Origin of the sequence: Undibacterium hunanense (assembly GCF_014284335.1) — a bacterium.
GTDB classification, from domain to species: domain Bacteria; phylum Pseudomonadota; class Gammaproteobacteria; order Burkholderiales; family Burkholderiaceae_D; genus Undibacterium; species Undibacterium hunanense.
Genome location: NZ_JACOGF010000003.1, coordinates 461,370 through 576,712, shown reverse-complemented (window position 1 = coordinate 576,712; position 115,343 = coordinate 461,370). Strand labels below are relative to the sequence as shown.

The 115,343-nt window shown below is 51.6% G+C and carries 96 protein-coding genes, 4 tRNA genes and 1 pseudogene (2 of these 101 cut by a window edge); 71 read left to right on the top strand and 30 right to left on the bottom strand.

Annotation, left to right across the window (positions count from 1 at the left end; translation table 11 throughout):
- Positions 1-210, top strand: partial view of an SMI1/KNR4 family protein gene (locus tag H8L32_RS08645; RefSeq protein ID WP_186946741.1) — the final stretch only. It extends 318 nt beyond the left edge of the window; 210 of the gene's 528 nt are visible here — the last part of the coding sequence; its start codon lies off the left edge, out of view; its stop codon occupies positions 208-210.
- Between the two features lie 117 nt (positions 211-327).
- Positions 328-564, top strand: a pseudogene (locus H8L32_RS27695) (VOC family protein); the annotation flags it as partial.
- A gap of 171 nt (positions 565-735) precedes the next feature.
- Here the strand turns inward: H8L32_RS27695 and H8L32_RS08635 are convergent.
- Positions 736-812, bottom strand: a tRNA-Met gene (locus H8L32_RS08635).
- A 229-nt stretch (positions 813-1,041) separates the two neighbouring features.
- Between H8L32_RS08635 and ppnN the strand changes: the two genes are divergently transcribed.
- The gene (ppnN, locus tag H8L32_RS08630; RefSeq protein ID WP_222619283.1) at positions 1,042-2,412 is read left to right on the top strand and encodes a nucleotide 5'-monophosphate nucleosidase PpnN; all 1,371 of its coding nucleotides are present in this window, start codon (positions 1,042-1,044) and stop codon (positions 2,410-2,412) included.
- A 62-nt stretch (positions 2,413-2,474) separates the two neighbouring features.
- On the top strand, positions 2,475-3,431 hold the full coding sequence (locus H8L32_RS08625; RefSeq protein WP_186946739.1) for a chemotaxis protein: 957 nt from the start codon (positions 2,475-2,477) through the stop codon (positions 3,429-3,431).
- 118 nt (positions 3,432-3,549) lie between these two features.
- Here the strand turns inward: H8L32_RS08625 and H8L32_RS08620 are convergent, their stop codons facing one another.
- Entirely contained in the window at positions 3,550-3,984 is a 435-nt protein-coding gene (locus tag H8L32_RS08620; RefSeq protein ID WP_186946738.1) for a hypothetical protein, read from the bottom strand.
- Between the two features lie 296 nt (positions 3,985-4,280).
- On the opposite strand from H8L32_RS08620, the gene H8L32_RS08615 reads away from it, so the two are divergent.
- The 4 genes from H8L32_RS08615 (at position 4,281) to nadC (ending at position 10,479) form a co-directional block, all read left to right on the top strand.
- The gene (locus H8L32_RS08615) at positions 4,281-6,218 is read left to right on the top strand and encodes a CocE/NonD family hydrolase (protein ID WP_222619282.1); all 1,938 of its coding nucleotides are present in this window, start codon (positions 4,281-4,283) and stop codon (positions 6,216-6,218) included.
- Between the two features lie 38 nt (positions 6,219-6,256).
- Entirely contained in the window at positions 6,257-8,308 is a 2,052-nt protein-coding gene (locus H8L32_RS08610) for a M13 family metallopeptidase (RefSeq protein ID WP_186946736.1), read from the top strand.
- A gap of 132 nt (positions 8,309-8,440) precedes the next feature.
- Positions 8,441-9,571: a quinolinate synthase NadA gene (nadA, locus tag H8L32_RS08605; RefSeq protein ID WP_186946735.1), complete on the top strand. Its 1,131-nt coding sequence runs from the start codon at positions 8,441-8,443 to the stop codon at positions 9,569-9,571.
- Between the two features lie 41 nt (positions 9,572-9,612).
- Positions 9,613-10,479, top strand: coding sequence for a carboxylating nicotinate-nucleotide diphosphorylase (nadC, locus tag H8L32_RS08600; protein ID WP_186946734.1), 867 nt, complete (start codon positions 9,613-9,615; stop codon positions 10,477-10,479).
- A gap of 119 nt (positions 10,480-10,598) precedes the next feature.
- Here nadC and H8L32_RS08595 read toward each other — a convergent pair whose 3' ends face one another.
- The 5 genes from H8L32_RS08595 to nadB form a co-directional block, all read right to left on the bottom strand.
- Complete coding sequence (locus tag H8L32_RS08595; protein WP_186946733.1) at positions 10,599-11,834, bottom strand: ABC transporter permease; 1,236 nt, start codon at positions 11,832-11,834, stop codon at positions 10,599-10,601.
- Entirely contained in the window at positions 11,831-13,072 is a 1,242-nt protein-coding gene (locus H8L32_RS08590; protein WP_186946732.1) for an efflux RND transporter periplasmic adaptor subunit, read from the bottom strand. The genes H8L32_RS08595 and H8L32_RS08590 overlap by 4 nt, the downstream gene beginning before the upstream one ends.
- A complete protein-coding gene (locus H8L32_RS08585; RefSeq protein ID WP_186946731.1) occupies positions 13,069-15,147 on the bottom strand; it encodes an HlyD family efflux transporter periplasmic adaptor subunit in 2,079 nt (692 codons plus the stop codon). The genes H8L32_RS08590 and H8L32_RS08585 overlap by 4 nt, the downstream gene beginning before the upstream one ends.
- 20 nt (positions 15,148-15,167) lie before the next feature.
- On the bottom strand, positions 15,168-15,839 hold the full coding sequence (locus tag H8L32_RS08580) for an ABC transporter ATP-binding protein (RefSeq protein WP_186946730.1): 672 nt from the start codon (positions 15,837-15,839) through the stop codon (positions 15,168-15,170).
- A gap of 228 nt (positions 15,840-16,067) precedes the next feature.
- On the bottom strand, positions 16,068-17,675 hold the full coding sequence (nadB, locus tag H8L32_RS08575; RefSeq protein WP_186946729.1) for an L-aspartate oxidase: 1,608 nt from the start codon (positions 17,673-17,675) through the stop codon (positions 16,068-16,070).
- Positions 17,676-18,181: 506 nt separating this feature from the next.
- On the opposite strand from nadB, the gene H8L32_RS08570 reads away from it, so the two are divergent.
- The 13 genes from H8L32_RS08570 to H8L32_RS08510 all read left to right on the top strand — a co-directional run bounded on the left by H8L32_RS08570 (position 18,182) and on the right by H8L32_RS08510 (position 28,841).
- Positions 18,182-18,454 carry an HU family DNA-binding protein gene (locus tag H8L32_RS08570; RefSeq protein ID WP_186946728.1) on the top strand — a complete coding sequence of 91 codons (273 nt, stop codon included), beginning with the start codon at positions 18,182-18,184 and terminating at the stop codon, positions 18,452-18,454.
- A 51-nt stretch (positions 18,455-18,505) separates the two neighbouring features.
- Positions 18,506-18,581 (top strand) — tRNA-Val (locus H8L32_RS08565).
- 26 nt (positions 18,582-18,607) lie between these two features.
- Positions 18,608-18,684, top strand: a tRNA-Asp gene (locus H8L32_RS08560).
- An 83-nt stretch (positions 18,685-18,767) separates the two neighbouring features.
- Positions 18,768-20,687 carry a SurA N-terminal domain-containing protein gene (locus tag H8L32_RS08555; protein WP_186946727.1) on the top strand — a complete coding sequence of 640 codons (1,920 nt, stop codon included), beginning with the start codon at positions 18,768-18,770 and terminating at the stop codon, positions 20,685-20,687.
- Between the two features lie 252 nt (positions 20,688-20,939).
- Positions 20,940-22,379: a cytochrome-c oxidase, cbb3-type subunit I gene (ccoN, locus tag H8L32_RS08550; protein WP_186946726.1), complete on the top strand. Its 1,440-nt coding sequence runs from the start codon at positions 20,940-20,942 to the stop codon at positions 22,377-22,379.
- A gap of 35 nt (positions 22,380-22,414) precedes the next feature.
- Positions 22,415-23,032: a cytochrome-c oxidase, cbb3-type subunit II gene (gene ccoO, locus H8L32_RS08545; RefSeq protein ID WP_186946725.1), complete on the top strand. Its 618-nt coding sequence runs from the start codon at positions 22,415-22,417 to the stop codon at positions 23,030-23,032.
- Between the two features lie 48 nt (positions 23,033-23,080).
- Positions 23,081-23,227 (top strand): cbb3-type cytochrome oxidase subunit 3, encoded by a 147-nt coding sequence (locus H8L32_RS08540; protein WP_186946724.1) that lies wholly within the window; start codon positions 23,081-23,083, stop codon positions 23,225-23,227.
- A 2-nt stretch (positions 23,228-23,229) separates the two neighbouring features.
- A complete protein-coding gene (gene ccoP / locus H8L32_RS08535; RefSeq protein WP_186946723.1) occupies positions 23,230-24,267 on the top strand; it encodes a cytochrome-c oxidase, cbb3-type subunit III in 1,038 nt (345 codons plus the stop codon).
- A 33-nt stretch (positions 24,268-24,300) separates the two neighbouring features.
- Positions 24,301-25,713 (top strand): cytochrome c oxidase accessory protein CcoG, encoded by a 1,413-nt coding sequence (ccoG, locus tag H8L32_RS08530; protein WP_186946722.1) that lies wholly within the window; start codon positions 24,301-24,303, stop codon positions 25,711-25,713.
- A 9-nt stretch (positions 25,714-25,722) separates the two neighbouring features.
- Positions 25,723-26,268 carry a FixH family protein gene (locus tag H8L32_RS08525; protein WP_186946721.1) on the top strand — a complete coding sequence of 182 codons (546 nt, stop codon included), beginning with the start codon at positions 25,723-25,725 and terminating at the stop codon, positions 26,266-26,268.
- Positions 26,269-26,327: 59 nt separating this feature from the next.
- On the top strand, positions 26,328-26,585 hold the full coding sequence (locus H8L32_RS08520) for a hypothetical protein (protein WP_230412116.1): 258 nt from the start codon (positions 26,328-26,330) through the stop codon (positions 26,583-26,585).
- Between the two features lie 11 nt (positions 26,586-26,596).
- Complete coding sequence (gene hemN, locus H8L32_RS08515) at positions 26,597-28,000, top strand: oxygen-independent coproporphyrinogen III oxidase (RefSeq protein WP_186946720.1); 1,404 nt, start codon at positions 26,597-26,599, stop codon at positions 27,998-28,000.
- 1 nt (position 28,001) lies between these two features.
- Positions 28,002-28,841: a sulfite exporter TauE/SafE family protein gene (locus tag H8L32_RS08510; RefSeq protein WP_186946811.1), complete on the top strand. Its 840-nt coding sequence runs from the start codon at positions 28,002-28,004 to the stop codon at positions 28,839-28,841.
- 37 nt (positions 28,842-28,878) lie between these two features.
- Here H8L32_RS08510 and H8L32_RS08505 read toward each other — a convergent pair whose 3' ends face one another.
- The 10 genes from H8L32_RS08505 to trpS all read right to left on the bottom strand — a co-directional run bounded on the left by H8L32_RS08505 (position 28,879) and on the right by trpS (position 38,521).
- Complete coding sequence (locus H8L32_RS08505; RefSeq protein ID WP_186946719.1) at positions 28,879-29,211, bottom strand: flagellar basal body rod C-terminal domain-containing protein; 333 nt, start codon at positions 29,209-29,211, stop codon at positions 28,879-28,881.
- An 84-nt stretch (positions 29,212-29,295) separates the two neighbouring features.
- Positions 29,296-31,242, bottom strand: coding sequence for an MASE3 domain-containing protein (locus H8L32_RS08500; protein WP_186946718.1), 1,947 nt, complete (start codon positions 31,240-31,242; stop codon positions 29,296-29,298).
- A 202-nt stretch (positions 31,243-31,444) separates the two neighbouring features.
- Entirely contained in the window at positions 31,445-32,284 is an 840-nt protein-coding gene (locus H8L32_RS08495; RefSeq protein ID WP_186946717.1) for a universal stress protein, read from the bottom strand.
- Positions 32,285-32,428: 144 nt separating this feature from the next.
- Positions 32,429-33,346, bottom strand: a complete 918-nt coding sequence (locus H8L32_RS08490; protein ID WP_186946716.1) for a helix-turn-helix domain-containing protein — start codon at positions 33,344-33,346, stop codon at positions 32,429-32,431.
- A 25-nt stretch (positions 33,347-33,371) separates the two neighbouring features.
- Positions 33,372-33,755, bottom strand: coding sequence for a response regulator (locus H8L32_RS08485; protein WP_186946715.1), 384 nt, complete (start codon positions 33,753-33,755; stop codon positions 33,372-33,374).
- A gap of 211 nt (positions 33,756-33,966) precedes the next feature.
- Positions 33,967-34,608, bottom strand: a complete 642-nt coding sequence (locus H8L32_RS08480; RefSeq protein WP_186946714.1) for a response regulator — start codon at positions 34,606-34,608, stop codon at positions 33,967-33,969.
- Positions 34,609-34,720: 112 nt separating this feature from the next.
- Positions 34,721-35,176, bottom strand: a complete 456-nt coding sequence (locus H8L32_RS08475) for a universal stress protein (protein ID WP_186946713.1) — start codon at positions 35,174-35,176, stop codon at positions 34,721-34,723.
- A 142-nt stretch (positions 35,177-35,318) separates the two neighbouring features.
- Positions 35,319-36,221 (bottom strand): dienelactone hydrolase family protein, encoded by a 903-nt coding sequence (locus tag H8L32_RS08470; protein WP_186946712.1) that lies wholly within the window; start codon positions 36,219-36,221, stop codon positions 35,319-35,321.
- Positions 36,222-37,448 (bottom strand): winged helix-turn-helix domain-containing protein, encoded by a 1,227-nt coding sequence (locus tag H8L32_RS08465; RefSeq protein ID WP_186946711.1) that lies wholly within the window; start codon positions 37,446-37,448, stop codon positions 36,222-36,224. It lies immediately after the preceding gene.
- Positions 37,449-37,501: 53 nt separating this feature from the next.
- A complete protein-coding gene (gene trpS / locus H8L32_RS08460; protein WP_186946710.1) occupies positions 37,502-38,521 on the bottom strand; it encodes a tryptophan--tRNA ligase in 1,020 nt (339 codons plus the stop codon).
- A gap of 363 nt (positions 38,522-38,884) precedes the next feature.
- Here trpS and hemC point away from each other — a divergent pair, with 363 nt between their 5' ends.
- From hemC to ppa, 5 genes are all read left to right on the top strand, one after another.
- Complete coding sequence (hemC, locus tag H8L32_RS08455) at positions 38,885-39,844, top strand: hydroxymethylbilane synthase (RefSeq protein WP_186946709.1); 960 nt, start codon at positions 38,885-38,887, stop codon at positions 39,842-39,844.
- 21 nt (positions 39,845-39,865) lie between these two features.
- A complete protein-coding gene (locus tag H8L32_RS08450) occupies positions 39,866-40,663 on the top strand; it encodes a uroporphyrinogen-III synthase (protein WP_186946708.1) in 798 nt (265 codons plus the stop codon).
- Complete coding sequence (locus H8L32_RS08445; protein WP_186946707.1) at positions 40,660-41,832, top strand: uroporphyrinogen-III C-methyltransferase; 1,173 nt, start codon at positions 40,660-40,662, stop codon at positions 41,830-41,832. Before H8L32_RS08450 ends, H8L32_RS08445 begins: the two co-directional genes overlap by 4 nt.
- A gap of 4 nt (positions 41,833-41,836) precedes the next feature.
- Complete coding sequence (locus tag H8L32_RS08440) at positions 41,837-43,033, top strand: heme biosynthesis HemY N-terminal domain-containing protein (protein ID WP_186946706.1); 1,197 nt, start codon at positions 41,837-41,839, stop codon at positions 43,031-43,033.
- A 96-nt stretch (positions 43,034-43,129) separates the two neighbouring features.
- The gene (gene ppa / locus H8L32_RS08435; RefSeq protein ID WP_186946705.1) at positions 43,130-43,666 is read left to right on the top strand and encodes an inorganic diphosphatase; all 537 of its coding nucleotides are present in this window, start codon (positions 43,130-43,132) and stop codon (positions 43,664-43,666) included.
- Between the two features lie 108 nt (positions 43,667-43,774).
- On the opposite strand, the gene H8L32_RS08430 is transcribed toward ppa, so the two are convergent.
- Both H8L32_RS08430 and H8L32_RS08425 read right to left on the bottom strand, forming a co-directional pair.
- Positions 43,775-44,824, bottom strand: coding sequence for a serine/threonine protein kinase (locus tag H8L32_RS08430; RefSeq protein WP_186946704.1), 1,050 nt, complete (start codon positions 44,822-44,824; stop codon positions 43,775-43,777).
- Between the two features lie 31 nt (positions 44,825-44,855).
- The gene (locus tag H8L32_RS08425) at positions 44,856-46,037 is read right to left on the bottom strand and encodes a GNAT family N-acetyltransferase (protein WP_186946703.1); all 1,182 of its coding nucleotides are present in this window, start codon (positions 46,035-46,037) and stop codon (positions 44,856-44,858) included.
- A 26-nt stretch (positions 46,038-46,063) separates the two neighbouring features.
- Here H8L32_RS08425 and H8L32_RS08420 point away from each other — a divergent pair, with 26 nt between their 5' ends.
- The 3 genes from H8L32_RS08420 to H8L32_RS08410 all read left to right on the top strand — a co-directional run bounded on the left by H8L32_RS08420 (position 46,064) and on the right by H8L32_RS08410 (position 49,334).
- Positions 46,064-47,677 carry an NAD+ synthase gene (locus tag H8L32_RS08420; RefSeq protein WP_186946702.1) on the top strand — a complete coding sequence of 538 codons (1,614 nt, stop codon included), beginning with the start codon at positions 46,064-46,066 and terminating at the stop codon, positions 47,675-47,677.
- Positions 47,678-47,797: 120 nt separating this feature from the next.
- Positions 47,798-48,136 (top strand): P-II family nitrogen regulator, encoded by a 339-nt coding sequence (locus H8L32_RS08415; protein WP_186946701.1) that lies wholly within the window; start codon positions 47,798-47,800, stop codon positions 48,134-48,136.
- A 100-nt stretch (positions 48,137-48,236) separates the two neighbouring features.
- Positions 48,237-49,334: an ABC transporter substrate-binding protein gene (locus H8L32_RS08410; RefSeq protein ID WP_230412131.1), complete on the top strand. Its 1,098-nt coding sequence runs from the start codon at positions 48,237-48,239 to the stop codon at positions 49,332-49,334.
- A gap of 51 nt (positions 49,335-49,385) precedes the next feature.
- Here H8L32_RS08410 and H8L32_RS08405 read toward each other — a convergent pair whose 3' ends face one another.
- Both H8L32_RS08405 and trxB read right to left on the bottom strand, forming a co-directional pair.
- Positions 49,386-50,021 (bottom strand): Smr/MutS family protein, encoded by a 636-nt coding sequence (locus H8L32_RS08405; RefSeq protein ID WP_186946699.1) that lies wholly within the window; start codon positions 50,019-50,021, stop codon positions 49,386-49,388.
- Positions 50,022-50,048: 27 nt separating this feature from the next.
- A complete protein-coding gene (gene trxB / locus H8L32_RS08400; RefSeq protein ID WP_186946698.1) occupies positions 50,049-50,993 on the bottom strand; it encodes a thioredoxin-disulfide reductase in 945 nt (314 codons plus the stop codon).
- 298 nt (positions 50,994-51,291) lie between these two features.
- On the opposite strand from trxB, the gene H8L32_RS08395 reads away from it, so the two are divergent.
- The 7 genes from H8L32_RS08395 (at position 51,292) to serS (ending at position 62,685) form a co-directional block, all read left to right on the top strand.
- Positions 51,292-53,628: a DNA translocase FtsK gene (locus H8L32_RS08395; RefSeq protein ID WP_186946697.1), complete on the top strand. Its 2,337-nt coding sequence runs from the start codon at positions 51,292-51,294 to the stop codon at positions 53,626-53,628.
- Between the two features lie 65 nt (positions 53,629-53,693).
- Positions 53,694-54,347 carry an outer membrane lipoprotein chaperone LolA gene (gene lolA / locus H8L32_RS08390; protein ID WP_186946696.1) on the top strand — a complete coding sequence of 218 codons (654 nt, stop codon included), beginning with the start codon at positions 53,694-53,696 and terminating at the stop codon, positions 54,345-54,347.
- Complete coding sequence (locus tag H8L32_RS08385; RefSeq protein ID WP_186946695.1) at positions 54,348-55,655, top strand: replication-associated recombination protein A; 1,308 nt, start codon at positions 54,348-54,350, stop codon at positions 55,653-55,655.
- Between the two features lie 107 nt (positions 55,656-55,762).
- Complete coding sequence (locus tag H8L32_RS08380; RefSeq protein WP_186946694.1) at positions 55,763-57,238, top strand: DUF4139 domain-containing protein; 1,476 nt, start codon at positions 55,763-55,765, stop codon at positions 57,236-57,238.
- 299 nt (positions 57,239-57,537) lie between these two features.
- Positions 57,538-59,265, top strand: coding sequence for an Hsp70 family protein (locus H8L32_RS08375; RefSeq protein ID WP_186946810.1), 1,728 nt, complete (start codon positions 57,538-57,540; stop codon positions 59,263-59,265).
- Between the two features lie 3 nt (positions 59,266-59,268).
- Positions 59,269-61,242: a tetratricopeptide repeat protein gene (locus H8L32_RS08370; protein WP_186946693.1), complete on the top strand. Its 1,974-nt coding sequence runs from the start codon at positions 59,269-59,271 to the stop codon at positions 61,240-61,242.
- Between the two features lie 147 nt (positions 61,243-61,389).
- Positions 61,390-62,685 carry a serine--tRNA ligase gene (serS, locus tag H8L32_RS08365; RefSeq protein WP_186946692.1) on the top strand — a complete coding sequence of 432 codons (1,296 nt, stop codon included), beginning with the start codon at positions 61,390-61,392 and terminating at the stop codon, positions 62,683-62,685.
- Positions 62,686-62,774: 89 nt separating this feature from the next.
- Here the strand turns inward: serS and H8L32_RS08360 are convergent, their stop codons facing one another.
- Positions 62,775-64,550 carry a GGDEF domain-containing protein gene (locus tag H8L32_RS08360; RefSeq protein WP_230412130.1) on the bottom strand — a complete coding sequence of 592 codons (1,776 nt, stop codon included), beginning with the start codon at positions 64,548-64,550 and terminating at the stop codon, positions 62,775-62,777.
- A gap of 621 nt (positions 64,551-65,171) precedes the next feature.
- Between H8L32_RS08360 and H8L32_RS08355 the strand changes: the two genes are divergently transcribed.
- The 3 genes from H8L32_RS08355 (at position 65,172) to H8L32_RS08345 (ending at position 68,065) form a co-directional block, all read left to right on the top strand.
- Entirely contained in the window at positions 65,172-66,560 is a 1,389-nt protein-coding gene (locus tag H8L32_RS08355; protein ID WP_186946690.1) for a PI-PLC domain-containing protein, read from the top strand.
- 310 nt (positions 66,561-66,870) lie between these two features.
- Complete coding sequence (locus H8L32_RS08350; RefSeq protein ID WP_186946689.1) at positions 66,871-67,347, top strand: hypothetical protein; 477 nt, start codon at positions 66,871-66,873, stop codon at positions 67,345-67,347.
- A gap of 169 nt (positions 67,348-67,516) precedes the next feature.
- Complete coding sequence (locus H8L32_RS08345; RefSeq protein WP_186946688.1) at positions 67,517-68,065, top strand: CPCC family cysteine-rich protein; 549 nt, start codon at positions 67,517-67,519, stop codon at positions 68,063-68,065.
- A 68-nt stretch (positions 68,066-68,133) separates the two neighbouring features.
- Here H8L32_RS08345 and H8L32_RS08340 read toward each other — a convergent pair whose 3' ends face one another.
- The 4 genes from H8L32_RS08340 to H8L32_RS08325 all read right to left on the bottom strand — a co-directional run bounded on the left by H8L32_RS08340 (position 68,134) and on the right by H8L32_RS08325 (position 71,106).
- Positions 68,134-68,766 (bottom strand): hypothetical protein, encoded by a 633-nt coding sequence (locus H8L32_RS08340; protein ID WP_186946687.1) that lies wholly within the window; start codon positions 68,764-68,766, stop codon positions 68,134-68,136.
- A gap of 1 nt (position 68,767) precedes the next feature.
- Positions 68,768-69,052, bottom strand: coding sequence for a DUF2188 domain-containing protein (locus tag H8L32_RS08335; protein WP_186946686.1), 285 nt, complete (start codon positions 69,050-69,052; stop codon positions 68,768-68,770).
- Between the two features lie 153 nt (positions 69,053-69,205).
- A complete protein-coding gene (locus H8L32_RS08330) occupies positions 69,206-70,477 on the bottom strand; it encodes a hypothetical protein (protein ID WP_186946685.1) in 1,272 nt (423 codons plus the stop codon).
- A 539-nt stretch (positions 70,478-71,016) separates the two neighbouring features.
- Positions 71,017-71,106, bottom strand: a tRNA-Ser gene (locus H8L32_RS08325).
- Positions 71,107-71,507: 401 nt separating this feature from the next.
- Here H8L32_RS08325 and H8L32_RS08320 point away from each other — a divergent pair.
- The 21 genes from H8L32_RS08320 (at position 71,508) to crcB (ending at position 97,406) form a co-directional block, all read left to right on the top strand.
- Positions 71,508-72,611, top strand: coding sequence for an aldose epimerase family protein (locus tag H8L32_RS08320; RefSeq protein WP_186946684.1), 1,104 nt, complete (start codon positions 71,508-71,510; stop codon positions 72,609-72,611).
- A gap of 170 nt (positions 72,612-72,781) precedes the next feature.
- Positions 72,782-74,524 (top strand): IlvD/Edd family dehydratase, encoded by a 1,743-nt coding sequence (locus H8L32_RS08315; protein WP_186946683.1) that lies wholly within the window; start codon positions 72,782-72,784, stop codon positions 74,522-74,524.
- Positions 74,525-74,579: 55 nt separating this feature from the next.
- Positions 74,580-75,572, top strand: a complete 993-nt coding sequence (gene araD1, locus H8L32_RS08310; RefSeq protein ID WP_186946682.1) for an AraD1 family protein — start codon at positions 74,580-74,582, stop codon at positions 75,570-75,572.
- Positions 75,569-77,140 carry an aldehyde dehydrogenase (NADP(+)) gene (locus H8L32_RS08305; RefSeq protein WP_186946681.1) on the top strand — a complete coding sequence of 524 codons (1,572 nt, stop codon included), beginning with the start codon at positions 75,569-75,571 and terminating at the stop codon, positions 77,138-77,140. Before araD1 ends, H8L32_RS08305 begins: the two co-directional genes overlap by 4 nt.
- 91 nt (positions 77,141-77,231) lie before the next feature.
- Positions 77,232-77,999 carry an SDR family NAD(P)-dependent oxidoreductase gene (locus H8L32_RS08300; protein WP_186946680.1) on the top strand — a complete coding sequence of 256 codons (768 nt, stop codon included), beginning with the start codon at positions 77,232-77,234 and terminating at the stop codon, positions 77,997-77,999.
- Positions 78,000-78,162: 163 nt separating this feature from the next.
- Entirely contained in the window at positions 78,163-80,112 is a 1,950-nt protein-coding gene (locus H8L32_RS08295; RefSeq protein WP_186946679.1) for a glycoside hydrolase family 97 protein, read from the top strand.
- A gap of 40 nt (positions 80,113-80,152) precedes the next feature.
- Positions 80,153-81,724, top strand: coding sequence for an alpha-N-arabinofuranosidase (locus H8L32_RS08290; RefSeq protein WP_186946678.1), 1,572 nt, complete (start codon positions 80,153-80,155; stop codon positions 81,722-81,724).
- 63 nt (positions 81,725-81,787) lie between these two features.
- Complete coding sequence (locus tag H8L32_RS08285) at positions 81,788-82,822, top strand: arabinan endo-1,5-alpha-L-arabinosidase (protein ID WP_186946677.1); 1,035 nt, start codon at positions 81,788-81,790, stop codon at positions 82,820-82,822.
- 55 nt (positions 82,823-82,877) lie between these two features.
- The gene (locus H8L32_RS08280; RefSeq protein ID WP_329605163.1) at positions 82,878-85,250 is read left to right on the top strand and encodes a glycoside hydrolase family 127 protein; all 2,373 of its coding nucleotides are present in this window, start codon (positions 82,878-82,880) and stop codon (positions 85,248-85,250) included.
- A gap of 92 nt (positions 85,251-85,342) precedes the next feature.
- A complete protein-coding gene (locus H8L32_RS08275) occupies positions 85,343-86,437 on the top strand; it encodes an SGNH/GDSL hydrolase family protein (RefSeq protein ID WP_186946676.1) in 1,095 nt (364 codons plus the stop codon).
- Positions 86,438-86,687: 250 nt separating this feature from the next.
- A complete protein-coding gene (locus H8L32_RS08270; RefSeq protein ID WP_186946675.1) occupies positions 86,688-87,665 on the top strand; it encodes an ABC transporter substrate-binding protein in 978 nt (325 codons plus the stop codon).
- Positions 87,666-87,789: 124 nt separating this feature from the next.
- Complete coding sequence (locus H8L32_RS08265; protein ID WP_408058838.1) at positions 87,790-89,337, top strand: sugar ABC transporter ATP-binding protein; 1,548 nt, start codon at positions 87,790-87,792, stop codon at positions 89,335-89,337.
- Between the two features lie 5 nt (positions 89,338-89,342).
- Positions 89,343-90,455 carry an ABC transporter permease gene (locus H8L32_RS08260; protein ID WP_186946808.1) on the top strand — a complete coding sequence of 371 codons (1,113 nt, stop codon included), beginning with the start codon at positions 89,343-89,345 and terminating at the stop codon, positions 90,453-90,455.
- 19 nt (positions 90,456-90,474) lie between these two features.
- Positions 90,475-91,491: a galactofuranose ABC transporter, permease protein YjfF gene (gene yjfF, locus H8L32_RS08255; RefSeq protein WP_186946673.1), complete on the top strand. Its 1,017-nt coding sequence runs from the start codon at positions 90,475-90,477 to the stop codon at positions 91,489-91,491.
- A gap of 236 nt (positions 91,492-91,727) precedes the next feature.
- Positions 91,728-92,669 (top strand): LysR family transcriptional regulator, encoded by a 942-nt coding sequence (locus tag H8L32_RS08250; protein ID WP_186946672.1) that lies wholly within the window; start codon positions 91,728-91,730, stop codon positions 92,667-92,669.
- Between the two features lie 57 nt (positions 92,670-92,726).
- Positions 92,727-94,076, top strand: coding sequence for a DUF3422 family protein (locus H8L32_RS08245; RefSeq protein WP_186946671.1), 1,350 nt, complete (start codon positions 92,727-92,729; stop codon positions 94,074-94,076).
- 176 nt (positions 94,077-94,252) lie between these two features.
- Positions 94,253-94,801 carry an outer membrane lipoprotein gene (locus H8L32_RS08240; protein ID WP_186946670.1) on the top strand — a complete coding sequence of 183 codons (549 nt, stop codon included), beginning with the start codon at positions 94,253-94,255 and terminating at the stop codon, positions 94,799-94,801.
- A gap of 259 nt (positions 94,802-95,060) precedes the next feature.
- Complete coding sequence (locus tag H8L32_RS08235) at positions 95,061-96,266, top strand: molybdopterin molybdotransferase MoeA (RefSeq protein ID WP_230412115.1); 1,206 nt, start codon at positions 95,061-95,063, stop codon at positions 96,264-96,266.
- A gap of 16 nt (positions 96,267-96,282) precedes the next feature.
- Positions 96,283-96,540 carry a molybdopterin converting factor subunit 1 gene (gene moaD, locus H8L32_RS08230; protein WP_186946669.1) on the top strand — a complete coding sequence of 86 codons (258 nt, stop codon included), beginning with the start codon at positions 96,283-96,285 and terminating at the stop codon, positions 96,538-96,540.
- Positions 96,541-96,543: 3 nt separating this feature from the next.
- Positions 96,544-97,026 carry a molybdopterin synthase catalytic subunit MoaE gene (moaE, locus tag H8L32_RS08225; protein ID WP_186946668.1) on the top strand — a complete coding sequence of 161 codons (483 nt, stop codon included), beginning with the start codon at positions 96,544-96,546 and terminating at the stop codon, positions 97,024-97,026.
- Positions 97,023-97,406 carry a fluoride efflux transporter CrcB gene (crcB, locus tag H8L32_RS08220; protein WP_186946667.1) on the top strand — a complete coding sequence of 128 codons (384 nt, stop codon included), beginning with the start codon at positions 97,023-97,025 and terminating at the stop codon, positions 97,404-97,406. Before moaE ends, crcB begins: the two co-directional genes overlap by 4 nt.
- A gap of 4 nt (positions 97,407-97,410) precedes the next feature.
- Here the strand turns inward: crcB and H8L32_RS08215 are convergent, their stop codons facing one another.
- Positions 97,411-98,448, bottom strand: coding sequence for a phytanoyl-CoA dioxygenase family protein (locus tag H8L32_RS08215; RefSeq protein WP_230412114.1), 1,038 nt, complete (start codon positions 98,446-98,448; stop codon positions 97,411-97,413).
- Positions 98,449-98,570: 122 nt separating this feature from the next.
- Here H8L32_RS08215 and pip point away from each other — a divergent pair, with 122 nt between their 5' ends.
- A complete protein-coding gene (gene pip / locus H8L32_RS08210; protein WP_186946666.1) occupies positions 98,571-99,536 on the top strand; it encodes a prolyl aminopeptidase in 966 nt (321 codons plus the stop codon).
- 123 nt (positions 99,537-99,659) lie between these two features.
- Here the strand turns inward: pip and H8L32_RS08205 are convergent, their stop codons facing one another.
- Positions 99,660-100,214, bottom strand: coding sequence for a hypothetical protein (locus tag H8L32_RS08205; RefSeq protein WP_186946665.1), 555 nt, complete (start codon positions 100,212-100,214; stop codon positions 99,660-99,662).
- A 109-nt stretch (positions 100,215-100,323) separates the two neighbouring features.
- Here H8L32_RS08205 and clpB point away from each other — a divergent pair, with 109 nt between their 5' ends.
- Complete coding sequence (gene clpB / locus H8L32_RS08200) at positions 100,324-102,930, top strand: ATP-dependent chaperone ClpB (protein ID WP_186946664.1); 2,607 nt, start codon at positions 100,324-100,326, stop codon at positions 102,928-102,930.
- Positions 102,931-103,013: 83 nt separating this feature from the next.
- Here the strand turns inward: clpB and H8L32_RS08195 are convergent, their stop codons facing one another.
- On the bottom strand, positions 103,014-103,799 hold the full coding sequence (locus H8L32_RS08195) for an AraC family transcriptional regulator (protein ID WP_186946663.1): 786 nt from the start codon (positions 103,797-103,799) through the stop codon (positions 103,014-103,016).
- A gap of 168 nt (positions 103,800-103,967) precedes the next feature.
- Here H8L32_RS08195 and H8L32_RS08190 point away from each other — a divergent pair, with 168 nt between their 5' ends.
- The 3 genes from H8L32_RS08190 to H8L32_RS08180 all read left to right on the top strand — a co-directional run bounded on the left by H8L32_RS08190 (position 103,968) and on the right by H8L32_RS08180 (position 106,922).
- On the top strand, positions 103,968-105,194 hold the full coding sequence (locus H8L32_RS08190) for an MFS transporter (RefSeq protein ID WP_186946662.1): 1,227 nt from the start codon (positions 103,968-103,970) through the stop codon (positions 105,192-105,194).
- Between the two features lie 55 nt (positions 105,195-105,249).
- Positions 105,250-105,744, top strand: coding sequence for a ribonuclease E activity regulator RraA (gene rraA / locus H8L32_RS08185; protein ID WP_186946661.1), 495 nt, complete (start codon positions 105,250-105,252; stop codon positions 105,742-105,744).
- Between the two features lie 242 nt (positions 105,745-105,986).
- Positions 105,987-106,922, top strand: coding sequence for an N-acetylmuramoyl-L-alanine amidase-like domain-containing protein (locus H8L32_RS08180; RefSeq protein WP_230412113.1), 936 nt, complete (start codon positions 105,987-105,989; stop codon positions 106,920-106,922).
- Between the two features lie 38 nt (positions 106,923-106,960).
- Here H8L32_RS08180 and H8L32_RS08175 read toward each other — a convergent pair whose 3' ends face one another.
- Complete coding sequence (locus tag H8L32_RS08175) at positions 106,961-107,764, bottom strand: transcriptional regulator (RefSeq protein ID WP_329605162.1); 804 nt, start codon at positions 107,762-107,764, stop codon at positions 106,961-106,963.
- Between the two features lie 101 nt (positions 107,765-107,865).
- Between H8L32_RS08175 and H8L32_RS08170 the strand changes: the two genes are divergently transcribed.
- From H8L32_RS08170 to H8L32_RS08145, 6 genes are all read left to right on the top strand, one after another.
- The gene (locus tag H8L32_RS08170; RefSeq protein ID WP_186946659.1) at positions 107,866-108,699 is read left to right on the top strand and encodes a hypothetical protein; all 834 of its coding nucleotides are present in this window, start codon (positions 107,866-107,868) and stop codon (positions 108,697-108,699) included.
- Positions 108,700-108,750: 51 nt separating this feature from the next.
- A complete protein-coding gene (locus H8L32_RS08165; protein ID WP_186946658.1) occupies positions 108,751-109,557 on the top strand; it encodes a TatD family hydrolase in 807 nt (268 codons plus the stop codon).
- Between the two features lie 15 nt (positions 109,558-109,572).
- Positions 109,573-112,065 carry a DNA internalization-related competence protein ComEC/Rec2 gene (locus H8L32_RS08160; protein WP_222619281.1) on the top strand — a complete coding sequence of 831 codons (2,493 nt, stop codon included), beginning with the start codon at positions 109,573-109,575 and terminating at the stop codon, positions 112,063-112,065.
- A gap of 12 nt (positions 112,066-112,077) precedes the next feature.
- Positions 112,078-112,887 (top strand): alpha/beta fold hydrolase, encoded by an 810-nt coding sequence (locus tag H8L32_RS08155; RefSeq protein WP_186946656.1) that lies wholly within the window; start codon positions 112,078-112,080, stop codon positions 112,885-112,887.
- 95 nt (positions 112,888-112,982) lie between these two features.
- A complete protein-coding gene (locus H8L32_RS08150) occupies positions 112,983-113,933 on the top strand; it encodes a lipid A deacylase LpxR family protein (protein ID WP_186946655.1) in 951 nt (316 codons plus the stop codon).
- Positions 113,934-114,040: 107 nt separating this feature from the next.
- Positions 114,041-115,343 carry the 5' portion of a CTP synthase gene (locus H8L32_RS08145; RefSeq protein WP_186946654.1) on the top strand. Its footprint extends 341 nt past the window's final position, so the window shows 1,303 of its 1,644 coding nt (coding positions 1-1,303); its start codon is at positions 114,041-114,043; the stop codon falls past the right edge of the window.

Here is a 115,343-nt window from a genome sequence, read left to right as displayed (position 1 = left end):
GCAACAGACAATGGGGACGTGCTATTCTGGAAAACTTCCGGCATAGCAGATAAATGGACTATCGTTGTAAACGCTGCGCGTTCCCCAGACTGGAAGGAATACGATATGTCCATGGCAGAATTCTTGTTGCAACTACTCAGACGCCGACTTCATTGCGAAATATTTCCAGTGTCATTTCCAAGTCCATCACCAATGTTTGAGCCCGTGTAGGTGTGAATTGCGCCACGTATCCGCACAAATGATTTGCTGGTGGTTATTGATATTTTTCAGCATCGACATGCGTGCGATTACGTTTCACCAATCACCCCTACGCATGCTGCAAACGACGAAGTTTCACTTTGCCTGTATCAAACCGAAGAAAAGCCGGCGCATCTACATCTGGCCTTCCGGGCTGCGAGTCGCCAACAAGTTGATGCCTTCTATCACGCAGCGCTTGAAGCTAGGGGCAGAGATAACGGCGCGCCTGGTTTGCGCTCGCAATATCAGGGCAGGTACTATGTGGCTTTTGTAACTGGTCCGGATGACCACAATATCGAAGCGGTGTACCACGAGCATGAGGCTTGATCCAGCCAATCTGGAAATTAATGGAGCTAAGTCTGGCGATACCAATCTTATCTGGCCCTAATGCCTGATTTGCATGATTCGTGATGTGTCTGCTAGAGATGATAAATCAATGCCGAATACAACAACGCCACCGAAAAACTGCTGATCGCAGCCGGTGGCGTGTTGTCAATTTGGTTGCGGGGGCAGGATTTGAACCTACGACCTTCGGGTTATGAGCCCGACGAGCTGCCAGACTGCTCCACCCCGCGTCTGAAGGAGGCGAATTGTACATGGCATCGGCGCGGCTTACAATCAATATGTGTAAATATTTTTATACGGTCTGGCACCGCAACAATTGTTCGCAAATTATTGCATCAAAAAAACATCGCTATTGCGGAAGTTGGATAGAAATCCATGCATAATGGATATACGGTATGGTTGGCGGTATAGTCATGCGCAGCAAGCCTGTGCGCTATTTTCAGGAGTGGAAAAGTAGTCATGGAATTTGAAGTAATCGACACCCAGATTTCCCCGGAAGGCCGGATGGAAGTGTTATCCAAGGCCGAAGTGCTGCAATTGCTGGACAATAGCCATGGCGGTCTGTATCAGGTGTTTCGCAGTTGCGCGCTGGCTGTACTGAATTGCGGCAGTGGCCTGGATGACGGCAAGGAATTGCTGGAGCGCTATAAGAATTTTGATATCAGCATCGTACAGCGCGAGCGTGGTATCAAGCTTGATGTCAAGGGGGCACCTGCCAGTGCCTTTGTGGATGGAGTGATGATCAAGGGTATACAGGAGCACCTGTTTGCGGTGTTGCGCGACATCCTGTTTATCAAGGCTGAAATTGGTGATGTCAGGAAGTTTGATCTGGGCACAACAGAAGGAATCAGCGATGCCGTGTTTCATGTCTTGCGCAACGCCAATCTGCTGCGTCCGCAAGTGAATCCGAATATGGTGGTGTGCTGGGGCGGGCATTCGATTTCGGGGGCAGAATATGATTACACCAAGCAGGTAGGTTACCAGTTGGGCTTGCGTGGCATGGATATCTGCACTGGCTGCGGGCCAGGTGCGATGAAAGGCCCGATGAAGGGGGCGACCATAGGCCATGCCAAGCAAAGGGTGACCACTGGCCGTTATCTGGGCATTACCGAACCTGGCATCATTGCGGCAGAAGCGCCTAACCCTATCGTGAATCATCTGGTGATCTTGCCGGATATAGAAAAACGACTGGAAGCGTTTGTGCGTGTCGGCCACGCGGTCGTCGTGTTTCCTGGTGGTGCCGGTACGGCAGAAGAGATTTTGTATTTGCTGGGGATTTTGCTGCACCCGGATAATGCCGAGTTGCCTTTCCCGCTGATTTTTACAGGTCCGGAAAGCGCGGCAGATTATTTCCGCCAGATTGACCAGTTTATTGCCGCTACCCTGGGCCCGGAAGCACAAAAGAATTATCAGATCATAGTAAATGATCCGGCCCGTGTGGCACAGGAAGTACATGCCGGTATCAAGAAAGTACGCGAATTCCGTAAGGCCAGGGGTGACGCCTATTATTTCAACTGGTTATTGAAGATTGATGCGGAATTCCAGAAACCGTTTGAACCTACGCATGAAAACATGCGTAATCTGGCTTTGCACAAAAACCAGGAAACCCATTTGCTGGCAGCCAATTTGCGCCGTGCATTTTCAGGGGTAGTGGCTGGTAATGTCAAAAACCAGGGCATACGGGCGATAGAAAAACATGGACATTTTGAAATTCGTGGCGATAGTGAAATAATGGCATCAATGGATACCTTGCTGGCATCCTTTGTTGCGCAAAGTCGTATGAAGTTGCCGGGCAAGGCTTATACCCCTTGCTACCGTGTTATAAAGTAATTGCGTGGCAGTCAAACCGTAGGATAATAGGGCAGGTCCTATCACTTTTGAGGAAAACAGACATGAGTTCCGTACAGCAGGAAGTTGACGAACGTACCAATCTCACCGCGTCGAACAAATTTGAGCTTTTGCTGTTCCGTCTGGGTACAGATGGCGTTAGCGAGCGATCCGAGTTGTTTGGCATTAATGTTTTCAAGGTGCGCGAAATTGTAGCCATGCCAGCCATTACCGGCATGGCTGGTGCGATGCCGCATATGCTTGGAGTCGTGAATTTGCGTGGGCAGATCATTCCTGTGATTGATTTGCCGGCAGTGGTGGGCCTGAAGCCAAAAACTGGCCTGAATATCATGCTGGTGACTGAATATGCCCGTACTACCCAGGGTTTTGCGGTGGAATCGGTGGAAGAAATCGTTCGTCTGGACTGGAATCAGGTTCTGTCCGCCGAAAACAGTGCGGCAGGTGGTATGGTGACCAGTATCGCGCGTCTGGATGGTGATACTGAAGATACCCGTCTGGCCCAGGTGCTGGATGTGGAGCAGATCTTGCGCCAGATCACACCGTCTGATACCAAGGATGTCGATCCGGATACGATCGGTGCCAAGTTGCAGATGATACCGGGTTCCGCCATTCTGGCAGCCGATGACTCTGCGGTTGCCCGCGGTTTGATCGAACAGGCACTGACAGCAATGGGCGCCCAGTTCATCATGACCAAGACCGGCAAGGAAGCATGGGAGAAATTGCAATCCCTGGCGACTGCGGCGCAGGCAGAAGGCAAAGGCGTGCGCGACAAGGTATCCATGGTACTGACGGATCTGGAAATGCCGGAAATGGATGGTTTCACCCTGACACGTAAAATCAAGAGCGATGACCGCTTCAAGTTCTTGCCGGTGGTGATTCATTCTTCATTGTCTGGTGCCACCAACGAAGACCATATCAAGACTGTGGGTGCAGATGCCTATGTCGCCAAGTTCGTTGCTGAAGAATTGGCTGCCACCATACGCAATGTATTGGCAAAATAAGAAATTGTAAAAAGGCAAGTATTTTGCCGATGCGAGTGGTGCATGTGTTTGGGATGTAGACGAAAAAGGGTGCAATTCATCATTGCACCCTTTTTTTATTCTTTCGCCCAGTCAGTAACTATCGTGAACTTGCTGCCGGCACACGTTGCCAGCCGCCCGGGCAGTTTTTGATCGCAGGATAAAAGCCGTCAGGCTGGTGGCAATACAGCCAGTCTTTGCCGACGTTGGTTTGCGGGTTGATGTCTGGCTGCCTGATGACATTGCTTTCATTGTCGCTACTATAGGTGCGTTCTTCAATTACTTCCGTATAGCGGGTGACCGGTGCCACATAACTGACAGAGGGCGCAATCACCACGCTGCTGTAATACGGGTAGGAATAATCATACGGATAGTAGCGTGGGCCATAGGAATAACGCGCGCCGTAATAAATTGGGAATGGATTAATCGAAATGCCCAGACTGACGCGAGGGCGGAAGTGGCTGGAGTGCGCCATGGCCGGGAAGGTCACGGCCAGCAAACTACAGACAAGAAGAATTCTTTTAAGCATGTTCATGATATTCTGACAATGTGATGACAAATTTCAGGGTGATTCTATAGCTTAGGACGAAAACTGGAAACTTATTGCTGGAATTACACTCAGTTACTATTCTTGGGCTTCCGTGACAAAGGCGATATCGCTGCGGGGCAGGGCAAAATTTGACGGACTGCGGACGGACTGCGTTGTCTTCTCTATGCCAGGATCAAGCCATAAGTTAAGTGATACATGTAGTGAATAAATACGCTCTGAGCCAGACTCTAAATTAGCCCTTCGTTTATACAGCAGATATACAGGATATTATGCGACTTCTGATGAAAAAATGTGCAGCACTGTGCGCGCTTGCCCTGGTTGCCAGCTTTCCGGCCCATGCCGAATCTGCCATGGCAGATGCTCCTGAAGCGCCCAAGCCTGCCATACGCGAGTTATATACCAAGTACGAATATCAGATCCCCATGCGTGATGGCGTGCGCCTGTTCACGGTTGTCTATGTTCCCAAGGACAGTAGCAAGACTTATCCCTTCCTGATGAATCGTTCGCCTTACGGCAGCGGAGTGTATGACGCCGGTCAATCCAACTATGGCGTGGATTTTTACCCGCAATCACTGGGGCCATCGAAAGAATTTGATCAGAGCGGTTATATCTTCGTGAAGCAGGACGTGCGTGGCCGCTATATGTCAGAAGGCGTCTGGCAGGAAATGACGCCACACGTCAAAGCCAGCAAGCAGGCTGGTGAAGGTGTGGAAAGCCAGGACATGTACGACACCGTTGAATGGCTGCTGAAAAACGTCAGGGGCAATAACGGCAAGGTGGGTATCTGGGGTATTTCTTATCCTGGCTTTTATACCTCGGCCAGTATCATCGACTCGCATCCGGCGATCAAGGCAGCGTCGCCACAGGCGCCAGTCACTGACCTGTTCATGGGCGATGATTCTTATCATGGCGGTGCCTTCATGCTGGCAGCCAACTTCGGATTTTATTCCAGTTTCACGATAGAAAAAAATCCTACCACCTTGCCCAAGCGCTGGGAGTCATTTGATTTTGGTACATCGGACGGCTATGAGTTTTTCCTCAAGCACATGAGCCTGAAAAACATCACGGCACAACTGACAGACAAACAGCGCGAGTTGCTGATACCGACGATAGAACATACCAGCTATGACGATTTCTGGAAAAGCAGGAATATTGCTGCCCATCTGAAAAACATCAAGGCTGCCGTGCTGACTGTCGGTGGCTGGTATGACGCGGAAGATCCGCAAGGGCCACTGACGACGTATCACAGTATCAAAAACAATAACAAGGGGTATTACAATGGCCTGGTCATGGGGCCGTGGTCGCATGGTGCCTGGGGTGGGGCAGAGGGCAAGTCGCTGGGGAGTGTAAATTTTGAAACTAAGACGGGCGAGTATTACCGCAAGAATATCGTCTTCCCTTTCTTTGAGCAGCATTTGAAAGGTGCGTCCGGCAAGGCCCTGCCAGAGGTGACCGTGTTTGAAACCGGCACCAATGTCTGGCGTGAATATGCCAGCTGGCCACCACAGCAGGCACAAAAACGCACTCTGTATTTTGGCAATGATGGCAGCCTGAGCTGGAAAGAACCACAGACTGAATTCAACACTTTTGATGAATACATCAGTGACCCCAAAAAGCCCGTGCCTTTTATTTCCTATGCTGCAACCGGTGCGCCACGTGAATATGTGGTGTCTGACCAGCGTTTTGCTTCCACCCGGCCAGATGTGCTGGTGTATCAGACCGCGCCACTGGATGAAGACGTGACCCTGGTCGGGCCGGTCAATCCAAAACTGTTTGTATCCACCTCCGGCACGGATGCTGACTGGATCGTGAAATTGATCGATGTCTATCCACCCACTTATCCAGACAAACAGGTAGTGCGTGAACGGGCCAATGATGTGCCGCCCCCTTCAGTCACCATGGCGGGTTACCAGCAATTGGTGAGGGGTGAACCCTTACGCGGCAAGTTCCGCAACAGTTTTGAAAAGCCCGAGCCTTTTGTACCAGGCAAGGTAGCAGCAATCAGCTACAACATGCCCGATATCCAGCATACCTTCCGCCGTGGCCATCGCATCATGGTGCAGGTGCAAAGTACCTGGTTTCCATTGGTGGATTTGAATCCGCAAAAATTCATGGACATTCCCAAGGCCAATCCTGAAGATTTCCAGAAGGCGACGCAGAGGGTGTATCGTTCGCCCGGCCAGTATTCAGGGATAGCAGTACAAGTATTGCCACAATAAAAGCTATAAACTAAAAAGAAAAAGAGGGAAATAAAAAGATGAAAACAAAAAATATTTTCAAGCGTAGTCTGTTGGCCAGTCTGGTGGGGCTTACATGTGTGGGCAATCTGGCGATGGCGCAAACTGCCACCTCCAATCAATTGGTGCTGGAATCCATGGCCATGGATAAAAAGGCCGATCCCTGCAAGGATTTCTTCCAGTACGCAAATGGTGAGTGGCTGAAAGCTAATCCCATACCGGCAGACCGCGCACGTTACAGCGCTTACGATGAAGTTACAGAGAGAAATCTGCTTGCTCTGAAACAGATTGCAGAGGCCGCTGCCAAGGGCGACGGCAAGAGTCGCGCAGCGCAACTGGTCGGCGCTTTTTATGCCAGCGGCATGAACGAGGCGCAGATAGAAAAAGAGGGTGCAAAACCGCTGGAACCACAACTCGCAAAAATCAATGCCATCAAGGATAGCCAGCAATTGCTGACGGTGATTGCCGGTCTGCACAAACAGGGTGTGATGCCACTGTTCAATTTTGCAGTTGATCAGGATGCAAAAAATACGACACGTTATATTCCACAAATCATGCAGGGTGGCCTGGGTTTGCCTGACCGTGATTATTATCTGAAAAACGATGCCAAAACCAAAGATATAAGGATCAAATACCAGGCTTACGTGACACAGATCTTTGGCCTGCTGGGCGATGCGCCAGATCAGGCCAGGCGTAATGCAGCGGTTGTCATGGCGCTGGAAACTCGCCTTGCCAAGGCTTCGCTGACCAAGGTGGAGTTGCGTGATCCACAAGCCAGTTATCATCTGACAGATTTGAGCGCCTTGCAAAAGAGCGACAAGAAAACCGACTGGGCCGCCTATTTCAACGCACTGGGTCTGGCCCAGCCTGGACAATTCAATCTGGCACACCCCAAGTTCATCGCCGAAGCAGGGCGTATGGTGCAGAGTGTCAGCCTGGATCAGTGGAAAACCTATTTGCGTATGCAACTTGCCAACGCTAGTGCCCGTGATCTGAGTGCAGATTTTGTCAACGCGAAATTTGATTTCTATGGCAAAACCCTGGCTGGTACCAAAGAGTTGCAACCGCGCTGGAAACGCGTCTTGAGTGCGATTGATAACATGGTGGGTGAAGCCATGGGCGAATTGTACGTTGCTGCATTCTTTGGCCCTGAAGCCAAGGCAGGTGTACTGGAAATGGTGGGTAACATCAAGCTGGCCATGCGCGACAGCATCAGCAAGCTGGAATGGATGTCAGATACGACCAAGCAGCAGGCATACAAAAAACTCGATACCCTGATCGTCAAGATAGGCTATCCTGATACCTGGCGTGATTACAGCGGTTTGCAGATCGACACCGGCTCCTACGCCGCCAATATCGCACGCGCGTCCGAATTTGAATTCAAACGTAACCTGACCAAGCTGGGCAAGCCCATAGACAGGAACGAATGGGGTATGACACCTCAGACGGTGAATGCCTATTACAATCCCACCATGAATGAAATGGTGTTCCCTGCGGGCATACTGCAGCCGCCTTTGTACCATGTGAATGCCGATCCGGCCGCCAATTATGGCAATACCGGTGCCACCATTGGCCATGAACTGACGCACGCGTTTGATGATGAGGGGCGTCAGTATGATGCAGAAGGCAATCTAAAAAGCTGGTGGACCAAGCCAGATGAGAAAAGATTCCTGCTGCGCGTCAAGGCCATAGAAAAGCAGTTTGACGAATTTAATCCGATTGATAAATTGCATATCAATGGCAAGTTGACTGCCGGTGAAAACATCGCCGATCTGGGCGGGATGAAAATTGCCCTGCAAGCGCTGCACAAGTCGCTCGAGCACAAGCCACAGGCCAAAGAAATAGATGGTCTGACAGTAGATCAACGCTTTTTTGTTGCCAATGCGCAAAGCTTCCGCAGCCTGGTACGGGATGAAATGTTGCGTATGTCTCTGGCAACCGATCCGCATTCACCAGACAAATACCGCGTCATCGCACCATTGGCAAACATGCCAGAATTTTCTGATGCATTCCAGTGCAAGGGTGAGCGTTCTCCACTGCGCCCGGCAGCGACCCGGGTAAATATCTGGTAAGAGCGTATACTATGGTCTGGAATGCAGCTTGGGGGCAGTTACCGAATCGCCTTTGAGCTGTCAATATTTCTTGTCATCAGAGTGCAGCACACTGTCTGGCTGCACTCCAGATATGTAGGCTATATGGACCATATGGAAACCAAAGTTGTCGAATTTGAACGTCCGCAAATGGATGTAGGCAGTAGCTGTACCGCCAATGCATGGGCACGTGTGCCTGATGCGCCTTCCGCCATCGAAAGGCTGGAGTTGAAAGCCAGGGTGCGTCAGTTGTTGAAGGAAAAACAGGCGGTCCTGGTTGCGCATTATTATGTCGATGCCGAATTGCAGGACCTGGCAGAAGAAACTGGTGGTTGCGTTTCTGACTCACTGGAAATGGCGCGTTTTGGCCGTGACCATCCCGCCAAAACCCTGGTCGTGGCCGGTGTCAAGTTCATGGGCGAGACCGCAAAAATACTCAGCCCTGAAAAAACCATTTTAATGCCAGACCTGGATGCAACCTGCTCGCTGGACCTGGGTTGCCCGGCTGATGAATTCGCTGCCTTTTGCGATGCCCATCCTGACCGTACCGTGGTTGTCTATGCCAACACCAGTGCCGCAGTAAAGGCGCGCGCTGACTGGATGGTGACATCCAGCATAGGCCTGGACATTGTTGCGCACCTGCATGCGCAGGGTAAAAAAATACTCTGGGCACCTGACAAGCATCTGGGTGGCTATATCCAGAAACAGACCGGCGCCGATATGCTGCTATGGCAGGGCTCATGCCTGGTGCATGATGAATTCAAGGGTATAGAGTTGGATGTGCTTAAGACTGAACATCCGAATGCAAAAATCCTGGTCCATCCTGAGTCGCCGGCTGCCGTGGTTGCCTTGGCAGACATGGTGGGTTCCACCTCGCAAATGATCCATGCAGCGCAGACCCTGGATGCAGATGAATTTATCGTCGCTACCGACAATGGCATCCTGCACAAGATGCAGATGGCTGCACCAACCAAACGTTTTATCGTTGCCCCTACCGCTGGCAACAGCGCGACCTGCAAGAGTTGTGCACATTGCCCCTGGATGGCGATGAATGGCTTGCGCAATCTGGTGCAGGTGCTGGAAAACGGCAACAATGAAATCCAGGTTGACCCCATAGTCGGGCAAAAAGCCAGGGTCTGTATAGACCGCATGCTGGATTTTGCTGCTGCCAAAAAAGCCAATGTGCGTCCTTCAGGTGACCTGGCGAAAGAAGCCAAACTGTTTTCCGGCATAGGTCCGGCCTGAATGCCGCAAATACCACAAAATAAAACTGAGGTTAGTTAACGATGCCTGGTAATTTGAAAAATACGCATTTTCCCTTTGACACGGATTTGCAAACAGCGTTTGAACGCAATATAAGCGATGTACTGGACGAAGATGTCGGTGCTGCCGACCTGACTGGCTTGCTGGTGCCGGCTGATGAAGTGGTGCAGGCACAAGTCATCGTGCGTGAAGATGCGATCCTGTGTGGCGCCCCCTGGTTTGGTGCCGTGATGACGGCACTGGATGAAACCATCGAAGTGGACTGGCAATATGCCGAAGGCGCACAGATGAAGGCAAACACGGTCGTCTGCAAAATCAAGGCACCTGCCAGAGCCTTGTTGACAGCCGAACGCTCTGCTTTGAACTTCCTGCAATTACTGTCTGCCGTGGCAACGGCCACCAGCAAATACGTTGCCATTATCGCCGGCACAAAAGCCGCGATACTCGATACCCGTAAAACCTTGCCGGGTCTGCGTCTGGCGCAAAAGTACGCTGTCCGTGTTGGTGGTGGCAAGAACCAGCGCCTGGCTTTATACGATGGCATCCTCATCAAGGAAAACCATATCGCCGCTGCCGGTGGCGTAGCTGAAGCCATGCAAAAGGCACTGAGCCTGAATGCCGGTGTGACCATACAAATAGAAGTGGAAACCCTGGAGCAATTGCAGACCGCACTGAATGCCGGAGCCGTCTCTATTTTGCTGGACAATTTCAACACCACCATGATGCGCGAAGCCGTGGCCATCACCGCTGGCCGCGCCTTGCTGGAAGCATCTGGCGGGATTGATCATGCCTCTGTCAGGGCGATCGCCGAAACTGGCGTGGACCGCATTTCCATCGGTAGTCTGACCAAGGATATCAAGGCGACGGACTATTCTTTGCGGATCGTTTGAAACTGCATAGTTAACATGTAACGCGCTTCGCCAATTTTCAACCAAGTGCAAGCAGCTTTGGTTGTAATGGGCGAAGCTTCTTGCCTGCTTTTTGTTTGCCCATCCGCTTACTCATCCCCTTACCCATCCGTCCTTAATGCCGCAATCGGGTCCAGCGCCGCAGCCTGCCGTGCCGGAAACACCCCAAAGCCCAGTCCTACCGCGACGCACAGGCTGACTGCGACAATCAGGCTGACGGGTGACCAGGCGACTGACCAGCCTGCCAGGGCGGCAATGCTGTAAGCAGCGATGGCACCCAGTATCACGCCCAGGATGGCGCCGCTAAAGGCAATCACCAGGGCTTCTGCCAAAAACTGTTCAATCACATCGCGTTTACGTGCGCCCAGGGCGCGCTTCAGGCCGATTTCACGGCGTCGTTCCAGCACGTTCGCCAGCATGATGTTCATGATGCCTATGCCACCTACCAGCAGTGAAACAGCAGCGATAGAGCTCATCACGATAGTGAAGATGCGCTGGGTTTGCTGGTTTTGGCGATACAGGCCCATGGGTACGATGAGATTGGTATCATCAGTCCCGGCATGTCTTTGCTCTATCAGGTTTTGCAGGACGCGGGCAGCAATATCGGGCGGTGTTTTGCCATCCAGACGCAGGCTGATGCCATCGACTTCATCTTCCAGCATGGTGAAGTTGAAGCGGGCGCGTCCGGTTTGCCAGGGTACGAACAGGCGTTCATCATCCAGGCCCAGTTTCACGCCTTCAAATTCGGTCTTGCTGAGGGCACGGTCGGCCAGCACGCCCACCACTTCCAGCCAGGCGTGATTGAGTTTGATGCGTTCGCCTATGGGGTTATTGTCTCCAAATAATTTATGTGCCAGACGTGGCCCGAGCACGCACACCGGTGCCAGGCTGGCATCGTCATCCTCATTCAGCCAGCGGCCCTGGCCCAGTTGCAGTCCACCCAGTTCGGCATAGCTGTTGGATACCGCAAAAGCGCGGGCCGTGACGACCAGGCTGCCACTGGCAAGCTGATCCACCTTGATTTCTTTCTTGAGTGCCACCGCTTTGGCACCCGGCACGACGGACAGGGCGGCATCGGCATCGGCGGCAGACAGGCCCAGCGAACGGGTACGAATTTCTTTGAGACGTTTGTCATCGATTTGCTTGCTTTCGACGATGACATTGTCCAGCCCCAGTTCAGCCACCAGGCGCAATGCTTCGCGTCGGCTACCTTCACCCACGGCCAGCATGGCAACGATGGCAGCGACACCGAATATCATGCCCAGCAGGGTCAGGCCAGTACGTAATTTGCGTCTTTGCAGTTCGTTGACGGCTTCAAGGATCAGGGCGCGGTTCATGATTTCTTTTCCTTGGTTGTTTCTTTGTTTTTGTCTTTGTCTTTTGTTTCAGGCAGCAAAACCACCTGCGCGCCGTTGCTGATGCCGGTCTTGATTTCACTCCTGGCCGGGCCGCGCAGCCCCAGGGTGACGGCCTGCTTTTTGACCTGATCACCTTCTTTGACATAGGCAGAAAAATTGGGGCCATCCTGCACCAGCGCAATATTGGGCAGGGTCATGGCATTGGCCTGGTTGATCAGGCTGACGGTGCCTATCAGTGCCTGACCGGGCTTTAGCCCCAGTGCCTGCGCCTGTTCTTTTTTGAATGCGGCTTCAAAGTTGATGAATTTCACCGGTGATTCACGTGACATGGCGCTGGCACTATTGCCTACCTTGGTGATGCTGAGTTCAATTTCCTTGCCGCTGCCAGCCAGGCGTACTTTCACGGGCAGGCCAAGTTTCAGGCCAAAGGTGCGGCCTTCTTCGATATTGAAATTGGCGACCAGTTGTTCCAGGTCGGGCAGGGAACCAAATTCTTCCCGTGGGCGCTTGCTGGCGCCGATCTGGGGTTTGCTGCCGTCCCAGCTTGACTGCAATAAAAATACGCCGTCATGTGGGGCCAGCAAATCCAGTGCATTCAGGTTCTTGCGGTGCTGATTGGCATTCAGGGTAACGCTTTCTTTTTGCGAGCCCAGTACGGCCTGTTCTGCTGCGCTACGGGCCTGTACCTGGCCAGTTTTCCAGTCCAGGTAACCGCGCTTGGTTTTCAGAAAGCCAGCGTCTTGCAACTCATCCAGTATTTTGTTGCGTGAAAAAACAGCCAGGTCGGCGTTTGCATAACGCTCGCTCAGACGCAGGTCGGTTTGTACCTTGGCACTGTCGGCCAGCAGACTGGAACGGCTGCTGGTATCGCTGGCCTGTATGCCTTCTTCGGCCAGGGATTTGCGCAATAATTCCAGCTCGGCCTGTGACAGTTCCATGCGTGATCTGGGGGCATCGAAACGGGCAATGACTTCGCCTTTCTTGACCAGGCTGCCTTCTGGCAGCATTTCTATCAGGGTCCGGCTATCCCAGCCTTCGCCTGGCACAGTCAGCGGCGTCTTATTGGCGGCAATGATTTCGCCATCGACGACGATGCTTTCTTTCCAGTTGCGTGCAGCAAAATTTTCAGTGGCAACTTGTGCCGATTCTGGCTGGTTGCTGCAGGCTGCACATGTCATCAGGGTGAGCGTCAGGCAGGAGATGATTTTTGCGCTCATGATTTTTTCTCCGCGCCAGCTTTGACTGCCGGGCTGGCACCACCGGGTGTTGCTGTAGTTGGACTTGCAGTTGAGCTCGCTGCTGAGTTGGCCGTTGAGAGAATTGCCTGCACGGCGGCACCAGGTTTCAAGCCTTTGGGAGGTTGTTCAAACTCCAGTTCCACATCACGAACGATAATGGGCTGGGTAGTGGATTTGCTGTGGAATACCGTGCTCAAACCAGTCACGCGGGCAGCCAGGGTCAGGTTTGCGCCGGGAATATTGATGCGCGCTGTTTGCCCCACCCGTATGGCATTGGATTGTGCCTCCGGTACTTTGGCCGAGACAAATAACTTATCCGGATCGGCAATGCTGGCTACGGATATGCCTACCCAGACCTGGCTGCCGACAGCGAATTTGTCATCGCTGAAATTGGTTTTGTAGATCATCATGCCGGGTTTTTTGGCAATAACGGTGAGATTTTTCTGACCTTTTGCCAGCACATCTATCTTGCCTTGCAATTGTGCGATTTCTGTTTCCAGTCCTATTTTTTCTGCCTTGCGGGCACGAATCTGGGTAGCGCGCAATTTGACTGATAAGGCCGCCAGATCGGCATTCAGGGATTTTTCTATCACCAGTTTGTCATAGTCTATGCGACGTATCAGTTCTTTCGGCATGGTAGCTTTTCTGGCGGCTTTTTCAGCATTGCTTTGTGCTTCGGCAACCGCCAGGTCAGCGGCTTTTTCTGCTTCAGCGTGTTCCAGTTTGAGTTTTTCCATGGCCCGCTGTTTTTCATTCAACTGGCTTTTCTGGTTGGCCAACTGCGTTGGCACTTCGGATGCCTGGAACATCACCAGCACATCGCCTGCTTTGACGATGCTGCCTTCCGGCGCCATTTGCGCCAGGGTGTATTGCCAGATGTAGGGAATGGAAGGTGGCCCGATAGGGGTGACTACACGTGACTGTATGTCGCCTTCTATGGTAATTTCACTGGCCGTTTCGTTTTTCGCTGCCTTGGCTGCCTTGGCTGCCTTGGTTGCCAGTGGTAATGCGGATGCAGATTTTTTTGCTGTCTGCAAAGGTTCTATCAGCACGCTCATGCCGGGTGACAGGGCATAATTTCCCAGTTGCGCTGGTAATTTGATATCTACCCTGAAATAACGTCCATAACCCCAGCGCGTATGTTCTTCTGGCGCATGCGATATGGTGGTGATGGTGGTCTGGATCGTCACGCCTGGCAGTGCATCAAATGTCAGTTGTACCGGCTGGCCTTCGGCCAGGTAGATTCTGTCGGCTTCCAGTGCCCATGCCTTGACTTCCATTTGCCCGGATCCCATGACCTGGCCCGCGACATTACCAGGAAAAGCGCTGGAGCCTTCTTCCAGTCTTTCACCGCGCCAGGCGCTGTAGCCGTGTACGACAATGCCATCCTGACTGGCGAGCACTTCCGACCGCGCCAGTTGTGCTTTCAGGTAAGCCACGTTGACCTGCTGCTTTTGTAGTTCCAGATCACCATCAGATTTTCTTCTGTTGACTGCGGCAGTGCCATCATCAAAGGCCAGTTGTTTGACTTTCAGATCGCGTTCGGCGCGTTCTTTCTCTGCCTGGTATTTGTCGAAATCCAGTGCTGTAATCTGCGATTTTGGCAGTGCTGCATCGACCAGCGCCTTGGCCAGTGCGGCCTTGGCAGTGACCAGGTTTTTTTCCGCTTCCAGTGCTGCTACTTCCAGTTTGGCGACTTCGGCTTCGGTTTTTGCGCGCGTCTGGTCTATACCTATGATCAGTTGTTCGATGTTGGAACTGTTGGGTGTTTCTATGCGCAGCAGCAAATCGCCTTTTTTGACCTTGCTGCCTTCCGCCACAAAATTGCGCAAGACGACAGGGGATGAGTTGGACGGTGGCACAAAGATGGCCTGGGAATCTTTGGCGATGACTTCACCGGTCAGCAGTACCGGCCTGGTTTTTACTGTGCCGGCCGATGCAGCAGACGTTGCCGATGGCGAAGATGTGCTGGTCTGCGCCAGCGATGTAATTGCCAGCAGGGGGCCGACGATCAGTAGTGTCGCAGGCAGACACCATGCTGCAAAGGTACGCATGGATATACTTGAACTTTTCTTCATGCAACCACCTCTGCAACACGGCCATCGGCAAGGTGGATGGTTCTTTGTGCTTTTGCCGCGACTGCGGGGTCATGGGTGACCAGCACCAGGGTTTGTCCGCCGGCATGAAGTTCACCCAGCAGGCTCAATACATCGGCGGCGCTTTTGGAATCGAGATTGCCAGTGGGTTCATCTGCCAGCAGCAATGCAGGCTGGTTCAGCAGGGCGCGGGCAATTGCCGCACGTTGTAGCTGGCCACCGGATAATTCACCGGGTCTGTGGTCCATGCGTTGCCCCAGGCCTATGCGATCGAGTAACTGGCGGGCGCGCGATTCTGCCTGCGCATCGGGCGCTTTGCTGTAGCGTTGCGGCAGCAATACGTTTTCCAGCACGGTCAGGCGTGGCAGCAAATGAAAAGACTGGAACACAAAACCTATGTTACGGTTCCGCACTTCTGAGGCGGCATCGTCATCCATGGCACTGATTTCATCCTGGTTCAGCAGGTAACTGCCTTGATCGGGTTTATCCAGTGCGCCAAGTACATTTAGCAAGGTGGATTTGCCCGAACCGGAAGGGCCCATGATGGCGACAAATTCACCTGTTGCGATATGCAGGTCTATGCCATCCAGCGCCCGGATTTCATTGCCACCCTGTTTATAGGTTTTGCGTACCTGACTCAGTTTTATCATTCGAATTTTTATCTGTGTATGGACAATCAGTCTGACCGTAATGCTTCACTTTTTTGCGATACAAGGCATGAAATAAAGGCGGCGTCGGGCAGTATCACTGTGCCAAGTTTATTTGTCAAACGTCTATCCGCTTGCGCGATAAAAAATCAGATGACTGAGGGCGGGGGAGCTGGTGATGTTGCCATCAAGATGCGCAAGCACGCAACTTGATGGCGAGGCCGGTGCGACTTATTTTTTGCGCTTGGGCGAGAGTACCGTAGGCAGGGCTTTGGGCAGGGTATCCGGGTAGTCGCGACTGAAATGCAGGCCACGGCTTTCTCGGCGCGACAGCGCGCTATTGACGATCAGTGAGGCGACTTCCACCAGGTTGCGTAACTCCAGCAGGTTATTCGTGATGCGGAAGTTGGCATAATATTCGTCTATTTCTTCCTTCAGCAAGCGTATGCGGTGCTTGGCGCGTTCCAGTCGTTTGGTGGTGCGCACGATGCCGACATAGTTCCACATGAAGCGACGTAATTCATCCCAGTTATTGGCGATGACGACTTCTTCATCGGCATCGGATACGCGGCTTTCATCCCAGTCCGGCAAGGCAATCACGCTGGAGCGTTCTTGTGCTTCGATATGTTTGGCAGCAGCGCGGCCAACTACCAGGCATTCCAGCAAAGAATTGCTGGCCAGGCGATTGGCGCCATGCAGACCAGTATAGGCAGTTTCACCTACGGCATACAAGCCAGGCAGATCGGTGCGGCCATCGGTATCAGTCACCACGCCACCGCAGGTAAAATGGACCGCAGGCACGACCGGTATGCCCTGTTTGGTGATGTCTATGCCCAGTTCCAGGCAGCGTGCATAGATGGTGGGGAAATGTTCTTTCAGGAATTCCGGCGGCTGGTGACTAATGTCAAGTTCGACATAATCCAGGCCGCGTTTTTTCATTTCAAAGTCGATGGCGCGGGCGACCACATCGCGTGGTGCCAGTTCCATGCGCTCATCATGACTGGTCATGAAGCGTTTGCCGGCGGATGCGCCGGCTTCGGCTGGTAATTTCAATACGCCGCCTTCGCCACGTACTGCTTCGGTAATCAGGAATGATTTGGCAAAAGGGTGGTAGAGGCAGGTCGGGTGAAACTGTATGAATTCCATATTGCCTACCCGGCAGCCAGCACGCCATGCCATGGCGATGCCGTCGCCGGTAGCTGTGTCCGGGTTGGTGGTGTACAGATAAACCTTGCCGGCACCACCGGTTGCCATCACCGTGTGCTGGGCGGCGAAGGTATGTACTTCACCGGTTTTAACGTCCTGCACGTACAAGCCCAGACAGTGAGGTGTGGGTGAGGTGTCGCCCAGCTTGGCCGAAGTGATGACATCGATTGCATAGTGATGTTCAAACAGGCTGATATTGGGGTGATTGCGTACCTTTTGTTCCAGTGTGACCTGGACCGCATGACCTGTCGCATCTGCAGCATGAATGATGCGGCGCTGGCTATGCCCGCCTTCACGGGTCAGGTGAAAGCCGAGTTCTGCTTCTTCATCGCGGGTAAAGGGAACGCCTTGCTCTATCAGCCAGTCTATGGCTTCACGACCGTGTTCGATGATATAGCGGGTTGCACCTTCGTCACATAGTCCGCCGCCTGCAATCAGCGTGTCGGAAATATGTTGTTCATGGCTGTCATGCGAATCAAGTACGGCTGCGATACCACCCTGTGCCCAGTTACTGGCACCGTCGAGTAATTCGCGTTTGGAAATGATGGCGACTTTACGTGTCTGCGCCAGATGCAGGGCGACAGACAGACCGGCAAGTCCGCTACCAACAATTGCTACGTCAAAATTCTTCATTATCTGATGTGAATAGAGGTGAATGGTGTGGTGATCAGGCGATGTCAGTGTCTGTGTGCTGGTTGGCACATCATGCATGGAACTGAATTTTGCCTATAACTTAAAGCCATACTATATACCCAGGAAGGAATAGGGTTGCGGCTTGCTGTCTGCATGAAGGATGGGCGGCAGATGCGCTTCCGGGTCTCATTGATTTCTGGCTCTTGTTTTTCAGGTCTGTCATATTCTAAATCAGTATGGCAAAGCGGGTAGCTTTTCCATATAGCAAAAACGCGCAGCTAACTGATTTTTTGCACAGTAACTTTACCGTCAGCAAGCTGAAAAAACGAATAAGTAAATCACATTTCGCCAAACTTGGTCAGAAAGCGTGCAAACCGCTTGACACAAGGCTTTACGGCTTGCTCTAATACCGGATGCAGATTTCCTGCTGGCGGTGATGCTTGCACGACCAATAAAATAATCGAATACATCATTGCGAAATTCAAATTTTTGTGAGGGGGCTATAAGTGAACAAGACTGAGTTGATCGATCATATTGCTAAAACAGCGGATATCTCTAAAGCGGCTTCGTCGCGTGCGCTGGATGCCCTGATTGGTGCAGTAAAATCGACCTTGAAGAAAAACGGTACAGTAACGCTGGTTGGTTTTGGTACTTTTTCCGTCGGTAAACGTGCTGCCAGAACTGGCCGTAACCCACGTACTGGCGAAGCCATCAAGATCAAATCTGCCAAGGTTCCTAAATTTAAACCTGGCAAAGCATTGAAAGATGCGGTAAACTAATGCTCTTTCGTGGCGCGGTGACTAGCGCTACGGTGTTTGATTGTACGAGTGGGGCGCTTAGCTCAGTTGGTAGAGCGGAGCCCTTACAAGGCTTAGGTCGGGAGTTCGAGCCTCTCAGCGCCCACCACACAGCAAACATAAGGCAGTAAAAAAGGAGTGGTAGTTCAGTTGGTTAGAATACCGGCCTGTCACGCCGGGGGTCGCGGGTTCGAGCCCCGTCCGCTCCGCCAGAAAATCGAAAAGGCGAACGAAAGTTCGCCTTTTTTTGTATTCGTGAGCGTTTTGTCATACTTAGCCATGTGATCGGTTGAACATGTTTGAATATATTCGTACCCATCAGCGGTTGATGCAATTTCTTTTGCTGCTGATCATTTTTCCTTCCTTTGCATTTTTCGGCATAGAAAGTTATACCCGTTCGCGTGGTGGTGATACTGCTGTTGCGACCGTTGCTGGCACCTCCGTCACACAGTCGGAACTGGATCAGGCAACGCGTGACCAGCTCGACCGTTTGCGTCAGATGTATGGCCCGCAGTTTGATTCCAAATTGCTGAGTACGCCTGAAGCCAAGCAAAACATCCTCGATGAGTTGATTGCCCGCAAGGCCATGACTGCCGAAGTGGTGCGCAAGAAGCTCATGATTTCTGATGCGACCCTGCAGCAGACAATTTTGAAAGAATCCGGCCTGACCAAGGCAGATGGCACTTTTGATACGGAGCGCTACAAGAGCTTGCTGGCAGCACAGGGTTTGAGCCCGGCCGGATATGAGCAACGCCTGCGTCAGGACATGACATTGCAGCAATTGCTGAGTGCCGTACAGGGCAGCGCTTTCGTACCTAAAGCCGTTACCGAGCGCCTGTCAGCCATCAATGAGCAGGAGCGTGAAGTGCAGGCAATGATGTTGAAGAGTGATGATTTCGCATCCCGCGTCAAAATCACCGATGACATGCTGAAAGCTTACTACGACAAGAATTCTGCGCAGTATGAAATTCCTGAACAGATCAATGCTGAGTATGTGATTCTGAATAGTGAGGCACTGGCAGCACAGGTAACGGTATCTGATGCTGATGTGCAGTCTTACTATGAACAAAACAAGAAACTCTACGGTACAGATGAACAGCGCCGTGCCAGCCATATTCTGATTGCAGCAGGCAAGGACAGCAGCAGTGCTGACAAGGCCAAGGCAAAAGAAAAGATCGATGGCATCCTGGCGCAGTTGCGTAAAAAGCCGGAAGACTTTGCCAAACTGGCCAAGGAAAATTCCCAGGATCCTGGTTCTGCCGAAAAAGGTGGGGATCTGGACTTTTTTGGTCACGGTGCAATGGTCAAGCAGTTTGATGAAACAGCATTCAAACTGAAGCAAGGCGAAATCAGTGATCCGGTGCAGACCGACTTTGGTTACCACATCATTATGGTGACTGGCATCAAGCCAGCGGCGATCAAGACACTGGATGAAGTCAAACCGCAAATCACGGCTGACATCAAAAAACAGAAGGCAGGCAAAGCCTATGCTGAAGCTGCTGAAGCCTTTGGTAATCTGGTCTATGAACAGCCAGACAGCCTGAAGCCAGTTGCAGAAAAACTGAAGCTGAAGATAGAAACCGCAAGTGGCTTGACACGTCAAAGCAAGCCAGGTGTGCCAGCGACGGTGGAAACCAATAATGCCAAGTTTTTGAAAGCAATTTTTGCTGACGACGTAGTGAAGAAAAAGCACAATACAGAAGCAGTGGAAGTGGCGCCGAATACTTTGATGGCTGGTCGTATCGTGGAATACAAAGCGGCATCCAGGCGTCCGTTTGATGAAGTAAAGGCATCCATTGTTGCCCAGGTCACACATAAAGAAGCTGCTGCACTGGCTGAAAAAGAAGGCAAGGAAAAACTGGCAGCACTGAAGGCTGCTGATTCCACCGCAGGGTTCACTGAATCCAAAGTGGTGTCGCGTCTGAAAAATCAGGATATTCCAGACCTTGCCTTCGTCGATCTGATGCGTGCTGATACCAGCAAACTGCCGGCGTTTGTCGGCACCAGCCTGGGTGATGCAGGTTATATCGTGTTCCGTATTTCCAAGGTCAGCGCTGGTACACCAGACCAGGCAAGACGCACTGCGGAAGCACAGCAGCAGGCGAATATACTCGCACAGCAAAATCTGTATTCCTACATCGACGTTTTGAAGCAAAAAGCCAAGGTGACAGTGAACAAGGCGGCTTTGGCTGCACCTGCCACGACAGCGCAATAATAGTGATTAATAGAGATTAAAAGCGATTAACAACGACTGGCAACTACTGTAACTACTAAGAGCAGTCAGCGTTTTTCGTACTAAAAAGACACCTTCGGGTGTCTTTTTTTATCTCCAAAATTAGTTATTGCCGTGCCGGTGTTGTGTTTCATGTGCAATCGACTTTGAATCCGGTTACGTTTGATATGTATCAATGTAGCCCGGCAGTGCGGTTGTTATTCTTGCCCTGTATTTTTACAACAGAGTGAGATCATGACAATAACTAAAGAAAACACATACAACTATCGGGTTGTACGGCAATTTTCTGTCATGGCAGTGGTATGGGGAATAGTCGGCATGCTTGTGGGCGTGGTGATTGCAACTCAACTTGCCTGGCCGGAATTTCTCGGGGGAATACCATGGCTCAGCTACGGACGTTTGCGTCCCTTGCATACCAATGCCGTGATCTTTGCCTTTGGTGGTTGCGCCTTGTTTGCGACCTCCTATTATGTCGTCCAGCGCACATCAAATGTGCGTCTGTTTTCTGACGGCCTGGCTGAATTCACTTTCTGGGGCTGGCAACTGGTCATCGTTGCGGCCGCCATCAGCCTGCCCATGGGTTATACCCAGGGTAAGGAATATGCCGAACTGGAATGGCCTATCGATCTGCTGATCGCCGTGGTCTGGGTCGCATTTGCGGTGGTGTTCTTTGGCACCCTGGTCAAGCGCAAAGTAGAGCACATCTATGTGGCGAACTGGTTTTATGGTGCCTTTATTATTGCGGTTGCACTTTTGCATATCGTCAACAGCGCTGCCATCCCTGTGTCTTTCATGAAATCCTATTCCGCCTATTCAGGCGTGCAGGACGCCATGGTGCAATGGTGGTACGGACATAATGCAGTGGGTTTCTTCCTGACGGCGGGCTTTCTGGGCATGATGTATTACTTCATCCCGAAACAGATAGAGCGTCCTGTCTATTCTTACCGTTTGTCCATCGTCCACTTCTGGGCCCTGATTTTCACTTACATGTGGGCCGGCCCGCATCATCTGCATTACACCGCCTTGCCTGACTGGGCTCAATCAATAGGCATGCTGTTCTCGCTGATTCTGCTGGCACCGTCATGGGGTGGCATGGTCAACGGCATCATGACACTGTCAGGTGCCTGGAGCAAGCTGCGTTCTGATCCTATCCTGCGCTTCCTGATCGTATCGCTGTCTTTCTACGGCATGTCTACATTTGAAGGCCCGATGATGGCGATCAAAACCGTGAATGCCCTGTCGCACTACACGGACTGGACTGTCGGTCATGTGCACTCCGGTGCGTTGGGCTGGGTAGGTTTCATCACCATCGGCAGTTTGTATTACCTGATCCCACGCCTGTTTGGCCAGACCCAGATGTATAGCAAACGCCTGATCGAAGTGCATTTTTGGGTGGCGACTATCGGTGTGGTGCTGTATATCGCATCCATGTGGATTGCCGGTGTCATGCAGGGCCTGATGTGGCGTGCCGTCAATGAGGATGGCACCCTGACGTACTCCTTTGTCGAAACCGTGAAGGCAACCTATCCCTACTATGTGATACGCATGCTTGGTGGTTTGCTGTATCTGAGTGGCATGCTGGTCATGGCTTATAACGTCGCAAAAACGCTTATGGCTGCCAAGCCGGTCAACAACGCGATTCCTGCATTGCCTGCTGCTGCGGCCCATGCATAAATCAGAGATAGCAGAGAAATCAAAGGAGAAATTTGATGCGTAATTTTACTCATGATCTGATTGAGCGCAACGTGGGCCTGTTACTGGTGCTGGTGATTCTGACCATCAGTCTGGGTGGCCTGGTAGAAATCGTTCCGCTGTTCTTTCAGAAATCCACCACGCAGCCAGTGCAGGGCATGCTGCCTTACACGCCGCTGCAACTGGCCGGCAGGGATATTTATCTGCGTGAAGGCTGCTATGGCTGCCATTCACAAATGATACGTCCGTTCCGCGCTGAAACCGAACGCTATGGTCATTATTCTGTCGCGGGTGAATCGGTGTATGACCATCCCTTCCAGTGGGGCAGCAAGCGTACCGGTCCTGATCTGGCGCGTGTAGGCGGTCGCTATAGCGACAACTGGCACAGGGATCATTTGAATGATCCACGTTCCGTGGTGGTGGAATCGAACATGCCGGCTTATCCGTGGCTGGCCAAAACCCAGCTTGACCCGGTGTCCATTACGCCGAAACTGCAAGCCATGAAAACCCTGGGTGTTCCTTACACTGAAGAGCAGATCAAGGCCGGCCCTGGTGAATTGGCCAACAAGACCGAACTGGATGCGCTGATCGCCTATCTGCAAGTGCTGGGTACAGCAATCAAGAACAAAAATTGATACAGGAATGCTGAACCATGACGGTTCAGCCTTTCAGGGAGAAATAACATGAATTTCACAATACTGAGCAGCGTAGTGACGGTCATCAGTCTCATCGTTTTCCTGGGCATTCTTTACTGGGCTTTCAGTTCTGGTAACAAGGAAAAATTCGAGAAACTGGCGCGCTTGCCAATTGATAATGAGAATGGAAATTAGCCATGGCAGACTTTTTTAGCGAATGGTGGAGTACAGGGATCGCCATAATTGTGGCCTTGTCCATGCTGGCCTGCGTCTTGCTGTTGTGGTCGCAATCCAAGGTCAAGGTCAAAATCGGTAGTAACGGCAAGCCCTTGCCGGCAGAAACCACCGGCCATGTCTGGGACGGCGACCTGATGGAACAGAATAACCCTCTGCCAAAATGGTGGATGTGGCTGTTCTATCTGACCGTTATTTACAGTGCAGGGTATCTGGTTGTGTATCCGGGTTTTGGTAAATGGCAGGGCACATTCGGCTGGAGTCAGGCCGGTGCCTATGAAAAGGAAATGAAGGATGGCGAGGCGCAGTATGGTCCCATCTTCAACAAGTATCTGGCCATGGATATCAAAGCGGTTGCCAAAGATCCACAGGCCAGAGAAATTGGTCAGCGCCTGTTCCTCAATACCTGCGCGCAATGTCATGGCTCTGATGCCCAGGGGGGAAAAGGCTATCCTAATCTGACGGATACAGACTGGCTGTACGGCGGTGATCCACAAACCATCCTGGCGACCATACGCGAAGGCCGTCATGGTCAGATGCCACCTATGGGCGCGGTGCTGGGCACCGACGACGATGTACGGAATGTCGCCAACTATGTTCTGAGCCTGTCTGAATCTGCACATGACCCCATCAAGGCAGCCATCGGCAAATCCAAGTTTGCCGCCTGTGCGGCCTGCCATGGTGGCAACGGCAAAGGTAATCAGGCCCTGGGTGCACCTAACCTGACAGACAAGGTATGGCTGTATGGCGGCGGTATTGAAACCGTGATGGAAACCATCAACAAAGGCCGCAACAACCAGATGCCTGCCCATAAAAGCTTGCTGAGCGAAGGCAAGATACATTTGCTGGCTGCCTATGTATGGGGTTTGTCCAATAGTGGCGTGACAGCGCAGGTCAGCAGTGCCGATACTGGGTCCATTCAGCAGATAGCTACGACCTCTGCACCAGTTGCTGCATCGAATGCGGTCAGTGCGTCTGAGCTTGCATCGTCAGCCAAATAAGGCAGACAGAAAACTGGATAAAAAAAGAATCACATGAAGCACATACCCATCATTCCGGTCCCTATAGAAGAAGCTGAATTGGCTTTGTTTGAAGAACGCCGGAAAATTTATCCGCGTGCGCAGAAAGGCTGGTTTTCTTCCTGGCGCTGGGTGCTGGTATTTTTTACCCAGATCCTGTTTTATGGCGCTGCCTGGCTGAGCTGGAATGACAGGCAGGCAGTGCTGTTCGATCTGGTGGCGCGCAAGTTTTATATCTTTGGCCTGGTCCTGTGGCCGCAGGACTTTATTTATCTGGCGATCTTGCTGGTGATTTCTGCGTTGAGCCTGTTCCTGTTCACTGCCGTGGCCGGACGCGTGTTTTGCGGATATGCCTGTCCGCAAACGGTCTACACCGAGATTTTTTTGTGGATAGAGGCGAAAATAGAAGGTGAGCGCAATGCCAGGATCAAGCTGGATGCAGCGCCCATGTCAACCCGCAAATTTTCATTGAAGTTCATCAAGCATTTTCTATGGATTACGCTGGCGCTGTGGACAGGTTTTACCTTCGTCGGTTATTTCACGCCAATTCGTGAACTGGCAACAGGCGTTGGCGATTTCACGCTGGGCCCATGGGAAACCTTCTGGTTTCTGTTTTATGGTTTTGCCACTTACGGCAATGCGGGCTGGATGCGTGAACAGGTCTGCAAATACATGTGTCCCTATGCGCGCTTCCAGAGTGCCATGTTCGACAAGGATACGCTGATCGTCACTTACGACACCGCCCGTGGTGATCCGCGTGGATCCCGGAACAAGAAAGTCGATTACAAGTCAGCAGGTCTGGGTGACTGTGTTGACTGTGGCATTTGTGTGCAGGTCTGCCCGACCGGGATAGATATCCGTAACGGCTTGCAATATGAATGCATTGCCTGTGGTGCCTGCATTGATGGCTGTGATCAGGTCATGGATAAAATGGGCTATGAGCGCGGACTTATACGCTATACCACTGAACATGCCCTGACCCGGAAACTCGATGACAAGGCCATGTGGAAACGCGTATTCCGCATGCGTACCCTGATCTATGGAAGCATACTCGGCCTGATCATTTTGCTGGCTGCCATCTCGCTGGCATTGCACATGCCTTTGAAAGTGGATGTGTTACGTGATCGTGGCATGCCGAAGATCACCGAAACCGGTGCGATAGAAAACGTCTACCGCCTGCAAGTGATGAATACGCAAGAATCACCGCGCCGCTACAGTATAGAAGTGAAGGGTGCCCTTGGCGCGGTCATCCTGAATAATGTTGATATTGATATGGGTGCGGCAAGTACCAAGGCTTTTCCTGTCAGGGTGCGTGTTCCTGCCGGAGTGTTGGAAACCGGCTCCAATCGCATACGCTTCATCGTCAAAGACCTGGATGCGCCGGAAATCAATGTCACAGAAAAAGCTGTATTTATTGTTCCACGATAGGAGAAATTCATGGACGCCGCTTTATTACCTCTCAAGAAAACCCATGATGCCTGGTACAAAGAACCATGGCTGCTGCTGGTAGCTGGTGGGCCTGCCATCGTGGTCTGCGCCAGTCTGATTACCGGATATATCGCCATGCACGGCGCCGACAAGGTCGTCGCTGAAGATTATTACAAGCAGGGTCTGATGATCAATAAAGACATACAGCGCGACGCCAAAGCCAGGGAATTGCAATTGCAAGCCAGTATCAGGGCCGATTTTGCAAATGGCAAAATGCTGTTGCAACTGAATGGCAAGGGACGTTTGCCCGATACCATACAACTGAGCCTGGCCAATGCGGCAGCCGGTGGCAATACCGTCAGCGAAGTAATACGGCGTTTGCCTTTACAGCAAACCAGCCCCGGCATGTATGAAGCGGATATGAAAAGCCTGGCTAATTTTACTGCGGGGTCTGTCAAATTGTTCCATCTCAAGCTGGAAACCAGTGACTGGCGCATGACAGGTGACTGGTTTGACCCAGAACAAAGGCCGGTGCAGTTACATGCGGCAAAATAAAGCTGCTTCCCTAAAGCTTTATTGACCTTAAGCTGAATAATCATTAGAAGGGGACAGAATTGGAACATGACCAACCAACCCATGGCAAACCGCTGTTGCGATCGATGTTGATGATAGTGTTGTGGCCGGCATTTTTGATGGCCTGTGCGGCGACAGGATTGTTTTTCAGCCTGGTTGATCCCATGGAGCTGATCGTACTTGACCGGCGTTTGCAAATGCATGTTACCGGGGTATATACAGTGGGCTTCTTTGCCTTCTGGCTGCTTGGAATTCTGTCTAGTGGTTTGACCGCTTTACTTGTGCAGAAAGCACATTAATCGAGATCATCATGAAAATGAACGAGCCGGCCAGATTTTCTTTGCCAGAGATACCTGAAGAACTGATACGTCGTTTTGACAAGCTGGGCCCACGTTACACATCTTACCCGACGGCAGACAGATTCCACACTGGCTTCGATGCGAAATCCTATATCCAGTATCTGAAGGAACGTAGTCGCCTGAGCACCAAGCCGCCGCTGTCGCTTTATATTCATATCCCGTTTTGTGCTTCGCTTTGTTATTACTGCGCCTGCAACAAGGTCATCACCAAGGACCATGGGCGTTCAGCCAAATACCTGGAGTATCTGGAAAAAGAATTACAACTGGTAACGGCACACCTGCATGACAGGGAAGTGCTGAGTCAGCTACACCTTGGCGGCGGTACACCAACCTTTCTCAGCCATGCAGAAATGCGCCAGTTGATGGAAATGCTGCGGGCGAATTTTGATTTTTCTGAGGATGCCGAAATTTCCATAGAAATCGACCCGCGCACAGTCGATGCAGCTACCTTGCAGGTGCTGGCCGAACTGGGTTTTAATCGTACCAGTCTGGGGGTGCAGGATTTTAATCCTGAGGTGCAAAAAGCGATACACCGCCTGCAAACCTTTGAGCTGGTGGATAACACCGTGCAGGCCAGCAGGGCAGCCGGTTTTCAGTCGATCAATTTTGATTTGATCTACGGTTTGCCAAAACAAAATCTGGATAGTTTTTCCGAAACACTGGATCAGGTGATTGCCTTGTCGCCTGACCGCATAGCACTCTATAACTATGCGCATTTGCCTACCCGTTTCAAGCCACAGCGCCGTATTGCCGAAGCCGATCTGCCATCAGCCGAGCAGCGTCTGCAAATCTTTTTGATGTCATTGCGTCGCTTGCAGGCAGAAGGCTATGTATATATCGGGCTTGATCATTTTGCCAGGCCGGATGACAGCTTGGCCAGGGCAATGGATGATGGCAGCCTGCATAGAAACTTCCAGGGTTATACCACCCGTTCTGATTGTGATCTGATCGGGCTGGGCCTGTCATCAATAGGCAAGATCGGCGCATCCTATGTGCAAAACCTGCGCACGCTGGACGAATATTATGCCTGCCTCGACAAGGGTGAATTACCGGTGGAAAAAGGGATTGATCTGAGCATGGATGATTTGTTGCGCAGGCAAATCATCATGAGCCTGATGTGCAGCAGCACTGTTGACTTTAATGTACTGGAGCAGCAATACGGGATATCCTTCCCTGATTATTTTGCGCATGAACTGGCGCAACTCGCTTATTATGCAAAGGAGAAAATGATCAATCTCAGTGGCAATGCAATCACGGTCGAAGCCAGGGGGCGTTTGTTTGTACGTGCCGTCGGCATGGCATTCGACCACTACCTGACACGTCAGACCACGGCCAATTATTCCAAACTGATCTGATATGCTGACCCTGCCCATGGTGATTGCCGCATTGACTGCCGGAGCACTGGGCGGCATACACTGTGCCGGCATGTGTGGCGGCATATCCATGTTGCTGACCCAGGCAGGACAAAAACGCGTTAATCATGTTGATAAAAGCGTTAGCAGCAGCGTTGACAAAGGTGCTGGCAAAAATGGTGGTAAAAAAATCATTCCGATTGCCATGGCGGCAAATGCCGGCTTCAAGTCTGTTGCACTGACGAATAGCCATACCCAGTCCGCCAATGTGCAGTATCAAATGCTATTGCATGGCGGTCGCATTTTCACTTACGGGTTGGCGGGTGCTGCGCTGGGCGGTCTGGGCGCGGCTGGCCTGGTATTCAAACCAATTCTTCCTGTCCAGCAGTTGATGTTTGTGATCGGCAATCTGGCATTGATTATTCTTGGCTTGCGCCTGCTGGGGCTGATGCCGCATCTGCAGTTCATGCAGCAATTGATGGGTGCATGGCAGGGTATGCTGACCAGCATAACTACACCCTTAAACAAGGCAGCAGATTATCCGTTTTTAATGGGCATGGGCTGGGGCTGTCTGCCCTGTGGTTTGCTGTATGGGGTAGCGCCGTTTTCGTTACTGTCCGGAGATGCCTGGTCAGGTGCTGTTCTGATGCTTTTGTTTGGTGTGAGTGCCTTGCCGCACCTGCTGTTGACACAGACCCTGTTTCAGCGTGCCAGCAAGACTGCGTCCATGCGTACATTCAGACTGGCGGGGGCATGTTTTCTGATGACTGTTGGCTTGCTGGGGCTGTGGTATTTTGATATGAAAAGCATGCCAGCATTTTTGTGTGTCGTGCCGGTGGCATGAATTTTGAAATACGTTTAACTGTTACAGTTCACCTTGTTCAGGCCTTGATATCAATGAGAGTACCAAGCACCTGATCTGCTGTTTTGATAATCTTGGCAGAAAGATCAAATCCCGCCTTGAATTGTATGGATTGCACGATTTCTGATGCGAGGTCGGTGCCACTGCTATCGGCCGGGTTTTGTGATGCCAGACTGGCACCTTCTTGGCTGATGGTAGCGGTGACGCCGCCTGCGGGTTGTTCCTGAAAGCTGACTTGTTGCGGTACAAAGCCTGCGGTACTGGCATTGGCAACATTATGGCTGGAACTGTCGAGCGCACTGGAATAGGCCTTGAACCCGGACAGGCCGCTATTGAGTGCTGAAACTGACATGGCATTTTCCCGAAAAACAAGCTTGATATACTTGAGTAATTCGGATTATACCGGAAACACAATTTGAACAGATATGGCCAAGCGTTACAGATCGTCAGATGTTGCCGCCAATGGCAACTGAATTTCCAGGCTGGTACCTTCACCGGGCTGGCTCTCAACCTTGAATTCACCCTGCATGGCCTTGACTCTTTCACGCATGCCGACCAGGCCGAATGAGCGTGCCTTGCGGGTGTCGTCTGCGTCCATACCCTTGCCGTTATCACTGATGGTGAAGCGCAGCAGATGAGGGTTTCTTTCAAATCTGATATCCACTTCTGTTGCGTCGGCATGTCTGACCACATTCGTCAATGATTCCTGAACGATGCGGAAGATGGCCGTACTGCGGGCATCATCCAGTGCCAACTGCTCTTCATTCGCCACCAGCTCACAATGGATGCCGTGGCGGCTGGAGAAGTCTTTCTGCAAAGTCTGTAGCGCAAAGTACAGGCCGCCTTCATCCAGTGCACGTGGGCGCAGGTCGGTAGCGATACGGCGCAGAGTGGTGATGGCAGTCAGTAACAACTGATCCATGCTGCTGACGGTTTTTTGAGATTTATTGCTGAGGACGTCGTCTCTTTGCAGCAGTGATAAATCCATGCGCAGTGCGGCCAGCAACTGACCCAGGTCATCATGCAACTCGCGGGCGATATGCTTGCGTTCTTCTTCCCGTATGCTTTGCAGGGCAGCAGAAAGCTGGGTTAATTCATCATGGTACAAGGCCATTTTTTCTTTGGCGACCTTGCGTTCGGTGATGTCGCGAAAGATTACGGTGTAATAGCGTTTGCCGGCCTCAAACTGGCTGGAGATCGAGGCTTCTATCGGAAATTCATCGCCGTTGGCTTTCACGCCTGTGACATAAAAATCTTCGAAGTTGCCACCCATCCGGCGTCGGGTGGCACCGGTTTCACCAAATTTTCTCACATGTTCGCCATGCACTTTGCGATGTCGTTCCGGCAGCACGGTATTGAGTGAGATACCCAGCAAATCATTGACTTCGTAACCGAACAGTGTGGCAGCGGACGGGTTGGCGAGGATGATGGTCTGGGTGTCGTCGATAGTGATGATGCCGTCTATGGCGGTATCGATCATACGGCTCAGGCGTTCGCGCTGCAAGTTCAGTTCTTCCGCCGAGCGTGCCAGGTTCTGGCTGGTTTCTGCCAGGCTGGTATAGGGCGTGTGGATATTCACCGCGACCATGCCACGATAGATGGCGATGGCTGCAAAAAGTTGAAACACATGGCCAATGACGACAAACAGATCACTGCTGTCTGCATAAAGGGCAAAATATACTTCCGAAATCGCCAGCAGCATCGCTGCCAGAAACAGGGAAGCGCGATCTATCTGCAGGCGCTGCGTGTTTTTTTCTGCATCCTGTTTCTGCTTGATATCGCGATTCAACACGTAGGCGGTAATCAGGTTGATGCCTGTCAATCCTGCTTCACAGGCAATTTTGAACGAGGTCTGACCAGCCGTGTCGATGTAGGTCAGCGGCAGCAAATCGGAAAAGGCAAAGACGGTGTAAGTCCAGCCTGCTGTCGCCAGTAAGCCGGCGATCAGTACCAGATACGCCTGTAGCGGGCTGACATCGGAGTCTTCTGGCGACAATGCCAGGCCCAGCAGGGTTGTGGCGATGAATGAGCGTGACAGTATCCAGAACAGCAGGGACTTGTGCATGTCGCTGGCATCCGGAAAGCCCGGCATGCCCTGAAACGATAACGCATGCATGCAGCCCAGTATGGCGGTACAGAGAAAGGCCACCGCCAGGATGACACTGCTTTTTTTACGGGCGCCACCAAATGCATTCCAGCATACGATAAAGACAGATGTAAATATAACGACGGTGGCGGTTTCCAGCAGCGTATGAACCGGTAACGGCGATGCCACCTTGATATACGCCAGACTGCCATGACCTGCCCACAGCAGCATTGATATCAGCAAGAGCAGGCCAGTCAGCCAGCGTGCACGGAGCAGTCTGGAATAATCAGTTGCCATGAAAATCAGTTGTCATGAAAGAGTGAAATCACAATGGGTGAACGAGGAACAGACGATCGCTATTTTAAAGCGGAATCTGCGCCTGATAGACATGTCGCCGGATTTAATTGCCAGAAGCGTCAGATGCAGAGAGGGAGGGACGATAGCCACAGCGTGGTTTGCTGGTGTTATCGTCCACTGGGTGGCAAGCAGGCTGACCTGTTTAGTGTGACATCAGCACGGGTACGGTCATGCTTTCAAGTATGGTTCTGGTGACGCCGCCCATGATCATTTCACGGAAGCGTGAATGGCCATAACCACCCATGACCAGCATGTCACTGTCGACATCATGTGCCAGCGACAGCAGGGCATTGCCAATATCGGTATTGGTTTTGTGGACCGATACTTCTACCTTGATACCATGCCTTGCCAGGTACAGGGCAATATCGCCGCCTGGCTGTTCACCATGCGCATCAGGTACAGACTTGGCATTGAACACGGCAACCTGTACCAGTTCGGCGCGCTTCAACAACGGAATTGCATCAGTGATGGCGCGTGTTGCTTCGCGACTGGCATCCCAGGCGATCAGCGGACGTTTGCCTATGGAGGTGAAATCACCGACGTAGGGAATGATCAGTACTGGCCGGCCAGAATTCATGATCAGGTATTCAGGAAAATCCGACAGGACAGAGGGGGATGGTTCATCACGATTGGTCTGTCCGATGATCAACAGATCGCTGTAACGAGCCTGCAAGCCTATGCCACCACCAGCTTCATCGTTGGCGATCACGCTTTCATAAGAATTGATGCCCGCCGATTCGACTTGTTTGTTGAAGCTGGCAATGGCTTTTTCTGCCCTTTCCCGCAGGTACTTGAGGTGGATGGTCAGATTCGGATCGTTCGCACTGATATTGCCATCCTGATAGATGAAACGGGATACGCCAGTGACAGCGGTGCCTATCAGGTGTGCGTCATTCGCCCTGGCAATTTCTGCTGCCATTTGCACACGAAAATTGGATCTTTCTGACTCGTCTACATGCACCAGTATGGTTTTATATGTCATGTCTGTACTCCTTGATTGAACTATCGTGGAAAAACATCAAGCCATCATCATGTTGATCGGCAATATATCTGCTGAAAATAAGTGCATCAGACAGCATATTTACCGACAAACGTATCATATGTACAATTCAAGCTTATACTAATTTCAGACAACGGCAACCTCTTTGTTCCATTGCGGTAATAGATTCTTGCCAACCAGGGCGGACACCTTTTCACTGACTTTTTCGCTGACTTTCTCACTGATTTTCTCACTTATTTTGATCCGCGCCCTGGCGGGCGGCAAGCGACGCAGGGTTTTCAGTGCATGAATGTCCAGCAGCGCTATCTGGCGCTGGTCGACACTGATCAGGCCCAGTTCATTGAAGGCAGACAGAGTGCGGCTGACGGTTTCCAGCGTCAGGCCCAGATAGCTGCCGATTTCATGTCTGGTCATGCGCAGATTGAATGATTTGCCAGAATAACCGAGTTGGCTGAAGCGTTCACCCAGGCTGGTCAGGAAGCGCGCTACCTTGGCTTCGGCGCTGAGGGCGCTGAGCATACCTATCATCAACTGTTCACGCACCAGTTCACGGCTCATGACGCTGAACATGGCTTGTTCCAGTTCGGCATAGCTACGACCCAGGGCAGAAAAAGTTTTATATGGCAGCAAAATGATGTCGCAGTCAGACAGTGCTACTGCTTCGGAAGCGTGATGCTGGTTATGGATACCGTCGATGCCCAGCAAATCACCTTTCATGGGAAAGCTCAGCACTTGCTCATTGCCATATTCGTCGATCAACACGGTTTTCAGGAAACCTGAATTGACGATGTACAGGGTTTCAAAATCCTGGCCTATGGTGTGCACTCTTTGACCAGCCTTGAAGCGCACGTGTTGGAACAATTGTTCTTCATCAGCGGATGCTGCCGGGGCAGGGATGCGCAAGAGCTCGCAGACTTCCTGCAGATTCGACCACAGGTTGCCATGGCAACGCCAGCCAGCTTCATTCGCAATGGCGGGAAAGCTGCTTTTGACAGGTCGCGTGGGTTGACTGGTCCTGCCGGTAGTGAGCGCTGCTGTAGTCATGGTGATCCCCTTAAGGTAAACGATATTAGTTGATTTGATGATTTGAATTCGGATGCTGCCAGCGCAGCAGATAGTTTTGAAGCAGACCGAAGTCGGTGGATTTGTCGAGAAAACCGTCTGCACCGGCACGCATTGCGTGTACACGGTTGTCTTCGGTTGCGTGATTGGTCAGCACCACGACCTTGATCTCTGGTTTGCTTTGTTTGATGTTCTTCAATAGCTGCAAGCCGTTACCGTCTGCCAGCTGGATATCGAGAATCATGGCATCTGCATGTTCATCCAGGATGCCCTGCAAGGCATGGCTGATGTCGCCTGCCACGCCGACCACGTGTATGCCTGGAACTTCTTCTATGAATTGGATCAGACGCTGTTGAATCAGAGCTGAGTCTTCTACGATGTACAGGTTCATGATGTGGAGTTGGCTGTTATTGATGCTGTGTTTGCTTAGCCTCTATTATCGTGAACATGGATCTTGATTTAAATCAGCCAATGCTGATTCAAAGTGTCAGATTTACAGCCGGACGTGTAGGAATATTCCTAATCCAGAATTGGGGCAGTGCAAGGAGGTAGGGAGGAGGGGTAATGCTGGGGAAAGCGCAGCACCGGCTGCGCGGAGATACTCAGGCTTGCGGTTGCAGCAGGTGGTGGGCTACTGCATATTGCACCAGGTCAGACAGATTATTCATATTCATTTTTTGCATGATTCTGGTCTTGTGGGTGCTGACGGTTTTGACGCTCAGATGCAGGAGCTCACCAATTTCAGTAATCGATTTTCCCTTGACCAGATGGCTGAATACCTCAAATTCACGGTCAGACAGAGAGGTGTGTGGCTGGCTGTCATCGGCAGGCATGGCGCTCATGGCCAGCTGTTCGGCCACTTCTATACTGATATACGGGCGGCCTGATGCCACCTTGCGCAGGGCCGTAACCAGTTGTGTGCCTGCGCTTTCCTTGGTCAGATAGCCACGTGCGCCGGCGCGTATGGCTCTGACGGCATACTGTTCTTCCTCATGCATGGTCAGTATCAGTATCGGCAGTTTTGGGTATTCATCCTTGATCTGGCGTATCAGGTCCACACCGCTGCGACCTGGCATGGACAAGTCCATCAGCAAGACATCAAATTCCAAGGTGCGGACTTTTTCCAGGGTATCAAAGCCGTCAACGGCTTCGCCGATGACCTGGATATCTTCTATCCCTTCCAGTATGCGCTTCAGGCCCTCGCGCATGATGGTATGGTCGTCAGCAATCAGAATACGGGTCATCGTTTTTGTACAAGGCGTTAATCATGTTGAAGCTTGCCAGGTGTTGTGCCTGGGCAAGGTGAAACGCTATTGTACTGCAAGCACTCGCTGGCGCGGGCTCAGTGACAGGCATTCAGTGATGTTTGATACGGTGTACCAAAACCGGAATCAGGCACAGCGACAATACTTTGGTAGTGACGCTGCCCAGCAGGAACTGGCCCAGGCCGCTTCTGCCATGCGAACCCATGAAGATCAGGTCGCATCCGTATTCCTGCGCGGTATGAACGATTTCCCTGGCGGTAGAGTCGTTGAATTGTATGACTTCCTGGTAGGCCAGTCCGGCTGCTGCTGCGGCTTCCCTGACAGGTTGCAGATAGTTTTCAGCCATGGCCTGCATGGCTTCTCTGTATTCATCTTCAGTCGGGCCATTGGGCGGTACGATGTCGACGTACAGTGGATATTGATAATTGCTGGCGACGAATACGGCGACGACTTCGGCCTTCAATTGTTGCGCAAATTCTAGCCCGGCAGTGACACAGGCGTGTGACAGTTCGGAACCGTCGGTGGGTAACAATATCCTGGAGTACATATCCCTTGCCTTTCATCGTTGAACCTGAAGCCAGTATGCTTTCTGATTGTTGCACCGGCTTTGATTTCAAACAAGGGATTTGATGAATTATTCAGCAATTGCCAGGCACTGCTTGCGTACGCATTGTGTACGCGTTGCGCATTTACTTTGCATTCAACTGCTGTTTAAGAAACAGCAGCATTTCCTTGTAGGCAAGTTCTTTGGCTTCAGGATTGCTGCCTGTCGTCACTCCCTGTCCCGGATGCACGCCATTCGGCACATCCATGCGTTTGCGTAGCGGCAGGTCGGGGGCATCAAAATCATGATAACTGTCGGCAAAGACACGCACCTTGACAGGTGAGGGTGCGAGCATTTTTTCAAAACTCACGCAGGGAGCGGCAGGTGTCCAGTCATCTTCGGCACCGATCAGTATCAACAAGGGGGATGCCAGGCGATAAGCGGGACGTGCTTTCAGGTAGCCCTGGCAACCAGGATAAAAAGCCACTGCCGCCCTGGGGTAAATATCATCCTTGCCTGCTGCCTTGTTGGCTGTATTCAGGGCATTCAGGGTGGTAGAACCACCGTTTGACCAGCCCAGAAGGGCAATGTTTTTTGTATCAACGGTAGTTTGCCTGCCCAGCCATTGCAAGGCAGCCTGCACATCCAGGCGACGGTTATTGGTGCTGATGTCACGGCTTTTGTAGGTGCTGCTACAGATGCTGTTCACGCCACGTGGACGAAAACTGTCCGGCATCAGCACGTTGTAGCCATTTTCCTGCAATAACCTGGCCATATTGTTGTGCCTGGCATTCAGTTCCTGTTCGTGCCCCTTGCGGGTGCTGTACAGGCCACCGCAACCATGCAGGGCGATGACGGTGGCAGTAGTGGCCGTAGTGACAGTAGTGGCAACATTGCTGCTGGCACGAAACCACAGGGCATCCAGTTGGACTGTCTGTCCATTTTGCTGATCCAGGCTGGGGAAGCTGACTTTCTCTGGTTCATCCAGGGCCGTTGCCATGCTGCTGGCCAACAGCAGGCCGATTAATAATGCGAATCGTGTATACATTTAAATCAAGCCCTGTAGTAAGGGAGTCAACTCTGGCGAATTACTCCATGTCAGCTGGATATCATTGCATTCATGCCAGAGGGCGAATTCGCGCAAGGTTTTTGCCAGGTCGTTTGCCAGGCTCTGCGAAACACGCACCCCCGGCTCCAGATGCAGGGCCTTGACTTCCAGTATACCTTCCTTGCGGTGAGCCTTGGCGTCCATGCGTCCTATCAGGGTACCCTTGCGCAAGATGGGCAGGGTGAAATAGCCATAGCGCCGTTTCGGCGCTGGCGTATAGCATTCAAGCTTGTAATCAAAATCAAACAGGTCTATGGCGCGTTTTCTATCCCAGACTATTGGGTCGAAAGGCGACAGGATGCGGGTTGCCGTGGCTTTCAGTTTATTTTCACTTGCCTGTTTCAGCAAATTCAGGCGATCCGGATGTACATAAAACAGCGTATCGTGCTGATCCACCGTGGCAGGTATCAGCAAGCCTTCTTTGACCAGTTGTGCTGGCTGGTTGCTGATATCGGGTTTGCCCATGCGGAAATAATCGCTGATCCAGTTTGCCTTGCAGATGCCCAGGGCGCGGACTGATTGCAAGATCTGGGTGCGTTCGCAATGCAGGACGGGTTTCAGATGCTTTTTGTCATTCCATTTGGGGTGCACGCGTTCACGCAGGTCATAAATGCGCTGGAAATTATGACGTTTGGCGACCATTACTTCACCGGTGGTGAACAAGACTTCAAGCGAGCGTTTTTCCGGTTTCCATTCCCACCAGCCCCCGCTTTTACCATCGGTACGTTCAAAGTCTGCCGAGCGGCTGGCACCATTTGCATGGATATGCTGACGGACGGTTTCCACCTGCGCAGCATTTTCTTTCAGCCATTTGTGATTGTATTTCCAGCCCAGACCCTGTGGTGACACCATCTGATGCCGGTACAGGCCGTAGTCTTCTATCGGCAAGAAGCAGGCTTCATGCGACCAGTATTCGAACAGATGGCCTTCTTCCAGTAATTCATGCAGCCACGCATGCGGATAATTGCCCAGGCGGCTCCACAGCACCAGATAGGGGCTGCGCGCAACCACGCTGATAGTGTCAATCTGTAACGCCGACATATTGCGTATGCAGGTAAGCACATCCTGTTTGCCAGCCTTGCGTGGCGCAGGATTCAACAGGCCCTGTGCGGCCAGATGCAGGGCACGAGCGGAACTGAGTGACAGATGGAAATCAGCTACGCTCATAAAGTTTTCACCCAAGATAACAAATAGAACCGGGGGTTCGAATCCCCCGTAGATCAGAAGTGTTTCAGGCCGATGGCTGCCCTGACTTCATCGGTCGTTTGCGCAGCGATTTCGCGTGCCTTGCGTGTACCGTCTTTCAGTATTTGCAAAACCTGGCCACGGTCTTTGGCAAATTCTTCACGGCGTTCGCGTATTGGTTTCAGCAAATCCTGCAAGATACCTTCCAGACGTGCCTTGACGATGCTGTCACCCAGGCCGCCGCGTACGTAATGGTCTTTCATTTCTTGCAGACCGGCTTTGTCTTCATCGAAAGCATCAAGGTAGATAAAGGCGACATTGCCTTCCAGATGGCCAGGGTCAGCCACACGCAGATGCAGCGGGTCAGTGTAGACATTGCGTACCGCTGCCTTGATTTCGGCAGGTGTGAAACCCAGGTTGATGACATTGCCCAGTGACTTGCTCATCTTGGCCTTGCCATCAACACCTGGCAGGCGGCCAATTTCAGGCACCAGCGCCTGGCATTCCACCAGTATGTCTTTATTTGCCAGGCGATTGAAGCGACGCACGATTTCATTGGTCTGTTCTATCATCGGTATCTGGTCTTCACCGACCGGCACCAGGCTGGCCTTGAAGGCACTGATATCGGCAGCCTGGCTGACCGGATAAGTCAGAAAACCAGCCGGGATGTCCCGCTCAAAATTGCGCAAGACGATCTCTTGCTTGATGGTTGGATTGCGTTCCAGACGTGCCACAGTGACCAGGTTCAGGTAATAGAAAGTCAATTCTGTCAGTTCAGGAATTTGTGACTGTATCAGTATCGTTGACTTGGCAGGGTCTATGCCAACGGCCAGATAATCAAGCGCCACTTCCATGACATTGTCATGGACTTTGGCCGGGTTTTCCATATTGTCGGTCAATGCCTGGGCATCGGCCAGCATGATGTATTGTTCATACTGATGCTGGAATTTGACGCGGTTACGCAGACTGCCTACAAAATGGCCAAGGTGCAGGGGGCCGGTAGGGCGATCGCCAGTCAAGATCAGGTGTTTTTTGTTTTCGGTACCAGGGAGCATGCTAAATCCAGTTGGTTGGTGCTGTGAAGTAATGCGATGAAATAATGCCGTGAAAATGCGCAGGGACCAAGTATACGTTAATGCGTAAAAAATGCCGCTGTATCATGAGCGGCATGACGTATATCAAGGCGTATATAGGCGTGTTTTGTGGCTATGATGCCGTTTTCAGGCTGGATGTGTCAAGTTTGACCAGATTCATCCGCTTTCCGTGCTTGATGCATGCCAAATATATGCCAAATTTTGCTTTAATTTACTTAAAACTATCATGTTGTCATCTGAATTACTTATAAAGTCATTTCCCAAAATGATAAAATCGCGGTTCATTTTTACACAGTTGAAAGTAGCCTTATTTTGACCAGCTCAATGACCAGCTCAGTGACCAACCTTAGCGCTAAAAAATTGATTATTGCCTCACGTGAGAGCCGTCTGGCGATGTGGCAGGCTGAACATGTACGCGATCGCCTGATCGCCCTGTACCCTGACTGGCAGGTAGAAATACTGGGAATGACCACACGCGGCGACCAGATTCTGGACAGGGCGCTGTCAAAAGTCGGCGGCAAAGGCTTGTTTGTGAAAGAACTGGAAGTCGCCATGGCCGAAGGCCGTGCTGACCTGGCCGTGCATTCGCTCAAAGATGTACCCATGGATTTGCCGGAGGGCTTTGCCCTGGCTGCGATACTGGAGCGCGAAGACCCAAGGGATGCATTCGTCTCGAATGATTATGCCGGTCTCGACAGCCTGCCTGCCGGCGCGGTGGTTGGTACCAGCAGCCTGCGACGCCAGGCACTGATTGCGGCACGTTTTCCGCATCTGGTCATCCGTCCCTTGCGTGGCAACCTGGACACCCGTCTGCGCAAGCTTGATAGTGGCGAATACGCTGCCATTATCCTGGCCGCAGCCGGTCTCAAACGTCTGGGCTTGCCAGAAAGAATACGTGCCTGCCTGGATCCAGAACAGAGTCTGCCAGCCGCAGGCCAGGGTGCAATGGCGATAGAGATACCGGACAACCGTCCAGAGCTGCAAGCCATGCTGGCTGCTTTGAACCATACTGAAACTGACCAGGCGGTGACTGCAGAACGTACGGTATCCAAGGCATTTGGCGGTAGTTGTCAAATCCCGCTGGCGGCGTTTGCGACAGTCAGCCAGGGCAAAATGTTCATTCGCGGCATGGTTGCAACGCCCGATGGCAGCCGTATTGCACGCGCAGAAGCGTCGGGTGACGCAGACCAGGCACTGAGTCTGGGGCAAGAACTGGCAAGGGCCTTGTCGGCGCAGGATGCCGAAGGCATTCTGGCGGTATGCAAAGCCCAGATCACGGAATAATCATTTCTGCACAAAGGCGATATGAAGCACATTGATCGCAGTGGCGACGGCAGGGCGACGGTGATCATCACCCGGCCTGCCGCTCAGGCAGAAGACTTTGCGCGCCACTTGCAGGCCATGGGGCGGGACTGTGTCTTGTTTCCCTTGCTGGAAATTCAGCCCTTGCCGGATGAAAGCCATTTGATCGCCGAAATCGCCCATTTGCAGGATTATGCCTTGCTGGCCTTTGTCAGCCCGAATGCGATTGATGCCTTCTTTCGGCATATCAGCCAGTATCCAAAAGACATTCCGATTGCCGTGATGGGCGAGGGTAGTCGCCTGCGTCTGGCAGAATATGGTTTGAATGACCAGACCGCGACCATTATCCGGCCCCGCAATCGACTGAAGACCGATTCTGAAACCTTGCTCGATGAACTTGACTGCAACGCCCTGCAAGACAAGAAAGTCTTGATCGTCCGTGGCGAAAGCGGACGTGAATTACTGGCCGATGCATTGCGCGCACGCGGTATCGAAGTCACACAACTGGCTGCTTACAGGCGCGTGGCACCACAACTGGATGCGGGCAGGGCACAGCAATTACGGCTTTTACTGGAGCAGGAAAACCAGTGGGTTGTCACCAGTTCTGAAGCATTGCGCAATCTGATGCATGATGTTGATATACTGGGTTTGCCTGATGGCGTGGCAAAAATGCAACGGCAACAATTGCTGGTGCCGCACAGCCGTATTGAAGAAACCGCGAAATCCCTGGGATTTCAATCTATTACCTTAACAGCTTCTGGCGACGAACAACTGCTTGTCGCGTTACAATCTCGGCTATGAGTGAACAGCAACCAAATTCTGAAGCCGCACTGACGGCAAATCCTGTCGAGCCAGCTGCTCGCCAGACGATCATTCCTGCGCCACAGGAAAACACCAGATCCACGGCCTGGGGTAGCCCGGCCTACCTGGCTTCCGGTGTTTTGGCGGTGCTGCTGGCGGTTAACTGGTGGTCATCGCAAAACCAGATCACCAGTCTGCGGGAAGAAGTCGCCCGTCGCCTGCTGAGTGCCGATACCAATAGCAGTGAAACCAAGGTGCTGGCGCGCAATGTGCAGGACACCGCCAAGGAAATTCAATCCAAGGTGATTCTGCTGGAAGGCAAGCAATCCGAGGCGCAAAGCCAGCAACTGGCGCTGGAACAGCTGTATCAGGACCTGTCCAGGAACCGCGATGACTGGGCACTGGCTGAAATCGAACAGGTATTGGCGACCGCCAGCCAGCAATTACAACTGGCCGGCAATGTACAGGGCGCACTGATCGCCTTGCAAAATGCCGATGCTCGTCTGGCCAAATCAGAAAAACCGCAATTCATCTCCATCCGTCGTGCGATTGCGAAAGACATCGAAAGACTGAAATCCCTGCCGGCGCTGGATTTGCCCGGCGTGGCCCTGCGTTTGGATAGCGTGATTACACAGATAGACCATATCCCTTTATGGGCAGACGAAAAGTCCGTGGTTTCTGCAACGCCACCGAAAGCGCCTTTGCGGGTTTTGCCCAAATCGTTGCCGAAATCGCTGCCAGGTACAAAAGCAGCGAAGCAACCGGTAGAAGAGATCGTAGAGAATACCTGGACCATGCGCCTGCAGGATGCCTGGCAAAGTTTTTCCAGCGAGATGTGGAATGAGGTACGACAACTGATACGCGTGCGGAATGTGGAAACACCTGATGTCTTGTTGCTGACCCCGACACAATCGTATTTTGCCCGTGAAAACCTGAAATTGAGATTGCTCAATGCGCGGCTGGCACTGTTGTCGCGCAATGAAAGTATTTTCAGGAGCGACATGATTGCCGCCCAGGATGCCATCGCCAAATATTTCGATACCCGTGCCAAGCAGACCCAGACCGTACAGGCCTTGTTGCGCCAGGTGCAGGGCAGCAATCTGTCGATAGAAATGCCGACGCTGGCCGAGAGCCTGAATGCAGTACGTAACTATAAAGTGAAGCCTTAACAGTATGCGAATTTTTATCCGGCTTCTGATTCTGTTTGCGCTTGCCGTAGGTCTTGCTGTCGGTGCGCGTTATAACCCCGGTAATGTGGTTTTGTTTTATCCGCCTTACCGGATAGACCTGTCATTGAATTTTTTCCTGTTCCTGGTGCTGGTGCTGTTTGTGCTTTTGTACCTGGTGATACGGGCCATTGTCACTACCCGCAAGTTGCCGCGCAAGGTTGCCCTGTATCGCCAGAGCAAGCGAGAAAAAGACAGCAACAAGGCTTTGCGTGAGGCCCTGAAAGCCTTGTTTGAAGGGCGTTTTGGCCATGCAGAAAAAGCTGCCATGCGTGCTACCGAATTGCCTGAAAATGCCAGTGTGGCATCCTTGATTGGTGCCCGTGCTGCCCATCACATGAGCCAGTTTGAACGTCGCGATTCCTGGTTTTCCGGTATCGAAGCTGACCAGCACTTTAAAGTTGCGCGTCTGGTTAGCATGACAGAATTGCTGGTGGATCAGCATCAGTCTGGCAAGGCGCTGGAAGCTGTGCGTGAACTGAATTCCAGTGGCGTGCGCCATATCCAGGTATTGCGCTGGGCATTGAAAGCCAATCAGCAAGCGCAAAAATGGCAGGAAGTCTTGAAGCTGGTGCGCACCCTGGACAAGCATCGTGCCTTGCATCCAGCGCTGTCGCAACGCCTGCGTGAACTGGCGTACGAAGATTTGCTGACCAATCAGGGGCATGATGCAGAATCGATACGCCGGGTATGGTTTGAAATCCCGCAGGCAGAGCGTAAATCGGCTTTTGTTGCATTTGTCGCTGCCAGTGCCTTCAATTCCCACGGTTTGTTTGATGACGCACGCGGCATAGTTGAAAAAGCCCTGAGCGAAGACTGGGACGAACGCCTGATGCGTACCTATCGTGATGCCGCTGCGTCAGAAGGTTCGGCTGCCTTGTTGTCGCAAATTGAACATTGTGAAAAATGGTCAGAGCAACATCCTACCGACCCCGAACTGGCACTGACACTTGGTACACTGTGTCTGAGACAAAAATTGTGGGGTAAGGCACAACGACATATGGAGCAGGCACTGTCGGATGCGGTTGATCCGCGTACAGTGCGTGAAGCCAATCTGAAGCTGGCCCAGTTGCATGAAGCGCTTGGCCAGGCAGAAGAAGCTGCCAGCCATTATCGCCAATGTGCAATTGCCACCATGCTGTAAGCATGCGCCTGCTGCGACGCACAATTGTGCGTCGAAAGCCGATATAATCTCACCCAGATTAATTTCTTCTATTGATACTTATACAGAAAGTGCAACATGAGCTTGAATAAAGTCCCAGCAGGTCGTGATCTGCCTAATGATTTCAACGTCATTATCGAAATCCCAATGAACGGTGATCCGGTCAAGTATGAAGTTGATAAGGAAAGTGGCGCGATCTTCGTGGATCGTTTCATGGGCACAGCCATGCATTATCCTTGCAACTACGGTTATGTTCCACGCACTATCGCCGGTGACGGTGATCCGGTAGACGTATTGGTCATCACACCTTTCCCGCTGATCCCTGGCGTGGTGGTGCGTTGCCGCGCAATCGGCGTCCTGAAAATGAAGGATGAAGGCGGCGATGATGCCAAAGTACTGGCAGTGCCAGTAGACAAGATTTTGCCTATCTACACACACTGGCAACAGCCAGAAGATCTGAATGATCTGCGCTTGCGTCAGATCCAGCATTTCTTTGAACATTACAAAGATCTGGAACCAGGCAAATGGGTGAAAATTGAAGGTTGGGGTAGCCCGGATGACGCTAAAGCCGAAATCATGGCTGGCGTAGAAAACTACAACAAAGCCGAAGCTTAATCTGCTTACTGCTTAGAAAAAATGGGGCGATTGATATCGCCCCATTTTTTCGTTAACCTTCAGCGCTTTTTTCAGCGCCAGATCCATGGCTTTGGCTATTTCAGCCGACTAGCGCAGCATCTGTGATTTATTCAGGAAATAACCTGCTACTGCCAGTACTGCCAGGATCACGGCAACCCAGCTCAGCCAGGAATTTGAGTGGCCTGCAGCGTCGACTTCCTTGTCGGTATCATTACCCTGTTTCTTGCGCTTGCGTTTCAGTTTTTTGTCGCGTTCAAGAAATTTTTCCAGCGCCAGCGACATCTCGGCCGCACTTTCATAGCGCGCAGTAGGGTCTTTTTGCATGGCCTTCATAACGATTCTGGACAAAGAATCAGGAATATTGGCGCTGATTTCCGATGGATTTTTAGGTGTCTTACTTACAATTTGTTGCAATAATTTGTCTACATCCTGCGACTGAAAAGGCTTTTGCCCGGTCAGCATCTCAAACATTACGGCGCCTAGCGAATACACGTCCGTCAATGCCGTGACCTGTTTGCCGTTTGCCTGTTCTGGCGACATGTAATTCGGCGTACCCATGATGTTGTTATTGAACAGGGTATGTGCCTGTTCCCTGGTTTCATCAAGTACCCGGTTGGGCGCACGGGCAATACCAAAATCGACTACCTTGGGTTGCTGGCTGGGCAGGACGAAGATATTGGCAGGTTTGATATCCCGGTGTATCACGCCATTGCCATGGGCATATTCCAGTGCATCGGCAATTTTTTGTATGATGTTGGCGGTTTCTATGATGTCAAATTGCTTGCCATCGGCCAATAAATGCCGCAAATCTTTGCCTTGCAGAAATTCCATTGCGATGAAAGTGGTTCCACCTTCACTGGAAGCATCAAAAATCGTCACAATATTCGGATGAGACAGCCTGCCTGCGGCGCGCGCTTCATTGATGAACTGTTGTTCACGCTGTTTCTTGTCGGCAGCATTATTGCCTGCGCTAAATATTTTGATCGCAACATCACGGTCAATCACAGGATCGTGTCCAAGGTAGACAGCACCATTGGATCCCATACCTATTCTTTCACTCAGATAGAAGCGCCCAACACGTTTAGTCGGTAACTGGGCAGGAGGCAAGTTCGGTGTGGAAATGAAATTATTTTGCATGGCAACAGGATGCCCTGATCTAGGCAAAATTTCAAGTAGGTACCCCCGTATCAGACTGTGAAGATTTGTAAGGTGAGTGTTCGTTGAGCTCGTTGAAATACAATTCAACGCCACCGGTTTCCCTTTTAAGAAATTCCGATACCGCATTTGCAAAATCTGGATGGCTTAAATGGTGGGCTGACCAGGTCCGGGTCGGCAAAAAGCCGCGCGCCATCTTGTGTTCACCCTGGGCGCCGCCTTCAAAGATACGAATTTTTTCCTGTATGCAAAATTCTATCGCCTGGTAATAGGCAGTTTCAAAATGCAGGCAAGGGTGATGTTCCAGGCAGCCCCAATAGCGACCATACACCGTATCTTCGTTATGAACCAGGAGCGAGGCAGCAATTCTATTGCCTGATCGCAAGGCAAAAATCAAATGGATGTTTTCCGGCATGGTTTTTCCTATGCGCAAGAAAAAATCCAGGTTCAGGTAGGGGGTAGAGTGGTGTTCCCGGTATGTGTGGTCATAGCAGCGTTTGAAGAATAGCCAGTCTTCTTCCTGCATAGCGCTGCCTTTGATATGCTGAAACTGTATATCGGCGTCGCTGACCTTGCGGCGTTCGGCACGGATATTTTTGCGCTTCTTCTTGTCCAGCCCATCCAGAAAATCGTCAAAACAGCGGTAGTCGCGGTTTTCCCAATGGAACTGCACGCCCGTGCGTAACTGATAACCCGCTTCGCCCAGCCGTTGTGCCTGATCTTCCGGCAAGAACAGCAGGTGGCTGGATGAGAATTCACCGGCTTTTTGCAGCTCCAAAAGGGCTGTCAGCAAGGCATCCTGCGCTTCCGGTGTAGATGCCAGCAGGCGATTACCGGTAACGGGGGTGAATGGTATTGCCGACAGCAATTTGGGATAATAGGCAAAACCGTAGCGCTGATATGCTTCGGCCCAGGCCCAGTCAAATACATATTCGCCGTAAGAATGGCTTTTTTCATACAGGGGCAGGGCGGCGATCAGTTGTTCAGCTTCCCAGATGGTGATGAAACTGGGTTGCCACCCGCTTTTGGCCGATGCCGAGCCTGATTCATGCAGGGCATGTAAAAAAGCATAAGATAAAAACGGATTGCGATGCGATTGTGCCGCAATCAGCGTATCCCATTGAAACTGCGTTATGTCAGACAGTGAAGTGACAATGCGCATGCGATAATGCGGTGCAATAGATTCAAATTTCATTTTCGATTTAAAACAGATTTGCCACTATGACAGTAAAAGTTGCCATTGCCCAGATGAATAGTGTTGTCGGTGATCTTGCCGGTAATGCTGCACAGATTGTAGAGTATGCCCGCCGCGCCGCGGAACAGGGAACCGACATACTTGTAACGCCAGAATTATCCCTGGTTGGTTATCCACCTGAAGATTTGTTACTGCGACAGGCGTTTTACCTTGAAACTGCGCAAGCAATTACAGCACTTGGCAAGCAGCTTACGCTATTTCCGGGACTTGCTGTTTTGGTAGGACATCCGGCGGAATCAGATGGCAGGCGGTATAATGCTGTTTCTGTGTTGCAAGATGGTGTCGTCAAAGCGGTCTATTTCAAGCGCGATTTACCGAATGACATGGTGTTTGATGAAAAACGTTATTTTTCATCGTCGACCCAGGCCTGCGTATTTGAAGTAAAAGGTGTCAGCTTTGGCATCAATATCTGTGAAGACACCTGGCTAGCTGATGCACCTGCTCTCGCCAGGCAGGCCGGAGCTCAAGTCCTGCTGGTGCCTAACGGCTCACCGTATCATATGGGCAAGCAGCATCAGCGTTACGACGTGATGCGCAGCAATGTGATCTCGCAAGGTCTGTCACTGGTGTACGCAAACCTGGTGGGCGGGCAGGATGAACTGATTTTTGATGGCAATTCTTTTGTCATGGACGCACAAGGCCAGTTACAGGCGCAACTGAAACATTGCGAAGCCGATTTGCAGGTCATTGAATTTGATGGCGCGCAACCCTTGCCAGCCCGTATCGAAGCTGCTTTGTCACTGGAAGCCGAGGTGTATCAGGCGCTGGTGATGGGGGTGCGTGATTATGTCGGCAAGAATGGCTTCCCCAGTGTCTTGCTGGGTTTGTCGGGTGGTGTGGATTCGGCACTGGTATTGGCGATAGCCGTCGATGCGCTGGGTGCGGACAAAGTCAGGGCAATCATGATGCCATCGCCATACACAGCGGACATCTCGTGGATAGATTCGCGCGACATGGTGGCACGCACTGGCGTGCGCTATGATGAAATTGCCATCAGCGACTGTTTTGATGCTTTCCGTTCTACGCTCAGCAAAGAATTTGCCGGGCTGAAAGAAGACACGACCGAAGAGAATATTCAGGCCAGGATACGTGGCACCTTGTTGATGGCTTTGTCGAACAAATACGGTTCCATCGTTTTGACGACGGGTAACAAGAGTGAAATGGCAGTTGGTTACTGCACCCTGTATGGAGACATGGCGGGTGGTTTTGCCGTAATCAAGGATATTGCCAAAACCCTGGTGTATCGCCTGTGTGCTTATCGCAATACCCTGTCAGCCGTGATACCCGAACGGATATTGACCAGGGCACCGTCAGCTGAATTGCGACCTGATCAAAAGGATCAGGATTCACTGCCGCCGTATGACATCCTGGATGGCATCATGGCCATGTACATGGAAGAAAACAAGGCACGTGCAGAGATCGTTGCTGCCGGCTACAAGATGGAAGACGTAGAACGCATCACGCGTCTCATCAAGATTAATGAATACAAGCGGCGTCAAGCGCCCATAGGTATCAGGATTACCCATCGCGCCTTTGGGCGTGACTGGCGTTATCCTATTACTTCGAAGTTCAGAGACTAGTGGACAGTAATAATTGAAGCAGAGGGCAAGACGATGCCCGTAGTTCAGGGCTGAGCCGGGCATGTTAGTTCAATGTTAAGGTGCACGATAAATTATTTCGTATTAACTAAGGAGAGGGAAATGAAACAGATTACCGCTATTATCAAACCGTTCAAACTCGACGAAGTACGTGAAGCTCTGGCAGACGTTGGCGTCACTGGATTGACCGTGGTTGAGGTAAAAGGCTTTGGTCGTCAAAAGGGGCATACAGAACTGTATCGCGGCGCAGAATACGTCGTCGATTTTCTGCCCAAGATCAAGGTGGAAGTCGTCGTCGATGACAACATTGCTGACAATGTTGTAGATGCGATTATCAAGGCAGCCCACACCGGCAAGATTGGTGACGGCAAAATTTTTGTACAAAATGTTGAGCAGGTGATACGAATTCGTACTGGCGAGACGGGGTCTGATGCGGTTTAATATGAAGAAGTTGAATACAGTAAAGCAGTTAGTAGAATTTGGATTTGCAGATTTTTCAAGAGTAAAAGTAAAAGCGAAAATTGGGGTGGCACTGGTACTGATGGCGATGGCACATGCCCATGCAGAAACCGGTGTCACAGACAGGAAGATTTTATTGGGCCAGTCTGCTGCGTTTTCCGGACCAGCAGCACAACTTGGCATACAGTTGAACCTGGGTGCCAAGACGTATTTTGATCAGGTTAACTCGACTGGTGGTGTATATGGTCGCAAGATTGAAATCATCCAGAAAGATGACAAGTATGAGGCAGACACTGCTGCTGCCAATACCAAGGCTTTGATTGAAACGGATGGTGTCTTTGCCTTGTTTGGTTATGTAGGTACTGCAACCAGCAATGCCGCCTTGCCGATTTTCTCACAAGCAAAAGTCCCTTTCTTTGCCCCCTTCACTGGCGCCCAATCCCTGCGGGAGCCATTCAATCGCCAGATATTCCATGTCCGCGCAAGTTATTATGACGAGACCGAACATCTGGTAGACCGGCTCGCCAATCTGGGAACAAAAAGCATTGCCGTCTTTTATCAGAACGATGCCTACGGCAAAGCAGGTCTTGCCGGTGTTGAACTGGCAATGAAGAAAAGGAATTTGCAGCTTTCCGAAACAGTCACTGTCGAAAGAAACAGTACTGACGTGACGGCAGCAGTTGCCAAGTTATTGCCCAAGCGTCCCGATGCCATCATACAGATCAGTACTTATGCGGCAAGCAGCGCACTGATCAAGGAAATGCACAAGGCTTCTTACACCGGTATGTTCTACAACGTGTCGTTTGTCGGTAGCCAGGCACTCGCTGATACTCTGGACAAAGATGGGGTTGGTGTCGTCGTGTCTCAGGTGACGCCCTTCCCATGGTCAGGATCGATTCCACTCGTGGCCGAATACACCAAAAATCTGGACAAGGCGGGCGTCAAAAATCTGAACTTTTCCAGCTTTGAAGGTTATATCGCCGCCAAGGTATTTGTCGAAGGTTTGAAACGTGCAGGGCCTGCACTGACCAGAGAAAAACTGGTGTCTGCGCTGGAAACGATCAATCGTGGCAGCTACGATCTTGGCGGCTATGACATCAGCTTCTCGCCTTCCAATCATAACGGTTCCAAGTATGTTGACATGACCGTTATTTCGAAAGACAAGAAGTTCCGTAATTAAGCTGTGTTGCAACATTGAGCCCTTGTTGTATTGGGCTCAATGCTCTGGTGTTCAGGATTTCAGCAATACGATCAGGGCACCAGAACCACCATCCGCCGCAGTTGCCTGGCTGAACGCCAATACTTCATCTTTCTGTATCAGCCAGTTCCTGACTTTTTGCTTGAGCACGGGTTCCTTGTTGACTGATCCCAAACCCTTGCCATGGATAATGCGCACGCAACGTGTGCCATTGCGCATACACTTGCGCAAGAATTCTCCCAGGCTGTCTCTGGCTTCATCGCGGCGCAAGCCGTGCAGATCCAGTTGGGCCTGTATCACCCAATGACCTTTCCTGAGCTTTCTGACGACATCCTGGCCAACACCGGTACGGGTGTAGCTGAGATTCTCATCGGTTTCCAGCAGCGAATCGGCATCGAATTCATCTGACAACGATTCCTGCAATGCCGCCTGCTCATCCGCCAGATGCTGAAAGGGCAGGGGCTCGGGGCGGGCTGGTATCGGGTTGTGTTTCGCAGCAATTTTCAGAGGCGCTATCGTGCCCACGCTGGAACGAAAAATATTCGCCTCTTCTCTGGCTTTCTTTTCCCGCTCCAGACGTATTGCTTCTGCACGTTGCCGGCTTTCTTCCTGCTGCTTTAATTGCTGACTGAGTGACTTCAGGTCAGCAAGATTTTTAAAAGACGACATGTGATACTTTCCCTGAGCTGGCTGGTCTTATTCTTCCAGGAAGCGCTGGGCATCCAGCGCCGCCATGCAACCTGTGCCTGCACTGGTGATGGCCTGGCGATACACATGATCCTGCACATCACCGGCAGCAAACACGCCTGGTACATTGGTGGCCGTTGCCATGCCTTCGGTACCGGTGCGTGTCTTGATGTAGCCGTTATGCATTTCCAGCTGGCCTTCAAAAATGCTGGTATTCGGCTTGTGACCAATCGCGATGAACACACCATGCAGGGTGATGGGGGTAACTGTACCGTCGGCTGCCTTGACCTTGATGCCGGTCACGCCGGATTCATCACCCACCACTTCATCCAGCGTATGGTTCCATTTGACTTCAATCTTGCCTTCAGCCACCTTGGCCATCAGGCGATCGATCAGAATCGCTTCGGCACGGAACTTGTCACGCCTATGGATCACTGTCACCTTGCTGGCGATATTCGACAGGTACAGCGCTTCTTCAACCGCTGTATTGCCGCCACCAACGACGGCTACTTCCTTGCCGCGATAAAAGAAACCGTCACAGGTAGCACAGGCAGACACGCCTTTGCCCATGAAAGCCTGTTCAGACGGCAGGCCCAGATATTGGGCTGATGCGCCGGTGGCGATGATCAATGAATCACAAGTGTATTGCGCCTGGTCGCCGATCAGGCGTATCGGTTTTTCATCCAGCTTGGCGGTGTGGATGTAATCAAAAATGATTTCGGTATTGAAGCGCTCTGCGTGTTGCAGGAAACGCTGCATCAATTCCGGCCCTTGCACGCCCATAGGGTCGGCGGGCCAGTTTTCGACATCGGTGGTGGTCATCAGTTGGCCACCTTGCTCGACACCGGTGATCAGCACGGGTTTCAGGTTGGCACGGGCTGCATACACGGCAGCAGAATAGCCTGCGGGGCCAGAGCCAAGAATTAGTACATGAGCGTGTTTGGGTGTGGACATAGCAGACCTGATAAAAAAGTTAAGCGAATTAAGCGAAATGCTGGATGATTAATATGCAGTAGAGATGGCGATTTTCATGCAAATTTCAAGTATTTTTGCCGATTTTGCATCGCTATTCTGTGATAACTGTAAATTATAGACTATCCATGACAGGGTCGTCAGGCAGCATTGGGGTAGGGTGTAGTTCTGGAAGCTCAACTTTGTTTCAACTGTTACAGCCCACTTGTTTGGCGCAGACAGGCTATCATGCTATCTTGTCAGCTTTTGATGGCTGTCTGGATGAGGTTTTCCCCGTTTTATGACTACAAGTAACGAAGCTTATACGCGAAGCAATAAACCCGCAGCACCTGCCGCGCCACCCAACCGCTTTGTCGTGTTGTTGATGGAAGCCAGGTGGATAGCGCTGGCTGCGTTATGCGTTTGCCTGGTGCTGATACTGGCCACTTATTCAACGCGTGATCCTGGCTGGTCCAGGTCCATCGACATTCCCAAGTTACACAATATTGCCGGCAAGTTCGGGGCCTGGTTGTCTGATGTCTTGTTCTATGTATTTGGCGTCTCTGCATGGTGGTGGTGTGTCGCTGCCAGTCGCCAGGTCTGGAAGTCTTATCACAAGCTGTCGCAAAGAGTGAAACTGAACCCGGATCCTGAGCCGGAAGTCGGTTTCCCCGAAATCCTCGCTGAAGCCATCGGTTTTGCCTTGCTGCTGGCCGGTAGCATGGGCCTGGAGTTTTTGCGGATGCACAGCCTGAAAGTCGCCTTGCCGCTGGCACCTGGCGGTGTCCTGGGTGAATTGATAGGTAATGCCGCCTTTGCCACCATAGGCTTTACCGGTGCGACCCTGCTGCTGCTGTTGATGATTGCTTTGGGTATCAGCCTGTATTTCCATGTGTCGTGGCTGACGATTGCTGAGCGCATAGGCAGTGGCATTGAATTTGTGTTTGTCTTCGTGCAAAACAAACATGCAGATGCTGAAGACCGTCGCGTCGGCCAGACCGCCGCCGTCAAGCGCGAAGAAGTCGTGGTGCAGGAACGGGCCAAGATCGTCGAAGCCGCACCAATACGCATAGAACCGCAAGTGGTTGCCGTGCAGCGTTCTGAACGGGTGGAAAAAGAAAAGCAGGTATCTCTGTTCAATGAACTGCCGGATACCAATCTGCCACCTTTGTCCCTGCTGGATGAGCCACCACCGGTGCAGGAAACTGTGAGCGTACAGACGCTGGAATTTACCAGTCGCCTGATAGAGAAAAAACTCTCGGATTTTGGTGTCGATGCCAAAGTGGTTGCCGCCTATCCTGGCCCTGTGGTTACCCGTTACGAAATTGAACCGGCCACCGGTGTCAAGGGTAGTCAGATCGTCAACCTGGCGCGTGACCTTGCGCGTTCCCTGTCGCTGACATCAATACGCGTGGTTGAAACCATTCCCGGCAAAAATTTCATGGGCCTGGAATTACCCAACCCGAAACGCCAGATCGTGCGGCTGACAGAAATACTGGGTTCCAAAGTCTATAACGATAGTTCATCGAGCCTGACCGTGGCTTTGGGTAAGGATATTGGCGGTCACCCCATCTGTGCTGACCTTGCCAAGATGCCGCATTTGCTGGTGGCTGGTACTACCGGTTCCGGTAAGTCTGTGGGTATCAATGCCACCATCCTGTCGCTGTTGTACAAGTCAGATCCGAATGACGTACGCATGATTTTGATCGATCCAAAAATGCTGGAAATGTCGGTGTACGAAGGCATACCGCATTTGCTGGCACCGGTGGTAACCGATATGCGTCAGGCTGGCCATGCTCTCAATTGGGCAGTGGGCGAGATGGAACGTCGCTACAAACTGATGTCCAAGCTGGGGGTGCGTAATCTGGCCGGTTATAACGCCAAGATTGCCGAAGCGGCACGCAAGGAAGTGCATATCCCCAATCCCTTCAGCCTGACGCCCGATGCACCAGAACCGCTGGATAAACTGCCTACCATCGTCATCATCATCGACGAATTGGCTGATCTGATGATGGTTGTTGGTAAAAAGGTTGAGGAACTGATTGCCCGTATTGCGCAAAAAGCCCGTGCAGCCGGTCTGCATCTGATCCTGGCGACACAAAGGCCGTCGGTGGACGTGATTACCGGGCTGATCAAGGCGAATATTCCTACCCGTATCGCCTTCCAGGTCAGCAGCAAGATAGACTCGCGCACCATTCTTGACCAGATGGGGGCGGAAGCACTGCTTGGTATGGGTGACATGCTCTACATGCCACCGGGCACAGGCTTGCCTATTCGCGTCCACGGTGCTTTCGTATCCGATGAAGAAGTGCATCGCGTGGTTGAATATTTAAAATCGCAGGGCGAACCGAATTACATCGAAGGCATACTCGAAGGCGGCACGTTGGAAGAGGGTGGTGAGGCAGGTGGCGAAAGTGCAGGCGCAGGCGGTGGTGAAGCCGATGCCCTGTATGATCAGGCAGTGGCCGTAGTACTTAAGAACCGCCGCGCCTCCATTTCGCTGGTGCAAAGACATTTACGTATCGGTTACAATCGCGCCGCCCGTTTGCTGGAACAAATGGAGCAAAGCGGTGTCGTATCTACCATGCAATCGAATGGTAACCGCGAAATTCTGGTTCCCGCCGGGAATACGGAATAAGCGCAGAATAGTGACGGAATAGCGAAAAAATTGCAGAACAGCAGAACAGCAGAACAGGATACTCAGTGAAGAAACACACTAGCATGATGGCAAAACTGGCGGCAGGTGCGATGACATTTGCGCTGGTGCCTGCATTGGCATCGGCAGCCGCCGTTGAACAGTTCAAGGCATTTGTTACCAACAACAAAAGCGCCAGGGGTGAATTTACGCAGCAGCAGGTCAAAGTGGTCGATGGCGTTTCCAAGATCAGCAAGACAGCCACCGGCAATTTTATCTTTGCCCGCCCTGGCAAGTTTGTCTGGGCGTATGTCAAACCGTATGAACAAATTTTGCAGGCCGATGGCGATAAACTCTACATCTACGATAAAGACCTGAATCAGGTCACCATTCGCCCCTTGGGTAATGCCCTGGGTTCCAGCCCTGCAGCCATTCTGTTTGGCAGTGCCGGTGCAGCCGACCTGGATAAAAACTTCAGCTTCAAGGAAGTCGGCAATAAACAGGGGCTGGAATGGCTGGAAGCCACACCCAAGGCCAAGGATACACAGTTTGAACATATAGGCATAGGCATGAAAGATGGCCTGCCTGTGGCGCTGGAATTGCGCGACAACTTTGGCCAGTTCTCTGTACTTACCCTGAAGAATCTGGAAAAGAATCCGACGTTGAAACCGGATCAGTTCAAGTTTGTCGTACCCGCCGGTGCCGACGTATTTCGTCAGTAAATGAATACGCTGCACAACAATCCGCGCAAAAAACCTGCACCATTGGCTGAACGCATGCGTCCGGCTACGCTGGACGATGTCATCGGCCAGCAGCATATCCTGGGCGAAGGCAAGCCGCTGCGCGTGGCTTTCCAGTCGGGCGAGCCACATTCGATGATATTGTGGGGGCCGCCAGGCGTGGGCAAGACCACGCTGGCACGCCTGATGGCAGATGCTTTCCTGTGTGAATTCATCGCCCTGTCGGCGGTATTGTCGGGCATCAAGGACATCCGTGAGGCGGTAGAACGTGCCCAGATATTGCAGGCAACCTCACACCGCAGAACCATCCTGTTTGTCGATGAAGTGCATCGTTTCAACAAGAGCCAGCAAGATGCCTTCCTGCCACATGTGGAAAGCGGCCTGTTCACCTTTATCGGTGCCACCACAGAAAATCCTTCTTTTGAAGTCAATAGCGCCTTGCTGTCGCGCGCCTCAGTGTATGTATTGAAATCACTGACGGATGAAGATTTGACAGCCATGGTAGTGCGCGCCTGCGAGCGTGAACTGGATGGCTTGACACTGACACCAGAAGCAATGGCCAGCCTGGTATCGAGTGCTGATGGCGATGGTCGCAAATTGCTGAACAATCTCGACATCGTTGCCCATGCAGCGGTTGCCAAGCATCTCGATACTGTCGACCAGGGTTTGCTGGGGGAATGCCTGGGCGATGCGCTGCGTCGCTTTGACAAAGGTGGCGATGCCTTTTATGACCAGATTTCTGCCCTGCATAAATCGGTGCGTGGTTCCAATCCTGATGCCGCCTTGTACTGGCTGGTGCGCATGCTTGATGGCGGAGCCGACCCACGCTACATGGCCAGGCGCATCGTGCGCATGGCGTCGGAAGATATAGGTCTGGCCGATCCGCGTGCCCTGCGCATTTGCCTGGATGCGGCAGAAACCTATGAAAGACTGGGCTCGCCCGAAGGTGAACTGGCCCTGGCAGAAGCCGTCATTTATCTGGCCTGCGCCGCCAAATCGAATGCCGTTTATAAAGCCTATAACGCCGTGCGCGCACTGGTCGCCAAGGACAAGTCACGCATGGTGCCCGAGCATTTACGCAATGCGCCAACCAAGCTCATGAAAGAACTGGGCTATGGCAAATTGTATCGCTATGCCCATGATGAACCAGATGCCTACGCCGCCGGTGAAACCTATCTTCCAGAAGGCCTGGAAAATGAATCATGGTACCAGCCGGTCCCACGCGGCCTGGAAATCAAAATAGCCGAAAAACTCGCATATTTGCGCAGCCTGGATGATCAGGCTAAATAGCCACCCTTTGGTAGCCGTTGCAGTATCAAACCGATGTTGTTGCATCTATCTGTGGTACCACACTATTGTGCGCATATTGCGCCAACTATTTTTATCAAGGATCTGTCATGCATAAACCAATTGCTGTGCGCCCGTTTGCTGTGACTTCAGTTACTGCAAGTCTGTTGTTACTGTCCCTGGTGGGAAGCGCGTATGCCCAGACCGAAGAGCAGCGCAGTACCCTGGCGGAGCAAAAAGAAGTCGCTGTCACGATCTACAATGAAAACCTGGCCCTGGTCAAAGACCAGCGCAAACTGCAACTGAAGCGTGGCGCAACAGCGCTGGCTTTTCGTGATGTCAGTGCAAAGATGCGTCCAGAAACCGCCTTGCTGCGCAGCCTGACTGCGCCCGGCAGTTTGTCTGTCGTTGAGCAGAATTTCAATTTTGACTTGCTGACCCCGCAAAAATTGCTGGAAAAATATGTAGGTCGCAATGTGAATATCGTCCGCACCAATCCGGCGACAGGCGTTGAGACTACCGAATCTGCACAAGTCCTGTCTGCCAATAGCGGTATTGTATTGAAGATAGGTGACCGCATAGAAACCGGCTTGCCGGGTGGCCGTATTATTTACCCTGATGTACCGGTCAATCTGCGTGACCGGCCAACGCTGGTCATGGCGCTGGATAACAATGGCGCAGAACAGCAGAATATCGAGCTCAGTTACCTGACAGGTGGTTTGTCATGGAAAGCTGATTACGTGGTTGAACTCAATCCAACCGACGACAAGCTGGATATCTCCGGCTGGGTCACGCTGGGTAACACCAGCGGTACTACCTATCGCAATGCAAAGTTGCAACTGGTGGCTGGTGACGTCAATCAGGTCAAGCAAAGAATAGAGGTAACGGGTAGCGCCATAAAAAGAATGGATGCCCCGACACCGATGATGGCCAAACAGGCCATGGTAGAAGAATCTTTGTTTGAATACCATCTTTACACACTGGACAGACCAACCACGATCGCAGAAAACCAGACCAAGCAGGTCGCCTTGCTGACTGCATCCGGTGTCCCGGCACGCAAGGAATTGCTATTGGCCGGCAATGATTATTACTACCAAAGCAGCTACGGTGATCTTGGCCAAAAAATGAAGATAGGTGTCTTTGTTGAGTTCGATAATAAAGAAGCTTCGCAACTGGGTATGCCACTGCCAAAAGGCATCGTGCGCGTGTATAAAAAAGACGCTTCAGGCAATGCCCAGTTTATCGGTGAAGACAGTGTTGACCACACGCCCAAGAATGAAAAAGTACGCCTGAAACTGGGTGAGGCTTTTGATGTGACGGCAGACAAGAAACAGACAGATTTCAAGAAGCTCTCAGGCACAGGGAAATACAATTATGTATTCGAAAGCGCTTATGAGCTGGTGTTGAAAAACGCCAAGAAAGAAGCCGTCGTCGTGACTGTGCAAGAGCCTATGCCAGGTGACTGGCAGGTGTTGAGTAGCAGCCATCCATATGTCAAAGCGGCCAGTAACGCCGCAGTCTGGAAGATCAGCGTACCGGCCGAAGGCAGCACCAAGCTGGTTTACCGTAGCGTAGTTCGCTACTGATCTGCCACTGAGCTTTCACTGATCCGTTATCAATACGGGTTCTTTGTTGTTCTTTGTGACTTCGCAGGGTCCATTTCTGCCTTCAGGCAAGGCAGAAATGGACCCTGTTTGCTTGTTTTGTTTGCCACAAACAGGCAATCTGGTTTATTTTATGAAGCTTTGACGAGTTGTTCAGGCCGTTTTGCTTTGGTATGAATAAGTTTTTACGTTAGGACTTACGCAAAATTGTTCCAACAAGGAGCTGCAAGGCTTTGGGGCGATTTTGCGTAAGTCCTGCACATTATTGGAGTTGATTGCGTATGATCATTGGTATCGATTTGGGAACAACCAACAGCCTGGTTGCTGTCTGGCGTGATGGCAAGGCGCAATTGATAGCAAATGGCTTGGGCGATACCCTGACACCTTCCTGCGTCAGCCTGGATCAGGATGGGACAATACTGGTCGGCAAGGCTGCAAGAGAGCGTTTGCAAACACATCCCGATAAATCGGTGGCAGTGTTTAAACGCTACATGGGTAGCGACAAGAAAATACAACTGGGCAAGCGCGAGTTTCGTGCGGAAGAATTGTCCGCCTTCGTTTTGAAAGCCCTGAAGGCGGATGCAGAAGCCTTCCTGGGTGAACCAGTAACCGAAGCGATCATCACCGTTCCCGCCTATTTTTCAGATGCGCAGCGCAAGGCGACCAGGGCAGCAGGGCAGTTGGCCGGACTGAAGGTTGACCGCCTGCTCAATGAACCAACGGCGGCGGCTTTGGCCTATGGCATGCATCAGATAGATGGTGAATCACGCTTCCTGGTATTCGATCTGGGTGGCGGTACCTTTGACGTTTCCATACTCGAATTGTTTGAAGGCGTTATGGAAGTCAGGGCTTCTGCCGGTGATAATTACCTCGGCGGTGAGGATATTACCAATACCATTGTTGACCTGTTCTTCCAGCGCCATGATCTGAATGCGGAAAAACGTAATGACGCCGCCTTCATGCAGCGTCTGACCGCTGCGGCTGAAAACGCCAAGCGTGCCATGACCACGACACAGACTGCGCAAGTCAGTATGCATGTAGACCAACGTGATCTGGTGTTGGAACTGGATGAGGCTGCGCTGGATAAAATCTGCGCGCCCTTGCTCAAGCGCATGCGTGATCCGGTAGAACGCGCCCTGCGTGACACCAATCTGCGCAGCAACCAGCTGGACAGCATCGTGCTGGCCGGTGGTGCCACCCGCATGCCTGTCATCAAGCGTCTGGTGACGCTGATGTTTGGCCGTTTCCCTGCCAGTGACATCAATCCGGATGAAGTGGTAGCCATGGGTGCCGCCGTGCAGGCTGGCCTGAAGATGAAAGATGCCGCGCTGGATGAAGTGGTGATGACGGATGTCTCACCCTATTCGCTCGGCGTGGAAGTCGCTATTTCTCTGGCAGATGGCCGCAATGCCAAGGGACATTTCTCACCTGTGATTGAACGCAATACCGCGGTGCCGGTCAGTCGTGTACAGCGCTTCTTTCCCATCGAAGACAGGCAGGTCAGGTTGACGCTGGAAATTTATCAAGGTGAGTCTCGTCTGGTGAAAGACAATATCCATCTGGGCACACTGAACCTGAAGCTGGCACCCTTGCCGCGTGATGAAAACGGTGTTGACGTGCGTTTTACCTATGATGTCAACGGTTTGCTGGAAGTGCAGGCAACGCTGGTCAAGACCCAGGAAACGCATTCCATCGTCATTCAGGGCAACCCTGGCATGTTGACTGATGAAGAAATCAAGCGACGTTTTGCTGAACTGGAAAAAATCAAGATGCACCCGCGCGATACGCTGGAAGTGCGTACTGCACTGGCACGCGCTGATCGTATCTATGAAACCCTGCGTGGTAATGCGCGTAACTGGCTGGCAGTGCAGATCAGCGAATTTGAAGGCGTAATTGAAAGCCAGAACTCACGCCTGATCGACCCGGCCTTGAAACAATTCTCCGAACTCTTGCACCAGATCGAAAAGGATACCCATTTGCATACCGACTTTGACCCGCAACCGAATTAAGCCATGTCGTATCTGCCTTCTTTTTTCAAGCAATATGAGCTTACACGTGACGCCGATGAGCGTGATGTCAAGCGTGCCTATGCCAAAGCGCTAAAAAAAATCGACCAGGAGAATGATCCTGCCGGTTTTCAGGCGCTGCGCGAATCCTATGAACATGCCTTGCAATGGCTGCAAAACAAAAGCATGTATGCGCGCTGGGAAAGTGTTGAGGATGAAATTGAAGGCGAGGCCGAGGTTAAAGATGAAGCCGCAGATACCGCTGCACATGAAAACGTAAAGATATTCACGCATGAACAGCCTGTCACACCGGTATCAGATCAGCCTGTATCGTCAGTCCCTCAGCCGGTCTTGGCAGAACAGGAAGCTGAACCGGCAACCAGACTTCCGCCTGAAGTAAGCGAACCAGAACCAGATCAGCCTGATACAGACATCAAACCATGGCCAGATGCAGAGGCGCTGGCACGCATCAAAGCAGCAGCACAAGCCAATACGCCTGCCTTGCCCAGCCCCGAAGCCATGGCGCAAGCCGTATTTGAGCAAATGCGTCAGCAATTGCTCGATACCGCAGCTACAGCAGACCATGCCAGCGTTGCGCTGGAAGCAGCATTGAATGATGAACGCCTGATACAGGTAGAGGCGCGTCATTTGTTTGAATGCAGCATGGCCCGTTATCTTCTGGCTGGTTGGCATGCTGGTGATGGCGAATTGTTTGATGCTGCCTTGCGTCAGTTTGAATGGAACAAGGACAAGCAGCGCCTTTTTAGCCTGGATCCACGTGCTTTCACTCTGGATCGTGCCCTGACGGAAATGGCTGTTTTTGATGAAAAAAGTAAAAAAATCCAGAACAAACAGTTAGCCCTTATTCGCAAGGCCAGGTCGGATGAATTTCCTGGTGTCGATTATCTGCAGATTAATTTGCCGCAGATGGAACAGATGCTGACACTGTTTCCAAACTGGATGTCGCTGGTGACCAAGGTGGGCAATATTCGTGACTGGCGTAAAACCTATAACGAAATGACGCAGTACCGTGACGTGTCTGCCGCATCGGATGATGGACAGCCAAAAAGCATAGGCAGTGTCATTGGTAAGCCGCCAGCACCTGCACCCAACTGGCTAATGGACAACAAGGCTATTTCCTTTTGTCTGCTTTTTGCGATCATTAAGCTGTGGTCTGTATTTAGCGGGGCCTTGTCGACCAATAACTATACGCAATACACGCCGCAGAAGCCGGGCTATGATCATAGCAAGGCCGCGGGTCTGTCGCAGCACGCCACGGATTACTTCTTGGGCAGGAATGGCTTGCAGGTGAATGTGGATGAGGCCATCAAGCTGTGGACACAGGCATCAGACAAAGGTGACAAGGAAGCTTCGTACCAATTGGGCTGGCTCTACTTTGTTGGCAACAAAGTAGAAAAAAATGCGACGAAAGCCCATAGCTGGTTTTCGCTGGCGGCAGAGCAAGGCAAGGAAAGTGCATTGGTGCTGGTAGGTGACGATTTGCTCAACGGCGAAGGGGTAGCTAAAAATCCCGTGGAAGCCTTTAACTGGTATAAAAAAGCCGCAGACAAAGGCAGCAGCATCGCGCAACTTAAACTGGCAACCCTGTATGAAAAAGGCATAGGTGTAAAAGCCAACAAGGCTGAAGCCGTCAAAATGCTGACCTTGTCGGCAGAGCAGGGGCAGGTTGGGGCAGAAAGTACCCTGGGTCAGTTATACTGGTTTGGTCAGTTTGGTTTGAAAAAAGACGAAGACAAGGCCGTGTTGTGGTTATCCAGAGCTGCACAAAAAGGCAATGGCACGGCACAGGGTTTGTATGGCCGTGCTTATGAGTTGGGTGTGGGCGGCTTCAGCAAGCAGCCATCCATGGCAGTGGACTGGTATAAAAAAGCCACCAAAAACTATAATAAACAGGCCAAAATCTGGTTGCAGCAACTCTGTGACAAGGAAAAGTTGCCAGCTTGTACATCGGCTATTTGATTGCTTTATTGATCCTTTCTAGCCGATAAACCCAGGCTTTTCCATTTTGCAATGGGCTAATTTTAGGGAAAATGCCCGTCCCTTGATACAATAGCCGACTAGCCTGTTGTTTCGGCATTCAATCAGCATTTAACCCGTATTCAGACCATGATAGATATTCAACTCCTGCGCAAAGACATCGCCAACGTGGCAGCACGCCTGGCTACCCGTAAATTTCAGCTGGATGTGGACAGCTTTAACGCGCTGGAAGCAGAACGCAAGCAAATCCAGTCCCGCACAGAAGAACTGCAAGGCAAGCGCAATACCTTGTCCAAACAGATCGGCAATCTCAAAAGCAAGGGCGAAGATGCTTCCGCAATCATGGCTGAAGTTGCCAGCATTCCAGAAGAATTGAAAGCATCAGAAGTGCGTCTGTCTGAAATACAGACAAAAATGACAGCCTTCCTGCAAACCATTCCCAATGTGCCGCATGAATCAGTGCCGGTTGGTAATGATGAAAGCGGTAATGTCGAAGTGCGCAAATCTGGCACGCCACGCAGCTTTGATTTTGAAATCAAAGACCATGTCGATATCGGTTCCGCCCTGGGCCTGGATTTTGATACTGCCGTCAAGCTGACTGGCTCTCGTTTTTCTGTCATGAAGGGCGGCATGGCTCGCCTGCACCGTGCGCTGGCCCAGTTCATGCTCGACATGCAGATACAGGAACATGGTTATACCGAAGTGTATACGCCCTACATGGTGAATGCCGATTCCATGCGTGGTACCGGCCAACTGCCAAAATTTGAAGAAGACCTGTTTGCCGTTAAAAAAGGCGGCCAGGAAGGCGAGGGCGAAACCCTGTACCTGATCCCTACCTCTGAAGTGACCTTGACCAATACCGTGCGCGATGAAATTCTGGCGGCTGATGTATTGCCGTTGAAACTGACAGCACACACACCATGCTTCCGCTCTGAAGCGGGCAGCTATGGCCGTGATACACGCGGCATGATACGTCAACATCAGTTCGACAAGGTGGAAATGGTACAGATCGTCCATCCAGAAAAATCCATGGAAGCCCTGGATGAAATGGTAGGCCATGCTGAAGCCGTGTTGCAAAAACTGGAACTGCCATACCGCGTGCTGAGTCTGTGTACCGGCGACATGGGTTTTGGCGCCTGCAAGACTTTCGATCTGGAAGTCTGGTTGCCGGCACAAAATACCTACCGTGAGATTTCATCCATCTCGAATATGTTTGATTTCCAGGCCCGCCGGATGCAGGCCCGTTTCCGCAATGCCCAGGGCAAGCCGGAACTGGTACATACCCTGAATGGCTCGGCACTGGCAGTGGGCCGCACCCTGGTCGCCGTGCTGGAAAACTATCAGCAGGCTGACGGTTCTGTCGTCATCCCGACAGCATTGCGTCCTTACATGGGCGGCATAGAAAAATTGCAGATCGCTGCCTGATTCTGCAAGCCGATAAAAAAACCCGCATCGTCTGTTTTGACCATGCGGGTTTTTTAATGCCGGGGTTTTAAGCTTGTTCCAGAACGCCCTCAGGCTTGCGCCAGCAATAATTCCATCTCGGAACGCCTATCAACAAACAGGCTGTTACCGTGTATCTTTTTCGCCTGCTTCTTGGCATCTGATGCAGCGATAGAAATCTGGTGGTGTGAATAATATTTATTCGCCCGTGACTTCACCACGCCCAGCGACAGGCTGACCAACGGATAAAATACTTTTTTACCCTGACGATCTTCGCTGAGATAACCGCCTCTTTCCCGGTCTTCATTGCTGTAAAAATCAAAGATGGCTTGCGCAAAGCTGTGCAGTATGCCCTGGCAGCGGACTTCCCAGTCTTCACTGCGGAACAGAATAATGAAGTCGTCACCACCAATGTGACCGATAAAATCCATCTGCGGGTCACAATGCTGTTTCAACACTTCACTGGTCATCTGTATGATGTCGTCGCCGCGACGATAGCCATATACGTCATTGAAGGGCTTGAAATGATCAAGGTCGCAATAGCAGGCACAGAAGGCCTGTTCCTTTTGCAGCAACTGATCAATATGTTCATTGATGGGTACATTACCCGGTAATTGCGTCAGCGGATTGGCATAGCGTGCTGCATTGATCTGCATTTGAGTGATCTCGCGCATCAGGTCCGGGCCGGTGCCAAGGCCTATATAACGGCCCTGATCAGTGATGATGATACCGTTGATCAGATGATCAGGATTGGCTTCGACAATGATGTGGCTGACATCCTGCATGCTGGTATTTTTATCGACGATGATAGGGTGTGCGTCCATAAACACCGTGCAAGGCTTTTTGCCATACAGTTCACGCTGATAGGGGCGGGCAAAGCGATCGATCATATGGTAACGGTTGATTATGCCCACTGGCATACCATCATCCACCACCGGTACGATCTGCAGTTTGGGGTTTTGCAAAAAGACGTCATCCACCTGATTGTTCAACATGCGTGAAGAAATCGTTGGCGGGGTTTTTAGTATTTTTTCAACGGTGGCGGTCTGTTCAAACGTGCTGAGGGAGCGGCGCCCGGCCTGGTACTGATTGCTGGTCAGAATGCGTGCCACTTCGGCAGATACCGCACGCGCCGGTGTCGGGTGCGGGCGGGCAATATGATAACCCTGGCCACAGGCCACACCCATGTCGCGCACGGCCATCAATTCAGCCTGTGTTTCTATACCCTCGGCCACCACACGGGTGCCAGATTTTTCAGCAATGCTTTGTATGGAGCGTACAAACTGCGCCTTCACCGGGTCATGATCTATACCCTGAATGAAGTGCATGTCGATCTTGACGTATTCCGGCTTCAGTTCTGACCACAGGCGCAGGCTGGAGAAACCCTCACCAAGATCATCAATGGCAATCTCAAAACCCATCTCGCGATAATGGATGACAGCTTCACACAGCAGCGCATAATCGTGGGTGGGCTGGTATTCGGTCAGTTCTATGATGACGCGTTCAGGGTTGATGCCCAGTTCATGGATGTAATCCAGCGTTTCGCCATAACGCGCATCTCTTTGCAGCAGACATTCCGGGCTGACATTCAAAAACAGTTTGCCCGGCAGATTTTGGGCCGCAAATTGCTCCAGCACGACCTGGCGACACAAATGCTCTACCGTCACCGTCAGATTGTTTTCCCAGGCAGCTTTAAACAGGTTGACCGGCGAATGCAAAGGGCTGTCAGACGGCCCCCGTATCAAACCTTCATAACCCAGAATATCGCCATTGTGCATCTGCACGATAGGCTGGAAACGTGCCGTCAGCAAACGCTGATCAATAATGCGCTGCAATTGCGTCAGCATCAGCGCATCAGTATGGGAGCCCAATTGACTGACAGGTAAGCCGGCCTGAATGCCAGACTGGCTATCAGACTGAGACGTATGCGTAGACAGATAATCCACAGTATCTCCCGCTAAACTACTTTCCATCGAGGCGAATTCCCATAAAACAAGCAATAGCAAACAACCGGCACCGCCGGCACAATTTACAGGCGGTACTTCACACACCTAAATGTAATGTTGCTTTGTGACATCTTCATGTCAAGGACGGGTGATTGACGGCAAACTAAAAATGCAAATTCTGCGTAAGTATCTGTGTTGGTATCTGGTCGCATCCACGCTTCAAGTAATTTATCTTGAAATAGTGAATTTCCCTGATCCTTACGCCACGCCTGTAACCACGCTTTAGCGATAATCATGGAGGTTTTTATGTGCGTTGCTGTCCTATCAAGGGTTCAATACTGGCCTTGAGACAGTTTGCATGTTTTTTATCTTGTCATTTAGGCTAGAGAAAGTGTAATATTTCATGTGCAAAGAGCAATTCCACCTGGGATTGGGTTCTGTCTTCTACGCAACAAATTTGCTGGGGTTTCCTGCTTAATCCCTGGTTTTCAACCAAATAAACATACACACAGGAGTATCAGAATGACGACCGTGCTCAACTCAACGAACTGGATGCAGGGTATCGACGACAACACATTAATTTCGGCAATGAGCATTCCTGGTACACATGAATCTTGTGCGTTATACGGAGGAGGCCAGACACAATGTCAGGAATTAAGCATCTCTGACCAGTTGAGGCGCGGTATCCGTTTCCTCGATATCAGATGCGCCTATGCCTACGTCCCCATCGGTGTTAATAATAACGCACTTTTACCCGGGGTCGATTCCTCCCAGGGTTCCTCGATTTTTGATCATTTCCCTATCTTCCATGGTGGTATACCCCAGCACATCGACTTCCTGCAGGTCCAGAAAGCATGTATCGAATTTCTGGACGCCAATCCGTTTGAATTCATATTGATGAACGTCCAGCATGAGGATATCGTACTCTTCCCAAGCAGACCCGATCATGAGTTTCGCGACCAATTCATGAAGCTCTATGATCCCAATTACTGGGAGTTCTACGAAAATATTCCCACGCTGAAGGACTGTCGCAAGAAGATCATCCTGATTCGTCCTGGATGGCCGCGCTTGACTGGTAACACCGGGTCGGGTTTGGAGTGGAACGGATACAATATAGACGGGACGTCGGACAATGCCATTTTCGACACACAAAATGGCTGGAAGAAATACAACACTGGTAGTTGGGGCCAGCAAAATGCAGCCAAGGCCATAGCAGTAAAAGAATACTTGAGGCGTGCTTCCACCAAGGCGGAAGGAGACAAAATCTATCTGAACTTCCTCAGCCGCGCCGCAGGTGCCTACGTGGGAACCGCCGCCCAGGTGGTGAACCTGGAAATCGCGGGCTATCTGCACAATACAACAGGGAGTCCCTTGGGAGTGCTGCCTATCGACTTTACTGGCAACACTGGCTGGACCGGCTCGCTGGAAGAGCAGATCGTCCAGCGCAACAGCTTCAAGAGCGGGTTTTCCGTCCAGTTTACGGTATCGCCATTCAAAGTTGGCTTGTCCGTACCCGACCGGCCATCAGACAAATGGTGGATGTCTGCTGGCCAGCACGATTGGGCAGTGGCGACGCTTCCCATGGTGTCCAATGTCCCCACTACCGATTCGCCGATGATACTGGAGTTGTACACCTACGAAGGAAAAGACTACTTCAAAGCTCCGGGTGTGGAGAGTTATCTTTCCGTAAGCAACGCCGGGCAAGTTGGCTTATATGGCTGGAATAATGCACGTACATTCTCTTCGAAAAAAGTTATCGTTACGGTAGACAACCAGACTTTCGAAATCGTTTGCCTGGTGTCGGATGACAACGGTCACCTGCTGCGCAGGCACTCGAATGGCGAGCTTTGGTGCGACGAAAATGAGGTGGGCGATCTGCTCAGTGTCACTCTCGCGCCACCCTCGGTCTGACGACTCAGGGGGAAGTTAGGCTGCTTATCTTTTGTCGGAGGAGGATCATGTCAAGCACAGTTGATTGACGGCAAACTAAACAAGGAAATTCTGCTTAAGTAACGAAGGTAAAAATTCAATATTACTCAAAAAAACAATGCATGAATGTTTACGTGATTTATTGAGAGGGTTGCATTGCATGCAATATGCTATCCGCTTCAATGCACCGAAATAAGGAAGATCAGGCGCAGTATTAGTGTGTTAATTACTCTTGTGCACGATCTTGCCATTATTTAGCGCGGAAAAACCTTTCCTTGAAAATTGATGAAGTATGCAAAAAATATGCGACATATATTTGCTGGAAGATATAAGTGGTTCTTCTGGTCTTTTGAAACAACTCAAGATTTTCGAGCCGAAATTATTGTTTGAAGAAGATCAGTTCTATTGCGGTTTCCTGGGTTTAAACGTAAATCGAATTGTTGGTGTTGCAATCGTTACTCATCTCAGAAACAACAGGATTAAAAGCGTCAATGTTCCAGTTGAGTATAGAGATAAAAATTTGATGTCCGAAGCCGAAGCAGAGGCAGTTGCAAGAGAACATGCTGGAAATAGGGATGTGGCGGTCAGATCAATGGCGCGAAAAGAAGTCGTAACGAATCCTATGTATTGGTGTTTTCAATTGGAAGCTCCTGGGAGCGCAACCGCCATGGAGGGTGGGGGCATTGTGACTGTGGATAGACTAGATGGGCACATATGGCAAATCGGGGAGACTGAGGAGTATATGTATGACTACAATAATGTCCTTTAGACGGAAATGTCATAGCTGAAATTTTGGTGACTTCGCAAATGTAGAAATCGCTTGCTACGGAAATTTTGCTAGTTATGCATGGAAAGATACTGCAAGCGCTTGTCGGTGTCCTGCCACAATTGATCTTGCAGCGCAACTGAGAGGTCGTTAAATTTAGATGATGAGTCATATGACGAGAGATGAAGCAATTGGTTTGTTAGTGCGACGCAATCTTGCTCAATTATCCGAGGCAGAGCGTGAGGTATTGTTGCTGGACTGGTGGTCCATTGATGGAAGTGATCCTGACTATGAAGGTCTTCCCGATTTTTTAAAGATGATGTTCGCTCGTACTGATGAGCCCGACGACCCGAAACGTGCAATATATGATCCTCTCCTAAAGATTGCCGTAAAACATTCATATACAGGAGTGGTTAACTCGTATTTGAAAAGTCAGATCACCCTTCTAGGGTTGGACGACGTGATTGAAGGCAGTGTTGAGGACCTAGTAGCTTGCCCCTGTTGCAGATACAGGAGCCTGCTTGTGAGCGCAGCATATGAAATTTGTCGTGTGTGTTTTTGGGAAGATGACGGAACAACGGAATTTGATCGACTCAGTGGGCCGAATCATATGACGCTACGTGATGCGAAGCTGAATTTCCAAAGCATTGGTGCTGTTACTGAAGATTCTCGACGACATGTCCTTTCGGACGGTCGGGATCGATATATATTAGAAAAATAGAGGTATACCTCGGGGGTGTCCGGAATTTTGTGTAAACGGTTAGTTTGTGCTTAATCTTGATAATTTATTCAGCGCAGCCCTAATTTTTGCAACTTGCGATTTGTGATGAACGCCCCCATCAGATTGATCAACTTTGCCGTTTGCACGTTTTCTATCTCATCGCTGTCGAAACCCCGGTTTGTCATTTCATCAAACATCGACGCGTTGAAGTCTTCATATGCAGCCCAAATGGCCTGCGATCCATCCTCGCCTCCAATCATGTTCTCAATCCATCGACGTATAACTCGTACAGTTTGCAACGCGTCGTTGTTGTGAACGGCGATATCGGTACCAGCAATGTCAGACAATGCTTTTTGATACTCATAATGTTCTGAGGATGTGACCAGATATTGCTTAGATGCTAGCTTTCCTCTTCCAAAGTGTCGACAGCCAGCGTCAATACCTAGCTCATATGGCATGTTCAGGCGGAAAATTTCACCTACTGTGGTCGCCTTTAACCGTGACAAATCGTGGATTGAATACTTCGATTCTTTGATCAGCTCGATGATCTTTGAGATGCGTTGCTCGCCTGAGTCAATTCGCTCTGTTGCGATCCGAGGCTTTAGACCATGGTAGATAATAGTAAACAGCATGGGATGCAATATTTTTTTGAAATCGTTATCAAAAGGGCAGTTGATGAACACGTTGGTTTCAAACGGCATATTATTTTTTTCCTTTGATACGCTGCGGGGAGTTCACACCTTCTCCTTTCATTGGCCCTCGTCCGCGTTTACTAGTATCTGATGCGTATGAATCCTTGGTTAGCACACGACCATCGTCTCCATGGATGTAAACACCAGTACTTGCACTACGCGCAACTGACCGGGCGTGGCTAACCGCAAGATCTTTTGATGCGAAAACTTTACTAGCTTTCTCTGCGCCGGTGCTTCGAACCGCCCATTGTCCATTCGAACTGCGCACAACGTGTTGATCTTTTTTGATGCTCATATAGACATGCCCTTGTATTCGCTAAATCCTTGCCATCAGCCACCCGTTTTTGGTCCATTTCAAGTTTTGACGAACCATCGCAACTCGACACCCCTCAACGGCGTTTACTACCTCCGGAAGTGAGTTGGAATTAATTCATCATGATCATAAAATTCAATGAGCATGAGCTAATATATCTTGCGCTTTCAGCAATACGTAACCTGGACGAGCCGTCAGCTTGGCAAGGTCTGAATCAAATCCTGTTTGGTGATTTATGAGCAACTGAATAAGAGGAAGTAGTCCACCTACGCCTGCTGCAACATTCTCTGCCCCCACTCCGTACGCAGATAGGCCGAAACCAAGAACACCATAGGTAACTTTCCAGTATTTTGATGAATGCTTCTTTTTTGCATTCAATTCCGCCCTTACTTCAACTGCTTGATCCCTTAAGGCATCTAGTGAAACTAAAGCTGAATCCAGTGCCTTATCACTTGCATCTGCAGAAAAAATCTTGATGAGCTGAGACCTAAAGGCAGGCAAGGCAGTTGCGGCCTCGTCGCGAAGCTGAATAATTTGCTCAGGGTTCAACTCACTCACCCATGGGACATTAATTTCCCGCTCTTTTTCCAGTAAGAGCATTGATCTTCTACTCAGCAGGCGCCCATCTTGTTCAAGTAGGCCAGCTAATCCCAGGCGGGAATTAGACACGATAGAACCCCCCGTTAATGAGGCTTCGCGGGCAACGTAGAGAATAGATCGAAGCTCTTGCTTTATAAGTGGCTCAAGTAACTGACGCAATCTCAGCGGCTGTGTTGCATATGGATTTGTTAACATTAAGGGGGGCTCGAAGCACTTCCCTGTGTGTAAAAAGTAACCACCTTGTTCGCGAGCCTCTAGTTTGTAATCCGCTTTGAATTTCTTAGATAAAGTGCTAGCCAGTGAAGAAATATCCCCAATTAACTTATCCGAACAGCAATCGCATATTGCGTAGAAGGGAGATCTAAACTTTACCAAGCCAATATTTATTAACGGACTTAACTTAGAGATAATTGAGGCATCTTCAATAAGGCTATCAACCTTCTCGTTGGTTGCTCTCCCAAAATCTACCAACCTATTTGATATCGTGTCTGTTAGCCATATTCTGTCTGCAAGTAGTCCAACGCTCCGTGCAATTCTATCGACAGCTTGCAGCCGACATGCAAATGTTGAGCAGCCGTCTCCACTAATAATGTCTAGTGCACCGTGTAAATGTATATCCAGTTTTTTTGGGTCTCTTGCGCCAATTATTTCAGTGCTGTCCGGAAAATCGAAAGATCGAGCTTGAGATTTAAGCTCAGGAAGAATAGTTCTTACGCGTTTCCTCGCATCAGCCCATGTCGCACATTGGGCGATCTCGTTTACTAGTAGCTGTAGCGCTGGTGGAGTATCGGAACGTTCATTAAGCATGTTTACCAGATATCTTGTAGTTTATACGACGAAAAAGGTCGTTGATGAGAGTCTGCAAGGCAGCTACCAATAGGACTGTAACTCATCTTCCTATGATTGTCAGGCTAGTCAATTACTAAATTTGAAGCGATGCACTAGGGATACAGTGAAATCCACATACACGATCTCGCACATGAACAGACTTGCCGTTTTTTAAATTGACCACGTTCGAAGTAATAGGGATTAATCGTAATCACCAATTCCTTGTCGGTGTGTGTGCAATTGTACTACCATAGCATCCCCTGCTAGGGCTTATACCCAACCTCAAGCCTCATTCATCGAAGAGACGGACTTAGTGGTTCGTACTTCAATATCTGTACAGGGGATTTGCTTAGAAACTGCGGGGCACCGCAAGCTGTGAGTTCAAGGTGTATCCTGAACTGTATTCGGAAGAAAGTTGGATTCTAAACAGCGAAAACGGAAGTAAAAAAACAAAAACGCATGAAATTTAGGTTTCATCTGGGTTTGCTGTTCGTTTTGTAGTTCTTCGGATATTGTCTTGGCGGAGAGGGGGGGATTCGAACCCCCGATAGTATTGCTACTACGCCTGATTTCGAGTCAGGTACATTCAACCACTCTGCCACCTCTCCGGCTTGGTTGTTCGCTTAGCAAGCGAAGCCTGTGATTATAGCAAAGAAATGGCTCAAATCAAAATGGCTACTCCCCTGTGCTGCAATCGCCGGAGGTCTCTCAGGCAGATTGGGCGGCCTTGGTCGTGACATCAAGCCAGGTTTTGGTTTGAACGTGCTCAAAGTGCTATACCAAAACCGATATCGAAAATGCTGAAAATGTGATTGGATGGATTTTTCGGTGCAGTTTATGATGAGCTTGGGTAATTTCGCCCGTCAGAATATTATCTCGGCGATATGGTTTTGCTGATATGTATTTGTCAGTATGGCTTAAGCATTGCTGGTTTATGCCCGTCTGCATTTACCTGGGCATTACTGGCAAGCTGATTTTTAGTCCTCGTCTTATCTATAAAACTCTCATGATGTCCGCTGAACAATTCACGAATGAAACTCAAAAGGAAGTCCAGGAGCCAAGCCTTCAACAAAGCGTTTTTGGTCATCTGGATGATGGGCAGGTCATCAATCTATACACGCTACGCAATCGCCAGGGCATGTTGGTCAAGGTGACGGATTTTGGTGGCATTATTACTGAACTGCATGTGCCTGACCGCGATGGTGTGCTGGCGGATGTGACGCTGGGTTTTGCTGATTTGCAGCCTTACCTGGGTGAATCCTCATTTTTTGGGGCGTTGATAGGGCGTTATGGTAATCGCATTGCGCAAGGGCGCTTTGTGCTGGATGGAAAGATGTATCAGCTTGACCGCAACAATGGTGCTAACCATTTGCATGGTGGTAGTGGCGGTTTTTATAGGGTGAAGTGGGATGCGACGCCGTTTCAAACGCGTCATAGTGTTGGCCTTGGCCTGCGTTACTTCAGTGAAGATGGCGAGCAGGGCTACCCTGGCAATCTGCATGTAACGGTCACTTATGAGCTGGATGATGATAATCAGTTTCACATCCGCTACCACGCAGTCACGGACCAGGCAACGCCAGTCAATCTGACTCACCACGCTTACTTCAATTTGGCAGGGCAGGGTTCAATATTGGGGCATGAGGTCATGATTAATGCGGATGCCTATACACCTGTGGATGCCGGTTTGATACCAACCGGTGCACCGGTGCCGGTGGCGGGTACTGCCTTTGATTTTCGTCGGGCGACTGCGATTGGTGCACGCATAGGCCATGATGATCCGCAATTGGCGCATGGTCAGGGCTATGACCATAACTTTGTCCTGAACAAGACGGCAGTAAAGGAAACCAGCCTTGGGGTGCGTGTTCATGAGCCTGTATCTGGTCGCGTGCTGGAACTATGGACGGATGAGCCTGGTGTGCAGTTTTATAGCGGGAATTTTCTGGATGGCAGCCTTGCCGGCAAGGGGCAGACGTATGCTCTGCATAGCGGTTTTTGTATAGAGCCGCAGCATTTTCCTGATTCACCGAATCAGCCACAGTTTCCTTCAACGGTATTGCGGCCTGGTGAGGAATATCGTTCGAACTCCATTTATCGATTCTCGATACAGACTTGATGATGCGGGCTTGATGACGCAAAGTTTCAATTTCTGCGATATCAATTGCAGTATCAATTGCAAATAAAAAGTCATTGGAAAGACATCGTTGTAGTCTTTAGTATCTCTGTATTAAGCGCGGGTGCGTGTGTTGGTTGCGACCCTGCGTCATAAAAACAAGGAGATACCGGATGTCTGAAACAAAGAAAAAGCTTACTTTACGCTCGGCGCAATGGTTTGGGACCCAGGATAAAAACGGTTTCATGTACCGTAGCTGGATGAAGAATCAGGGCATACCTGATCACGAGTTTGAAGGAAAACCGATTATCGGTATCTGCAATACCTGGTCTGAACTGACACCCTGCAATGCCCATTTCCGCAAGCTGGCGGAACATGTCAAACGTGGCATCCTGGAAGCGGGCGGGTTTCCGGTTGAATTTCCGGTGTTTTCAAATGGTGAATCCAATTTGCGCCCGACGGCGATGCTGACGCGCAATCTGGCCAGTATGGATGTGGAAGAATCCATACGCGGCAACCCTATGGATGCGGTGGTCTTGCTGGTCGGCTGCGACAAGACTACGCCTGCCTTGCTGATGGGGGCGGCAAGCTGTGACATTCCAACCATTGTTGTCAGCGGCGGCCCCATGCTGAATGGCAAGCTGGATGGTAAGGATATTGGTTCTGGCACGGCGGTCTGGCAATTGCATGAAGCGGTCAAGGCCGGTTCCATCACCATGCATCAGTTCATGGCGGCAGAATCTGGCATGTCGCGTTCTGCCGGTACCTGCAATACCATGGGTACGGCATCTACCATGGCCTGCATGGCCGAGGCGCTGGGTACGACTTTGCCACATAATGCAGCGATTCCGGCAGTCGATTCCCGTCGTTATGTGCTGGCACACATGTCAGGCATACGCATCGTTGAAATGGTACGTGAAGATTTGCGCCTGTCCAAAATATTGACCCGTGAAGCATTCGAAAATGCCATACGCGTGAATGCGGCGATTGGTGGTTCCACCAATGCGGTGATCCATCTGAAGGCGATAGCTGGCCGCATCGGTGTGCCGCTGGAACTGGAAGACTGGACCACAGTCGGTCGTGGCACGCCCACAATCGTCGATCTGATGCCGTCTGGCCGTTTCTTGATGGAAGAATTCTATTACGCAGGCGGCTTGCCTGGTGTTGTGCGTCGCCTGGGCGAAGGTGGCCTGGTTCCGCATAAGGATGCATTGACGGTGAATGGCAAAAGCTTCTGGGAAAACTGCCAGGATGCACCGGTATATAACGATGAAGTCATACGGCAACTGGATAACCCATTACTGGCCGATGGCGGCATTTGCATCTTGCGCGGCAATCTGGCACCGCGTGGTGCAGTATTGAAACCGTCTGCTGCCACACCTGCATTGATGCAACATCGCGGCAAGGCCGTGGTGTTTGAAGATTTTGAACATTACAAGCAACGCATACTTGATCCTGATCTGGATGTCGATGCGGATTCTGTGCTGGTCATGAAAAATTGCGGCCCCAAAGGCTATCCCGGTATGGCTGAAGTGGGCAATATGGGCTTGCCGCCTAAATTGCTGGCGCAGGGTGTCAAGGACATGGTGCGAATTTCAGATGCCCGCATGAGCGGCACCGCTTACGGCACGGTGGTATTGCATGTGGCACCGGAAGCTATGGCCGGCGGCCCGCTGGGCATCGTGCAGGATGGTGACATGATCACGCTGGATTGCCGCAATGGCAAACTGGATCTGGATGTTACCGACGAAGAAATGCAGCAACGTCTGGCCAGCCGGGCGGAGAAGCAGCAACCATCTCATAAAACCGGATATCAGCAACTGTATATTGATCACGTCTTGCAGGCGGATCAGGGATGTGATTTTGATTTTCTGGTGGGTAGCCGGGGTGCTGAAGTGCCCAAGCATTCGCATTAAGCTTTGCAGTCAGGCATTCCCATCATCGAATCAGTAAAACGCTTCAGGAGAAATTATGTTAATCGTACAATTTACCAATCCAGCCGGTACGCGTCTGGTGGGGGCGCTGGAACAAGACCAGATTCGCGTAATTGATGGCTATGCCAGTACTTACATATTGGCGCAGACCGCCATCCGGTCTGGCACCGGTCTGGAAAAGCTGGCGACGGCAGCACTGGGTAGCACGGTCTATCAATACGAAGACATCGCCAATGAAGGGCGTCTGCTGCCACCGCTTGATCATCGCGATCATGCGCATTGCTATGTTACTGGTACCGGCCTCACGCATCTGGGCAGTGCCGATGCACGCGATGCCATGCACAAGAAAATTGGTGGCGATGTTGAAAGCCTGAGTGACAGCATGAAAATGTTCCGCCTGGGTGTGGAAGGTGGCAAACCGGCAGAAGGTGAGACCGGCGTGCAGCCTGAATGGTTTTATAAAGGCGATGGTTCTGTCGTGCGTGCCAGTGGTCAAAGCCTGGACATGCCTGATTTTGCGCTGGATGGCGGTGAAGAGCCAGAAATCGCTGGCCTGTACGTGATCGGTGACGATGGTTTGCCGTATCGAATCGGTTTTTCTATTGGTAATGAATTTTCTGATCACGTGACTGAACGTCAGAATTATCTGTATCTGGCCCATTCAAAATTGCGTGCCTGCGGCTTGGGTCCGGCTTTGCTGGTGGGCGATCTGCCGCAGCATGTTGCCGGTACATCCCGTATTTATGACGTGGATGGCAAACCAAGATGGGAAAAGAGCTTTGTCAGTGGCGAGCAAAACATGTCGCATACCATTGCCAACCTTGAATACCATCACTTCAAATATTCCTTGTTCAATCGCCCGGGCGACGTGCATATCCATTTCTTTGGCACGGCGACGCTGAGCTTTGCCGATGGCGTCAGCGTCAAGGCTGGTGAAACCTTTGAAATTGAAGCTCCAGCATTTGGGCCAGCATTGCGCAATCGGCTGTCTGTCAGGAAGACGGAATTTACCAAGGTCAAAGCCCTATGAATATCACTGGCGAAGCCCTGATAGGCGGCATTGCTGAAAAGGGAAGTGGTAACTCTTTCCTGGCATTTGATCCAGCCAAAATGCTCAGCATGGCCCCGGCTTTTTATACGGTGGACAAGCAACAGATCGATACCGCATGCAGCATGGCGCAGGCGGCATTTGATCCGTTTCGTGCCTGCACGGGCGAACAAAGAGCGGTTTTGCTGGAGACCATAGGTCAACAGATCATGGCCTTGGGTGATCGTCTTATCGAACGTGCGATGGCCGAAACCGGGTTGTTGCGCGGACGACTGGAAAGCGAACGCGGTCGCACCATCAGCCAGTTGCAATTGTTTGCCGATCTATTGCGTGAAGGCTCATGGCCGGATATCCGTATCGACAGCGCCTTGCCTGAACGCCAGCCACCGCGCCCCGATTTGCGCATGCAATTGATAGGCTTGGGGCCGGTTGCCGTATTTGCAGCCAGCAATTTCCCTTTGGCGTTTTCCGTGGCCGGTGGTGATACGGCGGCGGCTTTTGCAGCAGGCTGCCCGGTGGTATTGAAAGTGCATCCTGCTCACCCAGGTACGTCCGAGCTGGTGGGACGTGCCATCGTCAAGGCCTTGCAGTTGTGTGGTTTGCCTGCGGGCGTGTTTTCTTTGTTGACAGGTACAGGCAATGAAATCGGTCAGGAACTGGTGCGCCATCCTGCCATACAGGCTGTGGGTTTTACCGGATCACGTTTTGGTGGCCTGGCCTTGATGGCTGTGGCGGCGGCGCGCCCGCAACCGATACCCGTGTATGCGGAAATGAGCAGCATCAATCCACTGTTTTTGTTTCCGCAGGCACTGGCGCAAAGGGCAGAAGAGATTGCCAAAGATTTCGTGACCTCACTGACCCTGGGTGCAGGTCAGTTCTGCACCAATCCCGGTCTGGTGCTGGCGGTAGATGGACCAGACCTGGACAGGTTCGTCAAATCAGCAACCCAGATCATATCCGGTGTATCACCCGCACCCATGCTGACGCCCGGTATCGCAGCCAATTATCAGCACGGGGTAGAAGCACTGGCCGATGCGGAAGAGGTCAACACCCTGGTCAAGGTCGATGTCGAAGAAGGTAAAGCCAATCCCGCCATGTTTGTAACCAGTGCAGATACCTTCCTGAGTCGGCACGCATTGCAGAACGAGGTGTTCGGCCCGACCTCATTGCTGGTTGTTTGCCGTGATGTGGACCAGATGCGTGCCGTGACTGAAGCGCTGGAAGGGCAACTAACTGCCACGATACAGATAGAAGAAGCCGATTTTGAACAGGCCAGCGCATTGTTGCCGGTGCTGGAACGCAAGGTAGGTCGCATACTGTCCAACGGTTTTCCAACCGGTGTCGAAGTGGCGACGGCCATGGTGCATGGCGGCCCGTTTCCAGCCACTGCGGATGGCCGCAGTACTTCAGTAGGAACGGCATCCATACATCGCTTCTTGCGTCCGGTTTGCTACCAGAACTTGCCACAGGCTTTATTGCCAGTTGGCCTGCGTGATGACAATGTCGCCAATATATGGCGTCGGCATGATGGCGTAATGGGCAAGAAGTAAATGGAAAATGCAGTGGGCACAGTATTCGATTTGATAAGCGCACTAGTCGATTTAAAATAGCAGCACCATAAAACACGAAGCAGGAGATAGCATGACTCAATTGGCACACTACGTCAGCCTCAAGGGACGGACAGTGTTTATTACCGGTGGCGGCACCGGTATCGGCGAAGAACTGGTCACGGCTTTCGCCCATCAGGGGGCAAAGGTGGCGTTTGTGGATATCGCCAAAGACGCCAGCGAAGCACTGTGCAACAAACTGGCTGCTGCCGGTTTGCCTGCACCCTTGTTCCGTTATTGCGATATCACTGATATCCCGGCATTGCAAAAAACCATGGTTGAGCTGGCGGCAGAGATCGGTGATTTTGATGTGCTGGTCAACAATGCGGCCAATGATCAGCGCCATCAGACTGAAGAAGTCAGTGTCGAATACTGGAATGAACGTATCGCCATCAACCAGCGCCCCATGTTTTTTACCTGCCAGTCGGTGTTGCCGGGCATGAAGAAAAAAGGCGCTGGTTCCATCATCAATGTCAGCTCCATTTCCTGGCATATCAAGGGTGCGGGTTACCCCGTGTATGCCACCGCCAAGGCGGCAGTCGTTGGTTTGACACGTGGCCTGGCGCGCGAATTTGGCGCGCATGGCATACGGGTCAATACCGTGTCACCTGGATGGGTGATGACACAGCGCCAGATTGATTTGTGGGTGGATGAAGCGGGCGAGCAGGAAATCAAACGTAACCAGTGTCTTCCCAGCAAGCTGATGCCTGCCCATATCGCCTCCATGGTGCTGTTCCTGGCGGCGGATGATGGTGCCATGTGTACCGCGCAGGAATTTATCGTCGATGGCGGCTGGGTTTGATCTCTTGCATTTGATTTCCTTGGTTTGATTCCGGCTGCTTTCAGACCGAGACTGAGACCGTATAGCGTCTAGCAATACCTGTTGTCCCCGAATTTTTGTGATCCGCCTGTTTAAAAACAGGCGGCGGGGTGAACTCATGCCTTATCTTCAGATGGGAATGAATATGATAATCAGATCTAGCCTTGGTATGCTGTTGGGCTTGTTGGCTGGCACCAGCTTTGCAGCAAGCACGCTTGCAGCGACAACCTTGTCCAGCCCGGACCAGCACCTGCAATTGAAAGTCGAATTGTCGGCGCAGCAGCAACTGGTGTATAGCGTAGCGCGTGATAGCCAGGTAGTGATACTGCCATCAGCATTGGGCCTGCAACTGGATGCCGCCGATTTTACGCAACAGTTGAAGCTGGCGCAGACTTCTCCCGTCAAGTCGGTGACAGATACTTATGAAATGCTGGTGGGTAAGCGTCGCATCAATCACTATGCTGCGAATGAACAGGTAGTGACGATTGAAAATGCCAGCCATCAAAAAATGGATGTGGTGTTCAGGGTATCGAATGATGGGGTGGCTTTCCGTTATATCGTCAGTGACTCATCTGTCAAATTCAAGAAATTCGTCAGAGAAACGACTTCATTTGCACTGGATGATAAAGCCAGGGCATGGCTGCAACCTATCGCCGTGGCACAGACAGGTTTTGCCAATACCAACCCGTCTTATGAAGAACATTATCTGATGAATATCCCGGTGGGCACTGCCTCACCGTCGAAGGCTGGCTGGGTGTTTCCTGCCTTGTTTAATAGCGGTGATAGCTGGGTCGTGCTGACCGAAGCAGATATGGATGGCAGCTGGCATGCATCGCGTTTGCAGGCAGCTTCACCTGGGGGTGTTTATCAGCTTGGTACGCCCATGGCGGCAGAGGTATTCACTGATGGCAAGACTGCTGGCACCTTGCTGGCTGAAAGCAAGGATGTGTTGCGTTCACCCTGGCGCATCATTGGTGTAGGCAGTTTGCCTGGCATCATGAATTCGAATCTTGGTTCTGACCTGGCAGCGCCCGCCATCAAAATGGATGCCAGCATCGTCAAGCCTGGTCATGCATCCTGGAGCTGGGCTTTGCTCAAGGATGATTTTACGACTTTTGATGTACAGAAAAAATTCATCGATTATGCCGCCGACATGCACTGGGAATACACTCTCATTGATGCCGACTGGGATAAAAAAATAGGCTACGCAAAGCTCAGGCAACTGGTGGAATACGGTGCGACAAAGAATGTCGGCGTGCTAGTCTGGTACAACTCTTCCGGCGCATGGAATACGACCAAATATAGCCCCAAGAGCCAATTGCTGACCGCTGCACAGCGCAAGCAGGAATTTGCCCGTTTGCGTGATATCGGCGTCAAGGGTGTCAAGGTAGATTTTTTTGCCGGTGATGGTCAGTCCATGATCGCGTATTACATCGCCATTCTTAAAGATGCAGCGGATGCGGGCTTGCTGGTGAATTTTCATGGCTCAACCTTGCCACGCGGCTGGGCGCGTACCTATCCTAACCTGATGAGTATGGAAGCCGTCAAGGGGCTGGAATTTACGACATTCGGGCAAAAAGATCAGGATGCCGTTGCCACCCATGCAGCCATGCTGCCATTTGCGCGTAATCTGTTTGACCCCATGGATTTCACCCCTATGGTGTTTGCTGATATTCCCAAGATAGAACGCAAGACCCGCAATGGTTTTGAGCTGGCGGAATCGGTGCTGTTTTTGTCTGGCATCCAGCACTTTGCTGAAATACCCGAAGGCATGGCAACCGTACCTGCGTATGTCAAAAGCTTTTTGCAGACACTGCCAGTGACATGGGATGACAGCCGTTTCGTCGATGGTTACCCGGGGCAGTTTGTGGTAATCGCCCGTCGTGCCGGTAAAGCCTGGTATGTGGCGGCTATCAATGCGACAGACAGCGATAAGACAGTCAATCTGGATCTGTCATTTATCGGCGACAAGAAAGCACAAATGATAAGCGATGGCGATAGCAGCAGGGCGTTTGTGCAGCAGCCTGTGCAGGCTGTGAAAGACACCCGGATCACGATCAAAACCCATGGCGGCTTTGTCGCAGTTTTTGAGTAAATGAATATAGGTAATATCTTATAAAAACCAGGAGACAACAATGCAAATACTAAAAACCAGTTTCAAAGCAGGCGTATTTTCTGCGGTAGTCCTCGCATTTTCCGCGATGGCCATGCCGGCTCATGCAGCGAATGAAGTCAGTATCAGCATCGATGCAAAAAAAGCCGGGCCTGTCATCAACAAGAATATTTATGGACAGTTTGCCGAACATCTGGGTACGGGTATATATGAAGGCATGTGGGTAGGGCCGGATTCACCCATTCCCAATACCAAGGGCTGGCGCAATGACGTCATTGGTGCCTTGAAGAAGATGCATGTGCCGCTGGTGCGCTGGCCAGGCGGCTGTTTCGCGGATGAATACCACTGGCGTGATGGCATAGGCGCGCGTGAAAGCCGTCCGGTCAAGATGAATACCAACTGGGGCAATGTGGAAGAACGCAATGCTGTCGGTACTCATGAATTTTTTGACCTGGTTGACCTGCTGGGTGCAGATGCCTATGTGAACGGCAATCTGGGTTCCGGCTCTGCACAGGAAATGGCAGAATGGATGGAATACATGACCGGTGACGGCAAATCGACACTGGCAGAACTACGTCGCAAAAACGGGCGTGACAAGCCGTTCAAGGTTGCCTTCTTTGCGGTCGGTAATGAAGCATGGGGTTGTGGCGGCAACATGACGGCGGAGTATTACACCAATCTGTACAACCAAACCGTCAGTTTCCTGAAAGCCCCCAAGCCTTACATGCCAAAAATCATCGCCAGTGGTGGGCATGATGACGATACCACCTGGACTGATTACCTGTCTAAAAACATTCGTACGCGGGTTGACGGGATCAGTTTCCACTACTACACCCTGCCAACTGGTAACTGGAGCAAGAAAGGGTTGGCCATCGGTTTTGGTGAAGATCAATGGATATCCACGCTGAAAAACACCTTGCGTATGGATACGATGATCAAAAACAACGTCGCCAAGCTGGACAAAAACGATCCGAAAAACAAGATTTCTTTCGATGTGGATGAATGGGGTACATGGTATGACGTGGAGCCCGGCACCAATCCTGGCTTTCTGTATCAGCAAAGCAGTTTGCGCGATGCAGTGGTGGCGGCGCTGAATTTCAATATCTTCCATTCCTATGCTGGGCGTGTACGCATGACCAATATTGCTCAGATGGTGAATGTCTTGCAGGCCATGATCCTGACAGAAAAAGACAAGATGCTGCTGACGCCGACTTACCACGCATTTGAAATGTATGTGCCATTTCAAAATGCGACAGCCTTGCCTCTGACGATTGCGAATAACCCTGAATACAGTTTCGGTGGCACCAGCATCCCTGAAGTCAGCGCATCTGCGGCACGTGGGCAGGATGGCAAGCTGTATCTGTCGCTGGTCAATACCAATCCCAACAAGGATGTCAGTATTGATATTGATGTCGCCGGTGAAAAACTGACTGCCGCCAAAGGCCGTGTGCTGACGGCCAAGACCATGGACGCACACAATACCTTTGCACAACCGCAGGCCATACAACCAGCCAGCTTTAATGCCACTGCCAAGGCGGGCAAGCTGACCGTGAATGTCCCTGCCAAGGCAGTGATCGTCGTGTCGCTTGAATAGTTGAGCTGCAATCCCCTGACGGTGTATCGTCAGGGGATTGTCTAAAAGTAGGTAAGGTATAGTATGAAGCGCCGCTTTCTCCAACTGGTTGTCACCGTGTTTGCCGTATTTTTATTTTCTGTGCATGCACAGATCAAGGCTGCGGAAGTGGTGGTGCATGACCCGGTGATGGCGAAAGAGGGTGAAATTTACTACCTGTTCAGCACGGGGCAAGGAATCAGTTTTTACAGTTCCAGTAATATGCATGACTGGCGTCCGGAGGGACGGATTTTTGCTGGTGAACCTGCCTGGGCACGTAAGGCAGCCCCCAGCTTCCGAGGGTTTATCTGGGCGCCGGACATCCAGTTTCATGATGGAAAATACTATCTGTATTATTCCGTCTCCGGTTTTGGCCAACTGACATCCGGTATCGGGGTCACGGTCAACAAGACACTCAATCCACGCTCGCCAGACTATCACTGGCAAGACCAGGGCATGATCCTGCAATCCATACCCGGGCGAGATTTATGGAATGCCATCGATCCAAATATTGTGACTGATGACAAAGGCCAGGCCTGGATGGCCTTTGGTTCATTCTGGACCGGCATCAAGCTGGTGAAGCTGAATCCGGCGTGGACAGGCTTGGCAGAACCACAGGAATGGCATGCGATCGCGCAGCGTGCACGGCCAGCATTTACCCCGGATGAATCGGGTGGGCCGGCACAAATAGAAGCACCCTTCATTTTCAGGCGAGGTGATTATTATTACCTGTTCGTTTCATGGGGGCTGTGCTGTCAAAAAGAAAAAAGCACTTACCATCTGGTCGTAGGGCGTTCCAAAACCGTGACCGGACCTTACCTGGACAAGGAAGGCAAGGATATGGCAAAAGGTGGCGGCACGCTGTTTTTAACTGGCAATCAGGAGTGGCAGGCGCTCGGACATAATAGCGCCTATCACATGGATGGCAAGGATTATCTGGTATTGCATGCCTATGAAACAGCCGACAACTACCTGCAAAAACTGAAAATTCTCGACATGCAATGGGATGCCGACCTGTGGCCGGTGGTGGATGCCAGCCAGCTCAACACTTATCGCAGCGTGAAGCTGCCTGCCAAATAATATGAAAATTAATGGATTGAATAAGTTGCTCTTGACGTTGATGCAGTGTCTGGCCTTGACAACTTTGTCCATGCTGATATCGGGCTTTGCATCGGGCGAGGCATCGGCTGCGCAATTGTTTCCCCTTGCCGATGTACGACTGACGGCGAGCCCCTTTCTAAAAGCACAAACCAATAATCTGCACTATCTGATGGCCCTGGACCCGGATAAGTTGCTGGCTCCGTTCCGGCGTGAAGCTGGTTTGCCGGTGCCGGTTGCCAGCTATGGCAACTGGGAATCCAGCGGGCTGGACGGGCACATGGGCGGGCACTACCTGTCGGCCCTGGCGCTGATGGTCGCATCTACTGGTGACACGCAGGTGCTGGATCGCCTGAATTATTTTGTCGCAGAACTGAAGAAATGCCAGCAAGTGCAACACACAGGTTACCTGGGCGGTATACCCGGTGGTGTCGCGGCATGGCAGGCCATCGCGGATGGCAAGCTGAAGGCAGATAATTTTTCGGTCAATGGCAAGTGGGTGCCCTGGTATAACCTGCATAAAACCTATGCCGGCTTGCGCGATGCCTATCGTTATGCAGGCAATCGGGATGCACGTGAGATGCTGATCGCAATGGCGGACTGGGCTGGCGAACTCGCCACGCACCTGAACCAGGAACAAATGCAAACCATGCTGCGTAGTGAACATGGCGGCATGAATGAAGTCTTTGCCGATGTGGCTGAAATGACGGGCGATAAAAAATATCTGGACCTGGCAATCCGTTTTTCACACCAGGCGATCTTGCAGCCACTGTTGCGCAAGGAAGATAAACTCAATGGTCTGCATGCGAATACCCAAATCCCCAAAGTCATCGGTTTCAAACGTATAGGTGATTTGAGCGGGCAGCAGGACTGGCAGCAGGCCGCGGCATTTTTCTGGCAGGTGGTGCATGACCATCGTACGGTGGCGATAGGCGGCAACAGCGTCAAGGAACATTTTCATGACGATAAAAATTTCTCGTCCATGATCAATGAAGTGGAAGGACCGGAAACCTGCAATACCTACAATATGCTGAAGCTGACCGAGCTATTGTTTTTGAGTGACCCCAAAGCCAGTTATAGCGATTATTACGAACGTGCGTTGTACAACCATATTTTGTCATCGCAGCATCCTGATACGGGCGGACTGGTGTATTTCACGCCCATGCGCCCCAACCATTACCGCGTGTATTCGCAAGTGGACCAGGCGATGTGGTGTTGCGTGGGTTCAGGCATAGAAAGTCATGCCAAGTATGGCGAATTCATTTATGCCCATGATGCCGATAGTCTGTACGTCAATCTGTTTATTCCTTCCACCTTGAACTGGCGTGAAAAGAAGGTGGAACTGACACAAAGCACAGATTTCCCGGATCAGGGACGTACCCGCATCGTTATTAATAAAGGGCAGGACTTCACACTCAAGATTCGCTACCCGGCATGGGTGGCTGCGGGCAAGCTGGAATTGCGTGTCAATCATGTGCCTGTCAGGCTAACAGCCACGCCGGGCAGTTATATCGAGATTAAACGTACATGGAAAAAAGGTGATCAGGTGGATATCAGCCTGCCCATGACGACCACGCTGGAAGGCATGCCGGATGCCAGCAATTATTATGCGATTCTGCATGGCCCCATTGTGCTGGCTGCCAGAACCAGTCTGTTTGCAAATCAGTTTGCCAACGAAAGCCTGAACTTTTTTGCCGACGATAGCCGCATGGGGCATATTGCAAAAGGGCCGGTATGCCCACTGGAAGCAGCCCCCGTGCTGGTGGACGATGTGGACAGTTTCATGCGCAAGATCAGGCCAGTCAAGGGTAAACCGTTGCAATTTACTGCACCGGTGATGATGTCGGGGCAGGGGGTACAAAGTGAGCAGATTGTTACCTTACTTCCATTCTTCCGCCTGCATGAGGCCCGATACACGATTTACTGGCCACAAACCAGTCCAGAAAATCTCGCCAGCCGCTGGTCCGAAGCAGCCGCCGCCGAAGCCGGACGCCTGGCCCTGGATGCGCAGACCATAGACCAGGTTGCACCGGGCGAACAACAGCCCGAATCAGATCACTTTTTCAAGGGCGAGGGCGCTGATGCCGGTATCCATTTGGGGCGGCACTGGCGTCATACCAGTGGCTGGTTCAGTTACGAATTGAATGACAAAGAGGGCAAGGCAGGCAGCCTGCGTCTTAGTTTTACAAGAACCGACGCTGGGCGGAGATTTGATATCTATATCAACGATCATTTGCTCAAGACATTGGTATTAACAGCCGATCATGCCGAAGATATTTATGATCTGGATATACCGGTTCCGGCTGATGTCGTGGCTAGTGCCGGGGGCAAACTGACAGTGCGCTTTGTTGCACAGCCTGGATCGATGGCGGGTGGTTTGTACGGTTTGCGCTTATTGCGTAAGCCCTGATTTTCATATGGAGCGGAACTCGTGATATAAGATTTGTCGGCTATATTCAAAGCCGCTCCTATAAAAACTATAAAAAAGCAAAACGGCCTTATATGAAATTATTACCTGCAATAAAAATCGCAACGCTGTTTTTACTTGGTGTGCTGAGTGCTTACGCTGTTTGGGCTGACACCATTATTCCAGCTTCAGATCCCAAACTGCAATATACAGGGCGTATCGATTTCAGTAACCGCCAGGCACCACAACTGAGCTGGCCAGGTACCAGCATCGCTGCCAATTTTACCGGCCCGTCGCTTACGGTGGTGCTGGATGATCAGTTTGGCAATAATTATTTCAACGTCTTTATTGACGATGACTATGAGCATCCGCTGATTATCCGGGCCGGGCAAGGCGAGCGAAAATATCCCGTCGCCACCAACCTGCCGAACGGCCCGCATAAATTCTTGCTGACCAAACGTACCGAGGGAGAAGAGGGTGCCACCGCATTCAAGGGCCTGGAACTGGCAAGGTCGGGGACGCTGCTGGCACCGCCAGTGAGGCTTGCCAGGCGCATAGAATTTTTTGGCGACTCCATTACCTCTGGGGCAGGTAATGAAGCCCCTGACAATGGTCCGGACAATTTTGCCAAAGACAAAAATAATTTCATGACCTATGACGCCATTACAGCCCGTAATTTAAATGCGGAGCTGCACGTCACTTCCCAGAGCGGCATAGGCTTGATGATCAGCTGGTTTCCCTTCACCATGCCGCAGTTTTACAATCAGCTCAGTGCCGTTGGTAAAAATGACAGTCGCTGGGATTTTTCACGCTGGACTCCCGATGTTGTCGTCATCAATCTTTTCCAGAATGACGCCTGGCTCATTGATCGTGAACATCGCTTGCGGCCAGAACCTGATGACGAGCAAAGAGTGCAGGCGTATATGGATTTCGTGAAAACCGTCCGTGCCACCTATCCGTCTGCCTATATCGTATGTGCATTGGGTAGCATGGATGCGATGAGGCCAGGTTCAAAATGGCCTGGCTATGTCAGCAGCGCTGTGGCCCGTCTCAAACAGGCCAATCCGGAAGAGCGAATGGATACCATATTCTTCGAATTTACCGGTTACGCTGCCCATCCGCGGGTGGCACAGCATATCCGCAATGCCGACAAGTTAAGCGCATTTCTGCGGGAAAAAATGCACTGGTGATCTGATGCTTATGCTGGAGCAGCATAAATAAAGTTGTAAATACGATATTTTTCCGGGCAACTATTTTTGAGATGCGATATCAAAAAAGATATCGCAACTTAAAAATAAATCATTGGATGGCTATGGCTGTTTCTTTTACACTAGAAAAATAAGATAAGCTCGCTGAATTTGTAGTTGTGCAGTCATGCACTCATGTATTCAAATTCAGCAGGGCACCTAGCAGGGTACAACAAATACTCAGGAGACCAGCATGACATTCAGCCGTAGATCGTTCTTGGGCAATGCAATCCAGCTTGCCATTATCACCATAGCCGGATTCGGTAGCGCATCTGCTCTGGCAGCCAAACCTGTCGTAATGGGTTTCTCGCAAGTGGGTGCCGAGAGCGAATGGCGTACCGCCAATACCCTGTCCATCAAAGATGCGGCCAAAAAAGATGGCATTAACCTCAAATTTGCTGATGCCCAGCAAAAACAGGAAAACCAGGTCAAGGCCATTCGTTCCTTCATCGCCCAAAAAGTCGATGTCATCGCTTTCTCGCCTGTGGTTGAAACGGGTTGGGATACCGTGTTGCGTGAAGCCAAGGCTGCCAAGATACCGGTTATTCTGACCGACAGGGCGGTCAATGTGACGGATACATCGCTGTATGTGACCTTTATTGGCTCTGATTTTGTTGAAGAAGGCCGTCGTGCTGGCCGCTGGCTGCTGGAGCGTGCCAAGAAAACCCCGGATCGCACTCTGAATATCGTTGAACTTCAGGGTACCGTGGGTTCTGCCCCTGCGATAGACCGCAAGAATGGGTTTGAACAGGCAATAGCTGGTAATGCCAAGATAAAGATTATCCGTTCCCAGACCGGTGACTTTACCCGTGCCAAGGGTAAGGAAGTCATGGAAGCCTTCCTTAAATCCCAGGGCAAGAACATCAACGTGGTGTATGCGCACAATGATGATATGGCAATTGGTGCCATACAGGCGATAGAAGAAGCAGGTATGAAGCCGGGTACTGACATAATCATCATTTCGATTGATGGTGTGAAAGGTGCGTTCGAAGCCATGATCGCTGGTAAGCTCAATGTCACGGTGGAATGCAGCCCTTTGCTGGGTCCGCAACTGATGCAGGTGGCGCGTGATGTGCTGGCAGGTAAGCCTGTACCCAAGCGGATTACAACAGAAGAAGGCGTGTTCCCGGCTGAAGTTGCGGCCAAAGAATTCCCTAATCGCAAATACTGAAACCTGCAGGCTGTTGCTGAAGATGCGCGGGGAGGCGGTGTCCTCCCTTTTTGTATCGCCTGCCGGTAGTATGTCTGGCTTAGGGCAGCAGTACAGTACAGCCTTTGCAGCCCCCAAACTGTTGATGATTATGAGCGTATCCGATAACGGAGCATCTGCCACGCCTGTGCTGGAACTGCGTGGCATAGACAAGAGTTTCCCCGGCGTAAAAGCGCTGAGCCAGGCTGGCTTGCGCCTGTTTGCCGGTGAAGTGCATACTCTGATGGGGCAGAACGGTGCCGGAAAATCCAGCCTGATCAAGGTACTGACGGGTGTCTATACACCGGATGGCGGCAGCATTTTACTGGATGGTAAGCCTGTCCAGCCGCAATCTACTTCTGATGCGCAAGACCTGGGCATCAGCACCGTCTATCAGGAAGTGAATTTGTGTACCAATCTGTCGGTCGCTGAAAATATTTTCATCGGTCGCTATCCCAAACGTTTCGGTCGCATCGACTGGCGCAGCATGCGCCAGCAGGCGGCTGGCATACTGGCGCAATTGCAGATTGATATCGATGTGACTGCACCGCTGGCGCAATATTCCCTGGCGATACAGCAAATGGTGGCGATATCGCGGGCTATCAGTGTGTCGGCCAGGGTGCTGATACTGGATGAGCCGACTTCCAGCCTGGATGAGGCCGAAGTGCAATTACTGTTCAGCGTGTTGAAGCGCTTGCGTGAACAGGGCATGGCCATCCTGTTTGTTACCCACTTTTTAGAGCAGACCTATGCGATTTCTGATCGCATTACGGTGCTGCGCAATGGCATGCTGGAAGGTGAATACCTGTGCCAGGATCTGTCACGGCTGGCGCTGGTGAATAAAATGATAGGCGCACCGGACGAGGCTGAACAGTTGCAATCCAGTATCGATGGTGCAGATGGAATTACATCTGCAGGCAATGAGACTGCCATTTTTTTAGAGGCGCATGGCCTGGGACGCAAGGGTGCCATCCTGCCCATGGATTTGACCATCAATGCGGGCCAGATACTGGGGTTTTGTGGATTGCTGGGTGCCGGTCGTACCGAGGCGGCACGCCTGCTGTTTGGTGCTGACAAGGCGGATAGCGGGCATATCCGTATAGGCGGCAAGGATAGACATTTTTCATCGCCCAGGGATGCCATTGCTGCCGGTATTGCTTTCTGTTCTGAAGACCGCAAACATGAAGGCGCGATACTGTCTTTGTCCGTGCGTGAAAACATGATGCTGGCCCTGCAGGCCAGGACCGGTATCTTGCGTGCCCTGCCCATGAAAGAACAACAGGCGCTGGCGCTGGAATATGTACAAAGCCTGGGCATTAAAACCGCTGATATCGATACGCCCATAGGCACGCTGTCTGGTGGTAACCAGCAAAAGGTGTTGCTGGCGCGCTGGCTGTTGACATCGCCAGGTTTGCTGATACTGGATGAACCTACCCGTGGCATTGATGTGAAAGCCAAGCAGGAGATTATGGATTTCGTGTCCACCCTGTGTCGCAAGGGCCTGGCAGTCTTGTTCATTTCATCCGAATTGCCGGAAGTCTTGCGTTGCAGCGACCGCATGTTGGTCCTGCGTGACCGCAAGATTTGCGGCGAATATGCAAAAGGCGAACTGGATGAAACATCCGTCCTGGAAGTCATAGCAGGGGGCGCGTGATGACCATGTCAGCAAAAGCCGATACATCATCTGCGCCGCCATTGCCATCCGGCCCTGTACCGACCTTGTCCATGAAAAACAGATTATCTATCCTGCTACAGCATCCCTTGTCCCGCCCCATACTGGCATTGCTGGTGTTGTGTGTCATTGATTTGCTGATGATTCCCGGTTTCTTTCATTTGCGATTGCAGGATGGCCATCTGTATGGCAGCGTGATTGATATCCTGAATCGTGCGGCACCGCTGATGTTGACCGCAGTGGGCATGACACTGGTGATTGCCACGCGTGGTATTGATATCTCTGTCGGTGCAGTGGTGGCCCTGTCAGGCACTGTCGCTGCCATGCTGATAGGCGGCACGCTGAGCATGAAAAACGGCACACCCGAATATGTCAGCAACACCCCCATGGTATGGGCATTGTGTGCAGCGCTGGGTGCGGCCCTGTTGTGTGGCGTGTGGAATGGTGCGCTGGTGGCCTTGCTGGGCCTGCAACCTATCGTGGCGACGCTGATACTGATGGTGGCAGGGCGTGGGTTGGCACAACTGCTGACAGATGGGCAAATTGTCACCGTGTATTACCAGCCGTATTTCTTCATAGGTAGCGGCTATTTGTTTGGCTTGCCGTTTTCATTGACGATAGTTGCCGTGGTGTTTTTGCTGACCGCGCTGATCATGCGCAAAACGGCGCTGGGCCTGTTCATACAGGCTATCGGCATCAACCCGGTGGCAGCCAGGCTGGCAGGCATCAGGACCGCTGCCCTGATATTTTTTGTTTACCTGTTTTGCAGCCTGTGCGCCGGTGTTGCCGGCTTGATGATCAGTGCCAATATCAAAAGTGCCGATGCAAATAATGCCGGGCTCTTGCTGGAACTGGATGCCATTCTGGCTGTGACTCTGGGTGGCACGTCGCTGAATGGCGGCAAGTTCAGTCTGATAGGCAGCGTGATAGGTGCGCTCATCATACAGACGCTGACGTATACGATTTATGCAATGGGTGTGCCGCCAGAGGTGAATATGGTGGTCAAATCCATCGTCGTATTCGTGGTATGCCTGTCCCAATCCGCCGAATTCAAAGGCATTTGGCAACGTGCCATGGCACGTGTCAAACGTTCTTCCTAGCTTACGAAGATTCTTCGACATGAATCCTTTTTTTCTGACTTTACGCAAGCTCACGCATAGCGCGTATTTTATCTCGCTGGTGACGGTTGTCCTGTTATTGCTGATGCTGGTGCTGGGGGGCGTGGCTTATCCCGGGTTTTTATCCTTGCAGGTAATCTGCAACCTGCTCATCGATAATGCTTTTTTGCTGGTAATTGCCATCGGTATGAGTTTTGTCATTCTGTCGGGCGGCATTGATCTGTCGGTTGGATCGGTACTGGCACTGAGTACCATGATCACAGCTTGGATGCTGCAGATGTGGCACTGGCCGCCTATCGTGGTGGTGCCGCTGGTATTGGTGCTGGGCAGCCTGTTTGGGGCTGCCATGGGAGCCATGATTCATTTCTTTAAATTGCAGGCATTTATCGTTACTCTGGCCGGCATGTTCCTGGCGCGTGGGCTGTGCTATCTGATCAGCATCAATTCCATCACTATTGATGACCCGTGGTTTGTCAGTATGTCGCAGAGCCAGTTGGCGTTTCTTGATGTGTTTGTTTCGCCGGGTGTGGTGATTGCCTTGCTGATGCTGGGTCTGGCCATTTATCTGGCGCACTACAGCGAATTTGGACGCGCGGTATATGCCATAGGCGGGAATGAGCAAAGCGCCCTGATGATGGGCTTGCCGGTCGCCCGGACCAAGGTCATGATTTATGCGTTCAGTGGTTTTTGTGCGGCACTGGCTGGTTTATTGTTTTCGTTTTATATGCTGTCCGGCTATGGCTTGCATGCGCAGGGCACGGAGCTGGATGCCATCGCTGCCGTGGTCATCGGCGGCACCTTGCTGACTGGTGGCGTCGGTTATGTGGCTGGTGCGTTGACCGGCGTGCTGGTACTGGGCACCATACAAACCCTGATTGCCTTTGATGGGACACTAAGCTCGTGGTGGACGAAGATCGTCATAGGCGGCTTATTATTTATATTCTGCCTGGTGCAAAGAATCATGGTGATCAGTGCTGGAAAAACCTCCGCGCCGTCTGCAATTGCGGGTAAGGCCTGATACCGTAGTGGGCGCAGGTAGGTGAAAAATGAATGCGAGAAGTGAAGGCAGGGCAACCGTCTGAATCACATATCACCAGGATCGAGCGGGGCTTGTGAGTACGTGTTTTACTCTTCTATAAGTCCTGCGCTTCAGGTTTACAAACTATAATATATTTCAGGAATATCAAAAATCCCCAAAAATATGTGGCAACATGCCCCCGGCGAATTCAATATTGATTACGGCATTGCTCATCTATGGATACACCCAACCCTAACTGGTTTTTGCGCGCACGTCTGAAGACCAGGCAATTATTGCTGTTGATTGCACTTGATGAGCACCGCAATATCCACCGCGCATCCGAAGCCCTGCACATGACGCAACCGGCAGCGTCCAAGCAGCTCAAGGACCTGGAAGAAATGCTGGACGTGCAGTTGTTTGATCGCCTGCCACGCGGGATGGAACCCACCATCTTCGGCGAAACCATGATACGTCATGCACGCATGGCGCTGAACAGCCTGGCTCTTGCCCATGACGATATCGTGGCGCTCAGGTCTGGTTTGCTGGGGCAGGTGGAAGTGGGTGTCATCATGACGCCAGGCATGGCCTTGCTGCCCAAGGCCATTGCCCGTATCAAACAGCAGGCCCCCCTGTTGCGCATAGGCGTGCACATGGAACAAAGCAATATCCTGCTGGAGCGCCTGCAGCGTGGCAGCCTGGATTTTATGATAGGCCGCATCCTTGATCAGGAAAACAGTGCCAGCCTGAGCTATGAAGAACTGACCGAAGAGCCCGCCTGTGCCGTGGCCCGTATCGGTCACCCTTTGCTGGAGCACCCGAATCTGCAATTGCAGGATATAAATACCTGCCCCTGGATATTGCCACTGCAAGGCAGCGTCCTGCGCCACCGCTTCGACATGATGTTCAGGCGGGCAGGGCTGGAGCCGCCGGTGAATGTGGTTGATACCACGGCTTTGCTGCTGATCACTGCCTTATTGCAGCAGACCGATAGCCTGCATGTCATGCCGGTGGATGTGGCGCGCTACTATGCATCCCTGAATGTATTGAGTATCTTGCCGATAGAATTGCCGTGCAAGATGGATGCCTTTGGCATCATCCGCCAGCGCGATCATTTGCTGTCACCTGGTGCCGGCCTGTTGTTGCAGGCCCTACGGACTGTGGCTGCAGAGTTGTATTAATCTGGCATGCTCTATGCTTATCATTAATTGTTGCTGACACTTACTTTCCAGACGTTCATGTCCATCATTTACTCCACACTTAATCATCAATTGCGGGTTCCGCTTGCTTCGGAAATTCATTCCCGTCCTTTTTTGAAATTGCAGGCGCCTGAACGCATATCGCACCTTGCTGTGTATTCCGGTGCTGAAAGCAAGGCCGTCACTTCCATAGCGCATGAACAGCATGCGCTGCTGGCTGCTCTGTGCGCGCATTTTGCTGTGGCAGCACCGGCTGGTACAGCCAAATATTTTTATCACGATTTTGGACGGTTTCGCCTGAAGTGGGAATGCCATGCCGAATTTGCCACCTATACCTTTGCCGAAAGCCTGGCAGAAGTACCGGCCCTGGGCGAGATGTTTGAACACATGCCGGTAACGCAGTTGCCCGGTGAATGGTTATTGCGCCTGCAGGGCAAAATGCTGGTAGCTGCACATGTCGCCTTGTGCCGCAATGGCGAAAGTACCGAGCAGTTTGCGCGCAGCCTGGCGCGGGTGTTTGAAGGCAATGTGCTGGCCGGTAGCCATGTCATGCAAGGGGGCGAACTGTGGTCGGATTTCGCCATTCAGGCAGACGGTTTCAGTCGCTTTGTGATACGTGATATCGACATGCGCGCCATGCAGGCAGGGCGCCTCGTGCAACGCATACTGGAAATTGAAACCTATCGCATGATGGCCTTGCTGGGCCTGCCCTATGCCCAGCAGGCAGCAGCCTCATTGAACAGCATAGAAAATGAACTGGTCGCCCTGTCGGCAGCCATGGTCAAGGCAGGTGAGTCCGGCAAGGAAAATGCACCGGAGCAGGATGGCGTATCAGTCCATGATCTGCTGGACCAGATCATGCGTCTGGCTGCGCGCATAGAAAAACTGGCGCTGGACAATAGCTACCGTTTTTCTGCTTCCCAGGCGTATTTCAGAATTATCGAAGCACGCATAGAAGAATTACGCGAAGTCCGGATAGAAGGCATTCCCACCATAGAAGAATTCATGGACCGGCGTTTGACGCCCGCCATGAATACCTGCGTTGCCATGCTTAACCGGCAGGAAGCGCTGGCGCAAAGAATTGCCAACACCAATGATTTGTTGCGCACCCGTGTTGGCATTGTGCAGGAAGCACAGAACCGCCAGATACTGCAATCCATGAATGCCCGTGCTGCACAGCAATTGCGCCTGCAACAGGCGGTGGAGGGCTTGTCGGTCGCCGCCATTTCGTATTATGTGACTGGTCTGTTTTCCTATGTCGGCAAAGCCATCAAGCAGACGGGTGTCAATCTGAATACCGATCTGTTTACCGGCATCATGGTGCCGCTGGTGGTGGGCGCGGTATGGCTGAGCCTGCGCCACATGCACAAGAAAATGCATGCGCATTGAAATGCAGGGTTTGCTGTTATTGATGTAATTTAAATGATTACAGGTGTTGCAAGGTAGTTAAGAAATACCTTCGAAATGCAAGGGATTGTTACCAGGCGTTGTTTTTCCGCCCGGCGCGTCAACAAACTATTGTCTGTCGCGTTGATTGAGTACATCACTTTTTTTCGGAGTACATCATGCGCAAGCTTACTATCCTGACTTCAATTGCACTCATTTGCTCGATGGCAGGATGTGCGGTGCAACGTTATCCTGCCAATACACAGGGGCAATATCCAACCCAATACCCCAATCAGAATCAATACCAGCAATATCCAACTCAGTATCCAGGGTATGGGCAAAATCAAACGCCTTATCCAAATCAGTACCAGAATCAAAATGCCTATGTGGATACAGCACTTATCGTTGGTATTCGTGAAGTCAATGTCGGCAGCGGCGGTTCTTCTGGTGCCGGTGCTGCAGTCGGCGCCCTGATTGGTGGTGTTCTTGGTCATCAGGTTGGCAAGGGCAGTGGACGCGACCTGGCAACGATAGGCGGTGCGATTGCCGGTGGCGTGCTGGGTAATGAAATGGAGCGCTCATCCACACCCAAAAACAAGCTGGAACTGACAGTGCGCCTGCAAAATGGCGAACAACGTACCTTGCTGGTGGAACCGAATAATTACTATCGTATGGGCGACAGGGTCAGGGTTAGCTTCCAGAACGGCCAATTGGCATTGGCTCCCTGAGTCTGGTTATGCCTCTTGATGCATAGTTGATAAAAAAGATATATTCAACCCCGGCGCTTCAGGTAGTGCCGGGGTTTTGTTTTGTAAGCACGCTGTGGATATTTCTGTGATGCTTTTTTGATAAATTTCTTGATGACTTTCTTGATAACCCGCTAATTGCCTGGTGCCGTATTTTGTGTATGCCTGCATCAGTCACCGGACACAGGCATACAGGCTACAATATCGCCTGATAACAATTTGCTCAATCCGGGAATACTTCATGTCAAAACCTATGCTCGCTGTGGCTGAGGCGCTGGAATTTTTATTGTCTGCTGTCCGCCCCATTCAGGATGTGGAAACAGTCGCTACAGTGGCCGCGAATGGCCGTCTGCTGGCGCAGGCCCAGACATCACTGCTGAATGTGCCGCCGCTGGATAATACCCAGATGGATGGTTATGCCGTGCGCGCTGCTGATTGTGTCAATGCAGAAACACCGCTGCGCGTCAGCCAGCGCATTCCCGCCGGTTATATTGGCGAAGCGCTGGAGGCTGGCACCGCAGCACGTATATTTACTGGTGCCATTATTCCGGCTGGCGCTGATGCCGTAGTCATGCAGGAACAATGTGTTGCCGATGGCGATTTTGTGACCATCAAACATCAACCCAAAGCTGGCGAATGGATACGCAGGCAGGGCGAAGATATTGCCACTGGCGCGACTATCCTGGCTGCCGGGACCAGACTAAGGGCACAGGAACTTGGCCTGGCGGCGTCTGTCGGGCTGGCCCAGTTGCCCGTGTTGCGTCGTCCAAAGGTAGCCGTATTCTTTACCGGTGATGAACTGGCCATGCCAGGCGACCCTTTGAAGCCGGGTGCAATTTATAACTCCAACCGTTTTACCCTGACGGCCTTGTTGCAAGACCTGGGTTGCGATGTCACTGACTATGGCATCGTGCCGGACAAGCTGGACGCCACCCGATCCACGCTGCGCCTGGCCAGCCAGGAACATGATGTCATCATCACTTCTGGCGGTGTATCAGTCGGGGAAGAAGATCATGTCAAACCGGCAGTCGAGGCCGAAGGCCGCCTGGATATGTGGCAGATCGCCATCAAGCCTGGCAAACCGCTGGCTTTTGGCGAAGTGGGCAAGGCATTCTTTATTGGCTTGCCCGGCAATCCGGTATCCAGTTTCGTGACCTTTCTGTTATTCGTGCGTCCCTTCCTGTTGCGCATGCAGGGTGTACAGCAAGTCAGCCCGCAATCATATTCTGTACGTGCTGATTTTGACTGGCTGAAACCGGACCGTCGCAATGAATTCTTGCGTGCCCGCATGAATGCCGGAGGTGGCCTCGATCTGTTTGCCAACCAGGGGTCTGCCGTATTGACGTCCACAGTCTGGGGTGACGGTTTGATTGATCTCGCACCAGGTCAGAGTATTCATGCGGGTGACGTGGTTAAATTCATTCCTTTCAGCAATCTGATGTCTTAAGTTTTTTTAGTCGATTATGCATATTCAATTACGATTTTTTGCCAGTGTGCGTGAAAAACTGGGCTCGTTTTCAGAGCAGGTCGACGTGCCGCCAGAGGTGCAGACCGTGGGCGATGTCCGGCAATGGCTGATACAGCGTGGCGATGTCTGGGCCGAGGCGCTGGCACCGGATCGTGCCTTGCGCATGGCATACAACCAGCAAATGTGCGCGCCTGACAAACACATCAGCGCAGGGGCAGAAGTCGCTTTCTTCCCTCCGGTAACCGGGGGGTGACAGATGACAGTGCGGGTGCAGACAGCAGACTTTGATCTGAATGCAGAGATGGCACAAATGCGTAAGGGCAAACCGGCCATCGGTGCTTTGGTCAGCTTTGTCGGTGTCGTGCGTGACATGAATGATGGGCAATCTGTTCAGACCATGGAACTTGAACATTATCCCGGCATGACCGAGAAATCACTGGAACAGATCGAGCAGCAGGCGCGGCAACGCTGGCAACTGATGGACGTACTGGTCATTCACCGGGTCGGTGCACTCTTGCCGCTGGACCAGATCGTCCTGGTGATTGTGGCATCGCGCCACCGTGGCGAGGCTTTTGCCGCCTGCGAATTCATCATGGACTATCTCAAAACCCAGGCACCTTTCTGGAAAAAAGAACAGACGCCTGATGGCGCACGCTGGGTTGATGCCAGGGAAACCGACGACCAGGCTTTGCAGAAATGGAAGCAAGGAACTGAAACGCTTGCAGGAGTCAAGGTATGAGCTGGCTGGGCGCACTGGCAGTAGGTCTGGGGGCTGCTTTGGGAGCCTGGCTGCGCTGGGTGTTAGGTTTGTGGCTGAATGCCACCTATCCCTTATTGCCATTGGGTACCTTGATCGCCAATCTTGGTGGTGGTTATATCATAGGTCTGTGCGTTGCTTTTTTTTCTGCGAACCCGCAGTTGTCACCTGAATGGCGTTTGTTTCTGGTGACGGGTTTTCTCGGTGGCTTGACTACCTTTTCCACATTTTCTGCCGAAGCCATGAGCTTGCTGCATCGTGGCGATTATGGCTGGGCACTCATGCATAGCGGTGCACATCTGGTCGGGTCCATCCTTTGCTGTTTTGCCGGGTTTGCCACTTACCGGGCATTGTTTGCATAGCTGTTCAGCGCCAAATCTCTTGAACTGGCAATGTACTGGGTAGCATATTGATGTACTGCACAATGCGGGGTTTGGTACCGCGATTGGGGCGACTGCCATGCGGCAGCAACTGATTCCATATCACCATGTCGCCCGCCTTGCCGCCTATGGGTCTGGAACCCAGCGCATGCAAATCCTGTTCACGCGGATCGGCGTCAGCCGGCAGACTGTCCATCCATGCATTCAGTCTGTGCTGAAAGCCGGGCACTAGCGTCAGCGCACCTTGTTCTGGTGGCGTATCTGTCAGATATAAAATCCCTTGTGTGCCAAATGGAACTGGTTGATGCAGGCTCATGTCCCAATGCAGGTCTGGCCCACGAAAGCTGTGGCCTGGTCTTTCCGGTACATTGAAGCCGCAACGGTCAGTGGTGACCCATAAGTCTGTGGTTTGCCACAGTTGTGCAAAGGCTTTGTGAATACGCGCAGAACGACGGTTGGCATCAAATGCCGGCGACTGGAATAATTGCACCATGATGTTTGCATGTTCACCGTGATACCAGGATTCAACATCATCCTCCCTGGCGTTTAGTGTGTCCCAGATCACCTGGGCTGCCGCAGCACTATCTTGCGCCGGTACGGCTTCGTGCAGTATCACGAAACCCTGTTCATCCCAGTGTCGCAAATCATCTTTGGACAGCACATCCGGCATGGCTGCCAATTCCGTTTGCCATGCCAATACGCTGGTGGGTAGAGCGGTTTGGTGGGTGAGGGCGTTGATGCGCGCTATGCTGTCCGCCGAGGGCATGCCAGCAGTGTGGATGATCCAGGTTTCAAATGCTGCGAAATCAGGTACTTCATTCAGGATGAACTGCGTTACCTGTTCCAGGCCGACACCCAGGGTATGCAACATCAACCGGTCAGTGTGAAAGTCCGTGCTATGGTCGATTTTTTCTCCACGGCGCGCTGCCATCATGCGTGACCAGTAATCTTTCAGATGTGGCAGCTTGATGCGCACACCGGTATCGGGGCAGCCAGGATTTGTGCGTGTGTCGGACAGGGGCATGGCGAACACTGGTTAAAAAAAGAAATATGATCGCAAACTGTGTAAAAAATAGCAAATTGAGGTCAACATGGTCATTCTGAGTATAATCAGGAGACTTCTGTATAAACTTACATCTTTCATCCATGACTGCTGATACTTTTCCCTTATTCCCGGCCCTTGAAGCAAACCGCAGCGGCATGCTGAAGGTGGATGACACCCATACCCTGTACTGGGAAGAAAGTGGCAATCCACAAGGTCAGCCAGTGCTGTTCCTGCATGGTGGCCCTGGTGCGGGCACCTCGCCCAATCACCGTCGTTTTTTTGATCCTGCTCACTATCGCATCGTGCTGTTTGATCAGCGTGGTGCCGGCAAATCCTTGCCACTAGGTGAGTACCGTGATAACACGACACCCTTGCTGGTCAGTGACATCGAAAAAATCCGGGTCATGCTGGGGATAGAGCAATGGCTGGTCTTTGGCGGGTCCTGGGGTTCGACCCTTGCACTGGCCTATGGTGAGGCACATCCTGAACGCTGCCTGGGTTTTGTACTGCGGGGCATATTTTTGTGCACCAGGGCCGAAGTGGAATGGTTCGTAAATGGCATGAAATTTTTCTTCCCCGAAGTGCATCAGCGTTTTGCCGATGCAGTGCCGGAAGAAGAACGCCATGATTTGCTGACCGCCTATACAAAGCGCCTGTTTTCGGATGATCCTGCGGTCTACATCGAAGCTGCCCGTAACTGGAGCCGTTATGAAGGTTCTTGCATTTTTCTTAAGCCGCAGCCTGAAGCCATCGCAGACTTTGAATCAGATGCCATTTGCATAGGTCTGGGCCGGCTGGAAGCACATTACATGCTGAATGCAGCGTTCATGCGTGAAGATCAACTGATACAGGACATTGAGCGCATACGTCACCTGCCAGCAGTGATCGTGCAGGGGCGTTATGACGTGGTGTGCCCACCGGTCAGTGCATACCGCCTGCATCAGGCCTGGCCGGAAGCCAGCCTGCAAATGATTGCAGATGCCGGGCATTCCGGCTCAGAACCTGGCATTGCCGAAGCGCTGGTGCGTGCTACAGAGCAATTCCGGCAAAGCGGCAGATTTGACTAAGCCTCAGTTGTCAATATGCATGAATTCAGCACTAACTAAGCAGCACTAATTAAGCAGCACTAACTAAGCAGCACTAACTAAGTAGCACTAAATAAGCATCACTAACTAAGCATCACTAGCGTATTAATTAAGCAAGCGTGGCGGCACATCTTCGTATGTGCTGCCGCTGCTGTTGCCCAGCATTTCCAGCGTAAATCCCCAGTCGGCTTTTTCTACCGCATCCTGAAACAGCTTGCAAAAGCCGTGCAGCAGGCGGCGACCCATGGCCACTTCAAAGTTCTTGCCGCCAGCGATCACGAATTCCATGCGGAAGGCAGCAGTGGCATGTACGTGAAACTGGACATCGTCCGGCATCAAAGCCTGTTCACCCAAAGGCCAGCTTTCGACCTTGCTGTTGAAGGGCGCATCAAAATTGCCACCGTCCTTCATCTGGGCAACGGAAGCTTCATGTTCCATCTGTACCATTTCCGCACTGGCATGGGCTGCCCCTGGCCTGCCCAGCTTGACCTGTTTGGCCATGGCTTCCAGCAAGGTAGGCCAGAATTGCATGGTCAGGCGGCGGGTGAACAGCAGGTGAATCTCTTGCCTCGCGCTGGATGATTTCTCGGCAAAGGAAAATTTGATCAGCAGCCTGTCCTGATCTGGCAGATAACTCATTTGTAATTGTTGTAAATCCATGTTTTTCTTTTGATGTAAAGCAAGCAAGCGTGCATCTGTTTTTTTATATTCTTGAAATTGGCTCTGCTGCCCCAAATTGTGTCACTAACTAATTCTTCAGGAGAGAGTCATGCGGCTCGACAAATTAACAACGAAATTGCAGGAAGCCCTTGCCGATGCGCAAAGCCAGGCAGTCGGCAATGATAACCAATACATAGAACCTGTGCACGTATTGTTGGCTTTAATCAACCAGGATGATGGCAGTAGCCGCTCGCTGTTGCAAAGAGCAGGCGTGAATGTGATCGCTCTTGGCAATGCCTTGAAGTCAGCTCTGGACAGATTGCCCAAGGTATCTGGCACTGACGGCCAGGTACAGGCTGGCCGTGAACTGGTGGGTTTGCTGAATCTGGCCGACAAAGAATCCCAGAAGCGTGGCGACCAGTTTCTGGCCAGTGAAATGGTCTTGCTGGCCCTGACTGAGGATAAATCAGAAGCCGGCAAGCTGGCGCGTGAAAATGGCCTGACGCGCAAGGCGCTGGAGCAGGCGATTGCTGCTGTCCGGGGTGGTGGCAATGTGGATAGCCAGGACGCCGAAGGTCAGCGTGAAGCCCTGAAAAAATATACCCTTGATCTGACCGAGCGCGCACGTCTGGGCAAGCTGGACCCTGTGATCGGGCGTGATGACGAAATCCGTCGTGCCATCCAGGTCTTGCAGCGTCGCAGCAAGAATAATCCGGTATTGATCGGTGAGCCTGGTGTCGGTAAAACCGCCATTGTCGAAGGCCTGGCGCAGCGTATTATCAATGGTGAAGTGCCAGACAGTCTGAAATCCAAGCGTGTCTTGTCGCTGGATATGGCTGCTTTGCTGGCAGGTGCCAAATTCCGTGGTGAATTTGAAGAACGCCTGAAAGCCGTGTTGAAAGAAATTGCCATGGATGAAGGCCAGACCATCGTCTTTATCGATGAATTGCACACTATGGTAGGCGCTGGCAAGGCAGAAGGTGCGATGGATGCCGGCAATATGCTGAAACCCGCCCTGGCGCGTGGTGAACTGCATTGCGTAGGTGCTACTACCCTGGATGAATACCGCAAATACATAGAAAAAGATGCTGCGTTGGAACGTCGTTTCCAGAAAATCATCGTGGATGAACCCAGTGTCGAAGCAACCATAGCGATTTTGCGTGGCCTGCAGGAAAAATATGAAGTCCATCATGGTGTCGATATTACCGATCCGGCCATTGTCGCGGCTGCCGAGCTGTCACATCGCTATATCACCGACCGTTTCTTGCCGGACAAGGCGATTGATCTGATTGATGAAGCTGCGGCCAAGATCAAGATAGAAATCGACTCCAAACCCGAAGTCATGGATAAGCTGGACCGTCGTCTGATACAACTGAAGATAGAAAAGGAAGCCGTCAAGCGCGAGAAAGATGAAGGCTCGAAAAAACGTCTGGTCTTGATCGAAGAAGAAATCGACAAGCTGGCCCGTGAATATGCCGATCTGGAAGAAGTCTGGAAGGCAGAAAAAGCCAGCGTGCAGGGCAGCACCCATATCAAGGAAGAGATAGAAAAAATCCGCCTGCAAATGGATGATGCAAGACGCAGGGGCGACTGGCAAACCATGTCTGAATTGCAGTATGGTCGCCTGCCTGACCTGGAAGCACAACTGAAGCAGGCAGACACCCAGGCAGATAAAAACCAGCACGACCACGGCAAGATGAAATTGCTGCGCACCCAGGTTGGCGCTGAAGAAATTGCCGAAATTGTCTCGCGTGCGACCGGTATTCCAGTGTCACGCATGATGCAGGGCGAGCGAGAAAAACTCTTGCAGATGGAAGATGTATTGCATCAGCGTGTGGTTGGTCAGCATGAAGCGATTGTTGCCGTATCTGATGCGATTCGCCGTTCGCGTGCAGGTCTGGGTGACCCTGGCCGTCCATATGGTTCCTTCCTGTTTCTGGGGCCTACCGGTGTGGGTAAAACCGAGTTGTGCAAGGCGTTGGCGGGTTTCATGTTTGATACTGAAGAATCATTGATTCGTATCGACATGAGTGAATTCATGGAAAAACATTCGGTCGCCCGCCTGATCGGTGCGCCGCCGGGTTATGTCGGCTATGAAGAAGGTGGTTACCTGACCGAAGCAGTACGTCGCAAGCCATATAGTGTGATCTTGCTGGACGAGGTGGAAAAAGCCCATCACGATGTCTTCAATGTCTTGCTGCAGGTGCTGGATGATGGTCGCATGACGGATGGACAGGGCCGTACCGTGGACTTTAAAAACACGGTCATCGTCATGACATCCAATCTTGGCTCGCACCAGATACAGGCCATGGAAGGCAGTGATCCTGAAGTGATCAAGATGGCTGTCATGGGTGAAGTTAAAACCCATTTCCGTCCGGAATTCATCAACCGTATTGATGAGATCGTGGTGTTCCATGCGCTGGATGCCAAAAACATCGGTGCAATCGCCAGGATACAGTTGAAGACGCTGGAGCAACGTCTGCATCAGATGGACATGGGCTTGCAGGTCAGCGACGCCGCTTTGCACAAGATTGCCGAGGCTGGTTTTGACCCCGTATATGGTGCCAGACCGCTGAAACGCGCCATCCAGCAGGAAATCGAAAACCCCTTGTCGAAAATGATATTGCAAGGCCAGTTCGGACCCAGGGATGTGATTGCCGTTGACGCCAAAGAACATGGACTGGTGTTCACCAAAACCGGTGTGTCATTGAACTGAAAAAAATTGAACTTTGAGACCAGTTGCTGGTCTGTAGGTATGTAGGAAGCAAGTTGGGGCAGCGTGCAAGCGTTGCCCTTTTTTTATTTCTGGCGAAAAAAACTGCTTGGCGATTCGCCAAATGTTTTTTTGAACATGGCCGAGAAAGCCGACTGGCTGGCATAGCCCAGTTCAGCCGCCACTTGCGACAAAGGCAGGCCGCTGCTGATCAGCGGTGACGCTTTTGATAAGCGCATTTGTTGGCGCCAGGCAGTGAACGACATATCCAGTTCCTGTTCAAACAGACGTGACAGCGTGCGTGATGATGCCCCAACCTGGCCTGCATAATCTTCCAGCGTGAGGCCAGATGCCGGGTCGGCCAGCAATATTTCACACAGACTTTTCAGGCGTTTGTCGCGCGGCATGGGCAGGCGTATGGGCAGATGCTTGGCTGCCTGCAATTCATCTGTGATGACGGCAGCAAGATGGTTTTCACGTGCGCCTGCTTGTTCTATCTGCTCCATGCTGGCAATAAGTTCGCGCAGCAATGGCGATACCTCCAGCACCAGGCAATTGTCACCTTTAAAAGGCAGGTAGTCGGCATGGAAATTCAGCAAACGCAATTGCGAGGGCTCGATAATCCTGACTTCATGCGCGACCCCCGCTGGTATCCAGATAGCCCGTAATGGCGGTACAAACCAGGTATTGTCATTGGCCAGGATCTGCATCATGCCTTGCGGGGTGTAGGTCAGTTGACCCCATTGATGATGATGCGTACGTATTACTTCTTCAGTCGGTAGGTCGCGTGCGGCCAGACGCACCGGACGCTCCGGGGTGGGGCGCTTGTCCGGCGATTGCGGGCGGGTGTCTGTCAGGATTTCTATTGCCATACTGGAGTTGTCAATTATTTATGATTGTCGGATGATCGTAGGGTTGTCGTAAATTCGACAAAGTTTGTCTATCTATCTTAAATCAGACTAGACGATTTTGCATACACTCATCAGGTCGGGCGCTGTAATGCGCCAATATGCGCCAATTCAATAGCGAAAGGACCTGGTATGACTACAGCAGTAAGCCCCCCGGTAAATCTCAGACAGGATGCCATGGTAATCAGTCTGGTGGGGTTGGCACATGGTATTTCCCATTTTTTCCATATGATACTGGCCCCCTTGTTCCCCTGGATTAAGGATGCGTTCAGCCTGAGTTATGCCGAACTGGGTCTGTTGATGACGGTGTTTTTTGTCATTTCCGGTATCGGTCAGGCCTTGTCTGGTTTCATAGTCGACAAACTGGGTGCGCGGGCAGTCTTGTTCTTTGGCATTAGCTGCCTGGGCTTTGCCGCGCTGCTACTGTCATCTGCCCAGAATTACACCATGCTGCTGGCTGGTTCCATGCTGGCCGGTGTTGGCAACAGTGTTTTTCATCCATCTGATTACACCTTGTTGAACAAGAAGGTCTCTACTGCACGTCTGGGGTATGCGTTTTCTGTGCATGGCATATCGGGTAATCTGGGCTGGGCGACTGCACCAGTGTTTCTGGTGACCATAGCTGGCTTGACGAGCTGGCGCACGGCACTGTTTTGTGCCGCTTTCCTGCCGTTTGCCGTGTTGGCGATTCTGTTTGTCTATCGTGACTTGCTGCACACCGAGCCAGCCCCACATTCCAATGCACACAATGCAGGCGTGAAAGCCACAGGCAGCGCTACGGATTTTTTGCGCATACCGGCTGTATGGATGTGTTTTGGATTTTTCTTCATGACCGCGATGGCTTTGGGGGGCATACAAAGCTTTTCGTCTGCCGGTCTGCGCGATATGTATGGCATGAAATTAAGTGAAGCCACTACGGCCTATACCGGATATATGCTGGCGTCTGCTGCAGGCATGTTGTGGGGCGGTTTTCTGGCAGCAAAAACATCGCAACATGACAGGACGATTACCCTGGCTTTCAGCTTCGCCGGAATATTTTCCCTGATACTGGCCAGCGGCGTGGTGAATGTGCCGATTGCCATCATCCTGATGGCGGCGATAGGCTTTGGATCGGGCGTTGCAGGCCCTTCACGTGATTTGTTGATACGGGCAGCAGCACCCAAGAATGCGACTGGCCGTGTATATGGCGTCGTCTATTCAGGCCTGGATTCCGGTCTGGCGGTCGCGCCGCTGATCTTTGGTGCCATCATGGATGCCCACCATCCTTCCTGGATTTTCGTCTGTATAGGCGTGTTTCAGGTGTTGGCAATATTGACGGCGGTCAATGTCGGAACCAAGACGCGTGCATTGGCGGTTTAGGTTTTGCTGGTTAGAATAAGAACTTATTCTAACCACGTTCGACCGGGGAAACATCATGAGCTTTGCGACCTGTGATATCTGTGACGCCAATGAAGACAAGATTGCCACCAATGAGCTGTCTGTGGTGCCGCCCATCTTCATGCGTTTTGGTAATGCCAGCAAATTCAGCGGACAGGCGGTAACGCTGAAAGTCTTTGAGGATAATGTACTGGTCAGGTCTACGCTGGAAACACCGGGAAATGGCCAGGTCCTGGTCATTGATGGTGGTGGCAGCTTCCGCTGTGCCCTGGTTGGTGGCAACCTGGCTGCGCTGGGTGAAAAAAATGGCTGGTCCGGCATCATCGTACATGGCTGCATCCGTGATGTGGATGAAATCAACCAGTGCAATATTGGTGTGTGTGCGATGGCTTCCATGCCTTTGCGCAGTGCCAAGCACGGTGGCGGGATGAAAAATCTGCTGATCAATATCGCCGGTGTTGCGATTCATCCGGGAGACTGGATTTATGCGGATATAGATGGTGTGCTGGTCGCCAGGCATGCCTTGATCTGAATTTCATATGACTGGCGCAAAAACGCCCTGGCTGCGTCGCTGCACTTTGCTGTGACGATTTTGCGTAAGTCCTATTTCAGTATCTTTAGCCGATCATGGGCGAAGGCAGGAAATGCATGGTCAAATAGGTGGTGATGCGTTTATTGTTACTGAAACCTTTTCCTATGGTATAAGTCAGAGCAGAACTCATTTCCTTTTACCTGCCTATGTGTCCTCGCTTATTTTTACCGCTATTTTCATCATTGTCTTTAGCGATTGCCGCGCTATTCTTTGTCGCTCCATTGCAGGCGCAGGATAAAGCCCTTGTCCCTTCAACAGCCGGTAAGCTGGAAGCTGATCCGTTTCCAACAAAAAAAATCTATCAAATGACACCGCAAGAGGTCGACAAGTACCTGGCTTTTTTGCATGCCAGCGTGCCAGACTTGCGTCAGCGAATTGTCACCCTGGCCAGGAAAAATATCGGTCAGCCTTATCGCCTGAATTTGCTGGGTGAATTTCCTTTCGAGTTGCACGACACTTTACCCATGTATAGCCTGACGCATAGCGATTGCCTGGTATTTGTTGAGCATACCTATGCCATGGCATTGAGCCGTTCATGGGAAGAGTTTTTTTGGATATTGCAGCGCATACGATACAAGGATGGTCAGATCGGTGTAGCGACCCGCAATCATTACACCGAAGTGGACTGGAATATCAATAATGCCTGGTTGCTCAAGGATGTCTCTGGCAATCTGTTGCCCGGCGCAGCCAGCACCTTTGACATCAGTGTGGACAGGGCAAAGTTCTTGAGGGAGCAGCACCATACAGTCACTAACATCCCGGTCCAGAACAGCCGTGAAGTTTATGTGAAAACCGCGCAGGTGAATGCCGTACTGTCGCAGTTACAGAACGGTGATTTCGTCAATGTTGTGTCTGACAAGGATGGCTATCAGTCGGTTACCCACGTCGGCCTGGTGGTGATTGATGCCGACGGCAAGAGAAATTTCCTGAACTCTGCCGAGCCGCAAGTCAGGGAAGAAAGTTTTGATGCCTTCATCAATCGTACCCATGAACGCACCAGGACCAGCAAGCTGCCTAATCCAAGAAAACTGCTGGGTTTTAAATTCTTGCGCCTGCGCGATGATATCGTCATCCCGTCGTCGGTAAGTCTGCCCAGGCCCGCGACCATCGGTGGTTGATGGGGCGATGGGGGCGACAGGTCAGAATAGGGCACTCGTCAGTGTTTCTTGCGCAAAGCCGTGAAGCTGGCAGGTTCCCATTCCCGCATCGCCATGAGCAGGCCCGTACCGCGTCTTTTCTTCAGTGGGCTGGCCAGGCTTTCTGTATGCAGTTCGGCGAAACTCTGTTTCAACTGACGCAACTCCGCATGAAATTTCTGCATTGCCGGTTCAGTCAGCATGCCATGCAGGAAATACATGGATTCATTTTCCTGGTGGAATGCGGCTTTCAGAAAATCCGGCATGCCACTTTCACGAAAATAGTCACGTATAGGGCCGTGAACCAGCCAGTCAAAATCACGGGCAATATTCAATCGTATGCGGTTGCCTGGCAAGACGCTGATCAGTTGCAATTTGTCCAGCCTTAGCAGCTTGCTCAGGCATTCGGTTTCTGTGATCTGGTACACCCGCAAGATATCTTCAAATTGCCAGTGGTTGATGGCACATACCGCGACCAGCAATAGTTTACTGTCAGACACCAGTTCTTTTTCCTGCGCTACGCTCAGCGTATGGATGCGCGCATTGCTGGCATTGGCTTCCTGCGTGATTTCCATCAGGCTGAAACCCAGGAAGTGACACAACTGCGCCAGCCGCTCTACACTCATAGAGGCGCCATTCTCGACACTGAGCAGCCGTTTGATGCTGGCTTCGGATAAATCCAGCGCCAGTGCGACGTCCCGGTAGGTCTTGCCCTGCTGCTTGAGCTGGAATTTGATGCTGTTCAGAATTTGCCGGATTTCAGTCATGGTCGTCGTTATCCAGAAGAGGGTATGGATGGTGGCATAAAATAATACTTTCCTCATTATAGCCTGCTACTTTTTGATCAAGAGTTTCATTTTTCTCGCCTTCTGGGCAAGCTTGCCACTTTAATATTCAGGGGCGGGTGACAAGGATGAAAAATAGTATGGTGCGCAAATCGAGCAAATCGAGCAAATCTGCCTTGCTTGCTGCCTTGCCCTGGATAATCACAGCACTGGCCGTCGTCGCCATGTTGCTACATGGGCCTATTCTTCAATTCGCGCATTATCATGACTTTGCCGATCAATCGACGTGGATGGGTATCGCGCACGCCATGGATGTGTTGTCGAATATCGGCTTTGCGCTGGTTGCAGTAACTGGCGTAGCGGCGCTAGCCAAAAAATTCAGGCAGTGCAATGGTGGCATGGGTTTTCCTGCCTATTGTGTGTTTGTGGTGGCGCTAATGGCGACCAGCATGGGTTCCAGTTATTACCATCTGGTCCCCGATGACGCCCGCCTGTTTTGGGATCGTTTGCCGATAGCGCTGGCTTGTTGCAGTTTGCTGGCAGCAGTCAGGGCAGATAATCTGCCTGGCATGGATGCGCGGCGGGCCTTGACCGAATTGATAGTGCTCTTGCTTGCTGGTCTGGCCTCAGTATTGTGGTGGCAGTATTCAGGTGATTTGCGCCCATATTTGCTGATACAGGTCTTGAGTCTGGTGTTGATACCCGTATGGCAGGCCGTGTGGGGCAGTGCGCGTAGCACCAGGTTGCTGTTTGGCTGTGCCATGCTGCTGTATGTGTTTGCAAAAGTGACCGAATTGCTGGATGCAGAAATACTGCATGCCCTGCACATAGTCAGCGGGCATAGTCTCAAGCATTTACTGGCAGCGGCGGCGGCAGGTTTGATCGTGCTTGACCTGCGACCAAAAAGATCAGGCATGACGTTCTTGCGGAAGAGAAGACAAAAAATTGAAGGATTGAGACAATCTGCATCATAATCGCAGTGGAAGATTGGCTGTTTCATTTTTAAACCAACCCTGACTGATTTTATGTGGATAGATACGCACTGTCACCTTGATGCCTCTGAATTTGGCGGCACTTCGCTACAGGTGGCCGAACAGGCTGCCCAGGCCGGGGTGGCAGGCATCGTGGTGCCAGCCGTGCATAAAAGCAATTTCGATACCGTCATACAACTTGGGCAGCAGCGCAGCGACTGTTTTTATGCATTGGGTATCCATCCCATGTACGTTCCCACATCCAAAGAAGAAGACTTGCTGTTCTTGCGCCAGAAAGTTGATGGCCTGATGGCGGGGGCGGATGCAGACCGGAAACTGGTCGCCATAGGCGAAATCGGGCTGGATTATTTTGTGCTTGCCCTGACCCAAAGCCCACTGCGGGAAAAGCAGGAATACTTTTATGTCGAGCAACTTAAAATTGCCCGGGATTTTGATTTGCCGGTCTTGCTGCATGTACGTCGCTCGCAAGACATTATCCTCAAGCACTTGCGCCGCATCAAAGTCCGTGGCGGGATAGCCCATGCCTTCAACGGCAGCCAGCAACAGGCAGAGGCATTTATTGCACTGGGATTCAAGCTGGGGTTTGGCGGTGCCATGACTTTTACCCGTGCCCTGCAAATACGGCGCCTGGCAACCGGGCTTCCATTGGAAAGTATCGTCCTTGAGACGGATGCACCAGATATTCCACCCCATTGGCTGACCGCAGGTGCCAACAGCCCATCCCAATTGCCGCAGATAGGCAGCGTGCTGGCAGAATTGCGCGAGATGGACAAGGCACAGGTGGCAGCCATCACCAGTAGCAATGCGCTGACTATTCTGCCGCGCATGCAAAGGGCGTAAATAGTGCGGGCGGTGATGCTGGGCCTGGTAGTCGGCGTCGCCTTATTGCAGCAGCAGGCGCGTTTATTGGACTGGGTAACATTGCTGGTAGTTGCTGTCGTTTCGACTTGTGCCTGTATCCTGCTATATCGTTTTACGTCTTCCGAACGCCTGCGTTTGCCAGCACGCACCAGCCTGGCTGTGGTGTTGGGTTTTGTCTGGGCCAGCGGCTTTGCCCAGGTTTATCTCAGTGAATCCCTGCCCGTCGAATGGGAAAACAAGGACATTGTGCTGATCGGTACGGTAGACAGTTTGCCGTTTCGCTTTGAGCAGGGCGTACGGTTTAATTTTGCGGTGGAGAAGGTTGTTACTGACGGCAAGACCGAACATAAAGATTGGCCGTCCAGGGTGGCTTTGTCCTGGTATGGCAGTGAACGCGGCATGGACCGTAGTGCAGGCCAAAATGCTGATGGCGATGGCCAGGATGCCGATAGCAATACCGCAGGCAAGGCGATGGATATCCAGCCGGGCGAACGCTGGCAGTTACGGGTGCGGCTGAAGCGCCCACACGGCAATGCCAATCCTTATGGCTTTGATTATGAAGCCTGGTTACTGGAACAACGATTGCGCGCCACTGGCGTGGTACGGCCAGAAACGCAGGCGGTAAAAAACCAGAGACTGGATACTTTTGTATGGAGTCTGGGAAATGTGATCGAACTGGGACGCGCGCGTCTGCGTGACCGTATTCATGCGGCATTGCCAGCCCATCCATACGCCGGCGTACTGGTGGCACTGGTGGTTGGGGATCAGCGTGAAATTGCCCAATCCGACTGGACCGTCTTTAATCGCGCAGGCATCGGTCATTTAATCAGTATCTCTGGTCTCCACATCACTATGGTTGCCGGCCTGTTTGCCAGCTTGATTTATTATCTGTGGCGACATTCCTTTTTCATCAGCATGGCCACGCCTTTACCCTTGCGCCTGCCAGCGCAGAAAGCAGCGGCGCTGGCAGGCGCAGTCATGGCACTAATCTATGTCGCGTTGGCCGGGTTTGGTGTGCCGGCGCAAAGAACCATGTTCATGCTGATCGTGGTGGCACTGGCGGTCTGGCATGGCCGGATAAGCCAGTTTTCTTCGATACTCTGCCTGGCGCTGGGGAGTGTTGTTGTGCTGGACCCGTGGGCGGTTTTGTCGCCCGGCTTCTGGTTATCTTTTTCTGCGGTGGCCATGATCGTGTTTGCCAGCGATGGTTATCTGCATCAAAAGCAGGCTGGGCAAGATATCACTGCAATACGTAAGACTTTGTTTGAAACGCTGCCAGATGCACTGCGGACAGCGGGCCTTACTCAATACGCTGTCACGGTTGGCCTGGTTCCACTGACCATGCTCTTGTTTGGGCAAATTTCATTGATCAGCCCGCTGGCGAATGCGATTGCGATACCGCTGGTCAGTTTTATTGTGACACCACTGGCATTGCTGGGCAGTGTCATACCTGCGCCTTTGTCGGTCTGGTTATTGCAACTCGCTCATGTTTTTGTCGATCTGCTGGCCCGTTTTCTGACGTATCTGAGCGCTTATCCGCTGGCTGTGTGGAATGTACCTTTACCGTCATTCTGGATGTTTTGCCTGGCCATGCTGGGTGCGGTCTGGTTGCTGGCACCCAGTGGCTGGCCCATGCGCTGGCTGGGTGTGCTGTGTTGTCTGCCAGTGTTTTTTCAGACACCGGCCACACCGGCTGAAGGGGAGTTGCAGGTGACGGCGCTGGATGTGGGACAGGGCATGGCGCTGTTGCTGGAGACTTCGCAGCATCGCCTGCTATACGATACCGGCCCCACGTATTCACCCGAATCGGACAGTGGCAGCAGGGTGATTTTGCCGTATCTGCACGCGCGGGGTATCAATAAGCTGGATGGCATGATGGTGTCGCACAATGACAGTGATCATTCTGGCGGTGCACTCAGTATACTTAAGCAATTGCCGGTGAATCTGGTCAGCAGTTCACTGCACCTGGATAGCCCCATCGTCCAGGCAGCCAGCAAACATCAGCGCTGCGAAGCGGGGCAGCAGTGGTACTGGGATGGCGTACACTTTGAAGTACTGCAACCTGTGCCTGCCAGCTATGAAAGCAGTAAATGGAAACCGAATGCACGCAGTTGCGTATTGCGGGTATCTACCGCCAGGTATGCCATGCTGTTGCCAGGTGATATAGAGGCGATACAGGAAGATGAACTGGTCAACATGATTCCGCAAAAACTGCCCGCTGATGTTTTGCTGGCACCGCATCATGGCAGCGGCACTTCATCTACCCCAGCTTTTTTAAAGGCGGTGCATCCGACGGTTGCCGTTTTTCAGGTCGGTTACCTGAACCGCTATCATCATCCCAAAGCAGATGTGTATGCGCGCTACGCTGATTTTGGAATAAAACGTCTAAGAAGCGACGAATCAGGTGCAATCACATTACAATTTGGCGCATCATTAAACACTTCACAATTCAGACAGGAAAATGCGCGTTACTGGTTTGGCCGGTAATGACTTGCAGTTATGAGCGAAAACACAGTAAAACCCCTGCTTCATTTTGTCCATGGCAATAGCTTCCCGTCTGGCACCTACAGCATGTTCCTGGATCATTTACGTAGTCATTATGATGTGCATGCGACCGATATGGTGGGGCATAACCCTGCATATCCCGTCATGGATGGCTGGAAGCATCTGGTGCAGGAACTGATCGACACCTTGCAACAGTCATATTCGCAACCGGTGATTCTGGTGGGGCATTCGCTGGGCGGGATTTTGTCGCTGATGGCTGCACGCGCCCGGCCTGATCTGGTACGTTGTGTCGTGGTACTGGATTCGCCGGTAGTGGCGGGTTGGCGTGCCATGTTATTGCGGTTGTTTAAAGTATTGGGGTTGGACAGGAAGTTTTCACCAGCCCGTTTTTCAGAAAAACGCCGCCATATCTGGAAAAGTGAAGAAGAGGCTTATCAGCATTTTGCAGCCAAGGAAATGTTTGCCATCTGGCCGCCCGGCGTGTTGCGTGACTATATGCGGGCAGGTTTAAAGCCACATCCAGAAGGCGTGACCCTGCGCTTTACGCGTGAAGTTGAAACCACCATCTACCGCAGCCTACCGCATGGTCTGGGACGCCTGCTGCGCCGTCCACCCGCCATGCCCATAGGTTTTGTCGGTGGAACCGATTCGGTAGAATGCCGTCAGGCAGGGCCGGCAGCAACCAGGAAATTAATGGGTGATAATTATGTATTGATAGAAGGTGGCCATTTGATTCCACTGGAAGTGCCGGCAGCGACGGCAGCAGCCGTGCATACCATGATTACCGGCTTTCATTTAAAGTAGTACTTACGCAAAACCGCCCCAAAGCCTTGTAGTTCCTGGCCGTACTATTCTTGTTTTTTGCGCCACTGCGCAGTTTTTCTAAGGTTTTCTTATTCATGAGTTATACATCGCATATCGCTGGCATTGCCAAGTTTTCGTTGCTGTTGGCCGCGTTGCTGGCCCGTCCGGTACTGGCTGATACAGGCATACCATCCTGGGATGAGTTCAGCCAGGTCAGGCAAACTGGCAAAACTGTCTTGCAACTTGATATTGACAATGACAGCCTGTTGCTGAAAAAAGATGATGGCTTCTATACCAGTGGCAACCGTATAGGGCAGACGTATACAAAGGCGGATGCCTTGCAGTCGCTGACCTACGGTTGGCGCTTTGGCCAGGATTTGTATACTGCTTCTGACATCAAGCTCTTGCCACGCCAGATTGCAAAAATTGACCATCCCTATGCGGGCTGGCTATATGCAGGCATGTTCCGCGAAAAAAGCGAAGCGAATGGCAAAAGCCTGAAGCTGGGTCTGGACATCGGCTGCCTTGGCCCCTGTGCTGGTGGCGAATGGTCACAGACCCACTTGCACCGTCTTATCAATCAACCCTTGCCGCAAGGCTGGAGTACCCAGGTCAGGAATGAATGGGGGATGGTGTTGACGGGTGAATTTTCGCCAGGACGCCTGCTGCCTTTCGCCGGTGTTGATGTGGCCCCCCGCTTCAAAGGCCATTTCGGTAATATATTTACTGACGCCAGTGCTGAATTGCTATTGCGCGCAGGTAGCCTGAATGCCTTGCCCGAGCAGGCGGCCAGCTATGGTTTCCTGCGTACGGAGGTGAAGGCTGTTGCCTATAACGCCAGTATACAAGGTGGTTATTTCAACAAACAGGCGAATGCAGTCAGCCCTAAAACCATGGTGGGGGAAGTTGAACTTGGTTATCTGTGGCGCAATGATCAATATGGGCTTTCTGCCTCCATCATTCGTCGCAGTAATGAAATCAGGGAATTAAGTAATGGGCAGGGTGCGCAAAATTTTGCCAGGTTGCAATTCTTTTATGCAATGTAAAAGCAGGTATCCTGATTTCCCTTGATTTGCTGGCGGGAATTCGCGCATTCACAGCTTAGTGATGTATAATTCGAATTTCCCGCTTGTGCCGTTTGGCACCTTCTGCAATGACTAAGTTTGTATTCGTTACGGGGGGCGTAGTCTCCTCATTGGGCAAAGGCATTGCCGCTGCCTCTCTCGCTGCGATCCTCGAATCGCGCGGCCTCAAAGTCACCATGCTTAAACTGGATCCGTATATCAACGTTGATCCGGGTACCATGAGTCCTTTCCAGCACGGTGAAGTATTCGTTACCGACGACGGTGCCGAAACTGATCTGGATCTGGGTCACTATGAGCGCTTCATTACGGCCAAAATGAAAAAGGTGAATAATTTCACCACTGGCCAGATTTATGAATCCGTTATCCGTAAAGAACGTCGTGGTGAATACCTGGGCAAGACCGTGCAGGTCATCCCGCATATCACCAATGAAATCCAGGAATTCATTCACCGTGGTGCTGCCGGTGCTGATGTTGCTCTGGTTGAAATTGGTGGTACCGTTGGCGATATCGAATCCCTGCCTTTCCTCGAAGCGGCCCGTCAACTGAGCCTGCGTGCCGGTCGCAATGCGGCGGCCTTCGTGCATCTGACACTGGTGCCGTATGTTGCTGCTGCTGGCGAACTGAAAACCAAGCCTACCCAGCACAGCGTACAAAAACTGCGCGAAATCGGTATTTTCCCGGATGCCTTGTTGTGCCGTGCTGACCGTCCTATCCCGGATGATGAACGCGCCAAAATCTCCCTGTTCGCCAATGTGCCTGAAGAAGCAGTGATTTCTGTATGGGATGCTGACACCATCTACAAGATTCCTCAGATGTTGCATGACCAGGGGCTGGATAAGATCGTCTGCGATAAGCTGGGTCTGTCACCAAAACCAGCCGATCTGGCCATGTGGGACAAATTGATCTATGCGCTGGAAAATCCGAAAGAAGAAGTCACTATCGGCATGGTCGGCAAATATGTAGACCTGACAGAATCATATAAATCCCTGACAGAAGCCTTGCGTCATGCCGGTATCCATACCGAAAGCCGGGTGAATATCGAGTATGTGGATTCGGAAGAAATCGAAGCCCATGGTACCAAGTCGCTGGAAAAATACGATGCCATCCTGGTGCCGGGTGGTTTCGGCAAGCGCGGTGTCGAAGGCAAGATCATGGCTGCCCGTTATGCCCGTGAAAGTAAAATCCCTTACCTGGGCATCTGCCTGGGTATGCAGGTTGCGCTGATTGAATACGCACGTAACAAGGCTGGTTTGACTCTGGCAAATTCGACTGAATTTGATGCGGAAACCGAACAGCCTGTCGTGGCCCTGATCAATGAATGGCAAAACCACGACGGTAAAGTTGAAACCCGCGATGAAAATTCAGATCTGG

Coding starts and splice junctions, on each gene's coding strand:
- H8L32_RS08405 (WP_186946699.1), bottom strand. CDS start 50,021: ATGTCGTCTTTTAAAAATCTTGCTGACCTGAAGTCACTCAGTCAGCAA.
- H8L32_RS08150 (WP_186946655.1), top strand. CDS start 112,983: ATGAGTTATACATCGCATATCGCTGGCATTGCCAAGTTTTCGTTGCTG.
- H8L32_RS08410 (WP_230412131.1), top strand. CDS start 48,237: ATGGCGATGGCACATGCCCATGCAGAAACCGGTGTCACAGACAGGAAG.
- H8L32_RS08415 (WP_186946701.1), top strand. CDS start 47,798: ATGAAACAGATTACCGCTATTATCAAACCGTTCAAACTCGACGAAGTA.
- H8L32_RS08260 (WP_186946808.1), top strand. CDS start 89,343: ATGTCAGCAAAAGCCGATACATCATCTGCGCCGCCATTGCCATCCGGC.
- H8L32_RS08170 (WP_186946659.1), top strand. CDS start 107,866: ATGGTGCGCAAATCGAGCAAATCGAGCAAATCTGCCTTGCTTGCTGCC.
- H8L32_RS08555 (WP_186946727.1), top strand. CDS start 18,768: ATGTTTGAATATATTCGTACCCATCAGCGGTTGATGCAATTTCTTTTG.
- H8L32_RS08625 (WP_186946739.1), top strand. CDS start 2,475: ATGAGTTCCGTACAGCAGGAAGTTGACGAACGTACCAATCTCACCGCG.
- H8L32_RS08235 (WP_230412115.1), top strand. CDS start 95,061: ATGTCAAAACCTATGCTCGCTGTGGCTGAGGCGCTGGAATTTTTATTG.
- H8L32_RS08305 (WP_186946681.1), top strand. CDS start 75,569: ATGAATATCACTGGCGAAGCCCTGATAGGCGGCATTGCTGAAAAGGGA.
- H8L32_RS08580 (WP_186946730.1), bottom strand. CDS start 15,839: ATGATAAAACTGAGTCAGGTACGCAAAACCTATAAACAGGGTGGCAAT.
- H8L32_RS08425 (WP_186946703.1), bottom strand. CDS start 46,037: ATGAAATTTGAATCTATTGCACCGCATTATCGCATGCGCATTGTCACT.
- H8L32_RS08490 (WP_186946716.1), bottom strand. CDS start 33,346: ATGACTACAGCAGCGCTCACTACCGGCAGGACCAGTCAACCCACGCGA.
- H8L32_RS08350 (WP_186946689.1), top strand. CDS start 66,871: ATGCAAAAAATATGCGACATATATTTGCTGGAAGATATAAGTGGTTCT.
- H8L32_RS08370 (WP_186946693.1), top strand. CDS start 59,269: ATGTCGTATCTGCCTTCTTTTTTCAAGCAATATGAGCTTACACGTGAC.
- ccoP (WP_186946723.1), top strand. CDS start 23,230: ATGGCAGACTTTTTTAGCGAATGGTGGAGTACAGGGATCGCCATAATT.
- hemN (WP_186946720.1), top strand. CDS start 26,597: ATGAAAATGAACGAGCCGGCCAGATTTTCTTTGCCAGAGATACCTGAA.
- ccoN (WP_186946726.1), top strand. CDS start 20,940: ATGACAATAACTAAAGAAAACACATACAACTATCGGGTTGTACGGCAA.
- H8L32_RS08330 (WP_186946685.1), bottom strand. CDS start 70,477: ATGCTTAATGAACGTTCCGATACTCCACCAGCGCTACAGCTACTAGTA.
- hemC (WP_186946709.1), top strand. CDS start 38,885: ATGACCAGCTCAGTGACCAACCTTAGCGCTAAAAAATTGATTATTGCC.
- ccoG (WP_186946722.1), top strand. CDS start 24,301: ATGAAGCACATACCCATCATTCCGGTCCCTATAGAAGAAGCTGAATTG.
- H8L32_RS08240 (WP_186946670.1), top strand. CDS start 94,253: ATGCGCAAGCTTACTATCCTGACTTCAATTGCACTCATTTGCTCGATG.
- nadA (WP_186946735.1), top strand. CDS start 8,441: ATGGAAACCAAAGTTGTCGAATTTGAACGTCCGCAAATGGATGTAGGC.
- H8L32_RS08440 (WP_186946706.1), top strand. CDS start 41,837: ATGCGAATTTTTATCCGGCTTCTGATTCTGTTTGCGCTTGCCGTAGGT.
- H8L32_RS08590 (WP_186946732.1), bottom strand. CDS start 13,072: ATGAGCGCAAAAATCATCTCCTGCCTGACGCTCACCCTGATGACATGT.
- H8L32_RS08190 (WP_186946662.1), top strand. CDS start 103,968: ATGACTACAGCAGTAAGCCCCCCGGTAAATCTCAGACAGGATGCCATG.
- H8L32_RS08250 (WP_186946672.1), top strand. CDS start 91,728: ATGGATACACCCAACCCTAACTGGTTTTTGCGCGCACGTCTGAAGACC.
- H8L32_RS08270 (WP_186946675.1), top strand. CDS start 86,688: ATGACATTCAGCCGTAGATCGTTCTTGGGCAATGCAATCCAGCTTGCC.
- H8L32_RS08265 (WP_408058838.1), top strand. CDS start 87,790: ATGATTATGAGCGTATCCGATAACGGAGCATCTGCCACGCCTGTGCTG.
- H8L32_RS08500 (WP_186946718.1), bottom strand. CDS start 31,242: ATGGCAACTGATTATTCCAGACTGCTCCGTGCACGCTGGCTGACTGGC.
- H8L32_RS08395 (WP_186946697.1), top strand. CDS start 51,292: ATGACTACAAGTAACGAAGCTTATACGCGAAGCAATAAACCCGCAGCA.
- H8L32_RS08495 (WP_186946717.1), bottom strand. CDS start 32,284: ATGACATATAAAACCATACTGGTGCATGTAGACGAGTCAGAAAGATCC.
- H8L32_RS08335 (WP_186946686.1), bottom strand. CDS start 69,052: ATGAGCATCAAAAAAGATCAACACGTTGTGCGCAGTTCGAATGGACAA.
- H8L32_RS08450 (WP_186946708.1), top strand. CDS start 39,866: ATGAAGCACATTGATCGCAGTGGCGACGGCAGGGCGACGGTGATCATC.
- H8L32_RS08595 (WP_186946733.1), bottom strand. CDS start 11,834: ATGAACCGCGCCCTGATCCTTGAAGCCGTCAACGAACTGCAAAGACGC.
- ppnN (WP_222619283.1), top strand. CDS start 1,042: ATGGAATTTGAAGTAATCGACACCCAGATTTCCCCGGAAGGCCGGATG.
- moaE (WP_186946668.1), top strand. CDS start 96,544: ATGACAGTGCGGGTGCAGACAGCAGACTTTGATCTGAATGCAGAGATG.
- H8L32_RS08445 (WP_186946707.1), top strand. CDS start 40,660: ATGAGTGAACAGCAACCAAATTCTGAAGCCGCACTGACGGCAAATCCT.
- moaD (WP_186946669.1), top strand. CDS start 96,283: ATGCATATTCAATTACGATTTTTTGCCAGTGTGCGTGAAAAACTGGGC.
- H8L32_RS08160 (WP_222619281.1), top strand. CDS start 109,573: ATGCTGGGCCTGGTAGTCGGCGTCGCCTTATTGCAGCAGCAGGCGCGT.
- H8L32_RS08465 (WP_186946711.1), bottom strand. CDS start 37,448: ATGAGCGTAGCTGATTTCCATCTGTCACTCAGTTCCGCTCGTGCCCTG.
- H8L32_RS08480 (WP_186946714.1), bottom strand. CDS start 34,608: ATGACCCGTATTCTGATTGCTGACGACCATACCATCATGCGCGAGGGC.
- H8L32_RS08155 (WP_186946656.1), top strand. CDS start 112,078: ATGAGCGAAAACACAGTAAAACCCCTGCTTCATTTTGTCCATGGCAAT.
- H8L32_RS08525 (WP_186946721.1), top strand. CDS start 25,723: ATGGACGCCGCTTTATTACCTCTCAAGAAAACCCATGATGCCTGGTAC.
- clpB (WP_186946664.1), top strand. CDS start 100,324: ATGCGGCTCGACAAATTAACAACGAAATTGCAGGAAGCCCTTGCCGAT.
- H8L32_RS08585 (WP_186946731.1), bottom strand. CDS start 15,147: ATGCGTACCTTTGCAGCATGGTGTCTGCCTGCGACACTACTGATCGTC.
- nadB (WP_186946729.1), bottom strand. CDS start 17,675: ATGAAGAATTTTGACGTAGCAATTGTTGGTAGCGGACTTGCCGGTCTG.
- H8L32_RS08610 (WP_186946736.1), top strand. CDS start 6,257: ATGAAAACAAAAAATATTTTCAAGCGTAGTCTGTTGGCCAGTCTGGTG.
- H8L32_RS08420 (WP_186946702.1), top strand. CDS start 46,064: ATGACAGTAAAAGTTGCCATTGCCCAGATGAATAGTGTTGTCGGTGAT.
- pip (WP_186946666.1), top strand. CDS start 98,571: ATGACTGCTGATACTTTTCCCTTATTCCCGGCCCTTGAAGCAAACCGC.
- H8L32_RS08205 (WP_186946665.1), bottom strand. CDS start 100,214: ATGGATTTACAACAATTACAAATGAGTTATCTGCCAGATCAGGACAGG.
- trxB (WP_186946698.1), bottom strand. CDS start 50,993: ATGTCCACACCCAAACACGCTCATGTACTAATTCTTGGCTCTGGCCCC.
- H8L32_RS08290 (WP_186946678.1), top strand. CDS start 80,153: ATGCAAATACTAAAAACCAGTTTCAAAGCAGGCGTATTTTCTGCGGTA.
- H8L32_RS08615 (WP_222619282.1), top strand. CDS start 4,281: ATGAAAAAATGTGCAGCACTGTGCGCGCTTGCCCTGGTTGCCAGCTTT.
- H8L32_RS08340 (WP_186946687.1), bottom strand. CDS start 68,766: ATGCCGTTTGAAACCAACGTGTTCATCAACTGCCCTTTTGATAACGAT.
- H8L32_RS08165 (WP_186946658.1), top strand. CDS start 108,751: ATGTGGATAGATACGCACTGTCACCTTGATGCCTCTGAATTTGGCGGC.
- H8L32_RS08505 (WP_186946719.1), bottom strand. CDS start 29,211: ATGTCAGTTTCAGCACTCAATAGCGGCCTGTCCGGGTTCAAGGCCTAT.
- H8L32_RS08215 (WP_230412114.1), bottom strand. CDS start 98,448: ATGCCCCTGTCCGACACACGCACAAATCCTGGCTGCCCCGATACCGGT.
- H8L32_RS08295 (WP_186946679.1), top strand. CDS start 78,163: ATGATAATCAGATCTAGCCTTGGTATGCTGTTGGGCTTGTTGGCTGGC.
- H8L32_RS08620 (WP_186946738.1), bottom strand. CDS start 3,984: ATGAACATGCTTAAAAGAATTCTTCTTGTCTGTAGTTTGCTGGCCGTG.
- H8L32_RS08475 (WP_186946713.1), bottom strand. CDS start 35,176: ATGTACTCCAGGATATTGTTACCCACCGACGGTTCCGAACTGTCACAC.
- trpS (WP_186946710.1), bottom strand. CDS start 38,521: ATGCTCCCTGGTACCGAAAACAAAAAACACCTGATCTTGACTGGCGAT.
- H8L32_RS08510 (WP_186946811.1), top strand. CDS start 28,002: ATGCTGACCCTGCCCATGGTGATTGCCGCATTGACTGCCGGAGCACTG.
- H8L32_RS08360 (WP_230412130.1), bottom strand. CDS start 64,550: ATGCTGACGCAATTGCAGCGCATTATTGATCAGCGTTTGCTGACGGCA.
- H8L32_RS08320 (WP_186946684.1), top strand. CDS start 71,508: ATGTCCGCTGAACAATTCACGAATGAAACTCAAAAGGAAGTCCAGGAG.
- serS (WP_186946692.1), top strand. CDS start 61,390: ATGATAGATATTCAACTCCTGCGCAAAGACATCGCCAACGTGGCAGCA.
- H8L32_RS08375 (WP_186946810.1), top strand. CDS start 57,538: ATGATCATTGGTATCGATTTGGGAACAACCAACAGCCTGGTTGCTGTC.
- H8L32_RS08275 (WP_186946676.1), top strand. CDS start 85,343: ATGAAATTATTACCTGCAATAAAAATCGCAACGCTGTTTTTACTTGGT.
- H8L32_RS08245 (WP_186946671.1), top strand. CDS start 92,727: ATGTCCATCATTTACTCCACACTTAATCATCAATTGCGGGTTCCGCTT.
- H8L32_RS08385 (WP_186946695.1), top strand. CDS start 54,348: ATGAATACGCTGCACAACAATCCGCGCAAAAAACCTGCACCATTGGCT.
- crcB (WP_186946667.1), top strand. CDS start 97,023: ATGAGCTGGCTGGGCGCACTGGCAGTAGGTCTGGGGGCTGCTTTGGGA.
- ccoO (WP_186946725.1), top strand. CDS start 22,415: ATGCGTAATTTTACTCATGATCTGATTGAGCGCAACGTGGGCCTGTTA.
- H8L32_RS08380 (WP_186946694.1), top strand. CDS start 55,763: ATGCATAAACCAATTGCTGTGCGCCCGTTTGCTGTGACTTCAGTTACT.
- H8L32_RS08175 (WP_329605162.1), bottom strand. CDS start 107,764: ATGAGGAAAGTATTATTTTATGCCACCATCCATACCCTCTTCTGGATA.
- ppa (WP_186946705.1), top strand. CDS start 43,130: ATGAGCTTGAATAAAGTCCCAGCAGGTCGTGATCTGCCTAATGATTTC.
- H8L32_RS08430 (WP_186946704.1), bottom strand. CDS start 44,824: ATGCAAAATAATTTCATTTCCACACCGAACTTGCCTCCTGCCCAGTTA.
- H8L32_RS08315 (WP_186946683.1), top strand. CDS start 72,782: ATGTCTGAAACAAAGAAAAAGCTTACTTTACGCTCGGCGCAATGGTTT.
- H8L32_RS08345 (WP_186946688.1), top strand. CDS start 67,517: ATGACGAGAGATGAAGCAATTGGTTTGTTAGTGCGACGCAATCTTGCT.
- nadC (WP_186946734.1), top strand. CDS start 9,613: ATGCCTGGTAATTTGAAAAATACGCATTTTCCCTTTGACACGGATTTG.
- yjfF (WP_186946673.1), top strand. CDS start 90,475: ATGAATCCTTTTTTTCTGACTTTACGCAAGCTCACGCATAGCGCGTAT.
- H8L32_RS08285 (WP_186946677.1), top strand. CDS start 81,788: ATGAAGCGCCGCTTTCTCCAACTGGTTGTCACCGTGTTTGCCGTATTT.
- rraA (WP_186946661.1), top strand. CDS start 105,250: ATGAGCTTTGCGACCTGTGATATCTGTGACGCCAATGAAGACAAGATT.
- H8L32_RS08470 (WP_186946712.1), bottom strand. CDS start 36,221: ATGTATACACGATTCGCATTATTAATCGGCCTGCTGTTGGCCAGCAGC.
- araD1 (WP_186946682.1), top strand. CDS start 74,580: ATGTTAATCGTACAATTTACCAATCCAGCCGGTACGCGTCTGGTGGGG.
- H8L32_RS08355 (WP_186946690.1), top strand. CDS start 65,172: ATGACGACCGTGCTCAACTCAACGAACTGGATGCAGGGTATCGACGAC.
- H8L32_RS08485 (WP_186946715.1), bottom strand. CDS start 33,755: ATGAACCTGTACATCGTAGAAGACTCAGCTCTGATTCAACAGCGTCTG.
- H8L32_RS08195 (WP_186946663.1), bottom strand. CDS start 103,799: ATGGCAATAGAAATCCTGACAGACACCCGCCCGCAATCGCCGGACAAG.
- H8L32_RS08300 (WP_186946680.1), top strand. CDS start 77,232: ATGACTCAATTGGCACACTACGTCAGCCTCAAGGGACGGACAGTGTTT.
- H8L32_RS08540 (WP_186946724.1), top strand. CDS start 23,081: ATGAATTTCACAATACTGAGCAGCGTAGTGACGGTCATCAGTCTCATC.